This window comes from Pseudochrobactrum kiredjianiae, from assembly GCF_030362795.1.
Lineage (GTDB): Bacteria > Pseudomonadota > Alphaproteobacteria > Rhizobiales > Rhizobiaceae > Pseudochrobactrum > Pseudochrobactrum kiredjianiae.
The window spans coordinates 171,546-286,888 of record NZ_JAUCBM010000001.1; the positions used below are offsets into that span (position 1 = coordinate 171,546).

General features: G+C 51.5%; 102 protein-coding genes and 1 pseudogene (2 of these 103 cut by a window edge). 52 read left to right on the top strand and 51 right to left on the bottom strand.

Annotation, left to right across the window (positions count from 1 at the left end; translation table 11 throughout):
* The 3 genes and pseudogenes from QUF18_RS00870 to QUF18_RS00880 all read right to left on the bottom strand — a co-directional run.
* Positions 1-38, bottom strand: partial view of an HPr kinase/phosphorylase gene (locus tag QUF18_RS00870; RefSeq protein ID WP_289384382.1) — the 5' end (the start) only. Its footprint begins 436 nt before the window's first position; 38 of the gene's 474 nt are visible here — the first part of the coding sequence; the start codon lies at positions 36-38; its stop codon lies off the left edge, out of view.
* An 18-nt stretch (positions 39-56) separates the two neighbouring features.
* Positions 57-1,805, bottom strand: a pseudogene (locus QUF18_RS00875) (stimulus-sensing domain-containing protein); the annotation flags it as partial.
* A 217-nt stretch (positions 1,806-2,022) separates the two neighbouring features.
* Positions 2,023-2,742, bottom strand: a complete 720-nt coding sequence (locus tag QUF18_RS00880; protein WP_289384386.1) for a response regulator transcription factor — start codon at positions 2,740-2,742, stop codon at positions 2,023-2,025.
* 310 nt (positions 2,743-3,052) lie between these two features.
* Here QUF18_RS00880 and QUF18_RS00885 point away from each other — a divergent pair, with 310 nt between their 5' ends.
* From QUF18_RS00885 to trxA, 10 genes are all read left to right on the top strand, one after another.
* Entirely contained in the window at positions 3,053-4,663 is a 1,611-nt protein-coding gene (locus tag QUF18_RS00885; RefSeq protein WP_289384390.1) for a phosphoenolpyruvate carboxykinase, read from the top strand.
* A gap of 97 nt (positions 4,664-4,760) precedes the next feature.
* Positions 4,761-5,201, top strand: coding sequence for an alternative ribosome rescue aminoacyl-tRNA hydrolase ArfB (gene arfB / locus QUF18_RS00890; RefSeq protein WP_289384394.1), 441 nt, complete (start codon positions 4,761-4,763; stop codon positions 5,199-5,201).
* 101 nt (positions 5,202-5,302) lie between these two features.
* The gene (lysM, locus tag QUF18_RS00895; protein WP_289384396.1) at positions 5,303-5,752 is read left to right on the top strand and encodes a peptidoglycan-binding protein LysM; all 450 of its coding nucleotides are present in this window, start codon (positions 5,303-5,305) and stop codon (positions 5,750-5,752) included.
* A gap of 172 nt (positions 5,753-5,924) precedes the next feature.
* Positions 5,925-7,325, top strand: a complete 1,401-nt coding sequence (gene ahcY, locus QUF18_RS00900; protein ID WP_289384399.1) for an adenosylhomocysteinase — start codon at positions 5,925-5,927, stop codon at positions 7,323-7,325.
* A gap of 298 nt (positions 7,326-7,623) precedes the next feature.
* Complete coding sequence (locus QUF18_RS00905; RefSeq protein WP_289384400.1) at positions 7,624-10,233, top strand: sensor histidine kinase; 2,610 nt, start codon at positions 7,624-7,626, stop codon at positions 10,231-10,233.
* A 93-nt stretch (positions 10,234-10,326) separates the two neighbouring features.
* Complete coding sequence (tsaE, locus tag QUF18_RS00910; protein ID WP_289384402.1) at positions 10,327-11,853, top strand: tRNA (adenosine(37)-N6)-threonylcarbamoyltransferase complex ATPase subunit type 1 TsaE; 1,527 nt, start codon at positions 10,327-10,329, stop codon at positions 11,851-11,853.
* A 5-nt stretch (positions 11,854-11,858) separates the two neighbouring features.
* Positions 11,859-12,599 (top strand): nucleotidyltransferase family protein, encoded by a 741-nt coding sequence (locus QUF18_RS00915; protein WP_289384404.1) that lies wholly within the window; start codon positions 11,859-11,861, stop codon positions 12,597-12,599.
* A gap of 134 nt (positions 12,600-12,733) precedes the next feature.
* On the top strand, positions 12,734-15,874 hold the full coding sequence (addB, locus tag QUF18_RS00920) for a double-strand break repair protein AddB (protein ID WP_289384406.1): 3,141 nt from the start codon (positions 12,734-12,736) through the stop codon (positions 15,872-15,874).
* Positions 15,871-19,398 carry a double-strand break repair helicase AddA gene (addA, locus tag QUF18_RS00925; protein WP_289384408.1) on the top strand — a complete coding sequence of 1,176 codons (3,528 nt, stop codon included), beginning with the start codon at positions 15,871-15,873 and terminating at the stop codon, positions 19,396-19,398. The genes addB and addA overlap by 4 nt, the downstream gene beginning before the upstream one ends.
* Before the next feature lie 110 nt (positions 19,399-19,508).
* A complete protein-coding gene (gene trxA / locus QUF18_RS00930; protein WP_289384410.1) occupies positions 19,509-19,829 on the top strand; it encodes a thioredoxin in 321 nt (106 codons plus the stop codon).
* Between the two features lie 176 nt (positions 19,830-20,005).
* Here trxA and QUF18_RS00935 read toward each other — a convergent pair whose 3' ends face one another.
* From QUF18_RS00935 to QUF18_RS00975, 9 genes are all read right to left on the bottom strand, one after another.
* On the bottom strand, positions 20,006-21,343 hold the full coding sequence (locus QUF18_RS00935; protein ID WP_289384412.1) for a bifunctional folylpolyglutamate synthase/dihydrofolate synthase: 1,338 nt from the start codon (positions 21,341-21,343) through the stop codon (positions 20,006-20,008).
* 262 nt (positions 21,344-21,605) lie between these two features.
* Positions 21,606-22,511: an acetyl-CoA carboxylase, carboxyltransferase subunit beta gene (gene accD, locus QUF18_RS00940; protein ID WP_289384415.1), complete on the bottom strand. Its 906-nt coding sequence runs from the start codon at positions 22,509-22,511 to the stop codon at positions 21,606-21,608.
* A 117-nt stretch (positions 22,512-22,628) separates the two neighbouring features.
* Complete coding sequence (gene trpA, locus QUF18_RS00945) at positions 22,629-23,468, bottom strand: tryptophan synthase subunit alpha (RefSeq protein ID WP_289384417.1); 840 nt, start codon at positions 23,466-23,468, stop codon at positions 22,629-22,631.
* Between the two features lie 2 nt (positions 23,469-23,470).
* Positions 23,471-24,727, bottom strand: a complete 1,257-nt coding sequence (gene trpB / locus QUF18_RS00950) for a tryptophan synthase subunit beta (RefSeq protein ID WP_289384419.1) — start codon at positions 24,725-24,727, stop codon at positions 23,471-23,473.
* Between the two features lie 49 nt (positions 24,728-24,776).
* On the bottom strand, positions 24,777-25,439 hold the full coding sequence (locus tag QUF18_RS00955; RefSeq protein WP_289384421.1) for a phosphoribosylanthranilate isomerase: 663 nt from the start codon (positions 25,437-25,439) through the stop codon (positions 24,777-24,779).
* A gap of 67 nt (positions 25,440-25,506) precedes the next feature.
* Positions 25,507-26,304 (bottom strand): M48 family metallopeptidase, encoded by a 798-nt coding sequence (locus QUF18_RS00960; RefSeq protein ID WP_374806451.1) that lies wholly within the window; start codon positions 26,302-26,304, stop codon positions 25,507-25,509.
* 90 nt (positions 26,305-26,394) lie between these two features.
* Positions 26,395-26,826, bottom strand: coding sequence for a DUF2852 domain-containing protein (locus QUF18_RS00965; RefSeq protein WP_289384423.1), 432 nt, complete (start codon positions 26,824-26,826; stop codon positions 26,395-26,397).
* A 180-nt stretch (positions 26,827-27,006) separates the two neighbouring features.
* The gene (locus tag QUF18_RS00970; RefSeq protein WP_122009625.1) at positions 27,007-28,152 is read right to left on the bottom strand and encodes a benzoate/H(+) symporter BenE family transporter; all 1,146 of its coding nucleotides are present in this window, start codon (positions 28,150-28,152) and stop codon (positions 27,007-27,009) included.
* A 37-nt stretch (positions 28,153-28,189) separates the two neighbouring features.
* Entirely contained in the window at positions 28,190-28,957 is a 768-nt protein-coding gene (locus QUF18_RS00975; RefSeq protein ID WP_289384427.1) for an alpha/beta hydrolase, read from the bottom strand.
* 354 nt (positions 28,958-29,311) lie between these two features.
* Here QUF18_RS00975 and infC point away from each other — a divergent pair, with 354 nt between their 5' ends.
* The 5 genes from infC to pheT all read left to right on the top strand — a co-directional run bounded on the left by infC (position 29,312) and on the right by pheT (position 34,476).
* Positions 29,312-29,851, top strand: a complete 540-nt coding sequence (gene infC, locus QUF18_RS00980) for a translation initiation factor IF-3 (RefSeq protein WP_289386070.1) — start codon at positions 29,312-29,314, stop codon at positions 29,849-29,851.
* A 325-nt stretch (positions 29,852-30,176) separates the two neighbouring features.
* On the top strand, positions 30,177-30,380 hold the full coding sequence (gene rpmI, locus QUF18_RS00985; RefSeq protein ID WP_289384429.1) for a 50S ribosomal protein L35: 204 nt from the start codon (positions 30,177-30,179) through the stop codon (positions 30,378-30,380).
* 24 nt (positions 30,381-30,404) lie between these two features.
* On the top strand, positions 30,405-30,806 hold the full coding sequence (gene rplT, locus QUF18_RS00990; RefSeq protein WP_289384431.1) for a 50S ribosomal protein L20: 402 nt from the start codon (positions 30,405-30,407) through the stop codon (positions 30,804-30,806).
* A 121-nt stretch (positions 30,807-30,927) separates the two neighbouring features.
* Complete coding sequence (pheS, locus tag QUF18_RS00995) at positions 30,928-32,037, top strand: phenylalanine--tRNA ligase subunit alpha (protein WP_289386071.1); 1,110 nt, start codon at positions 30,928-30,930, stop codon at positions 32,035-32,037.
* 21 nt (positions 32,038-32,058) lie between these two features.
* Complete coding sequence (pheT, locus tag QUF18_RS01000; protein ID WP_289384435.1) at positions 32,059-34,476, top strand: phenylalanine--tRNA ligase subunit beta; 2,418 nt, start codon at positions 32,059-32,061, stop codon at positions 34,474-34,476.
* A 50-nt stretch (positions 34,477-34,526) separates the two neighbouring features.
* Here the strand turns inward: pheT and QUF18_RS01005 are convergent, their stop codons facing one another.
* Genes QUF18_RS01005 through QUF18_RS01015 form a run of 3 tightly spaced genes read right to left on the bottom strand, consistent with a single transcriptional unit; the run spans position 34,527 to position 35,905 of the window.
* On the bottom strand, positions 34,527-34,880 hold the full coding sequence (locus QUF18_RS01005) for a VOC family protein (RefSeq protein WP_289384437.1): 354 nt from the start codon (positions 34,878-34,880) through the stop codon (positions 34,527-34,529).
* 6 nt (positions 34,881-34,886) lie between these two features.
* A complete protein-coding gene (locus QUF18_RS01010) occupies positions 34,887-35,273 on the bottom strand; it encodes a GFA family protein (protein WP_289384440.1) in 387 nt (128 codons plus the stop codon).
* Between the two features lie 23 nt (positions 35,274-35,296).
* On the bottom strand, positions 35,297-35,905 hold the full coding sequence (locus tag QUF18_RS01015; RefSeq protein WP_289384442.1) for a TetR/AcrR family transcriptional regulator: 609 nt from the start codon (positions 35,903-35,905) through the stop codon (positions 35,297-35,299).
* A 97-nt stretch (positions 35,906-36,002) separates the two neighbouring features.
* Between QUF18_RS01015 and QUF18_RS01020 the strand changes: the two genes are divergently transcribed.
* Positions 36,003-37,238 (top strand): MFS transporter, encoded by a 1,236-nt coding sequence (locus QUF18_RS01020; RefSeq protein WP_289384443.1) that lies wholly within the window; start codon positions 36,003-36,005, stop codon positions 37,236-37,238.
* Positions 37,239-37,307: 69 nt separating this feature from the next.
* On the opposite strand, the gene QUF18_RS01025 is transcribed toward QUF18_RS01020, so the two are convergent.
* Positions 37,308-38,288, bottom strand: coding sequence for an aldo/keto reductase (locus QUF18_RS01025; protein WP_289384445.1), 981 nt, complete (start codon positions 38,286-38,288; stop codon positions 37,308-37,310).
* 123 nt (positions 38,289-38,411) lie between these two features.
* On the opposite strand from QUF18_RS01025, the gene QUF18_RS01030 reads away from it, so the two are divergent.
* The 11 genes from QUF18_RS01030 (at position 38,412) to QUF18_RS01080 (ending at position 50,006) form a co-directional block, all read left to right on the top strand.
* On the top strand, positions 38,412-39,296 hold the full coding sequence (locus QUF18_RS01030) for a LysR family transcriptional regulator (RefSeq protein ID WP_289384447.1): 885 nt from the start codon (positions 38,412-38,414) through the stop codon (positions 39,294-39,296).
* A 14-nt stretch (positions 39,297-39,310) separates the two neighbouring features.
* Entirely contained in the window at positions 39,311-39,928 is a 618-nt protein-coding gene (locus tag QUF18_RS01035; protein WP_289384449.1) for a nucleotidyltransferase family protein, read from the top strand.
* 24 nt (positions 39,929-39,952) lie between these two features.
* Positions 39,953-40,924 (top strand): Gfo/Idh/MocA family protein, encoded by a 972-nt coding sequence (locus QUF18_RS01040; protein WP_289384452.1) that lies wholly within the window; start codon positions 39,953-39,955, stop codon positions 40,922-40,924.
* A gap of 316 nt (positions 40,925-41,240) precedes the next feature.
* Positions 41,241-43,148, top strand: coding sequence for a molecular chaperone DnaK (dnaK, locus tag QUF18_RS01045; RefSeq protein WP_289384458.1), 1,908 nt, complete (start codon positions 41,241-41,243; stop codon positions 43,146-43,148).
* Positions 43,149-43,512: 364 nt separating this feature from the next.
* On the top strand, positions 43,513-44,655 hold the full coding sequence (gene dnaJ, locus QUF18_RS01050) for a molecular chaperone DnaJ (protein ID WP_289384463.1): 1,143 nt from the start codon (positions 43,513-43,515) through the stop codon (positions 44,653-44,655).
* Positions 44,656-44,832: 177 nt separating this feature from the next.
* Positions 44,833-45,432 carry a phospholipid N-methyltransferase PmtA gene (pmtA, locus tag QUF18_RS01055; protein ID WP_289384465.1) on the top strand — a complete coding sequence of 200 codons (600 nt, stop codon included), beginning with the start codon at positions 44,833-44,835 and terminating at the stop codon, positions 45,430-45,432.
* Positions 45,433-45,552: 120 nt separating this feature from the next.
* A complete protein-coding gene (locus tag QUF18_RS01060) occupies positions 45,553-46,113 on the top strand; it encodes an NADPH-dependent FMN reductase (RefSeq protein ID WP_289384467.1) in 561 nt (186 codons plus the stop codon).
* Positions 46,114-46,181: 68 nt separating this feature from the next.
* Positions 46,182-46,901, top strand: coding sequence for an orotidine-5'-phosphate decarboxylase (gene pyrF, locus QUF18_RS01065; RefSeq protein WP_374806450.1), 720 nt, complete (start codon positions 46,182-46,184; stop codon positions 46,899-46,901).
* A 22-nt stretch (positions 46,902-46,923) separates the two neighbouring features.
* Entirely contained in the window at positions 46,924-47,217 is a 294-nt protein-coding gene (locus QUF18_RS01070; RefSeq protein WP_289386073.1) for a DUF1330 domain-containing protein, read from the top strand.
* A gap of 183 nt (positions 47,218-47,400) precedes the next feature.
* Entirely contained in the window at positions 47,401-48,342 is a 942-nt protein-coding gene (gene gshB, locus QUF18_RS01075; RefSeq protein WP_289384469.1) for a glutathione synthase, read from the top strand.
* A 128-nt stretch (positions 48,343-48,470) separates the two neighbouring features.
* Entirely contained in the window at positions 48,471-50,006 is a 1,536-nt protein-coding gene (locus tag QUF18_RS01080) for a YifB family Mg chelatase-like AAA ATPase (RefSeq protein WP_289384471.1), read from the top strand.
* 154 nt (positions 50,007-50,160) lie between these two features.
* On the opposite strand, the gene QUF18_RS01085 is transcribed toward QUF18_RS01080, so the two are convergent.
* Together QUF18_RS01085 and QUF18_RS01090 are read right to left on the bottom strand one after the other, a co-directional pair.
* Positions 50,161-50,778 (bottom strand): transglutaminase-like cysteine peptidase, encoded by a 618-nt coding sequence (locus QUF18_RS01085; RefSeq protein WP_289384473.1) that lies wholly within the window; start codon positions 50,776-50,778, stop codon positions 50,161-50,163.
* Between the two features lie 145 nt (positions 50,779-50,923).
* Complete coding sequence (locus tag QUF18_RS01090) at positions 50,924-51,241, bottom strand: septal ring lytic transglycosylase RlpA family protein (RefSeq protein WP_289386074.1); 318 nt, start codon at positions 51,239-51,241, stop codon at positions 50,924-50,926.
* An 811-nt stretch (positions 51,242-52,052) separates the two neighbouring features.
* Between QUF18_RS01090 and QUF18_RS01095 the strand changes: the two genes are divergently transcribed.
* The 4 genes from QUF18_RS01095 to guaD all read left to right on the top strand — a co-directional run bounded on the left by QUF18_RS01095 (position 52,053) and on the right by guaD (position 56,442).
* On the top strand, positions 52,053-52,472 hold the full coding sequence (locus tag QUF18_RS01095) for a YbaN family protein (protein ID WP_289386075.1): 420 nt from the start codon (positions 52,053-52,055) through the stop codon (positions 52,470-52,472).
* Between the two features lie 55 nt (positions 52,473-52,527).
* On the top strand, positions 52,528-53,736 hold the full coding sequence (locus QUF18_RS01100; protein WP_289384474.1) for an aminotransferase: 1,209 nt from the start codon (positions 52,528-52,530) through the stop codon (positions 53,734-53,736).
* 94 nt (positions 53,737-53,830) lie between these two features.
* A complete protein-coding gene (locus QUF18_RS01105; protein WP_289384477.1) occupies positions 53,831-55,063 on the top strand; it encodes a urate hydroxylase PuuD in 1,233 nt (410 codons plus the stop codon).
* 53 nt (positions 55,064-55,116) lie between these two features.
* A complete protein-coding gene (gene guaD, locus QUF18_RS01110; RefSeq protein ID WP_289384478.1) occupies positions 55,117-56,442 on the top strand; it encodes a guanine deaminase in 1,326 nt (441 codons plus the stop codon).
* Positions 56,443-56,565: 123 nt separating this feature from the next.
* Here the strand turns inward: guaD and QUF18_RS01115 are convergent, their stop codons facing one another.
* Positions 56,566-57,888: an MFS transporter gene (locus QUF18_RS01115; RefSeq protein ID WP_289384480.1), complete on the bottom strand. Its 1,323-nt coding sequence runs from the start codon at positions 57,886-57,888 to the stop codon at positions 56,566-56,568.
* Positions 57,889-58,552: 664 nt separating this feature from the next.
* Between QUF18_RS01115 and QUF18_RS01120 the strand changes: the two genes are divergently transcribed.
* The 8 genes from QUF18_RS01120 (at position 58,553) to QUF18_RS01155 (ending at position 67,678) form a co-directional block, all read left to right on the top strand.
* The gene (locus QUF18_RS01120) at positions 58,553-59,398 is read left to right on the top strand and encodes a DMT family transporter (protein WP_289384482.1); all 846 of its coding nucleotides are present in this window, start codon (positions 58,553-58,555) and stop codon (positions 59,396-59,398) included.
* 371 nt (positions 59,399-59,769) lie between these two features.
* Positions 59,770-60,816 carry a PstS family phosphate ABC transporter substrate-binding protein gene (locus QUF18_RS01125; RefSeq protein WP_289384483.1) on the top strand — a complete coding sequence of 349 codons (1,047 nt, stop codon included), beginning with the start codon at positions 59,770-59,772 and terminating at the stop codon, positions 60,814-60,816.
* 76 nt (positions 60,817-60,892) lie between these two features.
* Positions 60,893-62,380, top strand: coding sequence for a phosphate ABC transporter permease subunit PstC (pstC, locus tag QUF18_RS01130; protein WP_289384485.1), 1,488 nt, complete (start codon positions 60,893-60,895; stop codon positions 62,378-62,380).
* Positions 62,377-63,693, top strand: coding sequence for a phosphate ABC transporter permease PstA (pstA, locus tag QUF18_RS01135; protein ID WP_289384487.1), 1,317 nt, complete (start codon positions 62,377-62,379; stop codon positions 63,691-63,693). Before pstC ends, pstA begins: the two co-directional genes overlap by 4 nt.
* A 65-nt stretch (positions 63,694-63,758) precedes the next feature.
* Positions 63,759-64,532, top strand: coding sequence for a phosphate ABC transporter ATP-binding protein PstB (pstB, locus tag QUF18_RS01140; RefSeq protein ID WP_374806476.1), 774 nt, complete (start codon positions 63,759-63,761; stop codon positions 64,530-64,532).
* Between the two features lie 117 nt (positions 64,533-64,649).
* Positions 64,650-65,372 (top strand): phosphate signaling complex protein PhoU, encoded by a 723-nt coding sequence (gene phoU / locus QUF18_RS01145; RefSeq protein ID WP_289384491.1) that lies wholly within the window; start codon positions 64,650-64,652, stop codon positions 65,370-65,372.
* 127 nt (positions 65,373-65,499) lie between these two features.
* Positions 65,500-66,186 (top strand): phosphate regulon transcriptional regulator PhoB, encoded by a 687-nt coding sequence (gene phoB, locus QUF18_RS01150; protein ID WP_289384494.1) that lies wholly within the window; start codon positions 65,500-65,502, stop codon positions 66,184-66,186.
* A gap of 547 nt (positions 66,187-66,733) precedes the next feature.
* The gene (locus tag QUF18_RS01155; RefSeq protein WP_289384496.1) at positions 66,734-67,678 is read left to right on the top strand and encodes a cell wall hydrolase; all 945 of its coding nucleotides are present in this window, start codon (positions 66,734-66,736) and stop codon (positions 67,676-67,678) included.
* A 63-nt stretch (positions 67,679-67,741) separates the two neighbouring features.
* Here QUF18_RS01155 and QUF18_RS01160 read toward each other — a convergent pair whose 3' ends face one another.
* Positions 67,742-68,020, bottom strand: a complete 279-nt coding sequence (locus QUF18_RS01160) for a hypothetical protein (protein WP_374806449.1) — start codon at positions 68,018-68,020, stop codon at positions 67,742-67,744.
* Positions 68,021-68,177: 157 nt separating this feature from the next.
* Here QUF18_RS01160 and QUF18_RS01165 point away from each other — a divergent pair, with 157 nt between their 5' ends.
* Together QUF18_RS01165 and QUF18_RS01170 are read left to right on the top strand one after the other, a co-directional pair.
* Positions 68,178-69,443, top strand: a complete 1,266-nt coding sequence (locus QUF18_RS01165; RefSeq protein ID WP_289384499.1) for an aminopeptidase — start codon at positions 68,178-68,180, stop codon at positions 69,441-69,443.
* A gap of 211 nt (positions 69,444-69,654) precedes the next feature.
* Positions 69,655-70,830, top strand: a complete 1,176-nt coding sequence (locus QUF18_RS01170; protein WP_289386077.1) for a serine hydrolase domain-containing protein — start codon at positions 69,655-69,657, stop codon at positions 70,828-70,830.
* A 57-nt stretch (positions 70,831-70,887) separates the two neighbouring features.
* On the opposite strand, the gene dps is transcribed toward QUF18_RS01170, so the two are convergent.
* Positions 70,888-71,385, bottom strand: a complete 498-nt coding sequence (gene dps / locus QUF18_RS01175; RefSeq protein WP_289384501.1) for a DNA starvation/stationary phase protection protein Dps — start codon at positions 71,383-71,385, stop codon at positions 70,888-70,890.
* 270 nt (positions 71,386-71,655) lie between these two features.
* Between dps and tsaB the strand changes: the two genes are divergently transcribed.
* The 3 genes from tsaB to olsA are packed head-to-tail and all read left to right on the top strand — an operon-like array spanning position 71,656 to position 73,684.
* Positions 71,656-72,354: a tRNA (adenosine(37)-N6)-threonylcarbamoyltransferase complex dimerization subunit type 1 TsaB gene (gene tsaB, locus QUF18_RS01180; RefSeq protein WP_289384503.1), complete on the top strand. Its 699-nt coding sequence runs from the start codon at positions 71,656-71,658 to the stop codon at positions 72,352-72,354.
* Positions 72,351-72,875, top strand: a complete 525-nt coding sequence (gene rimI, locus QUF18_RS01185) for a ribosomal protein S18-alanine N-acetyltransferase (protein ID WP_353074472.1) — start codon at positions 72,351-72,353, stop codon at positions 72,873-72,875. Before tsaB ends, rimI begins: the two co-directional genes overlap by 4 nt.
* Positions 72,872-73,684, top strand: a complete 813-nt coding sequence (gene olsA, locus QUF18_RS01190; RefSeq protein ID WP_289384504.1) for a lyso-ornithine lipid O-acyltransferase — start codon at positions 72,872-72,874, stop codon at positions 73,682-73,684. The genes rimI and olsA overlap by 4 nt, the downstream gene beginning before the upstream one ends.
* 70 nt (positions 73,685-73,754) lie before the next feature.
* Here olsA and irrA read toward each other — a convergent pair whose 3' ends face one another.
* Positions 73,755-74,192, bottom strand: a complete 438-nt coding sequence (gene irrA, locus QUF18_RS01195) for an iron response transcriptional regulator IrrA (protein WP_289384506.1) — start codon at positions 74,190-74,192, stop codon at positions 73,755-73,757.
* Between the two features lie 361 nt (positions 74,193-74,553).
* On the opposite strand from irrA, the gene fabA reads away from it, so the two are divergent.
* The 3 genes from fabA (at position 74,554) to fabI (ending at position 77,408) form a co-directional block, all read left to right on the top strand.
* Positions 74,554-75,069, top strand: a complete 516-nt coding sequence (gene fabA / locus QUF18_RS01200) for a 3-hydroxyacyl-[acyl-carrier-protein] dehydratase FabA (RefSeq protein WP_289384508.1) — start codon at positions 74,554-74,556, stop codon at positions 75,067-75,069.
* A gap of 284 nt (positions 75,070-75,353) precedes the next feature.
* Complete coding sequence (gene fabB / locus QUF18_RS01205) at positions 75,354-76,577, top strand: beta-ketoacyl-ACP synthase I (RefSeq protein ID WP_289384510.1); 1,224 nt, start codon at positions 75,354-75,356, stop codon at positions 76,575-76,577.
* Positions 76,578-76,589: 12 nt separating this feature from the next.
* A complete protein-coding gene (gene fabI / locus QUF18_RS01210) occupies positions 76,590-77,408 on the top strand; it encodes an enoyl-ACP reductase FabI (RefSeq protein ID WP_289384512.1) in 819 nt (272 codons plus the stop codon).
* Between the two features lie 53 nt (positions 77,409-77,461).
* Here the strand turns inward: fabI and QUF18_RS01215 are convergent, their stop codons facing one another.
* Positions 77,462-78,484: a class I SAM-dependent methyltransferase gene (locus QUF18_RS01215; protein WP_289384514.1), complete on the bottom strand. Its 1,023-nt coding sequence runs from the start codon at positions 78,482-78,484 to the stop codon at positions 77,462-77,464.
* 176 nt (positions 78,485-78,660) lie between these two features.
* On the opposite strand from QUF18_RS01215, the gene QUF18_RS01220 reads away from it, so the two are divergent.
* On the top strand, positions 78,661-78,897 hold the full coding sequence (locus QUF18_RS01220; protein ID WP_289384516.1) for a hypothetical protein: 237 nt from the start codon (positions 78,661-78,663) through the stop codon (positions 78,895-78,897).
* Positions 78,898-79,094: 197 nt separating this feature from the next.
* Here QUF18_RS01220 and pnp read toward each other — a convergent pair whose 3' ends face one another.
* The 17 genes from pnp to QUF18_RS01305 all read right to left on the bottom strand — a co-directional run bounded on the left by pnp (position 79,095) and on the right by QUF18_RS01305 (position 100,646).
* Positions 79,095-81,236 (bottom strand): polyribonucleotide nucleotidyltransferase, encoded by a 2,142-nt coding sequence (gene pnp, locus QUF18_RS01225; RefSeq protein WP_289384518.1) that lies wholly within the window; start codon positions 81,234-81,236, stop codon positions 79,095-79,097.
* A 359-nt stretch (positions 81,237-81,595) separates the two neighbouring features.
* Positions 81,596-81,865, bottom strand: coding sequence for a 30S ribosomal protein S15 (rpsO, locus tag QUF18_RS01230; RefSeq protein ID WP_113943696.1), 270 nt, complete (start codon positions 81,863-81,865; stop codon positions 81,596-81,598).
* A gap of 218 nt (positions 81,866-82,083) precedes the next feature.
* Positions 82,084-83,082 (bottom strand): tRNA pseudouridine(55) synthase TruB, encoded by a 999-nt coding sequence (gene truB / locus QUF18_RS01235; protein WP_289384524.1) that lies wholly within the window; start codon positions 83,080-83,082, stop codon positions 82,084-82,086.
* Positions 83,082-83,525 carry a 30S ribosome-binding factor RbfA gene (gene rbfA, locus QUF18_RS01240; protein WP_289384526.1) on the bottom strand — a complete coding sequence of 148 codons (444 nt, stop codon included), beginning with the start codon at positions 83,523-83,525 and terminating at the stop codon, positions 83,082-83,084. The genes truB and rbfA overlap by 1 nt, the downstream gene beginning before the upstream one ends.
* Positions 83,526-83,855: 330 nt before the next feature.
* Entirely contained in the window at positions 83,856-86,897 is a 3,042-nt protein-coding gene (infB, locus tag QUF18_RS01245) for a translation initiation factor IF-2 (protein WP_289384528.1), read from the bottom strand.
* Complete coding sequence (locus tag QUF18_RS01250; protein ID WP_289384530.1) at positions 86,894-87,547, bottom strand: RNA-binding protein; 654 nt, start codon at positions 87,545-87,547, stop codon at positions 86,894-86,896. The genes infB and QUF18_RS01250 overlap by 4 nt, the downstream gene beginning before the upstream one ends.
* 250 nt (positions 87,548-87,797) lie before the next feature.
* Positions 87,798-89,408: a transcription termination factor NusA gene (gene nusA, locus QUF18_RS01255; protein ID WP_289384532.1), complete on the bottom strand. Its 1,611-nt coding sequence runs from the start codon at positions 89,406-89,408 to the stop codon at positions 87,798-87,800.
* Positions 89,409-89,619: 211 nt separating this feature from the next.
* On the bottom strand, positions 89,620-90,297 hold the full coding sequence (gene rimP / locus QUF18_RS01260) for a ribosome maturation factor RimP (RefSeq protein WP_289384535.1): 678 nt from the start codon (positions 90,295-90,297) through the stop codon (positions 89,620-89,622).
* A gap of 179 nt (positions 90,298-90,476) precedes the next feature.
* Positions 90,477-91,235 (bottom strand): tRNA (guanine(46)-N(7))-methyltransferase TrmB, encoded by a 759-nt coding sequence (gene trmB / locus QUF18_RS01265; RefSeq protein WP_289384537.1) that lies wholly within the window; start codon positions 91,233-91,235, stop codon positions 90,477-90,479.
* A gap of 266 nt (positions 91,236-91,501) precedes the next feature.
* Positions 91,502-92,767: a methionine adenosyltransferase gene (gene metK, locus QUF18_RS01270; protein ID WP_289384539.1), complete on the bottom strand. Its 1,266-nt coding sequence runs from the start codon at positions 92,765-92,767 to the stop codon at positions 91,502-91,504.
* Positions 92,768-93,175: 408 nt separating this feature from the next.
* Entirely contained in the window at positions 93,176-93,589 is a 414-nt protein-coding gene (locus QUF18_RS01275) for a helix-turn-helix domain-containing protein (RefSeq protein WP_289384542.1), read from the bottom strand.
* Positions 93,590-93,728: 139 nt separating this feature from the next.
* On the bottom strand, positions 93,729-95,330 hold the full coding sequence (gene lnt / locus QUF18_RS01280) for an apolipoprotein N-acyltransferase (RefSeq protein ID WP_374806474.1): 1,602 nt from the start codon (positions 95,328-95,330) through the stop codon (positions 93,729-93,731).
* A 145-nt stretch (positions 95,331-95,475) separates the two neighbouring features.
* Entirely contained in the window at positions 95,476-96,513 is a 1,038-nt protein-coding gene (locus QUF18_RS01285; protein ID WP_289384547.1) for a hemolysin family protein, read from the bottom strand.
* 2 nt (positions 96,514-96,515) lie between these two features.
* A complete protein-coding gene (ybeY, locus tag QUF18_RS01290; protein WP_289384549.1) occupies positions 96,516-97,040 on the bottom strand; it encodes an rRNA maturation RNase YbeY in 525 nt (174 codons plus the stop codon).
* A gap of 94 nt (positions 97,041-97,134) precedes the next feature.
* Entirely contained in the window at positions 97,135-98,175 is a 1,041-nt protein-coding gene (locus QUF18_RS01295; RefSeq protein WP_289386078.1) for a PhoH family protein, read from the bottom strand.
* A gap of 288 nt (positions 98,176-98,463) precedes the next feature.
* Entirely contained in the window at positions 98,464-99,891 is a 1,428-nt protein-coding gene (miaB, locus tag QUF18_RS01300; protein WP_289384551.1) for a tRNA (N6-isopentenyl adenosine(37)-C2)-methylthiotransferase MiaB, read from the bottom strand.
* 101 nt (positions 99,892-99,992) lie between these two features.
* On the bottom strand, positions 99,993-100,646 hold the full coding sequence (locus QUF18_RS01305; protein ID WP_353074473.1) for an SH3 domain-containing protein: 654 nt from the start codon (positions 100,644-100,646) through the stop codon (positions 99,993-99,995).
* A gap of 214 nt (positions 100,647-100,860) precedes the next feature.
* On the opposite strand from QUF18_RS01305, the gene QUF18_RS01310 reads away from it, so the two are divergent.
* Positions 100,861-101,862: a 2-hydroxyacid dehydrogenase gene (locus QUF18_RS01310; protein WP_289384553.1), complete on the top strand. Its 1,002-nt coding sequence runs from the start codon at positions 100,861-100,863 to the stop codon at positions 101,860-101,862.
* A 198-nt stretch (positions 101,863-102,060) separates the two neighbouring features.
* On the opposite strand, the gene QUF18_RS01315 is transcribed toward QUF18_RS01310, so the two are convergent.
* From QUF18_RS01315 to QUF18_RS01325, 3 genes are all read right to left on the bottom strand, one after another.
* Positions 102,061-102,921 carry a C40 family peptidase gene (locus tag QUF18_RS01315; RefSeq protein ID WP_289384555.1) on the bottom strand — a complete coding sequence of 287 codons (861 nt, stop codon included), beginning with the start codon at positions 102,919-102,921 and terminating at the stop codon, positions 102,061-102,063.
* On the bottom strand, positions 102,918-103,268 hold the full coding sequence (locus tag QUF18_RS01320) for a MarR family transcriptional regulator (RefSeq protein WP_075653991.1): 351 nt from the start codon (positions 103,266-103,268) through the stop codon (positions 102,918-102,920). The genes QUF18_RS01315 and QUF18_RS01320 overlap by 4 nt, the downstream gene beginning before the upstream one ends.
* A gap of 197 nt (positions 103,269-103,465) precedes the next feature.
* On the bottom strand, positions 103,466-104,884 hold the full coding sequence (locus QUF18_RS01325) for a leucyl aminopeptidase family protein (protein ID WP_289384563.1): 1,419 nt from the start codon (positions 104,882-104,884) through the stop codon (positions 103,466-103,468).
* Between the two features lie 295 nt (positions 104,885-105,179).
* On the opposite strand from QUF18_RS01325, the gene QUF18_RS01330 reads away from it, so the two are divergent.
* Positions 105,180-105,911, top strand: a complete 732-nt coding sequence (locus QUF18_RS01330; protein WP_289386080.1) for a tetratricopeptide repeat protein — start codon at positions 105,180-105,182, stop codon at positions 105,909-105,911.
* 62 nt (positions 105,912-105,973) lie between these two features.
* Here the strand turns inward: QUF18_RS01330 and QUF18_RS01335 are convergent, their stop codons facing one another.
* The 8 genes from QUF18_RS01335 to QUF18_RS01370 all read right to left on the bottom strand — a co-directional run bounded on the left by QUF18_RS01335 (position 105,974) and on the right by QUF18_RS01370 (position 114,633).
* Positions 105,974-106,972 carry a type II secretion system F family protein gene (locus tag QUF18_RS01335; protein ID WP_289384565.1) on the bottom strand — a complete coding sequence of 333 codons (999 nt, stop codon included), beginning with the start codon at positions 106,970-106,972 and terminating at the stop codon, positions 105,974-105,976.
* A gap of 11 nt (positions 106,973-106,983) precedes the next feature.
* A complete protein-coding gene (locus QUF18_RS01340) occupies positions 106,984-107,988 on the bottom strand; it encodes a type II secretion system F family protein (RefSeq protein ID WP_289384567.1) in 1,005 nt (334 codons plus the stop codon).
* 74 nt (positions 107,989-108,062) lie between these two features.
* Positions 108,063-109,523 (bottom strand): TadA family conjugal transfer-associated ATPase, encoded by a 1,461-nt coding sequence (locus tag QUF18_RS01345; protein WP_289384568.1) that lies wholly within the window; start codon positions 109,521-109,523, stop codon positions 108,063-108,065.
* A gap of 22 nt (positions 109,524-109,545) precedes the next feature.
* Positions 109,546-110,823, bottom strand: a complete 1,278-nt coding sequence (locus QUF18_RS01350; RefSeq protein WP_289384570.1) for a CpaE/TadZ family protein — start codon at positions 110,821-110,823, stop codon at positions 109,546-109,548.
* Positions 110,824-110,900: 77 nt separating this feature from the next.
* Positions 110,901-111,650 carry a CpaD family pilus assembly protein gene (locus tag QUF18_RS01355; RefSeq protein ID WP_289384571.1) on the bottom strand — a complete coding sequence of 250 codons (750 nt, stop codon included), beginning with the start codon at positions 111,648-111,650 and terminating at the stop codon, positions 110,901-110,903.
* Between the two features lie 15 nt (positions 111,651-111,665).
* Positions 111,666-113,192 carry a type II and III secretion system protein family protein gene (locus QUF18_RS01360; RefSeq protein ID WP_289384573.1) on the bottom strand — a complete coding sequence of 509 codons (1,527 nt, stop codon included), beginning with the start codon at positions 113,190-113,192 and terminating at the stop codon, positions 111,666-111,668.
* Positions 113,192-114,001, bottom strand: a complete 810-nt coding sequence (cpaB, locus tag QUF18_RS01365; RefSeq protein WP_289384575.1) for a Flp pilus assembly protein CpaB — start codon at positions 113,999-114,001, stop codon at positions 113,192-113,194. Before cpaB ends, QUF18_RS01360 begins: the two co-directional genes overlap by 1 nt.
* A 137-nt stretch (positions 114,002-114,138) precedes the next feature.
* The gene (locus QUF18_RS01370) at positions 114,139-114,633 is read right to left on the bottom strand and encodes an A24 family peptidase (protein ID WP_289384577.1); all 495 of its coding nucleotides are present in this window, start codon (positions 114,631-114,633) and stop codon (positions 114,139-114,141) included.
* A gap of 219 nt (positions 114,634-114,852) precedes the next feature.
* Here QUF18_RS01370 and QUF18_RS01375 point away from each other — a divergent pair, with 219 nt between their 5' ends.
* Together QUF18_RS01375 and QUF18_RS01380 are read left to right on the top strand one after the other, a co-directional pair.
* Complete coding sequence (locus tag QUF18_RS01375; RefSeq protein ID WP_289384579.1) at positions 114,853-115,260, top strand: pilus assembly protein N-terminal domain-containing protein; 408 nt, start codon at positions 114,853-114,855, stop codon at positions 115,258-115,260.
* Positions 115,261-115,304: 44 nt separating this feature from the next.
* Positions 115,305-115,343, top strand: the 5' end (the start) of a protein-coding gene (locus tag QUF18_RS01380) for a TadE/TadG family type IV pilus assembly protein (protein ID WP_289384581.1). 528 nt of this gene lie beyond the right edge of the window; 39 of the gene's 567 nt are visible here — the first part of the coding sequence; the start codon lies at positions 115,305-115,307; the stop codon falls past the right edge of the window.

Below are 115,343 nucleotides of genomic sequence, written 5' to 3' on the forward strand. Positions count from 1 at the left end.
GAGGTGGCGTGAAACACAAAACCATCAGACTGTGTCATGTGTTTCTCCGCTTTTCATCAATTTTCCGTATTTTGTGCGACCTGCGTGCGCTGACGTTTGGTATTTTCCGGTAATTCCGCCGGTAATTCAATCAGGAAACGTGCGCCCAGCCAATGTTCAGGATTGTTGGGATCAAGAATATTCGATGCTGTCAGTGTGCCGCCATGCGCTTCAATAATCTGCCTGCTGATTGATAATCCCAGACCGGAATTCTGACCAAAAGCTTCAGACGACGGACGATCCGTATAAAAACGCTCAAAAATACGCTCGATATTTTCAGCACCTATCCCCGGACCATTATCCTCAATCACCACCTGAACTTTTGTTCCTTTATGTGCCAGAGAGACTTTGATCTCGCCGCTATCTTCCGGAACAAAGCTACGTGCATTTTCAATCAGGTTCGACACAACCTGACCAAGCCGCAAATCATGACCAGGTAAATAAAATCCTTTTGCACCTGCCGGTAATTTGCCGATATCGAGCAGAATTTTGGTGCCGACCTTATTGCGGCGCACTTCTCTCGCTGCCGCAACAATATTGTTCAGCAGCGCTTCCATATCCACGCGATCCGTATGTTCACGGGCAAGCTCGGCATCAAGGCGGGATGCATCCGAAATATCGGTAATCAGACGATCGAGGCGGCGCACATCATGCTGGATTACATCCAGAAGGCGGGTTTTAGCGCTGTCGGTTTTTGCCAGCGGTAGCGTTTCAACCGCACTGCGTAGAGATGTTAGCGGATTTTTCAGCTCATGGCTGACATCCGCCGCAAAGCTTTCAATCGCCTCAATACGCGCATATAGCGCATCGGTCATATCGCGGATTGATGTGGAGAGATGCCCGACTTCATCCTGACGATCAGAGAAGTCCGGAATTTCCACACGGCCTTTAATACCATGGCGCACACGATCAGCGGCCTCTGACAATTTACGCAGCGGGTTGGCGATGGTCGATGCCAAAAACAGTGACAGGATAACCATTACCAGTGACACAACAACGAAAACGCGCAGGATCGCATTGCGCTCACCGCGAACAATCTTGTCGATGTCACCGCCTTCGGTCGACATTAGCAGCACGCCGAGTACCGCGCGGTAGCGCTGGATCGGCACGGCAACAGACACAACCAGCTCGCCTTTTTCATTGCGACGTTGCGCTTTGCCCGAAGAACCGGTGAGCGCTGTAATCACTTCCGGATAGACCGAGCCATTACCGCCCGGCTGCTCCTGATAAAGCGGCAGGCTGTTGCGGTTAATCAGATTATTGAACCATATGCTGATGCGATCGCCCAGACTGCGATCTTCTTCATCCAGCTCCGGCAAATCATAACTCAGCACCTGACCACGCGAATAGAGATGGCGGGAATCCAGCAGAATATTGGCATTATTGTCGTAGATACGCGCACGGGTACTGGTCGGAGAAATCAGCGTTCGCAGCAATGGTGCGACTTTTTCCGGATTAATCGGAAATTCCCAGTTATCCGGTGAATCCGGTGAGGGCGTAATGCTCTGTCCGGCCTGTAATTCCAGCAATTTATCCGGATCAATCATGATCGAATTGGTATCGACACTTGCCGAAGAGGCAATCGATGCTGCAATAATTTTGCCTTGCGTCAGGAGACTTTCAATCTTCGCATCCACCAGACCATCACGAAACTGATTGAGATACATAATCCCTGATACCAGTACCGCCAGCGCTGCGAGGTTGAGAAACAGAATACGTTTGGTGAGGCTGGAAAAGACATAATTGCCCAGCAACCGGCGCAGCGGTGAAAACAAACGTCGCCAGACAAGCGAGCGCTGCCTGCGTGCAACACGCTCCTTGCGCCGCTCTATGCTTCTGTTTTCCGTTTCAGCGACCATTGAAAACGATCAGTTCCTTTAGCTTGAAACACTGAACATCATGCATTTTCTCATAAACGCATGATGTTCAGTGCTTTAATATCTGCGAAGCTCTTACGCCTCGTGTTTCTTAATTTTGCGAGGCTTACGCCTCGCGGAAGCGATAGCCAACACCATAAAGCGTCTCAATCATTTCAAAATCGTCATCAACAACTTTGAACTTCTTACGCAGGCGTTTGATATGACTGTCGATCGTGCGGTCGTCAACATAGACCTGCTCGTCATAGGCTGCATCCATCAACGCATCACGACTTTTTACAACACCCGGACGCTGTGCCAGCGAATGCAGGATGAGGAATTCGGTAACTGTGAGTGTGACCGGTTCGCCCTTCCATGTGCAGGTATGGCGCTCCTGATCCATTTCCAGCTGGCCGCGCTGCAATGATTTTGTCGGCTGACCCGGATTTTTAATCGCACCTTCACGGGCAGCCACACGACGCAGAACCGCTTTCACACGTTCTACCAGCAAGCGCTGCGAGAATGGTTTGGTGATAAAATCATCCGCGCCCATTTTCAGGCCGAACAATTCATCAATCTCATCATCTTTCGAAGTCAGAAAGATGACCGGAAGATCGGATTTCTGACGCAGACGACGGAGCAGCTCCATACCATCCATGCGTGGCATTTTAATATCAAAGATCGCGAGGTTCGGCGGGCGGGCAGTCAAACCATCCAGTGCCGATGCACCGTCTGTGTAGGTCTCGACCCGATAGCCTTCCGATTCCAGAGCAATGGAAACAGAAGTCAGGATATTACGGTCATCATCTACGAGCGCAATGGTCTGTGTTACCGGAACTTCCTTCATCAGGTCGCTTCTCCTCGGTTAATAGTGTCTGATTATCGTATATAGCACGTCTTTTAAGCAGGACAAATTAAGTACAAAGTAAGGCGACAGCACTTTCTCATTTAAATTACCTGCCATTTGCATCCTGTTTTTACACTTGCTCTATGTGGATAGCGGTCAGATAAATTGCCATATAAACGATTTAAAAAAAATTTAAAAAATTTTAAACGATTAAAGATTTGAAATTGTCTCGCTAATCTGGTTGTGACTTTGCCTTAGCGCGGAGAGAAAATGCGCTGTCGACCAACCACTAAAACTGCGAGTGAAAATTATGATCGAGACTGGCAATCGCAACCCAGCTGCTTCCATTGCAACGTCGGGGCTAAAAGACCTCGCCGCGGTCTATTATAATTTTGGGCCTGCCCAGCTTTATGAAGAGTCGATCCGCCGCAGCGAGTCGACCCTCACCGCTCAGGGTGCATTGATGGCCGTTACCGGCCAACACACAGGCCGCAGCCCTAAAGACAAATTCGTTGTGCGCGATGCAACCACTGAAGAACAAATCTGGTGGGATAACAACAAGCCGATGAGCCCGGAAAACTTTGCCAAGCTGCATGCCGATTTCATCGAGCACGCCAAAGGCAAAGAACTGTTCGTTCAGGATCTGATCGGTGGTGCAGACGCTGAGCACAATATCAAGGTTCGCGTTGTTACCGAATTTGCCTGGCACTCGCTATTCATCCGCAACCTGCTGATCCGTCCTGAAATTGCTGCTCTGCAGAGCTTCATGCCGGAAATGACCATTATTGATCTGCCATCCTTCCGTGCAGATCCTGAAAAATACGGCTGCCGCTCCGAGACTGTGATCGCCTGCGATCTGGTCAATAAAATTGTGCTGATCGGCGGTACTTCCTATGCCGGTGAAATGAAGAAGTCGGTCTTTACCGCTCTGAACTACATTCTGCCTGCAAAAGGCATCATGCCAATGCATTGCTCGGCCAATGAAGCGCCAAACGGTGATACCGCGATTTTCTTCGGTCTGTCCGGCACCGGTAAAACCACTCTCTCTGCTGATCCGACACGCACGCTGATCGGTGATGATGAGCATGGCTGGAGCGAAAACGGCATCTTCAATTTTGAAGGCGGCTGCTACGCCAAGACCATCCGTCTTTCCGCAGAAGCTGAACCGGAAATTTACTCCACAACACAGCGTTTCGGCACTGTGCTGGAAAATGTTGTTCTCGATGAAAACCGCCAGCCGGATTTCAATGATGGTTCGCGCACAGAAAATACCCGCGCAGCCTATCCGCTGGATTTCATCTCTAATGCATCCAAAACCGGTACTGCCGGTCAGCCGAAAAACGTCATCATGCTCACTGCTGATGCTTTCGGTGTCATGCCTCCGATTGCCAAGCTGACCCCTGCTCAGGCTATGTACCACTTCCTGTCCGGTTATACCGCTAAGGTTGCCGGTACAGAAAAAGGTGTAACCGAGCCGGAAGCAACCTTCTCCACCTGCTTTGGCGCGCCTTTCATGCCGCGCCATCCGTCAGAATATGGCGATCTGCTGCGTAAACTGATTGCTGAGCACAAAGTTGACTGCTGGCTGGTCAACACCGGTTGGACCGGTGGTGCTTACGGTACCGGCAACCGTATGCCGATCAAGGCAACGCGCGCCCTGCTCTCCGCAGCGCTTGACGGTTCGCTCAATGGTGCAGAATTCCGCACAGACCCGAATTTCGGCTTTGAAGTGCCGGTTGCTGTTCCGGGTGTGGATTCAAAGATCCTTGATCCGCGTTCAACATGGGCGGACAAAGCAGCCTATGATGCGCAGGCTAAAAAACTTGCTAATATGTTCATCACGAACTTTACCAAGTTTGAAACCCATGTGGATGCAGAAGTGCGTTCCGCAGCGCCATCTTTGGCAATTGCTGCTGAATAAGAACCAAAAAGTAAATTTATAAGACGGCGCTCTTTGAGCGCCGTTTTTATTTGTACACTTACCTTCGCAGTTTCAGGATATTCCGGTATAAGCGGCTATGACGGAACAAAACAAACATCTTATCCGCATTACCAACCGGATCAGTATTCACGAAAATCTGCTGGAAGAGAGTTTTATTCGCTCTTCGGGTCCCGGCGGACAGAATGTGAATAAGGTTTCCACGGCTGTACAGCTGCGTTTTGCAGCATCACAGGCCGATTTGCCGGAAGATGTTTATGCGCGCCTTATGAGCCTTGCAGGCCAGCGTGCTAATAAAGATGGTGAAATCCTGATTGAAGCCAGCCGCTTTCGCAGTCAGGAGAAAAATCGCGAAGATGCCCGCAATCGTATGATTGCCTTGATTGTGGAGGCTGCGAAGCCGCCACCGCCACCGCGCAGAAAAACCAAACCGACCAAAGGCTCCGTCGAGCGACGCCTGAAAGCGAAATCAGGACGCTCCGATGTCAAGAAAATGCGCCAGCGGATCAAATCTGACTAATCTGACAGGAATGCGGTTATTTTAAACAACCGGCTTTCTTAATTCATATATCTGCCTATATTCTTTATCGGATCGTAATTGACACCAAAAGGAGAGACGGAATGGGCATATTTGATTTTGTGAAATCGGTTGGTACCAAACTTGGTTTTGGTGACGATGAACCCAAAGCGGATGACCTGAAAAAGGAACTGGATTCGCATAATCTCGGTACCGGCGATGTACAGGTTTCTGTCCAAGGTGACAAAGCTGTGCTGACAGGGAATGTTAAGGACCAGTCTGCTTTTGAAAAAGCAATTATTGCTGTCGGTAACTCTCTTGGTGTTTCCAAAGTTGAAGCGTCAGAGCTGAAAGTTGACGGCGCAGCAGAAGGCGCAGCACCGGTTTTCTATACGGTGAAAAAGGGCGATAATCTCTGGAAAATCGCTGAATCCCAGTATGGTAAAGGCCATGGCGACAAAAACCCGAAAATTTTTGAAGCCAATAAGCCAATGCTGACCTCACCGGACAAAATCTATCCGGGTCAGGTTCTGCGTATTCCGCCTTTGGCGTAAAATAACCATTTTCAATAAAAAAGCCCCGCCGTTGATAACAGGCGGGGCTTTTTTATGCCTGAATTTCTCTTACATAAAGATATAAAGATTACCTTATATTTTATTTGAGCCGCTTTGTTTGATCTGCTACAAATTGCGCATCGACGTTATAACAACTGAAGGTGGAGTGCAGATGTCTGTATCGGGAGAATATATCATCAAGGATATCGGTCTGGCTGACTGGGGACGCAAAGAGATCATCATTGCGGAAACAGAAATGCCGGGTCTGATGGCATCACGTGAGGAATTCGGACCGCAGCAGACACTCAAAGGTGCGCGTATTTCCGGTTCCCTGCATATGACAATCCAGACAGCTGTGCTGATTGAAACATTGCAGGCCTTGGGTGCTGAAGTGCGTTGGGCATCCTGCAATATTTTCTCGACGCAGGATCATGCGGCTGCGGCTATCGCGGCACAAGGCACACCGGTTTTTGCCATTAAAGGCGAAACGCTGGAAGAGTACTGGACTTACACAGACAAAATTTTTCAATGGCCGGATGGTGAACCTTCGAACCTGATCCTCGATGATGGTGGCGATGCTACCATGTATATTCTGATCGGTGCCCGTGCCGAGGCCGGTGAGGACGTCTTATCCAATCCAGGTAATGAAGAAGAAGAAATCCTTTTCGCGCAGATCAAAAAACGTATGGCTGAAACACCGGGCTTTTTCACCCGTCAGCGTGCGGCACTGAAAGGTGTGACGGAAGAAACCACTACCGGTGTGAACCGTCTTTATCAATTACAGCGAGCCGGTCAGCTGCCTTTCCCTGCGATTAACGTCAATGACAGCGTGACCAAGTCGAAATTCGACAATAAATATGGCTGTAAAGAATCGCTGGTCGATGGCATCCGCCGCGGGACTGATGTGATGATGGCCGGTAAAGTCGCCGTTGTTTGCGGCTATGGTGATGTGGGTAAAGGCTCGGCGCAGTCTCTGCTTGGTGCCGGTGCCCGCGTGAAGGTCACTGAAGTTGATCCGATCTGCGCTCTGCAGGCAGCAATGGACGGTTTTGAAGTCGTAACGCTGGATGATGCCGCAGCCGATGCGGATATCGTGATTACCACCACCGGTAATAAAGATGTCATCACCATCGAGCATATGCGCAAGATGAAAGACATGGTGATTGTCGGTAATATCGGCCATTTTGATAATGAAATTCAGGTGGGTGCCCTGCGCAATCTGAAATGGACCAATATCAAGCCGCAGGTGGATATGATCACCTTCCCGGATGACAAACGTCTGATCCTGTTGTCAGAAGGACGTTTGCTTAATCTCGGCAACGCGACCGGTCATCCGAGCTTTGTGATGTCCGCGTCTTTCACCAATCAGGTGCTGGGTCAGATCGAGTTGTTTACCCGCGGTGAAAATTATAAAAATGAGGTCTATGTGCTGCCGAAACACCTTGATGAAAAGGTTGCACGTCTGCATCTGGCCAAGCTCGGCGTGAAGCTGACTGTGCTTTCTGAGGAACAGGCTGCATATATCGGCGTTACACCGCAGGGGCCTTTCAAGTCGGACCACTACAGATATTAACTATAGTTTAATCGACATACTAGATATTGTGACCGGAAGGATTGACATCCTTCCGGTTTTTATTTTTGCGCGTGCTGCGCTTCAATCTGATTCCCTGTGCCTGTATTGTGGTATGATTCGACACTATGTTTTGCCGTTTCAGAACTTCATTGAACGGTCACAATAATGCGAAAATACACAATCGAGAGTGGTCGCAGATTCTATATTTTGCGGCGCGTTTCTGAGAGGGCAGAATTCTCTGTCCCTGATTTTTAAACAGATATGAAGCAGCTTTTGCTGTGGCGGAGAATTTTAAGGCATGTCAGGTGTCAGCGCATCAGGAAATAAAGGCTCTGCTATCAGCCGTAATTTTCGCAAAGCTTTGGCCGCAGCTGCCTCGTTTTTCTCCCTATTCTCAGCAAATGCCGGTTTTGCCCAGTCTTATGATATCGGGCGTATTCCTTTGCCTGGCGGCAGCACATTAGGCCCGAATGAGGTTGTGCAATTCGCGATTGTTGTGGGTGTAACCGGTGCCGCGCTCCTATCTGTCAGCTGGATTATCCGTAGCCGCAACCGTGTGAACCGCGAAAACAGTGCTTTGCGTGCGCGTGTCGCTGATCTCAGCCATGCGGTAACACGCAGCGAAACCCTGCTTAATCTGAAAGATCAGCGTATTGTGGTTTGGGCGGGTGCAGAGCCTGCCAAGCGCGGAGCGTCCCAAAACAATATGCAGACGGAAGTGCTGGGGCAATTGCCAGTTGAAAGTGGTGCCCCGCAGGATGTTGCAGCCTTTTTAAGTTTTGGACGCTGGTTACGCACCGATTCCGTGGTGGCCTTGGAACGCGCGATTTTATCGCTGCGTGAATATGGTCGCTCGTTTGATTTTCTGGTTGAAACCAATAATGGCACGATGATGGAAGTGCAGGGACAGACCACCGGTGCCTATGCGATTACCCGTTTCATCAATGTTGATGGTGTTCAGGCCAGAGCTGCCCATTTGCAGATGCAGAATAATGAATTGTCTGACACGCTGACAATGCTGCATGCATTGCTGAATCGTCTGGATCAGACAGTCTGGACACGGGATGTCGACGGGCGTCTGAATTGGGCAAATAATGCCTATGTGCAGGCTGTCGGTGCGACCAATCTTGATCAGGTCTTGCAGGAAGGGCGTGAATTGCTGGGTGAGCAGGCGCGTCAAAAAATTGAACGCGAACGCGTCTTGTCTGCTGACGGAGCCTCTCAAAACCAGCAACTTGCTGTGCCTTTAACAGGACAGCAGGGCGCATCGATTGCGACTTTCCGTGATCGACTGGCGACCGTTATTGGCGGCGACCGCCATATGCTGGATGTGGCTGAAGTTTCTTGTTCTGCCGGTTCTGCCGGTTTTGCAGCTAATATGAGCGATCTGGAGCAGGTGCGGGCTGAATTGCAGCGCACGCTCCGCAGCCATGCGGAAACGCTGGATCAGCTCTCAACCGCTGTGGCGATTTTTGATCCGGAAATGAAGCTGCAATTCTTCAATCAGGCTTTTGCCAAATTGTGGTCGCTGGATATTGCCTATCTGGAAAGCCGTCCGAGCAATGCCATGTTGTTTGACGGTTTGCGTAGTGACGGTAAATTGCCGGAACAGCCGGAATGGCGTCGTTGGAAGGAATCCATGCTCTCGGCCTATCGTGCCGTTGATCCGCAGGAGCATTGGTGGCATCTGCCGGACAGCCGCACCTTGCGTGTGGTTGCCAACCCGCATCCGCAGGGCGGCGTGACATGGTTCTTCGAGAATATGACCGAGAAATTCGATCTCGAAAGCCGTTATAATACTTTGATGAAGGTGCAGGGCGAAACGCTGGATCATCTGGCCGAAGGTGTGGTCGTGTTTGGCGCTGATGGTCGTATTCGCCTGTCCAATCCGGCTTTTGCCGAATTGTGGTCAATCCCGCCGACAATTGCCGTTGAAGGCACGCATATTTCGGTCATCCGCAAGCAATGTAAAGAACTGGCCGATGACCGCTATTGGGACGAATTCGTCTCGGCTGTAACCGGTATTGCCGATAAGCGCGAAGGCGCGCAGGGGCAGGCGGAACTGTCCACCGGAACAATTCTGTCCTATGCCGTAGTGCCGTTGCCAAAAGGCCAGATGATGCTGACCTTTGTCGATGTGTCGGATACAGCGCATGTGGAACGGGCGTTGAAAGATAAGAATGAAGCGCTGGAACTGGCTGACCAGATCAAGAATGATTTCGTGCAGCACGTATCCTATGAGTTGCGCTCGCCACTGACCAATATTATCGGCTTTACGGAACTGTTGCAGACACCGGGCTTCGGTGAGCTGAATAACCGTCAGCGCGAATATGTTGAACATATCAGCACCTCATCGCTGACCTTGCTGACCATTGTGAATGATATTCTGGATCTGGCGACCGTTGATGCCGGTATTATGGAGCTGGATGTCAGCGATGTAGTGGTGCGTGAGGCTGTTACGGCCGCCAGCGAACGCGTGGCGGATCGTCTGCGTGAACATGATATTGCGCTAAAAGTGAAAATTGAAGATGCGGACACCAGCTTCCGTGGTGACGCCAATCGTGTGCATCAGGTCTTGTTCAATCTTCTGAGCAATGCAGCCAATTATGCACCGGAAGGCTCGGAGATTGACCTCGATATCCGCCGTCGTGATGATCATATTGTCTTCAGCGTACATGATAATGGTCCGGGCATGCCGAAAGAAGTGCTGGATACGGTGTTCAAGCGCTTCCAGTCGCATAGCAATGGCGGTCGTCGTCGTGGGGCAGGGCTTGGTCTGTCGCTGGTGAAAAGTTTTGTGGAGCTGCATGGCGGCACCGTTGATATCCGCACTGCACCATCTTCTGGCACGACTGTTCTGGTGCGTTTTCCGCTGGATGCCCGTATTTATCGTGCGGCAGCAGAATAATACGATTAAGCTATAGCTCTTCTCATCAAAATCACTATTTTTGCTTTGTCCGGATCGTTTCCGGAGACGGTATTTTAAATAACGGAAGCTGGCATGGCTGATGAACAGGATAGCAGCACTCTCTATACGGTAGAGCTGGTGCTGGAAAATGAAGCCGCGATGATCCGTTTTGCGGAAGATATCGCACTGGCACTCGCCAAAGGTGATCTTGTCACTTTGAAGGGTGATCTGGGGGCTGGCAAGTCCACTTTAGCGCGGGCAATTATTCGCACACTTGCCAATGATGATTTCTACGAAGTGCCAAGCCCGACTTTTACGCTGGTGCAATCCTATCCTGAATTGCGGCTGCCTGTAGCCCACACAGATCTCTATCGCCTGTCCTCACCGGAAGAGCTGGATGAGTTGGGGCTCGATGAGGCGCTGGAAAGCGGTGCTGTGCTGGTAGAATGGCCGCAACAGGGCGAGGGCGTTTTGCCTGCGCCGACAATTGCAATAAGTATTGACCATGAAGATGACGGCCGTCGCCTGACGATGGAAGTGACCGCCAAAGCGGCACGTCGTATTTCCCGCTCGCTCGGTATTCGTAATTTTCTCGGAAAATCAGGTCGTCATCATGCTTCCCGCCGTTATCTGCTGGGTGATGCATCCCCGCGCGGCTATGAGCTGATTACCAGTGACAGCGGTAGTGAAATCCTGATGAACGCACCGGCCATGCCTTATGATCCGCCGGTTAAAGACGGACGTCCCTATCGCCAGATTGCCCATCTGGCGGAGAATATGGATGCTTTCGTTGCGATGAACAGGTTGTTGTCCGAGAAGGGCTTTCGCGTGCCGGAAATGCGCGCCATCAATCTCGATCGCGGTTTTCTGCTGATGGAACATCTGGGCACGGAAGGTGTGCTCGATAGTGCAGGTAAACCACTGGCAGAGCGCTATGGAGCGGCAGCGCGAATGCTGGCGCACCTGCATCAGCATAACTGGCCGCAGGATATTACGATCAGTGAAGACCGCACCCATCATCTGCATATGTTTGATCGTGATGCGATGCTGATCGAAGCGGAATTGCTGCCGGTCTGGTATCTGCCTTATGTGCAGGGCGAGCCTGCCAGCGCAGACCAGACACAAAGTTTTGAACAGGCTTGGGACAGCGTATTCAAAAACCTTGAGCATGCAGAATATAATCTGCTGATGCGCGATTATCATTCACCGAATATTCTCTGGCAGGAGAAGGCGGAAGGTTTTGACCGCCTTGGTATGATTGATTTTCAGGATGCGATGATCGGCCCGTCGGCCTATGATCTGGCATCACTGGCAATGGATGCCCGTGTGACAATCGCAGATGATCTCCAAGATCAGATTGTAGCGGCCTATTGCGATGAGCGCCGCAAGCTGGCCAAGGCTTTTGACGAAGAGGCCTTCCGTTCGGCCTATGCGATTATGGCTGCGCAGCGCAATACTAAAATTCTTGGTATCTTTGTACGCCTGTTTAAGCGCGATGGTAAGCCTGTCTATTTGCAGCATCTGCCGCGTATTCAGGCCTATACAGCCCGTGCCTTGCAGCATCCGTCGCTCGCACCGGTGCGCAAATGGTATCAGGACAATGGTCTTTTGCAGGATTAAACCCCATGCCGGATAAGAAGAATTCAGAAGCATTCACTCCTGATACAGCTATGGTACTGGCAGGCGGCTTGGGCACAAGAATGCGCCCTCTGACCCTGACCACGCCAAAGCCGCTGATTGAGGTGGCAGGACGCACCTTGATTGATCGCGGGCTGGATGCGCTGGTTGAGGCCGGTGTTAAAAAGGCCGTGGTCAATGTGCATTATCTGGCCGATCAGATGGAAGAGCATCTGAAACACCGCCATGATGTTGCGATCACCATATCGGACGAGCGCGTACAGCTGCTCGATTCCGCAGGCGGTATTGTCAAAGCCTTGCCGGAACTCGGAAACAAGACTTTTTACATCCTTAATGCCGATACATTTTGGGTGGATTCTCAAAACTCGAACCTGAAAAGTCTCGCTCAGAATTGGGATGAAAACCGGATGGATATTCTGCTGATGCTGGCAGACCGGCATCACTCCACTGGTCATGAGGGACGCGGGGATTTCCATCTCAATGAGGACGGCACATTGCGTCGTGTAGCTGCGGATGAGCGTTCAGATTATATTTATGCTGGTGCGGCGCTGGTTAATCCGCAGCTCTTTGCCGGTAAAGAGATCAGCGTTTCTTCTCTCAACAGCTATTTTAACGCAGCCATTGCCGCAGACCGGCTTTACGGTATGGTCATGCAGGGGCATTGGCTGACGGTCGGTACGCCGGAAGCAATCGGCGAGGCAGAAGCTGCCCTTTTGGCACTCGCGTAAAGCCAAGTAATCAGAGCATTTCTGGTTTGCCGTAACCTATAGAAAATGCTCTATCTATTTATTTCTACGCGTATCTTATCCGAAAACCGCTTCACACTTTTCGGGATACGCTTTGGTATCTGGGAGACGGGTCTATGAGCGAGCGGCGTCCGCGTCTTTATTCGATTGCATCGGGAACACCATTTCTGCCGCGTTTTGCCGATGCTTTGCTGAATGGTGAGCTGATCGAAGGCTTTGGCGCTGATGCAGGCAATCCGCTGGCGTTGGCTGGTGCAGTGATCTATGTGCCGACGCGTCGTGCGGCACGCGCCTTGCGTGCCTTGCTGGTCGACCGTAATCCGGCCAATGCGGCTCTGTTGCCATCTATCCGCCCGTTGGGTGATGTGGAGGAAAGTGCTGCGCTATTTGACAGTGCCGCAGAAGAGTTTCTCCAGCTTGCCCCGCCGATGAGTGAGCCGGAACGTTTGCTGTTGCTCGCGCAGTTGATCCGCCCGTGGCGCGAAAGTCTGCCGTCTCATATTCGTGCGCTGTTCGGCGCAGAAGATATTGCCATACCGGCAACCACTGCTGATGCGATCTGGCTGGCGCGTGATCTGGTTCGGTTGATGGATCAGGTGGAGACAGAAGGCGCAGACTGGAGCGAGCTTGGTCTGATTGCACCGGAAGAGCTTGCCGACTGGTGGCGGGTGACACTGCAATTTTTGGAAATTGTTACCAAGATCTGGCCGGATGTGCTGACTGAACGCAACCGTTCCAATGCATCCCAGCACCGTAACTGGCTGATTGAATTTGAAACACAGCGGATGCAGAAAAATCCACCGCAAGGCCCTGTGATTGTCGCTGGTTCCACCGGTTCTATTCCGGCAACGGCGAAACTGGTGGCAACCATTGCCCGTCTGCCAAAAGGTGCTGTGGTTTTTCCGGGGCTGGATCGTGATCTTGATAGCAAAGCATGGACCTTGCTCGCTGACGGGCTGAATAATCCGTCCACCTATGGCCATCCGCAATATGGGTTGCGCAAGCTTCTGGATCAGATGCAATGCCGTCGTGAGGATGTGCAGCATCTGGATATTGAAAATCCGGCAAAGCGTATGCGCGAGCATATCGTCAGTGAGGCATTGCGTCCGGCAGAAACTACAGATCTATGGGGTCATTTGCAGCTCGATGCGCAGGCTGTGCGCGATGCGATGCAGAATGTAGCGCTGATCGAAACGTCCAATGAGCGTGAAGAAGCACTGGCAGTGGCACTGGCGTTACGTGATGCGATTGAAGCGCCGGATAAAACCGCAGCGCTGGTGACCGTTGACCGTAATCTGGCGCGGCGTGTGGTACTGGAACTTACCCGTTTTGGCATTGATGCGGATGATTCCGGCGGTAAACTCCTGCGAGATACAGAAGCGGTTATTCTGCTTCGCCTGTTGATTACCTGTGTGTTTGAACCGGGTGATCCGGTGGCACTGCTGGCACTGGCTAAGCATCCGCTGGTGCGGCTGGGGCAAAAGCGCGGTGATCTGCGCCGTGCTGCGGAAATGCTGGAACTGGTAGCGTTACGTGGTGGTACGGGCAGGGCGGATATTGCTGATCTGCCGGGCTTCCTTGAACAGAAAATGATGGAAGCCTCCGCCAAGCCTTATGAACCGGCCTGGCAGGATAATATTGCAGCAACAGAGCTTATCCAGTTGCAGACCTTCTGTGCGGCTATGACTACGGCTGTAGCACCGCTGACCGATCTCATCCGTATTCAGGCACGGATTGAAGTGCCGCAGATTATGCGGGCGAGTGTCGAGGCACTGGAGAATCTGGCGCGGGATATCGATGCTACTGTGCAGCTGCTCTATCAGGGGCAGCAGGGCGAGCAGTTCAGTGCGTTTCTGCGTGCACTGATTGCCGCTGATACAGGGTTGGATTTTTTGCCGGAAGAATGGCCGGATATGTTTGAAGCGCTGCTGGCCAATGAAACGGTCAAGCCGCATCCGGGCGGCCATCCGCGTGTGTTTATCTGGGGTGCGCTGGAAGCACGCCTGCAGACAGTGGACACAGTGATTGTCGGCGGGCTGAATGAAGGGATCTGGCCGGCGAAAACCCGTAATGATCCGTTTATGTCGCGTCCGATGAAAGGCATGATTGCGCTTGATCCGCCGGAAGTGCGTACCGGTTTGGCAGCGCATGATTTTGCCATGGCAACGGGTATGGAGCAGGTGATTTTCTCCCGCTCGCAACGCTCGGCTAATGCGCCGACTGTACCGTCGCGCTGGTTGCTGCGACTGGAGACGGTGACGGGTAAAGCGGTAACGGATGCCATGCGTGAGCGTGGCGGTAAATATCTGCATTGGGCGCGTCTGCTTGATGTCAGCCCCGATGTGCCGTTTGTCTCAAGGCCGGAGCCGAAGCCGCCGGTCGATGCGCGGCCAAAGCACTTCTCGGTGACAGAAATTGAAACACTGCGCCGCGATCCTTATGCGATCTATGCCAAAAAAATCCTGCGTCTGCGTGCATTGGAACCACTGATCCGCGATCCGGCAGCGGCTGAGCGCGGAACGCTGTTTCATGATATTCTGGGTGAATTTACCCATCGTGATATTGATCCTTTATCACCGCAGGCGGAAGAACTGTTGCTGGAAATCGGGCGCGGTATCTTTACTGATGCTGATCTGCCGCCGGAGATTGAAGCCGTGTGGTGGCCGCGCATTACTGCGCTGATACCGGAGTTTTTGCATTGGGAACGGGAGCGCGCGCCTTATGTGCGTGAGCGCCATGCAGAGATTTCATCGGCAAAAGCAGTTGTCGAGCCACTGGCCGTGACACTGTCCGGTCGCGCTGATCGCATTGATGTGATGCGTGACGGCACGACTGTGGTGATTGACTATAAGACCGGCTCCACACCATCCGTGCGCCAGGCTCATGTGCTTTTATCGCCGCAGCTGGCACTGGAAGCGGCTCTGTTGCGCCGTGGGGCGTTTAAAGAGATCGGCCAGAGCAATGCGCAGGACTTGCTCTATGTGCGTTTGCAGGGTGGCGGAAGGCTCAAGCCGGAATCCATTCTCAGTACGGATCGTGGTGCCAGCGTGAAGACGGCTGTGGAACTGGGTGAAGAATCGTGGGTAAGGCTCGGAGAATTGCTCACGGAATATAATCGCGAGGAGCAGGGTTATCGTTCCCGTGCTTTGCCGTTCCGCGAAAGTGATCTGACGGGTGATTATGATCATCTGGCGCGTGTTCTGGAATGGTCTGCCGGTGGTGCTGATGCCGATGGTTCAGAAAGTGGTGATGCATGACAAAGCTTAAATTTATCATCCCGCAGGAAACCATTGATGCACAGGCTAAGGCTGCGAACCCTTACGATTCCGTATGGGTATCGGCCAATGCCGGTTCCGGTAAAACTCATGTGCTGACAGAGCGGGTGATCCGGCTGCTGCTGGAGGGTACAGACCCGTCCAAAATCCTTTGTCTGACCTATACCAAAGCTGCAGCGGCCGTGATGCAGAACCGTGTTTTCCAGCGCTTGTCGGAGTGGGCAGTACTGGATGATGAGGGACTAAGCCAGAAACTCAAAGACCTGGAAAAGCGTGAACCCGATGCAATTCGTCTTGAAATTGCTCGGCGTTTGTTTGCCCGTGCCTTGGAAACGCCGGGTGGTCTGAAAATTCAGACCATTCACGCTTTTTGTGAATCTATCCTGCACCAGTTTCCGCTTGAAGCAAATATTGCCGGTCATTTTGAAATGCTCGACGATATGATGCAAACGGCACTGGTAGGCGAAGCACGGCGGCAATTGCTGGAAGTGGCCTCCACCTCTGCTCATGCGGGTCTTGCTGAAGCTTTTGCTACGGTGCTGGAAACCGCCGGTGAAATGGGGCTGGAAAACCTGCTGGATGAAGCGGTGTCCAAGCGCCATGCCTTGCATGGATTTATCCGGCAGACTGGCGTCGCGGAAACCCGTCAGGATGTTTTCTACCGTCATTTCGGCTTTGAACGGCAAGACACTGAAGCGGATATTCTCGCCGATCTCTGGCCGGTGGCCGAGTTTTCAGAAGATGTGCTGGATGCGGTGATGAACCTGCGCAAACCTGCTGCCCGTGCGCAGGATGTGGTGCTGCAATTGCGGATGATTAAGCCGCAGACGACACCAGCACAAATGCATGAAATTCTGCGCAAGGCATTTCTCAAATCCACAGGTGAACCGAAAAACGGCTCATGGGTGGCGACTGCTGCGGTCAAAGCCGAGCTGCCGGATTTCGAGGATGATTTTAACCGCGTTGCTGCCGATATTCATGAAGGGCTCGACCGGCTTAAACTACTGAAGCTGATCCGGCTCAATCTTGCAGCCTTCACGCTGATTGATGATCTGCTGTCGCGTTATGAGAAGATGAAGCGCAATCGCGGCTTGCTGGACTTTGACGATCTGATTAACCGCACAGTCTCGCTGTTGTCACGCAATGGCGCGGGCATGTGGGTGCAATATAAGCTTGATCGCGGTATCGACCATATTCTGGTGGATGAGGCGCAGGATACCAGCCCTGAACAATGGCAGGTGATTAATATGCTCTCTGCCGAATTTTTCTCCGGTTCGGGACAACGTGACGTGCGCCGTACCCTTTTCGCAGTGGGTGATGAGAAACAGTCGATCTATTCGTTTCAGGGCGCACGTCCTGAGGATTTTGCCGCGACCGGTAAAGCCGTTTCACGCATGGCAGCCCGTGCGGAATTGAGCTTTGAAAAAGTCAGTCTTAATTTCTCCTTCCGCTCCACACCGGATGTGTTGTCGGCGGTGGATACGGTGTTTTCGCGCGAAGAAGCTTTTCGTGGACTTGGTATTGAGCGGCAGCCGACCGTTCATGCGGCGATCCGCTCCAATGATGCCGGTGAAGTTGAGGTCTGGGATATTCTGACGCCGGAAAAGGTTGAAGAGGTTGAGGACTGGCGCACGCCGATTGACCAGTTGCCTGCACCGGCCGTCAAGCTGGCCGAACAGATTGCCACCACCATTCGCCACTGGCTGGATACGGGTGAACCGATCCATGGCAAGGGGCGGCGCATGGAGCCGCGCGATATTATGGTGCTGGTACGCAAGCGTGATCTGTTCATGCCTGCACTTTCCCGTGCATTGAAAAATCGCGGTGTTCCGGTGGCCGGTGCTGACCGCTTGCGCCTCACCAGCCATATCGGGATTAAAGATTTGATGGCTGTCGGGCGCTTTGTACTGCAACCGGCGGATGATCTGTCACTGGCAAGTGTGCTGAAAAGCCCGCTCTTTGGTTTAACCGAGGAGCAGCTTTATCGTCTCGCGCAGCCACGCGGAACAAAGCAGACGCTTTATGCGGCGATGGAGAAGCTGGGTGAAAGCGATGCGCCGGATGCGGGCGCATGGCAGGTGCTGTACACAAAACTGCGTCGCTGGCGCAATATGGCTGATACAATGCCGGTCTTTGAGTTCTATGCCCGTATTCTCGGACAGGATGGCGGACGACGTAAACTGCTCGCGCGGCTCGGGCCGGAAGCCGGTGACGTGATCGACGAATTCCAGAACTACGCATTGGCAACCGAGCGCAGTGGTCTGCCGGGGCTACAGGCCTTTCTGGAAACGCTGGAAGCAGCCTCGCCGGAGATCAAGCGCGAGCTGGATCAGAACCGTGATGAAGTGCGTATCATGACGGTTCATGCCTCCAAGGGGCTGGAAGCGGCTGTGGTCTTCATGGTTGATCCCGGCAATGCCGCATGGTCGGCAGGGCGTGCGCCAAAGCTGCTGAGTTTTGATATGGCGGAGCCGGATGGTTATGAGGGCAAGGGCTTTCTCTGGTTGCCGAAGAGCGATTACGGCACCGGTTTTACTGCGGAGCTGCTGGAAGAGCTTAAAACGCGCTCTGAGGAAGAATATCGCCGCCTGCTTTATGTGGGCATGACCCGCGCCGAGGACCGGCTGATCCTGTGCGGTTATCGTGGCGAGCGCGAGAGCGAAAACACATGGCTGAAATTGGCCTCTGACGGGCTGGGTGATGAAGCCATAGCCTATGATCATCCGGTTGAGGGTGTAAGCGCACGGCGTTATCGCAAAACCGCACTCTCAGACGTTGAAATACAGGTCAAAACAGGCGCTGAACAGACGGCTTATCCGCCGTTGCCGGAACATTATCGCAGGCCATTGGAGCCGGAGCAGGGACTACCACGCCCATTAACACCATCCGGTGCTTCCGCTTTGATTGAGGCCGATGCAGAGCTGGTTGTCCGTAGCGGCTCGCCGGTTCTGGAGCAGGGCGCACAGAGTGAGGGCCGCAGTTTTGGTTTGCAACGCGGAACGGTGATCCATACGCTGTTGCAACGCCTGCCGGACCTGCCTGCAGAACAACGCGAACAGGCGGCACAGCGGTATCTCACGATTGCTGCTGCCGATTGGCACGAATCACAACGTGAAAAAGTATTGGCAGCGGTCAGCACTATTCTGGAAGATCCGCAATTTGCTGCGGTATTTTCACCGGCCTCCAAAGCGGAAATCTCGCTGATGGGTAAGCTGCAATTGCGCGGCAAGGAACAGGTTGTTTCCGGCCAGATTGACCGGCTCTGTGTTGAAGAAGACCGTGTGCTGATTGTGGATTATAAGAGCAATCGCCCGCCTGCGCGCGCACAACAAGAGGTGCCGCAGGCCTATATCACTCAGCTTGCACTATATCGCGCGCTGGTTGAGCCGCTTTATCCGGATAAACGTGTTGAGGCTGCGCTGCTGTTTACCGAAGGGCCGCATCTGATCGTATTGGATGAGGATGTGATGGAGCAGGCGCTGATTGCTCTGGGCAAAGCCGTATGAACAGGCTGCCTCGAAAACTATATTGACCTTTCATCACAATGACACCACATATCAGCTAATAATGAATTTGAAATCAGGATATGTCCTGTATCAGTAAAAGAGGAAAGCCAATGGCGACCGTTAAAATTGACAATAGCAATTTCGAATCCGATGTGCTGAAAGCTTCTGAGCCGGTTGTGGTGGATTTCTGGGCTGAATGGTGCGGACCTTGCAAAATGATTGCACCGGCTCTGGAAGAAATTTCATCGGAAATGGCTGGTCAGGTAAAGATCGCCAAAGTGAATATCGATGAAAATCCGGAGCTGGCAGCACAATATGGTGTGCGTTCCATCCCGACATTGCTGTTGTTCAAAAATGGTGAAATCGCTGCCAATATGGTTGGTGCTGCACCAAAGAGCCGTCTGGCCGACTGGATCAAAGCTTCGTCTTAATCAGATAAAGAATTATCAAAAAAAGCCCCGCATGAACGTTCATGCGGGGCTTTTGTTTTTACAGCATAATTCCTTAAACTTGAATCAGTTTCAGGTAAAATTATGCTGTAAATATAAAGTGTTAGAGCGACCTTTGTGCGCCCAAGTGGGCGCACGGCGCTCTAAAGATCAAATATTTATTGTGGCGGTGTGTTGTTCGCTGCCAGCACATCACCTGCCAGATAAAGCGAACCGCCGATCAGAATGCGCGGTGCAATCACCTCATCTTTGACCTGTTCTTTGATGGCTTTCAGCCCGTCAGCTACACTGGCAACCGGCAGAGCTTCCAGACCGGCTCTGCGCGCTGCATCGGCAAGCGTTTCATGGTCAATACCTGAATCGCTGGAGCTAATCGCTACCGTATAGACCTGTCTGGCCATGCCGCTGAAAGCCTCAAAATAACCGACCGGATCTTTGGTGTTGATCATACCGGTAATCAGATAAAGCGGGCGCGGATCGCGTTCTTCAAGCTCGGCCAAGGCCTCGGCAATGACGACGCCAGCACCTGGATTATGCCCGCCGTCGAGCCAGATTTCAGCTTTTTCAGGGGCAAAACGGATCAGATCACCCTGTGTCAGGCGCTGCATGCGGGCAGGCCATGTCACAGATGTCATGGCTTTCTCAACAGCCTGATCGCTTAAAGCAAAACCGGCCTCGCGCACGGCTTTTATGGCTGCTGCGGCATTGGCAATCTGGTGACGGCCCGGCAGGCGCGGCAGTGGCAGATCAATCAGCCCGCTCTCATCCTGATAGACCATACGGCCATGTTCCTGATAGGCAAGGAAATCCTGCCCGAAAACGCTGACAGCGCAGCGCAGACGGTCTGCAATATCAATCATTACCTGACGGGCATCATCGCTGCTCTGATAGCCGATCACCACCGGACAACCACGCTTGATAATACCGGCTTTTTCAGCCGCAATGATCTCTACTTTATCGCCGAGATAGGACTGATGATCGAGCGAAACCGGCATAATCAATGAGACAGCAGGTTTGGTGATGACATTGGTGGCATCAAAACGCCCGCCAAGACCAACTTCCAGAATAACTGCATCCGCCGGATGCTCGGCAAAAAGCACAAAGGTCACGGCAGTCAGAATCTCGAAAACGGTGATCATATGCTCACCATTCGCTTCCGTTACCCGTGCAACTGCATCCGAGAGCGTTGCATCATCCACCAGCTGTCCGGCCTCACCTTTGCGACCCAGACGATAACGCTCATGCCAGTTCACCAGATGCGGAGATGTGTGCACATGCACTGCCAGTCCTTCCGCTTCCAGCAATGCGCGGGCGAAAGCAGTAGCCGAGCCTTTGCCGTTGGTTCCGGCAATATGGATAATCGGCGGTAGCTTGTCTTGCGGATTGCCCAGCGCTTCCAGCAGACGGCTGATACGCTCAAGCGACAGATCAAAACCCTTCGGATGTTTCTCCAGAAGGCGTTCAATACGATGTGCGGCGGTGAGATTTTGTGTCATGGCAGATCCGGAAATGCTCTATCTATTTGCTTTTACGCGTATCTTATCTGATCGAAGCGGTATTAGAAATCAGTCCGGTGGACTGATTTCCCCGCGAAGGCGCTTCACACTTTTACGCGTACGCTCTGATAATCGTATATGAACTGACCAGTTTGCGGTTTGTTTTGCAACAGGTACTTAGAAAAGAAAACGCGCCGCTGGTTGAGCGGCGCGAAAAGTCGTCTTGGCGGCAAAAAACTCTGCCGCTCAGAATAAAATCTTATCAGACAGAAGCGGCGCGGGCTGCGGTCTCTGCAAGCTCAGCTTTCGCTTCACTCGCAGGCTGTTTCATCATGATTTTCAGGATACGGGCAACGGTTTCTTTCATCTCAAGACGGGAAACCACCATATCAATCATACCGTGATCCAACAGATATTCCGCGCTCTGGAAGCCTTCCGGCAGCTTTTCACGGATCGTCTGTTCAATCACGCGTGCACCGGCAAAACCGATCATTGTGCCTGGTTCTGCAATTTGGATATCGCCGAGCATGGCATAAGAAGCGGTTACACCACCGAAGGTCGGGTTAGTCAGAACCACAATATAAGGCAGGCCAGCTTCTTTCAGCATTTCCACAGCAACAGTGGTGCGTGGCATCTGCATCAGTGACAGAATACCTTCCTGCATACGGGCACCGCCGGAAGCGGAAAACAGAACCAGAGGACGTTTCTTTGCAAGGGCAGTTTCAGCTGCTTTGATGATTGCCTCACCGGCAGCCATACCGAGCGAACCACCCATGAAAGCAAAGTCCTGCACGGTTGCAACAATCGGAAGACCTTCAATCGTACCGGTCGCATTGATGATGCAATCATCTTGCTGTGTGCGGCTGCGATAGTCTTTCAGACGATCAATATATTTCTTTTCGTCGCGGAATTTCAGCGGATCGGTCGCAACTTTCGGGCTTTCCAGAGTCTCATATTTGCCTTCATCAAAGAAGAAACGCAGACGGTCTTTGGCCGGAATACGCATATGATGACCGGAAGCAGGGATCACCCACTGATTGCTTTCCAGATCCTTGTGAAACACCATTTCACCGGTTGACGGGTCCTTGATCCAGAGATTCTCTGGCATATCCCGGCGCCCCAGCATGGAGTTGAGCTTCGGGCGGACATAATTCGTAATCCAGTTCATATGGGCTTTCCGTTGTTCTCAAAACTTGAAACTTTTGTGTCTTTAAACATAAAATGCATAAAACACAAAGAAAGCCGCAAATTTGCGGCACTCTGTTAATTGTTTATTTTACGCTGCTTATTGGGCAGGAGCAAGGCGAGCGTTACGAACACCCGATGCAAGTTCACTGACAATAGCAGTTGCTGCGGCTACAGGATCACCCTGAACCTTGTCGTCAGCATCCAAAGTGCCTGCAATTGCAGCCACAATCGCTGAGCCGACAACCACCCCGTCAGCGGATGCGCCGATGGCTTTGGCCTGTTCTGCTGTGCGGACACCAAAGCCAACACAAACCGGCAAGGCTGTGTGGCTTTTAATACGGGCAACCGCTTCACTGACCTGTGTTGTATCGGCCAGAGCCGAGCCGGTAATTCCGTTCATCGACACATAATAGACAAAGCCGGAAGTGTTTTCGAGCACTTTTGGCAGGCGTTTTTCGTCTGTCGTCGGTGTGGCCAGACGAATGAAGTTGATACCGGCTTTAATAGACGGAATGCATAATTCTTCATCCATTTCCGGCGGCAGGTCGACAACGATCAATCCGTCAATACCAGCTTCAAGCGCATCTTTGATGAAACGCTCAACGCCGTAAATATAGATCGGGTTGTAATACCCCATCAATACAACAGGTGTTGTGTCATCGCTCACGCGGAAATCGCGTACCATCTGCAGAGCCTTCGGCAAAGTCTGGCCTGCATGCAGTGCGCGCAGGGCTGCGGCCTGAATCGCAGGGCCATCAGCCATCGGATCGGAGAAGGCCATGCCGATTTCAATCACATCCGCACCGGCTTTGGGCAGGGCTTTCATGATTTCAACCGACGTTGCGTAATCAGGATCACCGCCCATGAAATAAGTGACCAGCGCAGGGCGACCCTCAGCGCGAAGTGCCGCGAATTTCTCATCCATACGTTTTGTCATGATTACATTTCCATTCCGAGAATTTCGCCGACAGTGTGCACGTCTTTATCGCCGCGGCCGGAGAGATTGACGATCATGATCTGATCCTGATCCATTTCCGGTGCCAGCTTCAGAGCCTGCGCAATCGCATGGGAGGATTCCAGTGCCGGAATAATGCCTTCCGTGCGTGTGGTGATCTGGAAGGCTTCCAGAGCCTCATCATCCAAGACCGGCACGTAATTGACGCGGCCGGTATCCTTCAGCCATGAATGCTCAGGGCCGACACCCGGATAATCGAGACCGGCAGAAACCGAATGGCCTTCAAGAATTTGGCCGTCTTCATTTTGCAGCAGATAAGTGCGGTTGCCATGGAGAACACCCGGATTGCCTGCGGTCATAGAGGCGCAATGCTTATCACCGTCAAGTCCAAGGCCACCGGCTTCAACGCCGTAGATTTTGACCGATGTATCATCAAGGAACGGATGGAACAGGCCGATCGCATTGGAGCCGCCACCGACAGCTGCAATAATGGCATCCGGCAGGCGACCTTCACGTTCCAGAATCTGTTCGCGGGCTTCAGTACCGATCACAGCCTGAAAATCGCGTACCATTTCCGGATATGGATGCGGGCCTGCCGCCGTACCGATCAGGTAATAGGTGTCTTCCACATTGGTGACCCAGTCACGCAGCGCTTCATTCATCGCATCTTTCAGCGTGCCGTTACCGGCGGTCACGGCATTGACCTTGGCACCGAGCAGTTTCATGCGGAATACATTCGGCTTCTGGCGTTCAACGTCAGTTGCGCCCATATAGACCACGCATGGCAGGCCGAAGCGCGCAGCAACAGTGGCCGATGCCACGCCGTGCTGACCGGCACCGGTCTCTGCGATGATACGGGTTTTACCCATGCGCTTGGCAAGCAAAATCTGGCCGAGGCAGTTATTGATTTTGTGACTGCCGGTATGGTTTAGGTCTTCGCGTTTGAAGTAAATCTTCGCGCCTTTTTTGCCATTGGCCTTACTGCCTTTGGCTTGCGCCTGTTCACGGACATAGCGGGTCAGACCTTCAGCATAATAAAGCTTGGAAGGGCGACCGGCATAATGGGTGGAGAGCGCCTGCAACTCGGCTTTGAATTCAGGGTCTTCTTTGGCGGCATCATAGGCTGCCTGTAGTTCAAGGATCAGCGGCATCAGGGTTTCAGCAACGAAACGCCCGCCGTAAATACCAAACATGCCTTCTTCATTCGGCCCGGTTTTGAAAGAATTGAGCTCGCTCGACATGAGATATGCTTCCGATCTTTGATTCAAATGAATGCCTGATGAGGCAGTCTTATTTCGTATTGCTTGCTTCACGCACGGCTGCAAAAAATGCATCAATCAAATGCAAGTCTTTTTTGCCAGGCTCGCTTTCAACACCTGATGAAATGTCGATAGCAAAGCTGCCTGTTTTGGCAAGAGCCACATTAATATTTTCTGCGTTCAGACCGCCTGAAAGCATGTAATTGCCGAGATCCTGCCGTGCGTTCAGGAGGTTCCAGTCAAAAGATACGCCATTGCCGCCCGGCAGATCTGAGCCCTTTGGCGCCTTGGCGTCAAACAGAAAACGATCTGCAATGCTCTGATAGGGCGCAACCACGTCAAAATCGCTGTTTTCGCGGATGGAAAAGGCCTTCATTACCGGCAGGTTGTAGCGCTGTTTCACTTGGCTCACGCGTTCCGGTGTTTCATTGCCGTGTAACTGCAAAATGTCAGGCTGCAACACAGCGACAATTTCATCAAGCTGTGCATCATCGGCATTCACAGTCACGGCAACAATTTTGGCTTTGCCACGGGCAGCACTTGCAAGCTTGGCTGCCTGTTCAGGTTCAACATGACGGGGGCTTTTCGGAAAAAAGATAAAGCCGATATGACTGGCACCGTTTTTCAGCACGGTTTCCACGGCTTCCGGCGTTTTCAGGCCGCAGATTTTAACTTCGATAGCGGAGGAGGACATTTGCTTAATTTCAGACTGTTTATTGAATAGAAATAGACTTTAGCGTGTAAAAACCCGAAGGGACAGCTTAATCCGTCACTGAGTTAAAGGAAACCGCATGAAGCGCACTCCCATGCCGTTTGAGCCATGCCCGTGATGACGGAGTATCAGGACAAAGTCTGGTGCATAGTGCCCAGAAATCCGGCCCGTGATTCATCTCGATCAGATGGGCAACTTCATGAGCGACCAGATAATTGATCACCTCTGCCGGTGCCATCATGATACGCCATGAGAATGCCAGATCACCTTTGGAGGTGCAGGAGCCCCAGCGACTGGTTGTATCTTTAAAGCGCACAGAGGTTGCCGGTTTACCGATGCGCCCTGTATGCACCAGCACCAGTCCGTTAATATCGGTTTTAGCCAGTTTCTTCAGGTAGTCAGCAATCCGCCGTCCCATATGATGGGTGTCGCCATGTACAACCAGTATGGGCTGGTCGTTTTCATCATTATCTTGCCGTGTAGTGCCGCGCTTGGATGGTTCATGCACAATGCGGTGCGCAATACCACGGATATGAATGGTACTGTCGTCCATGAAAGGTACCGTGACAGGCACTTTGGAAATCTGTGCTTCAATCCAGCCGTGATGACGGGCGATAAACAGCTCAAGCTCACGCTCCGGCAAGCGCGGCGGAACAGTAACGCGGATTGCTTTGCCGCCGGTTTCAATACGCAGGGTCAGTCTTTTAGCGCGCGGGTTTTCCCAAATATTCAGCGGCAGTGTACGACCCGCAACAGAATAGCTCCGCTCGGCACGCAGTGCTTTCGGGGCAGATTGCTTTTTAGCAGTCTTTTTTAGTGGAGGTTTGCGGAACAAAGACAGGATCATGCTGAGACTATAAGTGATTCGCTCATAGAACTATAAGAAAGGCGCATCTGCTGATGCGCCTTTGAGAGTGGTTGTCTCTGCATAGGCTGATTACAGCGCAATCACATCATCTTTCGGTGTGTTTTTGCGACGTTCAGCCATAAAGCGTTCAAATTCTTCACGGTCGCGGGCGCGACGCAGTTCACGAATATGGGCTTCAAATTCAGAGCGGGCTTCATCAAGTTTGCGGCGTTCTTCATCAAGGCGTTTCAGCTCGGCATCACGCCAATCATCAAAAGCGCTGTTGCCGGTCGAATTCATGCCGCCGGTGAAGCGGGAGAATTCCTGACCTTTGCGGCGGAACTTACCGACAAACTCATCAGTTGCCTGATTGATATCGCGTTTCACGCCGGGCAAGCGGTCGCCCCAGATGATATAAGCCAGCATGGCAAGACCAAGCGGCCAGAAAAAGACAAAGCCGAGGACCATCAGAGCAATTGTTGCCGGTGTCCAGGCTGGGCGGATCAATGCGGATGTGTTCATGTGTTGGCTCCGTAAATCGGCTTGATGATCAGAAGTAATCATCAATTGCTAAAATACGTGGTGAGAGCCGGAGGGAAATTCAAGAAAAACCCCGCAAAATCGGTGTTTTCACGAAGTTTAAGATTATTGTTTTGTGATAATTCAGAGCGGATTTTTAAACTTTTTCAAAGATTTAAATTTTTAGCGATTTTTTGATAAATGATCCATTCCGGCGACGATCAGACCGGCGATCAGCGCCCAGAATGCGGAGCCGATACCCAGAATTGTAATGCCCGAGGCTGTGACTGCAAAAGTGATGATAGCGGCAAACCGCTCATCTTGCTTGTTCAGGGCAAGAGCCAGTGCATTGATAAAGGGGCCGATCAGTCCGAGGCCTGCAATCAGCATAATCAGTGCTGGTGGCAGCACAGCGAAAATGGCGACGAGAGATGCGCCGAAAATAGCAAAAATCAGATAGCACAGTGCATAGAACGGGCCGGTCAGCCAGCGCTGTTTCGGATCAGGGTGGGCATCATGACCGGTGCAGATCGCGGCTGAAATTGCCGCCATATTACTGGTATGGGCGCCAAAAGGTGCGGAAATCAGCGAGACAAGACCGGTCACTTGCAGACAGGCGGCCGTTGGCGGTTCATATCCGGCGGCGCGTAAGACGGCAAAACCGGGCAGGTTCTGGGAAGCCATCGTCACCAGATAAAGCGGCAGTGCCAGCCCGATCATGGCAGACAATGAAAACTCCGGTATGATCATCGTCAATGTGGAGAGTTCCGGTGCAGGCAGATTATCCGCACGGCCGAGCAGGAGTGCGAAGATCACACCACCGATCAGCACGCTGATGACAGCCATTGCCGGATTAAACAGACGGATAATCAGAAACAGCGCAATCAGCGGCAAAACCAGCAGCGGGTCAAGTGACAGGGTTTTGGCGGCATTGATGACAAAGCTTGATAAAACACCGGCGAGCATGCCGGAGGCGATGGATGCGGGAATACGCTCGACAAATTGTGCCACCGGTTTAATCAGGCCGGTGATGATGATGGCGACAGCAGTGACGATGAAGGCGCCAACAGCCTCCTGCATAGTAAAACCGATGCTGGCGCCGATCAGCGCCAGCCCCGGTGTTGACCATGCAGTGATAATCGGAATGCGGTAGCGCCAGCTGAGATAACCGGAAGAGACTGCGAGCGCCAGTGATATGGCTGTGACCCAGCTTGCCGTCTCTGCTTGCGTTGCACCAAGCGCTGTGGCTGCTGCAATAATCAGCGCCAAAGTGCCGCCAAAGCCGACAAAAGCTGCAACTGCAGCCGATGCTATCACTGAAACCCGCATGATCCCCCCGCTTCAATCTTTCAGATTATTATTGTTGTCAGATTTGCGCGATCATCGCTTCAACTGATCGTGTCAGCAAATCAAGATCTTGTGGTCGGGAAAGGCGGTGATCGCCGTCGCGGATTAGGGTCAGTGTTACATTATCAACCGGCAGATGTTCGACGAGGCGCAGTGCATGGGCATAAGGCACATCAGGGTCTTGCATGCCTTGCAGAATATGCACAGGACAGCCGGTTTCGATAATGCCGGTGAGAACCTGATTATTGCGCCCGTCTTCGATCAGGTTTTTCGTGTAGATATAAGGCTGTGTTGAGTATTCTGACGGCTCTTCCATATAGCCTTGCGTTTCAAGCTGGTTTTTCTGATTTTCCGTCAGAGAAGGTTCTACCAAGACTTGCGTAAAATCCGGTGCCGGAGCCAGCAGGATCAGACCGGCAGGCTTTTCACCCGCCTTGATGAGTTCCTGCGCCATACGCAGTGCAATCCAGCCGCCCATTGAGGAGCCGATCAGGATTTGCTGGCCTGTTGTGTAAGCGCGGTAAGCCGCTAAGCTCTGTTCCAGCCAGAGTGAGATCGTGCCGTCTTTGAATTCACCGCCGGATTCACCATGGCCGGAATAATCAAAACGTAGCATGGCGTGATTGTTTTTCTCAGCCCATTGATCGAGATGCTGGGCTTTGCCGCCGAGCATGTCGGAACAATAACCGCCGAGCCAGACAAGCCCCGGAGCTTTTTCACCTTTTCTGGTGCGCGCGGCGATGGCGGTGCCGTTTACATCAAGAAAATTGGCTGCCTGATCTGTCATCGGATACTCCTTACGCTGCGTCTTCATTCGGTGCGCTGTAATGAAACATTGCTGTAACAAGCTATAAACTTGAAATCTCACGAGGCAATGCTCATTTTAAAAACATGACTGTTCGTGCAGATTTGTCTCAGCATTCATAAAACCGTGATCAAAAGCGGCTTTTTAGCCGGTTTTAAGGGCATTTTACTGCATTGATATTGCCCCGAGGGGGGTGATTTGCATTTCAAAAGATGCTATTGACTTGCGCGCTGCACTAAAACCAAAGGTTGGTTGCAGGTGTAGCTGCGTTATTTGCAGCCCCTACCAGAGCGCAAATTCATCGCATATGTTTAATAATTCGAGGAGAATACGACCATTCGCCGACCGTTCAGAGCGACGCCGGTCCAGAAAGACGGACCGCGCTCCAACCGAGACATCCGGGTACCCCGGGTTCAGCTTATTGACGCCGAAGGCCAGAACCATGGCACAGTGACGATTCAGGAAGCCATTGCACTCGCTGAAGAAGCGGGTCTGGATCTTGTTGAGATCGTTCCTAATGCGGAGCCACCGGTTTGTAAGATCGTTGATCTTGGTAAGCTGAAATATCAGAACCAGAAAAAAGCTGCCGAAGCGCGCAAGAAGCAAAAGACGGTTGAGATCAAAGAACTCAAAATGCGTCCGAATATCGACGATCACGATTATGACGTGAAGTTGAAGGCCGCAGGTCGTTTCTTTGAAGAAGGCGATAAGGTTAAAGTTACTTTGCGCTTCCGCGGCCGTGAAATGGCGCATCAGGAACTTGGCATGAAGCTGTTGCAGCGTGTTAAGGAAGATACTGCGGAAATCGCTAAGGTTGAAGCAGAGCCAAAGCTTGAAGGCCGTCAGATGATGATGGTTCTCGCACCGCGCGGATAAGCGACGACAGGCAAAACAGTTTTGTTTTTGCAAAATGAAATGGCCGCCTACGGGCGGCTTTTTATTTGGTGACTTTAGAGTTGCTTTTTACTGTATTTATGCGTATTGAGACGCTGTTCAAACCGACCGGCAGGGCATGCCGTGGCGGTTTTGTATGCTTTTCGGGCTTTGGTCGGCCTGAAAGTAAAATAGAAATTCTCCCCGTTGCAGGTGTAGCGGTGCTTTAAGATGGTAGACTTGCAGTGCTTGCAGCACGACAGGGACTACAAACAAGAGGCGTCGAGTACCCTTGGGTACGAGGGGGAAGTAATCAAGGAGTAGCAAAATGCCCAAGATGAAGACCAAATCTGCTGCCAAGAAACGGTTCAAAATCACCGGTACTGGTAAAGTGTTGGCTGCTGCCGCTGGCAAGCGTCACGGTATGATCAAACGTTCAAACAAGTTCCTTCGCGATGCACGCGGCACCATGGTTCTCTCCGAGGCCGATGCCAAAGTGGTCATCAAGAATTACCTGCCGAACGGCCTGTAAGCATTAGTTTAAGGATATCATACTATGGCACGTGTTAAACGCGGCGTGACTGCTCACGCAAAGCACAAAAAAGTCCTGAAGCAGGCTGAAGGTTTCCGCGGTCGTCGTAAAAATACGATCCGCACTGCTAAAGCTGCTGTCGATCGTTCGAAACAATATGCATATCGCGATCGCAAGAATCGCAAGCGCACTTTCCGCGCTCTGTGGATTCAGCGTATCAATGCTGCTGTTCGTCTGCATGGCCTGACCTATGGCCGTTTCATCGATGGTCTTGCTAAGGCTAACATCGAAGTAGACCGTAAGGTTCTGTCGGATCTGGCTATTCATGAGCCAGCAGCATTCGGCGCGCTCGTTGCATCCGCAAAGACAGCGCTTGAATATCTGAAAGACACAACACCGAATGCTTTTGAGTCTGCTGTCAACTAAGCCAGCCGCCTCTTCCAAAGCTTTTGTGATGTATTTGGAAAACCCGCGCTGGTGATACTGGCGCGGGTTTTTCCGTCTTGAACAAGCATCATCGTACGGCAAATTATCAAGGATCAAAATGATGAGTGATCTCTCACTACTCGAACAGGGCATTATGGCAGAGATTGCCGCTGCCGGTGATGAGCAGGCAATTGAGGCCGTGCGTGTTGCCGTTCTCGGTAAAAAAGGATCGGTTTCAGAGAAGCTGAAATCCTTGGGCGCTATGTCTCCTGAAGAGCGTCAGACGCAGGGACCTGCTATTAATGGTCTGAAAAATCGCGTCACTGAAGCGCTGGCGACCCGTAAAAGCGACCTGCGCAGAATCGCTATTGCTGAGAAGCTGGAGCGCGAAAAGGTTGATGTGACCTTGCCGGTACGCCCATCTGCTGCATCGCGTGGTCGTATTCACCCGATTTCGCAGGTGATTGATGAGATTACGGCAATTTTTGCCGATATGGGTTTCTCGATTGCCGAAGGCTCGGACATCGAAACCGATTATTACAATTTCACAGCGCTGAACTTCCCTGAAGGTCATCCGGCGCGTGAAATGCACGATACATTCTTCTTCAAGCCGGATGAAAATGGCGAGCGCAAACTGCTACGCACCCATACATCACCGGTTCAGGTGCATACGATGGAGAAGTTTGCGGCAATGCGTGCCAAAGAAGGCCGTGATGAGCCGATCCGTATCGTTATTCCGGGCAAGACCTATCGTATGGATTCGGATGCCACGCATTCGGCAATGTTTCATCAGGTGGAAGGTCTGGTTGTCGATAAATCATCGAATGTCGCCAATATCAAATGGGTACTGGAAGAGTTTTGCAAGACCTTCTTTGAAGTGCCTTCGGTCAAAATGCGTTTGCGCCCGAGCTTCTTTCCGTTCACCGAGCCGTCGATGGAAGTCGATATTCAGTGCGATCGTTCCGGTGGTAATGTGAAATTCGGCGAAGGCACTGACTGGCTGGAAATTCTCGGCTGCGGCATGGTGCATCCGAATGTGCTGCGCAATGCAGGTTTTGATCCGGATATCTATCAGGGCTTTGCATGGGGCATGGGGATCGATCGTATTGCGATGCTGAAATATGGCATGCCTGATCTGCGCGCTTTCTTTGATGCGGATGTACGCTGGCTCAATCACTATGGTTTCCGCCCGCTTGACTTGCCGACTTTGTTCGGCGGTCTGAGCGCATAAAGACAGGAAAAGGTTAAACAGATGAAATTCACGCTTTCCTGGCTCAAGGATCACCTTGAAACCGATGCTACACTGGAAGAAATCCTTGAAAAGCTGACAGATATTGGTCTGGAAGTGGACGGGGTTGATGACCGCGCTAGCTTCAAAACATTTAAAATCGCCAAAGTGCTGACCGCAGTTCCGCATCCGGATGCGGATAAGCTGCGCGTTCTCACTGTGGATACCGGTGAAGGTCAGCCGGTACAGGTTGTGTGCGGGGCACCGAATGCCCGCGCCGGTCTGGTGGGCGTGCTCGGCAAGCCCGGGGATTATGTACCGGGTCTGGATGTCACACTATCCGTCGGCAAAATCCGTGGCGTGGAGAGCTTCGGCATGATGTGTTCTGAGCGCGAGCTGGAATTGTCTGACGAACATAACGGCATTATTGATCTGCCCGAAGATGCGCCTGTTGGCCAGAGCTTTGCGGCCTATATGGGTATTGATGATCCGATCATTGAAGTCGGTCTCACGCCTAACCGTGCGGATTGCACCGGTGTGCATGGTATTGCCCGTGATCTGGCTGCTGCCGGTCTTGGCAAGCTCAAAGGTGATGTGATTGCACCGGTTAAAGGTGCTGGTGCGACACCGGTTAAAGTGATCCTCGATCAAGACTCTGACAAGCCGTTCTGTAATGGTTTTGCCTTGCGTCTCGTTAAGGGCGTTAAAAACGGCCCGAGCCCGAAATGGCTGCAACAGCGCCTGACAGCAATTGGCCTGCGTCCGATCAATGCGCTCGTAGATATCACCAATTATGTGACGTTTGATTATGGTCGTCCGCTGCATGTGTTTGATGCTGCCAAAGTGCAGGGCAACCTGACCGTTCGCGCTGCCAAAGAAGGGGAAACCGTGCTGGCACTGGATCAGCGCGAATATAAGCTCTCAGATAATCATTATGTGATTGCCGATGAAAAAGGCGTGGAATCCATTGCCGGTATCATGGGCGGTGAACATTCCGGTTGCGATGAAAACACCACTGATGTGCTGATTGAATCCGCGCTCTGGGACGCACGTATGATTGCGCGTACCGGCCGTGAGCTGGGTATCATCACCGATGCACGCTATCGTTTTGAACGCGGTGTTGATCCCGAAATGATGGAAGCCGGTGTGGAACTGGCGACAAAACTGGTGCTGGATTTCTGCGGCGGTGAGCCAACTGAAACAGAAACTGTTGGTTATACACCTTATAGCCCGCGCACCATTGAGTTTCCGGTATCGGAAGTCAAACGCCTGACAGGTCTTGAAGTCGCTTATCAGGATGCTGCTGACATTCTGACACGTCTAGGCTTTGCCGTTGAAGGCGATGGCAAAGCTGTTCTGCAGGTCAAGGTGCCGTCATGGCGCGGTGACGTGGAAGGCAAGGCTGATCTGGTTGAAGAAGTGATGCGTATTCACGGCATCAATCAGATTGAACCGCAGCCGCTGCCGAATATGGGCAGTGTAAACACCAAAATCCTGACCACGCTGCAAATCCGTACCCGTCTTGCCAAACGTATTCTGGCAACACGCGGCATGATGGAAGCAGTGACCTATTCCTTCATCTCGGAAGCGCAGGCGAAAGCCTTTGGCGGTGGCAAGTCGGAACTGAAGCTGGCAAACCCGATTGCTGCGGATATGTCGGATATGCGCCCTTCGCTATTGCCTGGTCTGCTCTCGGCAGCGCAGCGCAATGCTGACCGTGGTTTTGCTGATCTGGCGCTGTTTGAAGTGTCGGGCACCTATGAAGGCGATAAGCCTGAAGACCAGCGCCGTGTCGCTGGCGGTATCCGTCGCGGTACAGCCGGTGTTGAAGGTGCTGGGCGCTTCTGGTCGGGCAATGCGCAGAATGTTGGTGTGTTTGATGCCAAAGCCGATGCGCTGGCTGTTCTTGAAGCCTGTGGTGCACCGGTTGACCGCATTCAGGTCGAAGCCGGTGGTCCGTCATGGTATCATCCGGGGCGTTCCGGTACGCTGAAGCTCGGCCCTAAAGTGGTGCTGGGGTATTTCGGTGAGTTCCATCCAGATGCGCTTGAACTGCTAGATGTGTCCGGCGCTCTGTGCGGCTTTGAAGTGTTTATTGATGCGATTCCTGAACCTAAGCAGAAGTCTGGTGCGACCAAGCCTGCTCTGACACTGTCGCAGTTCCAGAGTGTGAAACGTGACTTTGCTTTTGTCGTCGACAGCACAGTTGAAGCAGCAGCAATTGTTCGTGCGGTTAATTCTGCCGAGAAGAAGCTGATTGCGGGTGCGCAGGTTTTCGATATCTTTACCGGCACATCGCTGGGTGAGGGCAAAAAATCTGTTGCAGTGGAAGTGATCTTGCAGCCGCTTGATCGCACACTGACCGATGAAGATCTGGAAGCAACAGCCAAGCGTATCGTCGAAGCTGTTACTAAACAGACCGGCGGCACATTACGCGGCTAATACGCTGATACTGAAAACAAGAAACCCGCCATTCCGGCGGGTTTTTTCTTTTAACCACGAAGGCCGATGCAATTGCCCCACGGGTCGCGGATCTGGCACATGCGTAATCCGTCCTGAATATTTAACGGGCCGCGATAGAGAGTGCCGCCGACTGAAAGCATATGCGCGACAGCCTGCTCGAAATCTTCAACCTGCCAATAGACGACAGAACCGGCAGCGCCTGAGGCTACTTTTTCATCGGACGGCACAATTTCCAAATCAACAGAACCAATTTCGAGATAGTCAAAGTCAAATGCTTCCAGCCGCTGTAGGACAGCCTGCGGAAAAGCGCGCTGATACCATTGCAGGGCTTGAGCAACATCACTGACATGGATGAGGACGGAGGCGATTGTCTGATTGGTCATGTGGCTCTATCGGCGATCCGGATGCCACCAGTCGGGCTTCATATCTTCAAAAGACGTATATTCCGGTGCAAATTCCGGCTGATTATTATCGTCGATACAGCCAAGCAGTAAAGCAATCACCGGCTCATCATCAATTGCCCCGATGGAGCTGCCACAGGCAGAGCAGAAAGCGCGCTTGGAATAATGGGATGAGCGATAGCTGGCAGGTTCTCCGCCTTCACCTGTCCAGCGCACGGCTTGTGCTGCGAATTCTACCCAAACGGCAGTGAGTGCGCCGGTATGCTGCTGGCAGTTTTTGCAGCAGCAGCTATGTGGTTTGAGTTTTAAAGGGTCACTTTGTGCTTCAAAACGGATTGAGCCGCACAGACAGCCGCCGCTATAGGTTTTCATCATGGTAGTTCTGATGTCCCGGTTCGTCAGGCAGCTACTGTTACCCGCTTCGGCATCGCACGCATAGCCATTTCAATAATGCTTTGTACAGCTTCCCTGCTGCCGCCATCGCGCGCTTCATAGGAGAGGCTCTGCAACATGGCATGGTAGAACTCTGCCATTTGGGTCAGATCTGTGCCTTCAGGAAGATCACCATCTTTTATAGCGCGCTCACAACGGGCGTAAATCCGGTCAAAAGAATCTTGCCTGATAGTTTTAAGAAACTCTTTGACCTGTTTGTTTTCCGGCTTGCACTGGATACTGCTGACGCTGACCATGCAACCGCCTGCAGGGCAGGCATAGGTTTTATCTGCATGTGTTTCCAGCATGGCGCGAATGCCCTGCTGAATGGTAACAGCCTGATCCAAGGCAACAAGCGGCGCACCGCCGATCGTTGCAGTATAGTAATCCACAGCTTCACGGAAGGCCTGCTCCTTGGAGCCGAAGGCTGCATAAAAGCTGGGCGGTGTAATACCGATGGCCGCAGTAAAGTCGTTAATCTGGGCGCATTCATAGCCTTTTTCCCAGAAAACCTTCATCACACTGTCCAGCGCAACTTCCCTGTCGAAACTGCGGGGTCTGCCGCGTAAAGCCATCTCATACCTTTCTTTAGTATGTCTTATATAATTCACTTGACCGCAGCATTCAAGTTGTTATGAATTATGTAATCTTCACTACACAATGAGATTCACGATGAATGATATTTGCGATTCTGCGCTAGCCGCAGAACGAGCGCCTGATATTTCTGTTAGCACAATTGTCAAATCCGGAACGGATAAACCTGCAATTCCGCTGGTTGTTTATTGCTTATCACTTGGTTTTTTTGCTCTTACCACGTCGGAACTGATGATTTCCGGCATGTTGCCGTCACTACAGCTGGCATTCGGCCGCTCGATTGCCGATATCGGTAATTTGATTTCGCTCTATGCTATGGGCATGGTTGTTGGTGGCCCGCTGGTAACGATCCTGTTTCTGGCACTGAAAATCGAGAATAAACGCGGGCTTTTGTTTCTGCTGATTTTCTATGCATTGGCACAAAGCGTGGCGGCCTCAACCAGTAATTTTGAAGTGCTGATGGTAGCGCGCGTTGTAACCGGCATGGCAGCGGCGACAAGTTTCGGCCTGATGTTGGCGATCACCGCCCAATTGGTTGATCCGGGTATTCGCGGACGTGCCTCATCTCTGGTTTTTGCGGGATTGATGATTTGTACGGTGTTCGGTGTGCCTGCTGCCACTGTGATTGACCATGCATTTGGCTGGCGTGCCAGTTTCTGGGCGATTGTGGTGCTGGTGCTGTTTTGTGCGCTGGTCATTGCACTGAAAATTGAAACTGCGCCGGAAGGCAAGGCTGCCGATCTGCGCTCGGAACTGAAGGAAATGGCTAAGCCGAAACTCTGGGCTGCCTATACAACCAGCGCGCTGGTCATCGGTTCGTCTTTTGCAGCTTACAGTTATTTTTCACCGATTATGACGGAACTATCCGGTTTTACCGCAGCACAGGTGCCGGTGCTTCTGGCAGTTTATGGTGCGGGTAATATCCTTGGTAATTATATCGCGGGACGTTTTGCGGATCGTTATACTTTCAAAACGCTGGCGATCGGTATCAGTCTGATGGTCTTTGCGATGTTGCTCTTTGCTTGTCTGGCGACATCGAAGATTGCTGCTGTGGCTGCAATCGTAATGATCGGTCTGACCGGTATCGCGCTTAATCCGGCTCTGGTTGCCCGTGTTATGCGCATTGCCCATCCGGGCGCATTGGTCAATGCCATGCATGCCTCGGTGATCAATATTGGACTGGCTTTTGGTCCATGGGCAGGCGGTCTGGCAATTTCTTCAGGTCTGGGGCTGAATGCATCGCTCTTTGTAGGTTTTGGTATGGCATTGGCCGGATTACTGACGATTCTGCCACGCGCTCTACGCAACGTATAAAATCGCCACCAGTTTAAAAATGAAAACGCTGCCTGTGAAAACAGGCAGCGTTTTGCGTTTCAGAGTTGATTACAGGCCTGTCAGTGCTAATGCGGCATCATTATAACGTTTACCGACGACATTATCCGGCGTGATAATCGCATTGATATGCTCAAGTTCTTCCTTGGTGAGGACAACATCAAGTGCCTTCATGTTTTCATCAAGACGGCTGATTTTGCGTGTGCCCGGTATCGGCACGATGAAATCGCCCTGATACAGCACCCAAGCCAGTGCCAGCTGTGCCGGTGTGATTTTCTTGTCTGCGGCAATTTGTTCGAGCAGATCAATCTGGGCATTATTGGCGGTAAGACTTTCCGGCTGGAAACGCGGCTGATGTTTGCGGAAATCATTCTCAGAGAGATCAGCCTGTGAACGCAGTTTACCTGTCAGAACCCCGCGTCCAAGCGGACTGTAAGGTACAAAGCCGATACCCAGCTCATGGCAAGTAGCCAATATTTCCTGTTCAGGATCGCGCGTCCAGAGCGAATATTCGCTCTGCAAGGCAGCAATCGGATGCACGGCATGGGCGCGGCGCAGGGTTTGCGCTCCGGCTTCAGACAGGCCAATTGTGCGGATTTTACCCTCATCAATCAGGTCTTTCATCGTGCCGACCACATCCTCAATCGGCACATTCGGGTCAACGCGGTGCTGGTAGAACAGATCAATCACGTCAATGCCCAGCCGTTGCAGCGAGGCTTCAGCCACGGCGCGGATATTATCCGGACGGCTGTTAACGCCGTTTTGTTTGCCGTTTTCTATGTTAAAACCGAATTTGCTGGCGATTGTAACCTTGTCCCGATGCGACTTCAGTGCCTTACCAAGCAGTTTTTCATTTTCATAGGGACCATAGACTTCAGCCGTATCGAAGAATGTCACACCAATATCAACCGCGTGGTGCAATGTGCGGATCGATTCATTTTCATCCTGACCGCCATAGGCAAAACTCATACCCATGCAACCAAGGCCGAGTGCAGAAACAGTCAGTTCAGTTCCGAGTTTACGCATTTTCAAGATCGTGACCTTTCGCAGAAAGTTTATCCGGTTTGTATTTCAACCGATGATGAAAACATATGCTTGTTCTCACTGTTCGATAATCCCACTTTATTTTTACGTGCTGTTCTGTAAAACAGATCAATGAAACGATCACAGCTCTCTCAATTAGCGGTTTTTGCTGCTGTTGCCGATCATGGTAGTTTTCGTGCGGCGGCAAAAGATCTGGCTATTGCGCCTTCCGCGGTCAGTCAGGCTGTTGCACAGCTTGAAACGGCTCTCGGTATAACCTTACTGTCACGCACCACACGTTCAGTCCATCTGACAGAAGCAGGGCAGAAGCTACTCACTGAACTGGCACCGGCATTAGGCAATATTGATGCCGCATTGCAGACAGTGCAGGATATGCGCTCCCAACCTGCTGGCACGGTAAAAGTCAGCACACCGCGTTCAGCCGCACATATTTTTCTGGCGCCAAAATTCAAAAAATTTGGTGAGGCCTATCCGGATATTATACTGGATATCCACATTGAGGACCAATTTGTGGATATTGTCGCGGCTGGCTTTGATGCCGGTATCCGTCTGGGAGAAAGTCTCGCAAAAGATATGATTGCGGTGCCGCTCGGGCGTCCCTTGCGCTGTCCGGTTGTCGCTTCCCCTGCCTATCTGGAACAATATGGCACACCGCAGCACCCGCAGGATTTAATTGCGCATCGTTGTATCCTGAAGCGGTTTGCCTCGGGTGGCTTGCATCAGTGGGAGTTTGAAAAACAAGGGCACAAGCTGAACGTGACCCTCACTGGTCCGCTGATACTGGATGATAATCACCTCCTGTTGCAGGCAGCACTGGATGGTGCAGGGCTTGTCTCATTACTGGAGCCTTATGTAGTCGATTATCTGCAAAATGGCATGCTGGCAGAGATATTGCCGGACTGGGCACAACAATTTCCGGGCATGTATATTTATTATCCGAACCGGCGTAACATGCGTCCGGCGCTTCGTGCTTTTATTGATTTTTTCAAATTATAACGGACGGAAATCCCATGTCGCATCTGCGTTATTCCGGCTTGCCTGCTGAGCAACAGCAAGCCGTTTTTCTGGATATTGTCCGTAACAGCCCGCTGCTGACAGATGTGCTGAACCGTGCACAGAGGCTGAATTTACCGGATTGGTATATTGTGTCCGGTGCCGTGTATAATCTGGTCTGGAATGTGCTGACCGGCAGGCCGGAAACTCATGGTATCAAGGATGTGGATCTGTTTTATTATGATGCATCCGACATATCCTACGAGGCAGAAGACCGGATCATTAAAGCAGGTGAAGAGATATTCTCCGGTGTCACTTTGCCGGTTGAAATCCGCAATCAGGCGCGGGTGCATCTGTGGTATGAAAAGCACTTCGGTTTGGTTTGCCCGCCTTTGCAATCAAGTAAAAACAGTATCGAACGCTTTGCGTCGAAAACCCATGCCGTGGGGATAAGACTGGAACCGGATGGCAGGCTGGATTTTTATGCTCCTTTTGGTCTGGATGATATGTTCTCACTCCGCATGACACCTAATCCTGTGGCTGATAATCGGGAAACGCATCATGTGAAAAGCCTGCGGGCACAGCAAAACTGGCCGGAAGTGACAGTTGTTCCCTGGCCGGAAGCGGCGGTATAAAATTTAATTTCCAAGGAGTGCTCTATGTTTCGCTGGGGAATTCTATCAACTGCCAATATTGGTATCACACAGGTGCTTCCGGCGATTGCCGCCTCTGAAACCGGTGTCATTCAGGGGGTCGCCAGCCGTGATGCAGCGCGTGCCCGTGCTGTTGCCGATCGTTTTAATGCGCCTTTGAGTTTCGGTTCTTATGAGGCATTGCTGGCAAGCGACCAGATCGACGGTGTTTATATTCCTCTGCCCACCTCGCAGCATATTGAATACTCGTTAAAAGCGGCAGAAGCCGGTAAGCATGTGTTGTGTGAAAAGCCGATTGCGCTGAAAGCAGGCGATATCGACCGGCTGATCGAAGCACGCGACCGCTGTCAGGTTGTGATCTCCGAAGCCTTTATGGTCTATTATCATCCGCAATGGGCAAAGGTGCGTGAACTGATCTCCTCCGGCCAGATTGGCCGTTTGCGCATGGTGCAGGGTTGTTTCACGTATTTTAATGATGATCCGGCGAATATGCGTAATCAGGTAGCCTTAGGTGGCGGCGCTCTGCCGGATATCGGTGTGTATCCGACGGTGGTGACACGGATGGTCACAGGTCAGGAGCCGCAGGAGGTTTTCGCCCGTATTGAGCGTGATCCGGATTTCGGCACAGACCGTTATGCTTCCGTACTGGCACGTTTTGCCGATTTCGATTTAAGTTTCTATGTGGCAACGCAGCTATCTGGGCGCCAGCAGATGGTTTTCCATGGCGATCAGGGCATGATTACAGTTCATACACCGTTCAATGCCGGAAAATATGATCATGCACGGGTGACATGGCATGATCGCTCCCATACTTGCGCGCAGGAATGGACTTTTTCCAATGCGAACCAATATAGCTTGCAGGCTGATGCCTTTGTTCGTTTTGTGCGGGGGCAGGAAGAAATGCTGTTTAGCCTTGAAAACTCAAAAGCGAACCAACATGTTATTGACAAGATTTACGCCGCAGCAGAAAAGCTGTGAACGAAAGCATATCCCAAAACGCGGGAACCGTTTTTTGGACAGTATGTGCCATGCTTCCGACCGGTGATAAAATTTTAGATTTTGGAAAAATCGCAAAATTCGGTCAAAAAGTATGGAAAAGTGATCAAAATGCGGGATTTTTGTCGCAAGTGCTGTGTTGTGTCTTGCAGTGAAAATGCCCCCTTCTTATATACCCCTCGACAGGTGGCGATCAGGCGTTTAAAAGCCGGTTCGTTTTGTCAAAAACCCGATAGGGGCTGCCACATGGAATGCTCGGCAGAGGTCCCGGCAGTTCGCTGAATGGAGAAGAATGAATATGGCTAAAGTTATTGGTATTGATCTGGGAACGACCAACTCCTGCGTCTCCGTTATGGACGGTAAGACTGCGAAGGTCATTGAGAATGCTGAAGGTGCACGTACAACGCCTTCGATTATCGCTTTTACGGATGGTGATGAACGTCTCGCTGGTCAGCCTGCGAAACGTCAGGCTGTAACCAATCCTGAAGGCACACTGTTTGCTGTTAAGCGCCTTGTTGGCCGTCGCTTTGATGATCCGATGGTAACTAAGGACAAAGACCTCGTGCCATACAAAATCGTCAAAGGCGATAATGGCGACGCATGGGTAGAAGTTGACGGCAAGAAATATTCCCCTTCGCAGGTTTCCGCGATGATCCTTCAGAAAATGAAGGAAACCGCAGAAGCTTACCTTGGTGAAACTGTAACACAGGCTGTTATTACAGTTCCTGCTTACTTCAATGATGCTCAGCGTCAGGCAACCAAAGATGCCGGTAAAATTGCCGGTCTGGAAGTTCTGCGTATCATCAACGAACCAACCGCTGCGGCGCTGGCCTACGGTCTTGATAAGAGCGAAGCCAAAACCATTGCTGTTTACGATCTTGGTGGTGGTACTTTCGACGTATCCATCCTCGAAATCGGTGACGGCGTGTTCGAAGTGAAGTCCACCAATGGTGATACTTTCCTCGGCGGTGAAGATTTTGACATGCGTCTGGTTGAATATCTGGCAGCAGAATTCAAAAAAGAGCAGGGCATTGACCTGAAGAACGACAAGCTGGCTCTGCAGCGCCTCAAGGAAGCCGCAGAAAAAGCGAAGATCGAACTGTCTTCCGCTCAGCAGACCGAAATCAACCTGCCGTTCATCACTGCTGATGCAACCGGTCCTAAGCATTTGGCCATCAAGCTCTCGCGTGCGAAGCTGGAAAGCCTTGTGGATGATCTGGTTCAGCGGACTGTCGGCCCATGTAAAGCTGCATTGAAAGACGCTGGTCTTAAAGCCGGTGAAATTGATGAAGTCGTGCTGGTTGGCGGTATGACCCGTATGCCGAAAATTCAGGAAGTTGTTAAAGCTTTCTTCGGCAAGGAACCACATAAGGGTGTGAACCCTGATGAAGTGGTTGCAATGGGTGCTGCTATTCAGGCCGGCGTTCTGCAGGGTGACGTTAAAGACGTTCTGTTGCTCGACGTAACTCCGCTGTCGCTGGGTATTGAAACGCTTGGTGGTGTGTTCACACGTCTTATCGACCGTAACACAACTATTCCGACCAAGAAGTCGCAGACCTTCTCGACAGCTGATGACAATCAGTCTGCTGTGACCATTCGCGTGGCACAGGGTGAACGTGAAATGGCTGCCGATAACAAGATGCTCGGCCAGTTTGATCTGGTTGGTATTCCACCGGCACCACGCGGCGTTCCGCAGATTGAAGTGACTTTTGACATCGACGCCAACGGTATCGTGAACGTGACCGCGAAAGATAAAGGCACAGGCAAAGAACACCAGATCCGTATTCAGGCTTCCGGTGGTCTTTCTGACGCTGATATCGAGCAGATGGTCAAGGATGCGGAAGCCAATGCTGATGCTGATAAGGCACGTCGTGAAGCTGTAGAAGCCAAAAATCAGGCTGAAGCGCTGATCCATTCGACTGAAAAGTCGATGAAGGAATATGGCGATAAAGTTTCCGGTGATGACAAGGCTGCGATTGAAACGGCGCTTGCAGATCTGAAAACTGCTGTTGAAGGCGAAAATGCCGAAGACATTACAGCTAAAACGCAGGTTCTGTCGGAAGCTGCAATGAAGCTTGGTCAGGCTATGTATGAATCAGCACAGGCTGAGCAGGGCGGTGAAGAAGCCGCTGATGCCCGTGCTGAGGATAATGATGTTGTTGATGCTGATTTCGAAGAAATCAATGATGACAAAAAGAAATCCTGATTTTCAGGTGAAAGGCAAAGCCCGGCTTAGTGCCGGGCTTTTGTCCATTCAGTTCTGTGCGTTTTGTTGAATGAAGCACTGAAAGAGTGCGCAGCAAAATTCAGAGCTTAGACTGCCCTGTCTCTGGACACTGCAAGAGAGTGTCACCACATAAACCGGACAGGGTATCAGGTATTACCGGCAAAGCGTTTAGGTTTTGCACGGCAAGCTTATGAAAAAAGAGTCAGCGCCATATCAGTATTTTCCGGAAGACGATGAGAATTGTTTTCTGCAATGTACGGGCCGCGACAATCTTCAATGACTGTCTGAAATTGTTCTGATCGGGGCGACATCATCAGACAACAGCCATCGGGACGCATGGTTTATGAAAGTGGATTATTACGAAACGCTTGGCGTTGTCAGAACAGCGGATGATAAAATCATCAAGACCGCTTATCGCAAACTGGCAATGCAATATCATCCGGATCGCAATCCGAATGATGCAGCAGCGGAAGCTAAATTTCTTGAGCTGGGTGAAGCCTATGATGTGCTGAAAGACCCGCAAAAACGTGCAGCTTATGACCGTTTCGGCCATGCCGCCTTTGAAAATGGTGGTGGCGGTGGTGCCGGAGGTTTTGGCGGCGGCGGTGGTTTCGGTGCCGGTGGCTTTGCCGATATTTTCGAAGATATTTTCGGCGATGTTATGGGCGGCGGACGCAATCGCCGCTCCGGCGGGCGCGAGCGCGGCGCAGATCTGCGCTATAATATGGAAGTATCGCTCGAAGAAGCCTATGCCGGTAAAACGGCACAGATCAGCGTTCCGGGCTCGATCTCCTGTGAGGAATGCACCGGAACCGGTGCCAAGAAAGGCACACAGCCTGTCACCTGTACAACATGTGGCGGCGCTGGTCGTGTGCGTGTATCGCAGGGCTTCTTCTCGGTGGAGCGCACCTGCCATACTTGTAATGGTCGTGGTCAGACGATTAAAGACCCGTGCCCGAAATGCGATGGCGCGGGACGGATCAGTCAGGAACGTAATCTCTCGGTCAATATTCCGGCAGGGATTGAAGACGGCACCCGTATTCGCCTGACAGGCGAAGGAGAAGCCGGTACGCGCGGTGGTCCGAGCGGTGATCTTTATATTTTCCTGTCGATCAAGCCGCATGAATTCTTCCAGCGCGACGGAGCGGATCTTTATTGCAAAGTCCCGATCTCAATGGCGACAGCAGCACTTGGCGGCCAGTTTGAAGTGGCGACACTTGATGGCACGCAAACCCGTGTGAAAGTGCCGGAAGGCACCCAGAACGGCAAGCAGTTCCGCCTGAAGGGCAAAGGCATGCCAATTCTGCGTCAGCAGACAATGGGTGATCTTTATATTCAGATCGCGATTGAAACACCGCAAAATCTTTCCAAACGCCAGCGTGAATTGCTGGAGGAGTTTGAAGAGATTTCATCGCAGGAAAACAGCCCGCAATCGACCGGCTTTTTCTCACGGATGAAAGAGTTCTTTGAAGGTATCCGTGATTAAATCTGGATAGACCAATAAAAATAACAGGCGGCATTTGCATAAATGGCAGGTGCCGCCTTTTTTATGGGCTTAATTTACAGACTAAGTCAGAAAAATATTGTGCTTTTCTGTTTTTGCCTTGCTTCCGCCGCGAAACACGTCAATTCTTTATCTACTGGCGACATATGGGAGTGCTTGATGGCTGGTCTAATACCGAAAAAATTCGTTCAGAAATTTGATGAAGAGATACGCTTTTTCAAAGGCTGGATCGATAAGCCCAAAGCTGTCGGCGCTATTTTACCGACAAGCGGTATCACTGCACGCCGTATGGCCAGTATTGTTAATCCGGCATCCGGTCTGCCGGTTCTGGAACTCGGGCCCGGCACTGGTGTGATTACCAAGGCCATCCTTGAGCGCGGAATTGAGCCGCAAAACCTGTTTTCGGTTGAATATTCTGCTGCATTTATGCAGCATCTGACTAAGACCTATGCCGGTGTGAATTTTCTGCACGGCGATGCGTTTGATCTGAATACGGTACTTGCTGATAAGTGCGATCAGCAGTTTGACAGTGTGGTTTCAGCTGTGCCGCTGCTCAACTTCCCGATGGAAAAGCGTCTGGCATTTCTTGAGGATTTGCTGACCCGTATTCCTGCCGGTCGCCCTGTCATGCAGATTTCCTACGGGCCGGTTTCACCGCTGCCGGTTGGGCGCGGTGCTTATAGTGTGGAAGGTTTTGACTTCATTCTGCGCAATCTGCCGCCAGCCAGACTTTGGGTCTATCGCCGTATTCTGGTCTGAAGCTGCTTATTCTATATTTTGTTTGTACCAACGCCGTGTCACTTACCTGATGCGGCGTTGCTTTTTTCTGAAAGGCATTAAATAGTGATGAAAGTGATATCTGACTGTAAAGGATAAACCATGGCCTCCGTTCTCGTTTTTGCCGGATCAAACCGTAAAAATGCCTATAGCGGTCAGCTTGCCACAGCGGCGGTACAGGAACTGACGCGGCAAGGGGCTGAAGTCACGCAGATATCACTGAAAGATTATCCGTTGCCGATTATGGATCAGGATCTGGAAGCGGAAGAAGGCATTCCGGAAAATGCCTATAAGCTTGCACGGCTTTTTGCTGCCCATCAGGGATTGCTGATTGCATCACCGGAATATAATTCATCTATTCCGCCGCTGGTGAAAAACACGCTGGATTGGATCAGCCGTATTCAGGAGGATGGCGGTAAGCCGTTTCAGCCGACATCGCATCTGACAGTCGCGCTGTGCTCCTCATCGCCTGGCGGTTTTGGCGGTATGCGCGGTCTTTATCATCTGCGCTCAGTTATGATGATGCTCAATACCCAGATTATCTCTGAACAATGTTCGGTTGCCCACGCCCATCAGGCCTTTAACGAGGATGGTGCATTACGTGACGAGCGCACAGCCCAGACCCTTGCCCGTGTTTGCCGCAGCCTGATCAGCAAGATCTGACCTTTTCAGTCAGCGCTTGTTGTGCGAAGAGAGATGCAATTTCAGATCAGAATGATGTGCGGAGACAGATGATGGATGTAAACAACGTGCGCGACCGGTTGATTGTTGGTCTTGATGTGCCGGATGTGATTGCGGCAGAAAAGATCGTTGAGGAACTGGGCGATACGGTTTCGTTCTATAAAATCGGTTATCAGCTGGTGTTTTCTCAGACCGCAAAGGGTGGCGGTCTGGATTTTGCTTCGCATCTGCTCTCGATGGGCAAAAAAGTCTTTCTCGATGTGAAACTGCTCGATATCGATAATACTATCGCCAAGGGCGTGGAAAATATCGCCAAACGCGGTGTGACCATGATGACACTGCATGCCTACCCAAAAGCGATGCGTGCCGCTGTGGAGGCTGTCAAAGGCTCAGACCTTTGCTTGCTTGGTGTGACTGTTCTGACCTCGATGGATCAGGCCGATATGCTGGAAGCCGGTTACACTATGTCGCCGGAAGAACTGGTCTTGCGCCGCGCACAGCAGGCACGTGAAGCGGGAATGGGTGGTGTTGTGGCTTCGGCTGCGGAATCCGCTGCGATCCGCAATATTGTCGGGCCGGATATGGCGATTGTAACACCGGGTATCCGCCCTGCGGGCAGTGAAGCCGGAGACCAGAAACGTGTCATGACACCGGCAGATGCCCTGCGCTCCGGTTCGAGCCATTTGGTTGTGGCACGCCCGATTGTGGCAGCTGCAGATCGTAAAGCGGCAGCGCAGAGCATTCTGGAAGAAATGGCTGCGGCTGTGTGAAAATCATGAATGGGAGGAAATGATGACGAAAGCCTATTGGATTGCCCGCGTGGATGTGCGTGATGCTGAACGCTACAAAGACTATGTCAGCACTGCAAAACCTGCATTTGAGCGCTTCGGAGCCAATTTTGTTGCCCGTGGCGGCACGGCACATGCGGTAGAAGGACAAGGCCGCGCGCGCAATGTTATCATTGAATTCCCGAGCATGCAGCATGCACTGGATTGTTATAATTCGCCGGAATATCAGGCAGCAGCGGCGATCCGCCAAACTGTTGCGGATGGTGAGATTATAATTGTTGAAGGTAATGCAGCTTGATACTATTTGTATAGCTGAGATTATAAATACCGGCCTTTATTTGAGCGGTTGAAAACCGCTCATTTCTTTGAAGTGACGCAGTTTCTAATGAAAAACCGGTGTCGGTTTTTCTGAAACTGCTTAAGCTGGTATTTTGTATTCAATATGCGTAGCAGTTACTGAAATTATCGGACAGAGGGCACTATGGCTTTGAAAATTGCGATTCAGATGGACCATATCAATTCCATTCGTATCGCGGGTGATACCAGCTTTGCTTTGTGCCTTGCGGCACTCGACCGTGGCCATGAGCTTTATCATTATACGCCGGATCGCCTGTCGATGCGCGACGGTGTGGTCAGCGCGGCTCTGGAGCCGTTGCAGGTGCGTGATATTGAAGGCGATCATTTCACACTCGGCGAAGCCGTGCATACGGATTTGTCGGAAATGGACGTTATCCTGCTGCGTCAGGATCCGCCTTTTGACATGAATTACATCACCACAACGCATCTGCTGGAACGTATCCATCCGAAGACACTGGTGGTGAACGATCCGGCATGGGTGCGCAACAGCCCTGAGAAAATCTTTGTTACAGAGTTCCCGGATCTGATGCCGGAAACACTGATTACCAAAGATTTGCAGGAAGTGTTGAAATTCCGTCGAGAGTTTGGCGACATCATCATCAAGCCGCTTTATGGCAATGGCGGTGCAGGCGTCTTCCATCTGACCACGGATGACCGCAACCTGACGTCACTGCTGGAAATGTTTGAGCAGATGTATCGTGAGCCGTTTATTGCCCAGCGTTATCTGAAAGATGTGCGCTCCGGCGATAAGCGCATTATCCTCATCGACGGTGAGCCGGTTGGTGCCATCAACCGCGTGCCTGCGGAGAGCGATGCCCGTTCCAACATGCATGTCGGTGGCCGTGCTGAAGCGACTGAGCTGACGGCACGTGAGAAAGAAATTTGCGCGCGCATCGGACCATCTTTGAAAGAGCGCGGCTTTATTCTCGTCGGTATTGATGTGATCGGTGATTACATGACTGAGATTAACGTGACCTCGCCAACCGGTATCCGTGAGATCAAGCGCTTCGGCGGTGCGGATATTGCGCAATTGTTCTGGGATGCGGTTGAAGCCAAGCGCGCTTAAATTTCATCTTTATAACTAATTGATATAATTAATAAAACACTGGAAACTCATTTGCGTTTCCGGTGTTTTTGTTTGTTGATGTTGTGCATTTCCCCTGCTTAGAATGCTGTATCAGGTGAGGGCGTGAAATGATTGCACGGGTCAGTACAGTTGCTTTTCAGGGGATTGAGGCCAAGCTTGTTGATGTGCAGGTGATGGTGGCACCGGGCAAGATGAGTATGTCGATTGTCGGCCTGCCGGATAAAGCAGTTGCTGAGAGCCGTGAGCGGGTGCAGGCGGCACTTCATGCCTCCGGTCTGTCGATGCCGGTGAAGAAAGTGACCATCAATCTGGCACCGGCAGATTTGCCCAAAGAAGGCTCCCATTATGATCTGCCGATTGCCATGGGGCTGATGGTGGCTGTCGGCGCTTTGCCCGAAGATTGTCTGCAATCCTTTGTGGTGCTGGGGGAACTGGCGCTGGATGGCACAATTGCACCGGTTGCCGGTGTGCTGCCCGCAGCGATTACCGCCAATATGCATGATCTGGGGTTGATCTGCCCGCAGGCTTGCGGGGCGGAGGCAGCATGGGCTGATGCGGATATGCCGATCCTTAATCCGCGCAGTCTGATCGCATTGGCGAACCATTTTCGCGGATCACAGGTATTGTCCCGCCCGCAACCGGCCATAAAGAGCTTTTCGGAAGGGCTGGAGGCGTTTCCTGATCTGGCGGATGTGAAAGGGCAGGAGACAGCAAAACGCGCGCTGGAGGTGGCTGCTGCGGGTAATCATAATTTGTTGTTCGTTGGCCCTCCGGGTTCGGGTAAATCAATGCTGGCGCAGCGCCTGCCCGGAATATTGCCCCCCTTGTCTCCGCGCGAAATGCTGGATGTCTCGATGATTGCCTCAGTTTCGGGTACACTATCAGGGGGCAGGCTCACAGACCGGCGGCCGTTTCGCAGCCCGCATCATTCGGCATCAATGGCGGCGATGGTTGGCGGCGGGCATAAAGCAAAACCGGGTGAAATCTCTATGGCACATCACGGGGTACTGTTTCTCGATGAATTGCCGGAGTTTTCACCGCAGGTACTGGATTCTATGCGCCAACCTTTGGAGACTGGTGAATGTATGATTGCCCGTGCCAATCATCGCATTAGTTATCCGGCGCGGTTTCAGCTGGTGGCGGCGATGAATCCTTGTAAATGCGGAATGGCCGGTGAGCCGGGCTTTACCTGTGCAAGGGGACCACGCTGTCGCAGTGATTATCAGGCGCGGGTATCAGGGCCGTTGCTGGATCGTATAGACCTGCGGATAGATGTGGCCGCTCTCAAGCCCTCTGATCTGATTTTAACAGGGCAGGCGGAAAGCAGCGCTGCGGTGGCGCAACGTGTGGCACAGGCGCGGCAAAGGCAACAGGAGCGATATCAGCAATTAGGGATGGCGCATATTATGACCAATGCTGCCTGCCCGCCCAATATTCTGGAGGAGGTCGTGGCACTCAGCAATGACGGAAGAAAACTGCTCTATGATGTGAGTGAGAAATTGCGGCTTTCTGCCCGTTCTTATCACAGGGTGCTGAAAGTGGCGCGCACATTGGCAGATCTGGAGGCTTTTGCCACTGTGGAGCGTCGGCATATTGCCGAAGCGGTCTCTTATCGTATGTCAGCGGAAATGCTCAGCGCTTAGTGCGGTTCCAGTTAAGACTGAGTCGTTGGAACCACTGTAACTGTTTGTTTTTACGCATTATCCGACGCAGCGCAGCAGGAAGAGAAATCAGTCGGGCGAACTGATTTTCCTGTGGAGGCGCTTCGCACTTTTGCTGGAAATGCTGTAGGCAGGCTTATTTAACTGCGCCAACAACCAGATTGCTTGGTGTTTCAATGGAAACCCAGCGGCCGGTATGGTTAGCAGCCTGTCGCTTGAGATAGGTGTAATCGGTTTCCTGCCAGTTTTTCACGGCATCGGTCAGATTATCAAGAATGAAATCACCGCGATCTGTACGCACAGTCAGAACTGCATGGCCTTCTCCGTCAGGCTTACGCAGAACGGTAATCAGCAACGAACCGAGCGGCAGACCGGCTTCAGCCAGTTCACGGCGCTTGAGTAATACGTAGTCTTCGCAATCACCGGCATCTACCGGATAAGCCCAATATTCTTCCTGACCATATAGCTCCATATCGGTTACAGGTTTGATATTTGCATTCACGTCGAGATTAACCTGTACGATCTTTGCCCATGTCGCCTGATCAAGTTTGATTGGCGCGGTTTGTGCAGACGTCAGGTTGCACTCATTTGGCAAACGCTTGCAAAATTCATAATGACCAATTGGTTGCGATGTCAGGCCACCCGTTGCCATGAAAGGCGTATTGAGCTCGGTTGCCTGTGCAGAAGCTCCAAGCGCGAGGACTAAGCCTGCGGCTGACAATGCCAGATTTTTAAATTTTACAAAACTGAACATACACAACGCCTCAGCCACTGCTATTTATTAACGAAATGTTAATATCGGTAATGGGTCAGAGTCAATTGTGCCGGACGTGTCACGCCCGCATTTATTAAGAAATGGTTAACGAGTATTGAGGGGTAATTTACCGCTTATAATACGCTCAGAGCTTGTTGTAGCAAACTTTGGTGTGGCCTGCGCCGACAAAGCCCAGTTTCTGCGCTGCGCCTTTTGAAAGATCCATAACGCGGCCTTTGATGAATGGTCCACGGTCATTAATGCGCACGACCAGTGATTTTCCGTTGCTCTGATTGGTAACACGGACTTTGCTGCCGAGCGGCAAGGTACGGTGCGCCGCGGTCATGCCCGCAGGGTTCATACGTTCACCCGATGCGGTTTTGGAGGTCAATGCATACCAGGAGGCGCCGCCGCAGTTTACAGAAGCTGCTTCAGCATGGCTGCCTGCAAAGGCAGAAATCATGAAAACAGCTGCGGAAAAAGCAAAAAGGGAAGGCAGGCGCTTAGTGCGGGTCGTTGTCATAGGTCGTACCGGTGTCAGCAGCCTGAGGTTGTACAAGGGGCGTACAAAATATCGGGTGCGACGGTTGTGGCAGCGCGGAGACATGAAATGCAGAAAAAATGCAGCCAGTTATCCGGTCTGTCGTTATCAATAATCTGAAATACCAGAAGTTCAGGCGCTGAACTGCAATGTAAATGTGGCGCTGAAATGGTCATAAATGGAATATATTGGGGAGTGAATTTTAGGTTAACAATCTGTAAAATTTCGTTATATTGAATATATATTTATTAAATATTCTTGGTTTGATTTATTTGTATCTATGATTGATCGAAAATATACATTTATAATTTTATAGATTCAAAATTCATCTGCTATTCATAACCGGATTCAAGATTTCTCCATGTTAATTTTCAGATTCAAAACTGACTCTGATGACAAGCGGGTACAATCTGTGTTTGTATCGCAAGTGTAAAAACGCTTTTGCCAAGTTGTAAATAATGTGGCGAAATTGTGATTTGAGGCGCTGATCACGTTTTTGAAAGCTGATTGCTTGTCTCATCTTTTGGGTTTAGAGCATGATACAGGCATTTTTGACGGCTTTGGTTCTGGCGCAGACAGAATCGCAGAGGGTGATTTTTCAGTGAAACACTGACAGATTGCTTCAACACAGCTGTTGTGCAGATGCCGGAACAGAAGATTATATCGGATCATATTTATGTCACTTCCTTCCTCTGAAGACACTCAGATTAAGCCGGAACCAAAGCCGGCTGATATGCAGCACCATGCGCAGGAAGAATTGACAGGAGAGGCTACGGCGGTCGTTTTGTCGGGGCCGCAGCGATTTCTTTATCTGTGCCTCGGTTTTCTGATGCTGGCATTGGGCATTATCGGCGCAATTTTGCCGGTTATGCCGACAACGATTTTCATCATTCTGGCGGCATGGTTCTTTGCCCGTTCGTCGCCGAAGCTGGAAAAACGTATTCTGGCGCATCCGCAATTTGGCCCATTGGTGATTAAATGGCGTGACCGCGGGGCAATTCCGCGCCGCGCCAAGAAGTTTGCCTGTGGCGGCATGACAATCGGCTATGCGATTTTCCTTTGGAGTGCGCAGCCAGGTTTATATTTGGCAGCAGGCGTTGCGCTTTTTATGTTGGCTTGCGCGTACTATGTGGTATCCCGACCAGAGGAGTAAAATCCGGCGCATAGTCTGATGAGACTGCCGGATAGATAATATCTGGGAGAAGACTATGAAAGATGTTGCCGCATCGCGGATTAATCCGGCTGTTTCTGCTTTATCTTTGCCGCCAATTCCGGCGGTGAAAGCATGGGCGCAGGCCTATGACGGTGCTTTAGGGCCGTTGATTGATTTGTCTCAGGCTGTGCCGGGTTATCCGCCGCATGATGAAATGCTGCGCTTGTCCGGCGAGGCGGCATCTTCCAAAGCTTTTGCAAATTATGGGCCGATTGAAGGTCTGCCGGCACTGCGTGAGACCTATGCCGCGCATGTCAGCCAGCTTTACAAAGCCAAACTCGGCGCAGCGCAGGTGCAGATTACAGCCGGTTGCAATCAGGCTTTTATTGCAGCCGTCATGGCGCTGGCCGGTGCCGGTGATACAGTTATGCTGAGCAATCCGCTCTATTTCAATCATGAAACTTCACTGGCCATGCTCGGTATTAAACTGGAGCTGATGCCATGCCGTGCGCAGAACGGTTTTGTCCCTGACCCGCAGGAACTGAAACAGGTTCTGCATGCGGGTATTAAAGTGCTGGCGCTGGTGACACCGAATAATCCGACCGGTGCAGTTTATTCACCAGAAGTCCTGAAGCAGATTTATGAGATTTGCCGCGCTAACGGTACATGGCTGATTCTCGACGAGACTTACCGCGATTTTCTGGAAGATGCCGATGCTGTGCCGCATCATTTGTTCGATGAGGCCGACTGGAATGATTATCTGATCCAGCTTTACAGCTTTTCCAAATCCTTCTGTATTCCGGGGCACCGCCTTGGTGCGATTATTGCGGCGGAAGCTGTGATCTCAGAAATTGCCAAAATCATGGACAATCTGCAGATTTGTGCACCGCTGCCGCCGCAGGCTGCAATTGCACAGGCGATTGAACCGCTGACCGAATGGCGCAATGAAAACCGCCGTGAAATTGCACATCGGGCGCAAGCTTTGCGCAGTGCAATTGCGCAGATGGAAGGCTGGGAAGCCATTTCTGTTGGTGCTTATTTCGCCTTTGTGCGCCATCCGTTTACCGCCTCCTCTGGAGGCATGGGGCAGGGTGTTGAGTCTGCGGCAGTGTCAGAGAAACTGGCAAAGACCTGCGGAATTATCACCATTCCGGGGGCATATTTTGGTGAAGGGCAGCAGGATTTTCTGCGTTTTGCCTTTGCCAATGTGGATGCGGAAACCATCACGATGCTGCCGGAACGCGTGGCTGCACTGCGTTTCTGACCTGCGCCTATTCTGCCGCATCTGAGTACCTAGTATTTCATCTGATTCTTCCCCTATAGTGGCAGACGGTCTGCTGCATATCGGGGAGGAATGCATGTTTGAACTGGCAATCGCATGGGACTGGCTTGGCTTCGCTGCCCGCTGGCTCCACGTTATCACCGCAATTGCGTGGATCGGCTCATCTTTTTATTTTATCGCTCTTGATCTGGGCTTGCGCAAAGCGCCTGATCTGCCGCCTGGTGCCTATGGCGAGGAATGGCAGGTTCATGGCGGCGGTTTCTATTATATTCAGAAATATCTGGTCGCACCGTCGCGGATGCCGGAAGACCTGATCTGGTTCAAATGGGAATCTTATGCCACATGGCTTTCAGGCTTTGCGCTGCTGGCCATTGTCTATTACGGCGGTGCAGATCTCTATCTGATTGATCCGCAGGTGCTGAATGTCTCCCGCACCACAGCGATCATCATCTCGCTGGCCTCGATTGCCGGTGGCTGGGTGATTTATGATCTGTTGTGCAAATCCCCGCTGGGACGCAACACGACACAGCTGATGGTTATTCTTTATTTCGTGCTGGTGTTTATGGCGTGGGGCTATACGCAACTGTTTACCGGACGCGCGGCTTTTCTGCATCTGGGCGCTTTCACCGCAACGATCATGTCCGCCAACGTGTTTATGATTATTATTCCCAACCAGAAAAAGGTTGTGGCAGATCTGATCGCAGGGCGCACGCCTGATCCGAAATATGGGGTAATCGCCAAGCAGCGCTCTACCCATAATAATTATCTGACACTGCCGGTTATTTTCCTGATGCTGTCGAACCACAATCCTTTGGCATTCGGCACAAAATATAACTGGATTATCGCGTCGCTGGTGTTTCTGATGGGGGTAACAATCCGCCATTGGTTCAATACCCGCCATGCGCGCAAGGGCAGCCCGACTTGGGTCTGGCTGGCAACGGTTTTGCTGTTTATCGTGATTATGTGGCTGTCCACCGAACCGAAACAGCTGGACAATGCGGGGGAAGCGCAAGCGTCAACAATTCAGCAGAGCTTTATCAATACACCCGAGTTTGAGACGGTGCGTGATACGGTGCTGGGGCGTTGTTCCATGTGCCATACGGCGGAGCCGTCTTGGGAGGGCATTTTAGTACCGCCTAAAGGCGTCATTCTCGACAGTGATATTGCGATCGCTGCCCATGCCAAAGAAATCTATCTTCATGCAGCGCGTTCCCATGCCATGCCGCCTGCCAATCTCACAGGAATGAGTGCGGAGGAACGCCTGTTGTTGCGGCGCTGGTACGAGACCGCTTCAGCCTCTAAACCCTGATCGAAACTATATTGTAATATTGGGTATTTCTGCTTTTCAGCGAGGGTATTTTCATGTCTGTGAATATGACACAAAAGCATAATCAGCGTCTTATCCGCGGGCGTGTTTTGAGTTTTATCCGTGAGCCGCAGGATATCAGCGATACAGCGTCTTATATCTATCATGAAGACGGTGCGCTGCTTGTTGAGAACGGACTAATTATAGCCGTCGGCGATTATGCGACTGTTGCAGCGCAGAAATCACCGGACACACCGGAGACGGATCACCGACCGCATCTGATCCTGCCCGGATTCATTGATACACATATTCATTTTCCACAAAGTCAGGTGGTTGCGTCCTATGCGGCGGAACTGCTGGACTGGCTCAATGATTATACTTTCATCGAAGAGCAGAAATATGCTGATGAGCAGTTTGGTGAGCATATTGCCGAACGCTTTATTGATGAATTGCTGCGTCATGGTACCACTACAGTTGTTGCTTATGGTTCGGTGCATCCACAGAGTGTGGATGCGTTTTTTCGTGCCAGTGAACGGCTGAATATGCGCAACATTGCCGGTAAGGTGATGATGGATCGCAATGCGCCTGCTGCTTTATGCGATACGGCGCAGTCCGGCTATGATGACACGAAAGCGCTGATTGCCCGCTGGAATGGCAAGGGGCGTCTGGATTATGCGATCACGCCGCGTTTTGCGATTACTTCGACACCGGCACAGCTGGAGGCATCGCAGGCTTTAGTGCGAGAACATCCGGAATGTTATGTGCAGACCCATTTGTCTGAAAACCATGCCGAGATTGAATTTACCTGTTCGCTCTATCCCGATGCGCCGGATTATACCGGCATTTATGAGCATTATGGTCTGCTCGGAGACAAAACATTGCTCGGACATTCCATTCACTTGTCAGAGCGTGAAATGAAAGTGCTGGCAGACAGCCGGTCTGTGGCGGTGTTTTGCCCGACCTCCAATCTGTTTCTCGGCAGTGGTTTGTTTGATCGTGACCGTTTGCGTGATGCCGGTGTGCGGATTGGTGTGGCGACTGATATTGGCGGCGGCACCAGCTGGTCGATGCTGCGTACATTGGATGAGGGCTATAAGGTGCTGCAATTGCGCGGCCAGCGGCTCAATCCGCTCAGTTCATTCTATATGATGACTTTGGGTAATGCGCAGGCGCTGTCGATGGAAGATAGGATCGGTACGCTGGGTGCGGGCACGGAGGCGGATTTTGTTGTGCTTAATAGCCGTGCAACATCTGCGATGCGATTGCGGATGGATGCCGGTTCCAATCTGGCGCAGGAATTGTTTCTGTTGCAGACGCTCGGTGATGACCGCGCGATTGTAGAAACCTATGTGGCTGGCCAGCCGGTAAAACCGGCTAATTAACGGTGTCGGTGAAGCCGGCTTAAAAAAACGGCCGGAAAGTGATTTCCGGCCGTTTTCTATCGTGTCTTTTTAAAACGTGCATCTTGTCCGAAAACCGCAAACACTTTTCGGGATGCACTTGTTTTAATCTTCGTGGATCAGGCTGTGATCGCGGGTTTCTTTCATGCGGATATAGATAATCAATGAAAGACCGATCATGATTGTCACATACCAGAAGAACCAGGTTTCATAGCCGGACAGTTTGAACTTCAATGCCACCCATTCAGCGGTACCACCGAAGATCGTGTTGGCCAGCGCATAAGGCAGAGCAACACCAAGTGCACGGATATGGGCCGGGAACATTTCTGCTTTCACCACCGCATTAATAGAGGTGTAACCGGTCACGATAATCAGACCTGCCATCGACAGACCGAAAGCTACATAAGGATCGGTTGTTGTCGCAAGCGTCGAGAAGATCGGATAGGTAAACAGCACACCCATCACACCGAAACCGATCATCAGCGGCTTACGGCCGATACGGTCGGAAAGCGCACCGGCCAGCGGCTGGATCAGCATGAAGACCAGCAGCGCGAGTGCTGTGATTTCACTGGCGGATTCCTTGCTGAAACCGGAGGTGTTGACGAGGAACTTCTGCAGATAGGTGGTGTAGGTATAGAAAGCCAGCGTACCACCGGCTGTCAGAGCCAGAACGGTAAAAGCTTCTTTCGGATATTGTGTAAATAGAGCCAGACCGCTGGAACGCGGTTTGTCGCTGGTTTTAGCATTGTTGAAAGACTGGGTTTCAATCAGACCACGACGTACCCAGAAGACGAAGATCGCCAGCAGACCGCCGATAAAGAACGGAATACGCCAGCCCCAGTCACCAAGCTGTTCCGGTGTCAGAACGCGCTGGAGGATCAGAAGCACGCCGAGGGCTGTCAGCTGACCGGCGATCAGGGTCACATACTGGAAGCTGGAGAAGAAGCCACGGCGGTTTTTGCCGGCCATTTCACTCAAATAAGTGGCGCTGGCACCATATTCACCGCCAACACTCAAGCCCTGCAACAGACGGGCAAAAACCAGCAAGGCCGGTGCAAACACGCCGATTGTTTCATGGCCTGGTGTTACGGCAATAATCAGCGAGCCGATACACATCAGGGTAACAGAGAGGGTCAGACCGGCTTTACGGCCTTTACGATCAGCATAAATACCCATGATCCATGCGCCGATCGGGCGCATCAGGAAGCCGACCGCGAAAACAGCCGCAGCACTCAAAAGTTCAGCTGTCTGGTTGCCCGACGGGAAAAATTTAGGCGCAAAATAGAGTGTAAAAGCAGCATAGACATACCAGTCATACCACTCAACAAGATTACCGGCAGAGCCGCCGAGAATAGACTTTATGCGGGTTTTACGATCCAGTTCGATAGTCGGATCGTTGACCGGCAAAGCATTGTCTTTAGATGACATTTCAAATCCAATCTTACATCAAAAAAGCAAAACCGGATCACGAGGATATACGCATCAATATAAAAGGCTGATGACGGCAGCGTCTTGGGAGACACGTTTGCCGCCTGCTTCGGGCGATATGCTTGTCCGGTATTGCCGTTCTCTGAAAAGGAAACGAAAAACACTCAGCTGCCATAGGAAATATCCGGCGCATATATCCAGATCATGTTTGATAAACGGGATCTGTTGACGTGAAATGCAGCCTGAAAATCCCTGTATCAGAGAGGTTCTTTGACTTTAACGTAAATGGCCTATGCTGATAAACGGGCTTTGTCTACAGGAATGCAGCTATTTTATGATGTGCAAGTTTATAATCTTATCATTCACGCAAGTTTCATGCGTATAAGAGTATTCAAATGTTATAAAATTATTCAGGGTGCAAACAACTGGCTGCATGCGCTTACCTGTTGTTGAAATGAGAGATGAACACAGAGCGACGATCTTGCTTTCTTATCAGGAAGCAGTAACGTCTCGCATGTACAGACTTTAAGGTCTGTGCCGGATGTGATTTGTTACCAATCATTGATGACCTGCTATCGCATTGACATGTGAAGGGGGCTGAGTGCGGGGAGAACCAGCCTGTCCGGAATATTTTCCGCAACCCGCATTTTGACGGCAGTGACACATGAACCAAACGCATAATCTCCGTGCAGCGCTGATTGCATTCATTGCCTTCACGGCCTTTTCAGGTGCGGATACAACCGTTAAAACGCTGAGCGCCCGCATCGGCGTCTATGAAACCACCTTTTTATTGTCGGTTTTTGCGCTGTCTTTCATCGTCGGCCATGACGTTCTCAGTGGGCAGGCAAAGCGTTTGCTGCCGGTTTATCCTAAGCTGGCTTTTGGTCGCGCTCTGCTGTTATCGATGAATACATTGCTGATTTATTATGCGTTTTCAGCTTTGCCTTTGGCCGAAGCCTATGTGCTGGGTTTTTTGTCACCAATCTTTGTTGCAATTGTTGCTTTTATTATGGTGGGCGAAAAACTTTCGCTGCGGGGCTGGTTCGGGGTGCTTCTCGGCTTTGCCGGTGTGATCTGGATTTTACAGCCTGGTGCTGCGCCACTCTCAGCCGGTCATCTCGCAGCTTTGGGGTCGGCACTGTTTTTCGCTATCGCACAAGTTATGCTGCGTCGTGCCAAGAGCGATGAATCTGACAAGGCGCTGGTTGTGGCATTACTGATCGTCCAGTCCTGCTTTGCCGGTTTGCTGGCGCTTTACAACGGTCTGATTACCCCTGAATGGCAGGATGTGGCGCTGGCTGTTCTGGGCGGAGGCTTGATTGCTTTTGCGCAGACCATGATTGTTAAAGCGTTCCGGCTTGGCTCGGCAGCAGTTGTCGCGCCTGTGCAATATAGCCAAATTATCTGGGGGCTGTTCTATGGTGTGCTGTTGTTTAATGCGCCGGTTGAGCTGCATATGCTGGCAGGCGCCGTTGTCATTCTGATTTCCGGCTGGCTGGTCTTGAATTAGGCTGTGCCGGGCATGAATCTGCATTGGCAATTATACCGAGGTTTATAATTGTCACAAAACTTTTTGAATGCATTTTAAAATAGTGCAGCTCGCTGGCAAATTTCGATCCATGCTGGCGACTGCAGCATCTGATTAGCGATAATGAGAAATTGCCACCAATATATAACGCTATGTTTTAATTATATTTTTTATATGGTTCCATTTTAAGGCTATGTTTTATCTTCGCGGCTGCACAGGTTTTTATTATAAAATGCTGAATTGAGGGCTGATACAAACCTGTAATATTAGTGTCATATAGCTGTAATATAGAGCGCGTAGATGGCTGGTAACGTCCAACACGTTACCTCATTCTTCTAATTGGAGCTGCTCCTATGAACAAGCTGATTACAACGACTGCTGCATTGGCAATTGCTGCTGTAGCCGGTGCTACCGCCGCTCAGGCTCGCGAACAGATTCAGGTTGCCGGTTCGTCAACCGTTCTGCCATATGCGAAGATCGTTGCTGAAACTTTCGGCGAAACCTATCCAGATTTCAAAACCCCTGTGATTGAATCCGGCGGTTCGGGTGCAGGTATCAAAGATTTCTGTAAAGGTGTTGGCGAAAACACAATCGATATCGCCAATGCATCCCGCGCGATGAAATCTTCTGAGCTCCAGTCCTGCATTGATGCAGGTGTTAAAGATGTACAGGAAGTCCGCATCGGTTATGACGGTATCGTATTCGCAACCGACATCAATGGTCCGGATTGGAAGCTGACACCGGTTGATGTTTACAAGGCGCTGGCTGCGAAAATCGTTGTAGACGGCAAGCTGGTTGATAATCCAAACACCAAGTGGAATCAGGTTAACGCCGCTCTGCCGGATTGGGATATTGCTGCTTACATTCCGGGTGAAAAGCACGGTACCCGTGAAGTTTTCGAAGAAAAGCTGCTCGCTGACGGTTGTAAAGAAAGCGGCGCACTGGAAGTCATTAAGGCCGGTGGTGCCGATGATAAAGCTGCTGCCAAGACCTGTATTGCTGTGCGTAAAGACGGTAAGGCTGTTGATATCGATGGCGATTACAGCGAAACACTCGCACGTATCAGCGCCAACAAAACCGGCGTTGGTGTATTCGGCCTGTCCTTCTACGAAAACAATGCAGACAAGCTGAAAGTTGCAGCTGTGAATGATGTTGTGCCGACAGCCGATGCAATCGCCAAGGGCGAATATCCGGTATCGCGTCCATTGTTCTTCTACGTGAAAAAAGCCCATATCGGTGTGATCCCGGGTCTCAAAGAATATGTGGATTTCTTCCTTGCCGACCAGATGGTTGGTGATGACAGCCCGCTGGCAGATTACGGTCTGGTGCCTGCACCGGAAGCAGAGCGCAAAGCACAGCGCGATGCCTTTGCAGCCGGTACTGTGATGCAGGTTAAATAATTTGAATATGGTCCGGGTGCAGATAATCTCTGCGCCCGGATTATCTTTTGTCGTGGACGGTGATCAGGGAATTTAAATGTCGATCATGCTGGTCTTAACAATTGTGTTCGTGCTCGGTGTGGCAGGGTTTTTCCTTGGCCGCGCAAAAGCGGTTGCACAATTGAATGCCGTAAAAAATGTGGCTGATAAGAAAGAAAAACCGCATTCCCGTCCGCATTATCACGGATGGTGGGTTTTCTCTCTGACTGTGATGCCGGCGCTTATTTTGTTTGTCGTCTGGTCACTGAGCGCTACCGTCTATCTCGAGCAGACTGCCAAGTCGCAGTTGAATGATGCTCTGGGCAAAACCGAAAATTACAGCGAAAGCCTGACGCTCGGCGTGGTGAAAAGCCTCGCTTACGGGCTTGAGCGTCTTGATCCGCAGAGCCGTGAAAACCTGCCGCAAACCTACGGTGAAGTCCGTGCGCTGATGGCTGAAAAAGGCGTCGCACTGGCAACCGAAGGTCATGATGTGATGGTACCGGTCGCGGTGCAGTGGGATAAGGCAGCTGCTTTATCTTCCAATATCCGCGCAGCCCTCACTATTGCATTGGCTATTGCCGGATTTATCTTCGGCTGGATGACGATTGCGCCGCGCGTCCGCGCCCGCAACAATGTGGAAAACATTGTGCTATGGGGACTGATCGCTGCCTCCACAATCGCCATTCTCACCACTGTCGGCATTGTTTTCTCGATGCTGTTTCAGACAATCAATTTCTTCAGCGATGTTCCGGCCTATGAGTTCTTCTTCGGTACGGTATGGGATCCGCGTTTTGCGGCAGCCGGTGCTACAGATTCGCATGGTCAGTTCGGTCTGATCCCGCTGCTGGCCGGTACGCTCTATATCGCGCTGGTTGCGATGGTCTTTGCGGTGCCGGTTGGTCTGTTCGCCGCGATTTATATGTCGGAATATGCCGGTGCCCGCACCCGCGCTATTGTGAAGCCGCTGCTGGAAGTGCTGGCCGGTATTCCGACCATTGTTTACGGTTTCTTCGCGCTGGTCACAGTCGGACCATTCCTGCGCGATCTGAGTGCTGCACTGACCGGCGGTCAGGGTTTTATTATGGCGCAGAGCGTGCTCACTGCCGGCTTAGTGATGGGCGTGATGCTGATCCCGTTCGTGTCCTCCCTGTCGGATGATATTATTACCGCTGTGCCACGTTCGCTGCGCGACGGTTCGCTGGGACTGGGTGCCACCCGTTCCGAGACAATCAAGCGTGTAATTCTGCCTGCTGCACTCCCGGGTATTGTCGGTGCGCTGCTGCTGACGGCTTCGCGCGCTATTGGCGAGACCATGATCGTGGTGCTTGCTGCCGGTGTGGCTGCCAACCTGACGATTAACCCGTTTGAAGCGATGACAACGATCACTGTTAAGATCGTCAATCAGCTGACGGGTGACCTTGAGTTTAACTCACCGCAAACACTGGTGGCTTTTGCACTGGGTATTACGCTCTTCTTCCTGACACTGCTGATGAATATTTTCGCTCTCTACATTGTGCGTAAATATCGGGAGCAATATGAATGACCGATGCAGTTTTCACTCCCAAGGCAACATCCAGTGCGCCTGCACGCCGTGATATTGGCCTGAAGCGCCGCTATGCCGCCGAACGCCGTTTCCGTATCTATGGCATGATTGCGATCGGCATTGGCATCTTCTTCCTCTGCGCCTTGTTTCTTTCTGTTGTTTCCAAGGGCTACACAGCCTTCTGGCAGACAACGATTGAAATTCCGGTGCTGCTGGATGAGAAGGTGATTGATCCGTCAAATGAGCGTGCAACGAATCCGAATGTGCTGATTACCGCGAATTATCCGCTGCTGGTGCGTAATGCGCTGGCCGATAAGCTCGGCGTGGACAAATCCAATCGCCCTGCCATGCGCGACATGACCCGCGTCTATTCAGACGGTGTGCGCTTGCAGCTGCGTGAAATGGTGATGGCAGATCCGAAACTGATCGGCACAACGCAGACAGTTAAATTTCTTGCCGCTGCGGATATGGATTCTGCCAATAAAGGCCAGATTGATCTGACAGTTGATCAGAGCAAGCGTAAAGTCTCTGACCTGCAAGTTGGCTGGATGAAGACCCTGAAGGATGAGGGCGTGATGCGCCAGTCCTTCAATACCGGTCTGTTCACCATGGGGGCTTCCAGTCGCCCGGAAACGTCTGGTCTGGGTGTCGCTCTGATCGGCTCGCTCTATATGATGCTGATCGTGCTGGTTTTTGCTCTGCCGATTGGTGTGGCTGCTTCGATATACTTAGAAGAATATGCGCGTAAAAACCGCTTCACCGATATTATTGAAGTCAACATCAACAATCTGGCTGCGGTGCCGTCTATCGTGTTCGGTTTGCTGGGCTTGGCAGTCTTCATTAACTTCTTTGGTATGCCGCGCTCCGCCTCGCTGGTGGGTGGTCTGGTGCTGACACTGATGACACTGCCGACCATCATTATTGCAACACGTGCAGCGCTGCGTGCAGTGCCACCTTCAATCCGTGCGGCAGCTCTGGGGCTTGGTGCTTCCAAAACGCAAGTTGTGTTCCATCATGTGCTTCCGCTTGCAGCCCCTGGCATTTTGACCGGTACCATTATCGGTCTGGCACAGGCGCTCGGTGAAACCGCACCATTGCTGCTGATCGGTATGGTGGCCTTTGTTGCCAATGCGCCGGTCACCCCGATGGATCCTGCGACGGCATTGCCGGTACAGATTTTCATGTGGGCGAATGAAGCAGAACGTGCTTTTGTAGAGCGGACATCAGGTGCGATTATCGTGCTCCTCCTGTTCCTCGCTGTGATGAATATTGTTGCGATCATCTTGCGCCGTCGTTTCGAGCGTCGCTGGTAAATCCGAAGGAACCGGCTATGAACCTGATGAATGACTATACATTAGAAAAAACACTCGGAGAGAAGATGAACGCCTTGCCTAAAAAAATCAAAATGCGCGGGGACAAGGTCAAGGTTTTCTACGGTGAAAAACAGGCTTTGCACGGCGTTGATCTGGATATTGAAGAAAACAGTGTGACTGCGCTGATCGGCCCTTCGGGCTGTGGTAAGTCGACTTTCCTGCGCTCACTCAACCGTATGAATGATACGATTGAAGGCTGCCGCGTTGAGGGACTGATTACACTCGACGGCGAGGATATTTACGATCCGAAAATCGATGTGGTGGAACTGCGGGCCCGTGTTGGCATGGTCTTCCAGAAACCAAATCCGTTTCCGAAGACGATCTACGAAAACGTCTCTTATGGCCCGCGTATTCACGGCCTTGCACGTACGCGTGCGGAGCTGGATGAAATCGTTGAAAAGAGCCTGCGCGGCGCCAGCCTTTGGGAAGAGGTTAAAGACCGTCTCAATGATGCAGGCACCGGTCTGTCCGGTGGACAGCAGCAGCGTCTTTGCATTGCCCGTGCGATTGCGGTGAGCCCAGAAGTTATTCTGATGGATGAGCCTTGTTCGGCACTTGATCCGATTGCGACCGCAAAGGTTGAAGAGCTGATTGATGAGTTGCGCCGTGACTATACGATTGTCATCGTAACACACTCCATGCAGCAGGCAGCACGTATTTCGCAGACAACCGCGATGTTCCATTTAGGCAATCTGGTTGAGGTGGGTGACACGGATATGATGTTCACCACGCCGAAAGAAAAACGTACGCAGGACTATATTACCGGCCGTTTCGGCTGATCTGAACTGAAGCGTAAAAAGAAAAAGATAGAGCATTTTCTATGAGGCAAACGAAGCCGGAAATGCTCTGGAGTTTTACAGCCTGCTTTGGCAGTGCCACAGGATAAGGAAATTTCCATGCCGTCACAGCATACGGTTACGTCCTATGATGAAGAACTGAAGTTTCTCGCACGCAAGATCGCCGAAATGGGCGGTCATGCGGAGCGCATGGTTGAGCAGTCTGTCAAAGCAATTGTGACTGCGGATAATGCACTGGCGCAGCGTGTGATATCCGAGGATCTGATCCTTGATGCAGGCGAGCGTGAGATTGACGAAAAAGCGATTATGATTATCGCCAAACGTCAGCCTATGGCGGTTGATCTGCGTGAAATTATCGGTGCAATCCGCATCTCCGCTGATCTGGAACGCGTGGGCGACATGGGCAAGAATATTGCCAAACGTGTTGCTGCCGTGTCTGAAACCCGTCAGTCAGTTAAGCTGTATCGTGGTCTGGAAACACTGGCCGAGCTTGCACGCACCCAGCTGAAAGATGTGCTGGATGCCTATGCAACGCGCTCCGTGACGCAGATCAATATTGTGCGCGACCGCGATGATGAAATTGATGCGATGTATACATCGCTGTTCCGCGAACTTCTGACTTATATGATGGAAGACCCGCGAAATATTACAGCATGTACGCATCTTTTATTCTGTGCCAAGAATATTGAGCGTATCGGCGACCATGCTACCAATATTGCCGAGACAGTCTATTATATTGTTACAGGTAGTCAGATGCCGCCGGATCGTCCGAAAGATGATCTGAGCCATGATGTCGTACTCGACGAATTGCATAAAAACTAAGCTGCTTTAACCAAGCAGCAGAGATGCGGCACTTTCGGGTGCTGCAAATCAGAATGAAGAAGCCCTGCATTCCGGCTTTGCCGGAATGCAAATGCCCCCTTATGTCTAAATGAATAGTGGATACGCAATGTCACACACGCCAAGAATCGCGGTCGTTGAAGACGAAGAAGCCATCAGCGAACTGCTGCGCTATAATCTCGAAGCTGAGGGTTATCAGGTCGATACAATTCTGCGCGGCGATGACGCTGAAATTCATTTGCGTGAAAACGTGCCGGATCTTCTGGTGTTGGACTGGATGCTGCCGGGTGTTTCCGGCATTGAACTGTGCCGTCGGTTGCGCCAGCGGGCTGAAACCGAGCGTCTGCCGATTATCATGCTAACAGCGCGTGGCGAGGAATCAGAGCGCGTGCGTGGTCTGGCCGTTGGTGCAGATGATTATGTCGTCAAACCTTTCTCAACGCCGGAACTGCTGGCGCGTATCAAAGCCATGCTGCGCCGCGCCAATCCGAGCGTGTTGTCTCATGTGCTGAAAGTTGGTGAGATTGTTCTCGATCGCCAGCAACATCGTGTTTATCGCAAAGAGCGCGAAATTAAGCTCGGACCGACAGAGTTCCGCCTGCTGGAATATTTCATGATGGCACCGGGACGTGTGTTCTCGCGCACGCAATTGCTGGACGGTATCTGGGGACGCGATATTTACGTCGATGACCGCACGGTTGATGTGCATATTGGCCGTCTGCGCAAAGCGATTAATACAGGTCGCGAAGTGGATCCGATTCGCACCGTGCGCGGTGCCGGATATGCCTTTGGCTGACGCGTTCATGACTGAGTGATAGAAACAGGCAACCGGTGTGAAATTATTTCATGCCGGTTTTTTCATGCGCTGATTCTGATGAAGCTGTTCTCCGGCAGGTAGTTGGAGCCGGTAAACGGACATGAGATCACGCAATAAAACCAATTTGTAACAGTCTGTAATGAATTATGACTAACGCTAAAGTATTAGGAAAGGCATGATGCTGCCAGCGATGAAATAAGGCAATAACGTACCGAAATTGCTACAGAGTCATGGTTGATTGCAGCACTGTATTTATCATGTCAGGCCAATAAGAGTGGCGTAAATAGTACTTTAGTAATCTCTCAAAATAGCGCGTTAACATGGTGTTAATGAATGGAGCGCATTTTCTTGAGGTAAATTTTAACCGGTTCTTGGTAATCGGTACGTGACTATAAAACCGGCCTGGTGCCTTTATTTAGCCCTAATAGGCCGCGAGTTTCCCGAGGCCTGTTCCGATGGCAGCCTGCATACAGGGCGCTGACGGAAAAAAGGCTTTTGACGATAAACATTTGATGAGGATGAACTGTTGAAACGCTCTTATTTAGCGAAAACACTGTTTATCGGTGCTCTGGTTGCCACACCGTTCATTTTAGCGGGCTGCACAACCACCTCGACCGGTTCAAAATCTGAAAAAGTTACCCCTGCCAAGGAATCGGGTGTTACCATCCGCAATGGCAAAAAAACCTACACCTACACATCCAAAGACCGTGAATGTCTCGAGCGCGCGATGTTCTTTGAATCAGCCCGCTCCAGCCGTGATGGTCTTGTTGCAGTCGGCACCGTGGTAATGAACCGTCTGGTTTCAGAGAAGTATCCTGAAACTGTTTGTGGCGTTGTCGGACAGAAAAATCAGTTTGCACCGGGCGTTATGAGCCGCGCTATGAATTCCAAAGCGCTGCCGGATGTAAAAGAAGCGGCAGATGCCGTACTCAAGGGTGAACGTCATCCGCAGCTGAAAAACGCAATGTTTTTCCATACCGCCGGTTTGAAATTCCCGTATAAGAATATGCATTATGTGCTGGTTGCCGGTGGTAATTCTTTCTACGAAAAGCGTCGCAAAGACGGTACGCTGGAATCGCCGCTGCCACAGACACCTTATAACCTTGCGGCTGCCTATGAGCCGAGAGGCCAGTCTATGCCGGATGCCACTTATAACGTGACAGAACCAACAGGTAAGACAGATCGTCTTCCTGCTGCTGCACCGGTTATGGTCGCTTCCGCTTCCCAGCAGCGGATTGCGCCTGTGCCTGCCGGTATGAGCGAGGGCATGCAACCGGTTGCTGCAGAAGCGCCGGTACAGGTCGCCTATCATGTGCCGACACCAGCGCAGCTGCCGTTTGAAACCAAGCCTGTTGCAGTCTCAACGACGCAAAATGCGTTTGCAGCGGGTGCGGAAGATGTGAATATGCAGAAAGTTGATGCAATCGGTGCATTGCTGTTGAAGCAGGATCGTCCTGAACCTGCTCTCTGATCTGGATCAATATATCTTATAAAAAAAGCCCGCACTGTGCGGGCTTTTTTGTATGATAAGAGGTCAGCGCGGCACAACCACAGGCTGATAAATAACCATTGGCGTGGAGAATTGCGGCCGGTCATTCTGCCAGGCGCGGATATCTGCACGGCGATCCAGATGAATTTGCAGCAGACAATTGGACATGGCCTCTGATTTTGGTTTGAAACCATAGCTCAGGCAGGTTTTCTCATCTTCTGCGCGTTGCTGTTCAGGTGTCAGCGTGGTGCAGCCTGCCAGAGTGATGACAAACAGTCCTGCAATGAGACTCAGTTTTTGCAATGATGTGATGTTTCGGTTCATGGATGAGTTCCGATAAATATGACTTCATCTGACATATTAGCGCTGATTAGTGGTTGTGGCTATCGATATGATGTTAAAAATCCTGCAGGTGAGGGCTGGTCGGATCGGATTGGCAGGAGTATCTGTGATGGTGAATGAAAATAAGCGGAGTATGTTGATGTCAGATTTCAGCCAAAATAATCATGCGGATGCGGTGATTGATCCGATTAAACTGGATAAGCTGGCAGAGGTTGCGGTTAAAGTCGGCCTGCAATTGCGCAAGGGGCAGGATCTGGTGATTACTGCGCCGGTTATTGCATTACCGCTGGTACGCCGTATTGCGGAACATGCCTATAAAGCCGGTGCCGGACTGGTGACGCCGTTCTTCTCCGATGAGGATATGGCGCTGTCGCGTTTTCAATATGCGCCGGATGAGAGCTTTGATCACGCCAGCGACTGGCTCTATCAGGGCATGGCAAAAGCCTATGAAAACGGTGCCGCGCGTCTGGCAATTACCGGTGATAATCCGATGCTGCTCTCTGCACAGGATGCCGGTAAGGTTGCCCGTGCGAATAAAGCTTTGTCGATGGCCTATCAGCCTGCGCTGGAAAAGATCGCTGGTTTCGACATTAACTGGAATATTGTGTCCTATCCGAACCCGTCCTGGGCAAAGCTGGTCTTTCCTGACGATACGCCGGAAGTTGCGACCCATAAGCTGGCTGAGGCTATTTTTGCTGCCTCGCGTGTGAATAATACTGATCCGGTGGCCGCATGGGCAGATCATAATGCGCAATTGCGCAAGCGCACAAAAATCCTCAATGAGCGCAATTTCCGCTCACTTCATTTCACCGGACCGGATACAGATCTGACCGTTGGTCTGGCCGATGGTCATGAATGGCATGGCGGCGCATCAACCGCTAAAAACGGTATTACCTGCAATCCGAATATTCCGACAGAAGAAGTCTTCACAACGCCGCATGCTTTGCGTGTTGAAGGAACGGTTTCCAGCACCAAGCCATTGTCGCATCAGGGCACGATTATTGATGATATTCGTGTGCGTTTTGAAGGCGGCCGGATTGTTGAAGCCAAAGCCAGCAAAGGCGAGGCTGTGCTGAACAAGGTGCTTGATACGGACGAAGGTGCCCGTCGTCTGGGTGAAGTGGCACTGGTGCCGCATTCCTCGCCGATCTCTCAGAGTGGCTTGCTGTTCTATAACACGCTGTTTGATGAAAATGCCGCCAGCCATATTGCGCTTGGTCAGTGCTATTCCAAATGTTTCGTCAATGGTGCCGATCTCACACCGGAGCAGATTGCGGCACAGGGCGGCAATAAGAGCTTTATCCATATCGACTGGATGATCGGCTCCGATAAGATCGATGTTGATGGCATTGCACAGGATGGCACAAGCCAGCCGGTCATGCGCAAAGGCGAATGGGTCGCCTGATAGCCGCTGCGATAATTATAGAAATATGGAAGCCGCCGCTTGTTGTAAAACAGGCGGCGGTTTTCTGCAAAATAGCAGGCGATATTGAGGCTTGTCGTCAGCCCTTGTGCTTTTTACAGTTTGGAGCATGCTTCCCGTAAGCAGGCACCAAAACCGGAGGAGTAAAAGCATGAGCAGAGTTCGGCGGATTTTCTGGAAGGCGCTTATTGTTATGATCATCGCGGCGGCGGTGCTTGGTCTTATCTACCGCAAGAAAATTCATGAATATTATGCGGTTTATCAATATGCCCAGACCTTTAAGCCGGATGTGATCGATCAGAATTTCCGTTCGCTTTATAAAATCTATCCGTCCATCCCCGTGCCGCATGAAGGCGAGGTTAGCCCGCTGCCCTATCGGGAGCAGCCATTACCGGAAACATATGTCTATCAGGGAGAAACCAGACGCGTTGCTGACTGGCTGGATAAAACCCAAACTACAGGTTTTATCGTTGTGAAAGACGGCGTGGTTCTTCATGAGCAATATGCGCGCGGTAATACGACAGCGACCCAGTCTATTGCCATGTCGATGTCCAAATCGACCATATCTTTTCTGATCGGCAATGCTGTGCGTGACGGGCTGATCCGGCTGGATGAAACGGTTGACCGCTATGCGCCGGAACTGAGCGAGGGCGGCTATAAAGGCGTTACCGTCAAAAATGTGCTGCAAATGTCATCCGGTATTGGTTTTAATGAGAATTACGGCGATCTGTCATCGGATATTGTGCATTATATCATCCAGATTTTGACCGGATCGGTGAAGGATTTCACTGCCCATCTTAAAAATGTGCGCCCGCAGGGAACACAGAATATCTATGTTTCAGCGGATACGCAGGTACTGGCCATGGTGCTGGAAGGCGCAACGGGCAAGCCTTTTGTGGAATATTTCCGCGAGAAATTATGGTCACGTCTGGGCGCTGAAGCCGATGCCTATTGGCTCGCTGATGCCCGTGGTGATGCGGTTGCTGCCGGTGGCCTGAATGCGGTGCTGCGTGATTATGCCCGTTTTGGCCTGCTCTATATGAATGAAGGGCGCAATTTCAAAGGTGAGCAACTGGTGCCCGCACAATGGGTACATGATTCCGTGACACCGGATGCACCTTATCTGATGCCGGGGCGCGATGATCCGCAAGCCGGTAAGCCGCTGGGCTATGGCTATCAGTGGTGGATTCCAGGCAAGCCGCAAGGCGATTTCGTTGCAGTCGGCATTTACGGGCAGTTTATTTATGTTAATCCGCAGCGCAAAGTCGTGATTGCTAAAACTTCCGCCTATGCTGATTATAACAAGACCGGCCAGCAAATGAAGGATGAGAGCATCATCGCGTTACAGGCCATTGCCGATACATTATGAATAAAAACGCCGCCGGTTTATACCGGCGGCGTTTTCAATTAGCTGCAAAGCCTGAAATTATTCCTGAACATGAGCTTCAAGGAACCACAGGGCTTTATCGAGGCTGCGTGATGCTGTGGTGAAAATATCCGCACTGTCATCATCACCGGCTTCGGCGGCATCTTTAATCGACTGGCGCACTAGATTGGCCACAGCGCCATAATGATCGATCAGTGCATGAAGATGGTCTTTGATGGCGTAGATATCTTCCGGGTAAGGCTTGAGAATGGTGGATTCCGCAACGGTCTGGGTTGTGCCCAATGCAGTACCACCAAGCTGAACAGCGCGTTCTGCAATCGTATCGGCATGATCATCTAGTTCGGTGCGGAAACCGTCCAGCATTTCATGAACTGCAATGAACTGAATGCCCTTGAGGTTCCAATGTGCCTGCTTGGTAATCAGCGCAAGATCAATGATCGCAGCCAGATTCTTGTTCAGCAGGGCAATGACCGTGGTTTTGGCATTGGTCGGGAGATTGTTTTTTGTCGGATGATTTTTAGGTTTAGACGCAGACATTATGATTTCCTTCTTAAAGAGGGCAAACATTGCGTTTGTCCGGGAGACTGCCGGAGAGGGCGTCACAAGAAACCGGACGCAGCAGATACTGTTATGAAGATCACATAATAGAGGTAGGGTTGTTCTCAGTCATTTAAAGGGCTTACGCCGAATATTATGTTTGTTTCTACAAAAGATGGCGTGCTATTTAAAATTATTCCGGCAGGAAAATCCGGCATCACGGAATTGCCGTACTTGCCGATGTTCCTAATCTGCTTTAGGTCGTAAGTTATGACGATACTTGCCCTCGACACTGCAGGCAGCCTGTGTGCTGCCGCCCTTTATGATCCGCAGACACAGCAGGTTCTTGCTGAGGTCAGCCATGATATTGGCAAAGGCCATGCGGAGTTGCTGCTGGATTATATTGCGCAATGTTTTGAGACGGCAAAGATTTCGCGCAGTGATGTGAGCCGGATTGCCGTTAATATCGGCCCAGGCTCTTTTACCGGTGTGCGTGTTGGCGTTTCCGCAGCGCGTGGTTTCGGTCTGGCACTGTCCTGTCCGGTGATCGGCGTCAGCGGTTTTGAAGCACTGAGTGCTGAGATGCAAGCCATAGCGCCCGCACAGCCTGTTCTGATCGCATTATCCGCCTATCGCGGAGATATTTATGCGCAGGGCTTTGATGCACAAGGGCAGGCTTCAACCACACCTTTGGCCGGTAATGAGGCAGAACTGCTGCCGGTTTTGCAGCAACTCGGAGCAGAGTATGCGCTGGCCGGCAGCGCAGCTGTCCAATTGCAGGCAGCTGAAGGTAGTGAGCGCCGGATTATCAGCGCCTCTGCCCATGCATCCATCGGCACTTTTGCACGGCTTGCGGCACAGCGCGAGGCAGGCGCACCGCCGGAGCCGCTTTATATGCGCGGGCCGGATGTAAAACCCCAGACTGGGTTCGCACTCCCGCGTCAACAAGCGAAGCAGGAACGCGGATGATCAGTTTTCCTTTCTCGCGGCAGAGTTTTGTTTTGGAAGGGCTGGCGCAGGATCATTGCGCTGAGCTTGCCGCGCTTCATGCACCTGCTTTTCATCATGCATGGAGCGAGGAAGATTTTGCGGGCATGCTTTCGCAAGGTAATATTTTCGGTTTTATTGCCCGTCCCATAGGTAAGCCTGCTCAAAGCGCCGGTTTTGTGCTTGCACGACTGGTAGCCGGTGAAGCGGAAATTCTCACCATTGCGGTATCGTCGGCCTTTCAGCGTCGTGGTATCGGCCGTGATCTGATGGAGGGCGTGTTGCGTCACCTCCATCATGAGCGGGCGGAGAGCCTGTTTCTTGAGGTCGATGAGAGCAATGTGGCTGCTCAGGCGCTGTATCGCCGCTTAGGCTTTATACAGGTCGGTAATCGTGCCGGTTATTATGAAACCGGCCAAGGGTCTGGGCAAGGATCTGGACCGGGGCGCAGCAATGCGCTGGTGCTGCGCAAACAATTTCCGGAAGAGATCAGAGTGCCATGATCGGTGTTATCCGCATCGCGGTTATTCTCGGGCTGTTTATCAGTCTCGTTATCTCGCTGGTGCCGTTTCAGTATCTTTTCATTAAAGCACGGCTGGGCTGGCAGCGGGTTTTGCCGCGCTTTTTCCATCGTATTGCAGCATGGCTGCTGGGTTTTCGCGTGAAAGTGCAAGGGGAGATGGTGCAGGACCGCCCGCTGCTGCTGGTCGCCAATCATGTCTCATGGAGCGATATCGTCGTTTTATCCTCTGTCGCTAATGTCTGTTTCATCGCCAAGTCTGAAGTCCGTAAATGGCCTGTATTCGGTACCTTCGCGGTTTTGCAGCGGACAGTTTTTGTGGAGCGTGAGAAAAAAGGCCGCACAGCGCAGCAGGCTTCCGATATTGCACTGCGTCTGGCCGGTGGTGATGCGATGGTGCTGTTTCCTGAAGGCACGACATCAGACGGCAATCGTGTGCTGCCGTTCAAAACCTCTTTATTTGGCGCGGCCCATGCGGTTATCCGCGAGGCCGGCGCGCAGGAAGTGATCGTGCAGCCGGTATCGATTGCCTATACGGGTGTTCACGGTATGCCGATGGGGCGTTTCCACCGCCCTATTGCTTCATGGCCGGGGGACGTGCAGCTGATGCCGCATCTGAAGGGTATTCTTAAAGAGGGCGCGATTGACGTGGAAATCCGCTTCGGCGAGCCGATGAGTGTGCGTGCGGAAACCAGCCGCAAGGAACTGGCACGTATTATGGAAGATCGTGTGACGACAATGCTGCAAAGCTCGTTGATGGGGCGTGAAATCACCCCGACAGAAGATCAATAAAGCGAAAATCAGTCTTTGCGGCGCAATCGCATAATTACATCAACCCGTGCGGTGTCGGTATCTGATTGTATCAGTCCTTCCGACGTAACCGCACAATCACATCAACATTCACGATTTCCATGCCTTCCGGTGCTTTCGGCAGATTGCTGACGACAGGCTGGCCGGTTTCACTGTCAGGAATGTCAAAAACGATATTCTCGCCTTCGACAAAGAAATGATGGTGATCGGAAATATTGGTGTCAAAATAGGTTTTTGACCCTTCAACCGAGATAATGCGCAGCATGCCAGCTTCAGTAAACTGGTGTAGCGTATTATAAACGGTGGCAAGAGAGACCGGCACAGAAGCGAAAACGGCTTCCTCGTGCAGTTCTTCTGCTGAAAGATGGCGGTCGCCGTGTGCGTAAATCAGGCTGGCAAGCGCAACCCGCTGGCGCGTCGGTCTGAGACCGGCGACCCGTAGGCGCTCCTCAATCGAAGCGTTGCTGGCATGGGAGGAATGAATATTCATCACTGACCTGTCAGAAGCTTGAAACAAATTGGTTCAAAATTAATGCTTGAGGGCTGTTGCCCATCCTGTCACAAGATTGATATATGCGCTGAACGAATGACTGGCAATAGCTATTCCTGTATATCTTTGCAGGCAAATAGTTTCTTGCAGGTATTTTACAGCGGGAAACACTCTGTGTTAAAGCATTTCGCAAGCTGATAAGTGGCCGCGATCATGCGACTGCTAAAAAATTCGGAATGGTGCCGCAGACAGGTTAAAGCGTGGCACATTCCTGAGGTGTGCAAATATTTTGTCTGAGGCTGGCGGAGCACTTCGCTAGAGGCCGCACAGACAGCAGACAGATAAATGATTGGAGTGGGTTATGGCAGAGCAGAAGTCAAGTTACGGTTATGAGGAGCTTCTCAGCTGCGCTCGCGGTGAAATGTTTGGTCCTGGCAATGCCCAGCTGCCTCTGCCACCGATGCTGATGGTACACCGCATCACCGATATTTCGGAAACCGGCGGTGAATTCGGTAAAGGTTATATCCGCGCTGAATATGATGTGAAGCCGGATGACTGGTATTTCCCTTGCCATTTTCAGGGCAATCCGATCATGCCGGGCTGTCTCGGCCTTGACGGTATGTGGCAGCTGACCGGCTTTTTCCTTGGCTGGCTCGGTGAGCCGGGCCGCGGTATGGCGCTGTCCACCGGCGAAGTGAAGTTTAAAGGCATGGTGCGTCCGCATACCAAGCTGCTTGAATATGGCATCGACTTCAAACGCGTGATGCGTGGTCGTCTGGTTCTGGGTACAGCGGATGGCTGGCTCAAAGCAGATGGCGAAACAATTTATAAGGCATCTGATCTGCGCGTCGGCCTGTCGAAAGACAGCGAAGCGTAAGCCGAAAAATTGTGACGGGCATAAGCCTTTCAGATTATCAGAGCGCCGTGTGCCAGACTTGGCACACAAAACGCGCTTTAACTCTATAAAATTAGAGCATAATTCCTTAAACTGATCCTAGTTTAAGGAATTATGCTCTATTATCCACGGGTGCGACCACATTAAATTGAACAGTTTTGTGTGGCCGCCCTCAAAATATGCAAAACGCGCACTTATGTTACCGCAGATAGCGGCATCCGCAAAAGCAGGGTGCCACTCAGGGAACAAGTGCAAAGGAGAACGCAATGCGGCGTGTTGTCGTTACCGGAATGGGGATTGTATCCTCAATTGGCAATAATACCGAAGAGGTTCTGACCTCTTTGTTTGAGGCCAGATCGGGTATCCGGCGGGCAGAGGATCAGGCGGAACTCGGTTTTCGCTGTCAGGTTTCCGGTGCGCCGCAGATCGATGTTGAAGCGCTGGTTGACCGCCGCGCAATGCGTTTTCACGGTCGTGGCACTGCATGGAACCATGTGGCCATGGATCAGGCGATTGCCGATGCAGGCCTGAGCGATGAACAGGTTTCTAACGAGCGTACCGGTATCATCATGGGTTCCGGCGGACCTTCGACCCGTGTGATCGTTGATTCTGCCGATATTACCCGTGAAAAAGGCCCAAAACGCGTTGGTCCTTTTGCTGTGCCGAAAGCCATGAGCTCAACGGCCTCTGCCACATTGGCGACCTTCTTCAAGATCAAGGGCATCAATTATTCGATCTCCTCGGCTTGTGCGACGTCCAATCATTGTATCGGTAATGCGGTTGAGATGATTCAATACGGCAAACAGGATCGTATGTTTGCAGGTGGCTGTGAAGATCTCGACTGGACATTGTCAGTGTTGTTTGACGCCATGGGCGCGATGTCTTCAAAATATAATGATACGCCGGAACGTGCATCGCGTGCTTATGACAAAAACCGTGACGGTTTCGTCATTGCCGGTGGTGCCGGTGTATTGGTGCTGGAAGATCTGGAAACCGCACTGGCACGCGGTGCCAAGATTTACGGCGAAGTTGTCGGCTACGGCGCAACATCAGACGGCTATGACATGGTTGCTCCATCGGGCGAAGGTGCGGAGCGCTGCATGCGCATGGCGCTCTCAACCGTGAAGGGCAAGATTGACTATATCAACCCGCATGCCACATCGACCCCTGCGGGTGATGCACCGGAAATCGAAGCGATCCGTAAAGTATTTGGTTCAGGCGATGCCTGCCCGCCGATTGCGGCAACCAAATCGCTGACCGGTCACTCGCTGGGTGCAACCGGTGTTCAGGAAGCGATTTACTCGCTTTTGATGATGCAGAATAATTTTATCTGCGAGAGCGCGCATATCGATGAGCTGGACCCGGATTTTGCGGATATGCCGATCGTGCGCAAACGCATCGATAATGCTGAAATGAATACAGTACTGTCCAACTCCTTCGGTTTTGGTGGAACGAACGCAACGCTGGTATTCCAGCGTTATCAGGGCTGACGGAGAGAGAGTATGCAGGATTTAATGAAAGGCAAACGCGGGCTGATTATGGGTGTTGCAAACAACCATTCTCTTGCTTGGGGTATTGCCAAACATCTTGCCGATCAGGGTGCTGAGCTGGCTTTCACCTATCAGGGCGATGCCCTTGGCAAGCGCGTCAAACCATTGGCAGAGCAGGTCGGATCGGATTTGGTTCTGCCTTGCGATGTTGAAGATATTGCAACTGTTGATGCGGTCTTTGACGAGATCGAGAAAAAATGGGGCAAGCTCGATTTTATCGTTCACGCTATTGGTTTCTCCGACAAGACAGAGCTGAAAGGCCGTTATGCGGATGTAACCACCCGTGAAAACTTCAGCCGTACCATGGTGATCTCTGCTTATTCCTTCACGGAAGTGGCACAGCGCGCTGAACGTCTGATGAAAGACGGCGGTTCGATCCTCACGCTGACCTATGGCGGCTCAACCCGCACCATCCCGAACTACAATGTGATGGGTGTTGCCAAGGCTGCTCTGGAAGCTATGGTGCGTTATCTGGCTGCCGATTATGGCCCGCAGAATATCCGTGTGAACGCAATTTCCGCAGGTCCTGTGCGTACATTGGCTGGTGCCGGTATTGGTGATGCCCGTGCGATCTTCTCGTATCAGCGTCGTAATTCGCCGCTGCGCCGCACTGTAGATATTGATGATGTGGGTAAATCTGCAGTCTATCTGCTGTCGGATTTGTCGAGCGGTGTCACCGGTGAAATCCATTATGTGGATTCCGGTTATAACATCGTTTCAATGCCGACATTGGAAGAGCTGAAAAGCTCGGATGCAACCGGCACTGAATAAGTCTGATGCATATGATATAAAAAAGCCGCGCATTGCGCGGCTTTTTTTGTAATTTACTTACGGGCTTCGATGACTTTGAAGCCGTCTTTATCGGTAAGCGGCATGACCTGCCGGAAATGCTGTTTCAAGACAGCCTCATATGGCAGCTGGCGATTTGCCACCATCAGGAAGCGACCGCCGGATTTAAGGCGCTTGGCAGCAGCCGTTATAAAGCTCTGGCCGAGTGAAATATCGGTGTTACGACCGGTGTGGAACGGCGGATTGCTGATCACAGTGTCATAAATCTCTGTCATCGGCTCGGAAGCGACATCATGCCAGTAATAGTGCAGCGGCATTGGACTGTTAAGCTCAGCCAGATTGCTTTTGGCAATTTCCAGCGCTTCATAATCGGCTTCATAAAGATCAATACGGTTGATCTTAGCCGGATTGTCGAGACAGCAGGCTGCGAGATAACCCCAGCCAGCACCCAAGTCGGCTACATGACCAAAGGCGATGTTTTTGAGATGCGGCACCAGCAAAGCCGAACCGCGGTCGATTTCACCATGAGAGAACATGCCTGCTTTCGTCCAGAAACGCCCGTCAACGCGCTTTTGCTCAGGAATGAGGCTTTGTGTGGTTTCACCATCAATCGCTTCAGGGTGCGCTAGCCAGTAGGCTACAGCATGGTTTTTAGACAGGCGGTCGATTGATGTTGCAATCTGGTCGCTGCGTTTACGAAAACTATCAACGCCGAGCTTTTTGTCACCGGCAATAATGATCAGTCCGCCCGGCTTAACTTGTGACAGCAAAGCTGCCAGCCATTCCTCATTCCGACCACGATGTTTGTCGAGCAAAATCATGCCGCCATCATAGGTTTCAGTGACGGTAATTTGCGGCGTGACCTGAAAACCGGCCTTGTTCAAGGCCAGCCATTCAGGTCTTGATGGCTGGATGCAATGGAGAAGTTGTTTCCACTCAGCACTGAGCGTTGTGTCGGCACTGATGCCAAAGCAGAGAAATTTCTCTCCCGATTGAGGCAAATCAAGTGTTTCATTCTCAAAAGGCAGAAAGAGGGTGTTTTGTGCGCCGGTAATCATAAAATTTCTTTGGTCTTTTCTACCTGAGAAGGATGACAGTAGGTGGATTTTGGCAGATATTATACTGAACTTATTGCTGTCAATATAAGAGTTAGAGCGATCTTTGTGCACCCTATAGGGTGCAAGGCACTCCAAACTATCTGCAAATCGGTGTTGCTCTTAAGGGAAGTCGTACTATGGCACGTAAATGCTGTCAGCCGGAATGTTATGCAACATGCCTGCCGCAACATCAGGCGTTGCTCTTGCATCTGAAGACTATGATTTCACAGTCATACACGGACAAACAGGATTTCCTTGGCTATTTGCTTGGTATGGCTGTCAGTGAAGCACAGGGCATTGTCGATTGTGCCCATCAGGAAGCCTGGCTGCAAAAGGGAATAAAGCCTGAGACAGAACTGGCCTTAACAGATTGATCCTTTTGCTGAACAGCCTTTGATTGTGTTGACTGCATGTTTAGAGCGCGTTTCGGTCTGATTGAATCAGATCCGCGCTCTAACACTCTGGTTTGACGCGCATCTTGTCCGAAAACCGTTTCACACTTTTCGGGATGCGCTCTAAATGAAAAGCCCCGCATGTTACCATGCGGGGCTTTTCATAATTTGAAATGCGCTTATTCAGCAGCAGTTTCTTCTTTCTTTTCGGCAACGATTTCTTTGCCGGTTTCCTGATCGACGATTTTCATCGACAGACGCACTTTACCGCGTTCATCAAAGCCCATCAGTTTAACCCAGACCTTCTGGCCTTCCTTAACCACATCAGTGGTCTTGGCAACGCGGTCAGAAGCCAGCTGCGAGATATGTACCAGGCCATCGCGTGGACCAAAGAAGTTTACGAATGCGCCGAAGTCAGCAGTTTTAACAACTGTACCTTCGTAGATTTCGCCAACTTCAGGCTCGGCAACAATGGAGTGAATCCATTTTTTGGCAGCTTCGATTTCTTTCGCGGAAGAAGAAGCGATTTTGACTGTGCCATCGTCTTCGATGTTGATTTTGGCGCCGGTCTTTTCAACGATTTCACGGATAACTTTACCGCCGGAACCGATAACATCACGGATCTTGTCGGTCGGAATGTTCATCACTTCGATGCGTGGTGCAAATTCACCGAGTTCAGCGCGGGCGCCGGACAGCGCTTTCGCCATTTCACCGAGAATATGAACGCGGCCGCCTTTAGCCTGTTCCAGAGCGGTTTTCATGATCTCTTCGGTAATACCGTCGATCTTGATATCCATCTGCAGGGCAGTAATACCGTTTTCAGTACCGGCTACCTTGAAATCCATATCGCCGAGGTGATCTTCGTCACCAAGGATATCGGAAAGAACTGCAAAACGGTCGCCTTCTTTGATCAGACCCATAGCAATACCGGCTACAGGGCGGGTCAGAGGTACACCGGCATCCATCAGCGCCAACGAGGTGCCGCAAACGGTAGCCATGGAGGACGAACCGTTGGATTCAGTGATTTCAGAAACAGCACGCAGAGTGTACGGGAACTGCTCTTTAGCAGGCAGCATCGGATGAATCGCACGCCATGCCAGCTTGCCATGACCGATTTCACGACGGCCTGGTGAGCCCATACGACCGGTTTCACCAACGGAATATGGCGGGAAGTTGTAATGCAGCAGGAAGGATTCTTTCTGCAGGCCGGCCAGTGTGTCGATGAACTGTTCATCTTCACCGGTGCCCAGTGTTGCAACAACGATTGCCTGTGTTTCACCGCGGGTGAACAGAGCTGAACCGTGTGTACGCGGCAACATGCCAACTTCTGATACGATCTGACGAACAGTTACCAGATCACGGCCGTCGATGCGGCTGCCGGTATCCAGAATGTTCCAGCGAACGATTTTAGCCTGCAAAGACTTGAAAACAGTGCCGATCTGTTCAGGTGTATATTCGGTTGTTTCAGCGCCTTCCGGCAGGAAGTGTGCTTTAACTTTAGCTTTGGCAGCATCAACAGCGGTATAACGAGCCTGCTTGTCGATGATTTTGTAGGCTGCGCGCAGATCATCTTCAATGATTGCAAGCATGGCAGCTTCAGGAGCCGACAGATCTTCCGGCTGGAAGTCACGTGGTTCTTTAGCGGCAACTTCAGCAAGGCTGATGATTGCATCGATCACAGGCTGGAAGCCTTTCTGACCGAAAACAACAGCGCCGAGCATGATTTCTTCCGAAAGTTCCTGCGCTTCGGATTCAACCATCAGAACAGCGTCAGATGTACCGGCAACAATCAGATCCAGGTCTGATTCAGCCATTTCGTCGAGATGCGGGTTCAGCACATATTCGCCGTTGATGTAGCCAACGCGCGCGCCACCGATCGGGCCCATGAAAGGCACGCCGGAAAGGGTGAGCGCAGCAGAAGCGGCAACCATCGACAGAACGTCCGGATTGTTTTCCAGATCGTGCTGAATAACGGTGATAACAACCTGTGTGTCGTTCTTGTAACCATCAGCAAACAGCGGGCGGATCGGACGATCGATCAGGCGGGAAACCAGGGTTTCGTTTTCGCTTGGACGGCCTTCACGCTTGAAGTAGCCACCAGGAATACGACCGGCTGCATAGGCTTTTTCCTGATAGTTTACAGTCAGAGGGAAAAAGTCCTGACCCGGTTTTGGCTCTTTGGCCGATACAACAGTGGCCAGCACCATTGTTTCACCGTAAGTGGCGATAACCGCGCCGTCTGCCTGACGGGCGACTTTACCGGTTTCGAGAATAAGCGGACGGCCGCCCCATTCAATTTCAACTTTATGTGTGTTGAACATATCTTGTCCTTGGTTTGGAATATTTGTTCGCGGCGCTGATGTCAGCGCTTGCAATATTCCGGTTTGGAACAGGGAGCGGGCAAGACAACAAGAAGCTCGCAAAAGACGAGCTGCCTGCAATCCTGCCTGCGGAACCTGTTCAATACAGTTCCATATCGGGCTTTTACGACAGTATTGTTAAAGCCCTGCTGCAGGTTCTCCGTTTTGGCAATCATGCACACGGATCATGCAGTATTTATTGTGGCAGATGTTTCAGGTCATAAACCTGAGAGGCTCTGCTGCCGGACGAATTTGATAACAAATGCCGTTCCGGTAAAAGTTCCGGCGAAAACCGCAAGGGTTCTCGCCGGAATATGCGCTTAGCGGCGCAGGCCGAGACGGCCGATCAGGCTCTGGTAGCGCGCTTCGTCAACACCTTTGAGATAGTCGAGCAGAGTGCGGCGCTGAGAAACCATTTTCAGAAGACCACGACGGGAATGGTTGTCATTCTTGTGGCCTTTAAAGTGACCGGTCAGGTTGGAAATGCGTTCCGAAAGAACGGCTACCTGTACTTCAGGAGAACCGGTATCGCCTTCTTTGGTTGCATATTCTTTAATAAGAGCCTGTTTGCGTTCAGCAGTAATCGACATCGGAATGTCCTTTTTGTTGAAGAGGAGAAAAGTCGCCCGCGGCCAAGATGTCGTCCAGCCGGGGCCATTTATTAAGCACAGTATTTGAGACATTGGGTAATGCCCTATACTGAACCTGACGATCATATAATCGAAACTGTGGCTTATTTCCAGACACATTTCAAAAAAGCCTGCAAAGCAGGCTTTTTAAGGAAAGTTCTGAATGAAAAGTCCCGTATTTACTGCGTAAAAACCCGTTTTGGCTTGAACATTCCCTGTTCAATATAACCAATAGCCAGCAAACGGTTCTTATGATTGGCGCAGACTTCATCCGCTTCCAAAGGGGCATCACGCCCGCGCAAAATCACCGGATTGCCCATACGCACACGATGCGCCTGATCATCGGAGAGTGCAACCTGCACCAGATCTTCCAGCGCTGCACCGGTATCAATGATAAAATCATCAAGGACAGAGAAGTCGCGTGGTGCCGCAGGGGCAGGGCTAGTGCCAGAAGCAGGGGAAGCTTCTGCTTCTTCATCTTCTGATTTTGGCGGCAGCGGCGGCCATGCGGCTTCCAGTTCCTGCAGCGTTATGAAATCATCTTCATTGAATGGCGCAACTTCCATCCGGCGCAGTTCAGCAATATGACCAAAACACTCTAAGTCACGCCCCATATCGCGGGCGAGAGAACGGACATAGGTGCCTTTACCGCATTCAACTTCAAACACGGCCTGTCCGGCTTCGTTGATTTCAACCAGCTCGAGGCGGTCGATTTCCACTTCACGCGAAGGAATAGCAACAGTTTCACCACTACGCGCCAGATCATAAGCACGCTCACCGTCAATCTTAATGGCGGAGAATTGTGGCGGTGTTTGCTGGATGATACCGGTATATTTGGGCAGCAAAGCCAGAATATCCGCTTCAGCAGGGCGCTTGTCAGACGTTTCGGTGACAGGACCTTCCAGATCATCCGTTGAGCGTTCTTCGCCCCAAGTGACTGTAAAGGAATAGATTTTGGTGCCGTCCATCACATAGGGAACGGTTTTGGTGGCTTCACCCAAGGCAATCGGCAACATGCCGGAAGCAAGCGGATCAAGCGTACCGGCATGGCCTGCTTTTTCAACATTGAACAGCCATTTGATCTTGGACACGGCTTCAGTGGAACCCATGCCTTTCGGCTTGTCAAAAATCACCCATCCGGAGACCGGACGACCTTTTTTCTTTCCTCTACGCGCCATCAGCCGTTATTCTCGTTTTCTGTGTGTGTATCTGTGTCGGAATCATCGCTCTCATCGTGCTGCAAATCGCGTGCCACTTCCGGCGAGCGCAACAGAGCATCAATCTTGGCGAAGTTGTCGAAGCTGGTGTCAGGACGGAAACGGAATTCCGGCATATATTTCATCTGGCGCAATTGCGGCGCAACGCGGCCACGCAAGAATTTTGCATGGTTTGCCAGAGCTTTAATCACAGTCTGTACGTCTGTATTGCCAACAATGCTGATGAAGCAGGTGGCAATTTTCAAATCCGGTGACATACGGACTTCGGTGATGGAAACAACAGTATTATTCAGAACATCGTCGCGGATTTCGCCGCGTGACAAAATCTGAGCCACGGCATGACGAACCTGCTCGCCAACGCGCAACTGGCGCTGTGACGGTCCTGTAGAAGTAAAGCGGGACATGGAGACTCCAAAATCTGAGCCAATTATCAGTCGGCGGCTGCATAAATTGCATGATAGAGCACCGTGCGCCCTCTTGGGCGCACAAAGGTCTCTCTAACACTTTATATTTACAGCGTAATTTTACCTAAAACTGATTCAGGTTTAAGAAATTATGCTGTAGCCGCAAAGCCCTGAGAGGCTTTCAGAGCATTTCACAGTCAGGTTCATATAAACCGACGGCAGTGACAATGCGACCAAATAAAATTCAGAGCGGTGATATGGCTGATTATGCGTGCAAACCGCCCGGGAAGGGAAACAGCGGCAGTGATTAAACTGCCGCTGTTTTGTTAATTACAGCGTACGCGTGATCATCTCTACGCGGAACGCTTCGATGGTGTCGCCTGCGCGTACATCTTCGTAGTTTTCGAAGGCCATACCACATTCCTGACCCATCGGCACTTCGGACACTTCGTCCTTGAAGCGCTTGAGCGTCTTGAGCTTGCCTTCGTGGATAACCACGTTGTCGCGGATAAGACGAACACCGGCGCCACGCTCGACTTTACCGTCAACAACACGGCAACCGGCAACTTTACCGACTTTGGTGATGTTGAAGACTTCGAGAATTTCAGCGTTACCGATGAAGGTTTCACGACGTTCTGGTGGCAGAAGACCGGACATTGCTGCTTTCACATCATCGATCAGATCGTAGATGATGTTGTAGTAGCGGATTTCAATGCCCTGCTGTGTTGCCGCATCACGTGCCTGTTTATTGGCGCGGACGTTAAAGCCGATGATGGCAGCATTCGAGGCTTCAGCCAGTGAGAGATCGCTCTCGGTAATACCACCGGCACCCGAGTGAACGATACGCGCACGAACTTCATCTGTGCCGAGTTTGTCGAGCGAAGCAATGATTGCTTCAACCGAACCCTGCACGTCACCTTTGATAACCAGCGGGAACTCTTTGAGGCCGCTTGACTGCAGATTAGACATCATCTGCTCAAGGGAACCGCGCGAGCCTGCCTGACGGGCAACGGCCTTATCACGGGCAAGACGCTGACGATATTCAGAAATCTCGCGGGCTTTCGCTTCGCTGGCCACAACCGCAAAGCGGTCGCCTGCCTGCGGTGTACCGGAAAGACCAAGAATTTCCACCGGCATCGCAGGTGCTGCTTCTTTAACATGATCGCCATGATCGTTGACCAGAGCACGGACACGACCCCATGCACTGCCGGCAACGATGATTTCACCCGGATGCAATGTACCCTTCTGAACCAGAACCGTAGCAACCGCACCGCGACCGCGATCAAGCTGAGCTTCAATGACCACACCTTCAGCTGTACGTTCAGGATCAGCTTTCAGATCGAGAATTTCAGCCTGCAACAGAACAGCTTCAAGCAGTTTGTCGAGGTTGATGCGGTTTTTGGCCGAAACTTCCACATCGAGAATTTCACCGCCCATGCTTTCTACAAACACATCGTGCTGCAGCAGGGCTGTGCGTACTTTCTGCGGATCTGCAGTCGGCTTGTCGATCTTGTTGATTGCAACGATGATCGGAACACCGGCCGCTTTGGCGTGGTTGATCGATTCAATCGTCTGCGGCATCACACTGTCATCAGCGGCAACCACCAGAATAGCGATATCTGTTGCCTGCGCACCACGGGCACGCATCTGCGTAAAGGCCGCGTGACCAGGTGTATCGATAAAGGTGATCTTATGGCCGTTCTGTTCAACCTGATAAGCACCGATATGCTGGGTAATACCGCCGGATTCGCCGGACACAACATTGGTGCTGCGGATCGCATCGAGCAGCGATGTTTTACCGTGATCGACGTGACCCATAATGGTCACAACCGGCGCACGGGAAGTCATAGCAGCTGGATTATCTTCTACGTTGAAAATACCTTCTTCAACGTCGGATTCCGCAACACGCTTAACAGTATGGCCGAATTCTTCCGCGATCAGCTGAGCCAGATCGGAATCGATCACATCGCCCGGCTTCATCATCTGACCCTGTTTCATCAGGTATTTGATGATGTCAACGGCACGTTCGGTCATGCGCTGTGCCAGTTCCTGAATAGTAATAGTTTCAGGAATTGTCACTTCACGGGAAATCTTTTCACGGACTTCCTGCATCTGCGAGCGCTTGAATTTTTCCTGACGACGACGCATCGCAGACAAGGAACGCGCACGGCCTTCATCTTCCATGTTGCTTGTCAGTGTCAGTTTGCCACGACGGCGATCTTCTTCGGCCTTGGTCGGCTTGGTCGCACGAACTTCAGGTTTAGCCGCAACATTGCGACGAACGCCTGCCGGACCGCGACGATCATCTTCATCGTCTTTTTGTGGTTTACGGTTCAGAACCTGCTGGGTTGGTTTCTTATCAGCCAGCGGTGCTTCAGCATTGATATCACGCGGAGCAGGTGCGCCGCCGGTGCGGTTGTAACCACCCTGATTTGGGCGGTTCTGACCGGCAGGACCACCACGGTTCTGGCCACCGGAGCGATCACCACCCGAACGATCACCAGATGGACGGTCGCCGCTTGGGCGTGCCGATGCCGGACGGGCAGAAGTCACAGGCTCGCGCTTGCGTGCTTCAGCTTCCGCTTTAGCCTTAACTTCGGCTTCCGCTTTACGACGAGCATCTTCTTCAGCCTGACGGCGTTCAGATTCAAGACGCTCGATTTCACGGCGCTTTTCTTCTTCCGCACGACGAATGGCTTCTGCTTCAGCGCGCTTACGATCTTCCGCATCACGGATGACGGCATCCTGAAGTGCGCGGCGACGTGCGTCCATTTCCGATGAAGACAGGGTGTTGAGCACCATGCCGCCACGGTCATTAGAACGGTTGCGCTGATCGTTGCGACCAGCCGGGCGTGAGCCCTGCGGTTTGTTATTATAGCCGCCAGCTGCCGGACGACCATTTGCAACGCCAGCCGGACGGGCTGCGGCTGCAGGGGCTGCCGGTTTAGGCGCAGCAGGCTTTGGTGCAGCCGGTTTGACAACCGCTGCTTCAACTGGTTTTGCAGGCATCGGTGCCACCGGTGCGGTTTCTGTTTTTGCAACAGGCGCAGCAGCAGGTTCTGCAACCGGCGCAGGCTTAGGTGCATCCGCAATCACAGCAGGCTTTTCTGCAACCGGTGCAGCAGGGGCTGCCGGTGTCGGCTCAGGAGCTGGTGCCACTGGCTGAACAGGAGCCGGAGCGGCTACAGCTTCAGGCTTTTCGTCAGGACGGGTAAACTTACGTTTTTTCGTCTCAACAACAACCGATTTGCTGCGTCCGTGGCTGAAATTTTGCCGTACAGTGCTCTGTTCGACTCCTGGCCGCTTGATGGTCAGCGTCTTTTTTGTGTCGACGCTCAGCGTCTTGTCGTCGTTTGAATTACTGTCGCTCATTCCGATTCCGTTTCCTTTGCAGCAGTGGCTGCCCGATTTTCCAAGTTCGCTGCGCTCTCGCCGCGATATTTATGCAGCTGAAGCGCCCGCGTGACGAACCCGGTTGCTGCCGTTCCTTCAATCACGGCGGCATGTATTACATTTCCGCCGCCAAATGCCAAATCCATTTCTTCCCCTGTAAAAAGGGAATAGGACTTTATATCTTTTCCGGTTGCCAGTTTTGTCGCATGACGCGCCTGATCCAGCTTTCGGATACCATCGGGAGCCGCCGTTGTCGCATGAAGCACCATTATAATGCGGCCGGTACGTATTGCAGAATCAACTTTTGCCGATCCTGTCACCACGACGCCGGATTTTCTTGCCAGTGCTAGACTGCCAAGCGCGGATTTTGTCAATAGCCTGTCGACCAGTGAGCCCAGATCCTCCGGCACTGAAACCTGAGTTTTCAGTGCACGGGGCAACAGCTTACGTTTAACCGCTTCATCAACACTATGCCGTTCAGCTTTAATCCAGCAACCGCGGCCGGGTAAATTGCGCTTCAGATCCGGTACAACACTACCGTCGGGTGCAGCCACAAACCGGATTAAATCTACAGCCGGGCCGCTCTCGCGCGTAACAATACAGGTCCTGTCGTTTTTATCCGGTTTCAACCAGAACTCCACTTCGCTCGAAAACAGCGCCGGTGGAGAGGACTGTTTTCTACTTTAATATGAGTGCAAGGGCAAGGAGCCCTGCAAAATGTGTGCGCATAACAGCCGAGGACAAATTGTCTCCGGCTATATGCAGGTTGTCGGAAAACATGCCTGTATCAAAAGTGCCGATACAGGCTTTGTTTTCAGTCGTATACCAATGCGCGGACATCAAATTCCGCCCGCACGAGCGGCAGTTGCAAGATGCTGGTTAAGCATCTGCCTGCTCTTCATCATCTGACGAAGCCAGCTCATTGGCTGCTTCTTCAAGCTGATCTTCTGTAATCCAGCCGGCTTTGAGGCGGGCTGCAAGAACCATTTGTTCGGCGTCAGCGCGGGAAACTTCAAACGGTGTCAGAACACCCGCATGAGTAACAGTTTCACCGTCTTTACGTTCACGCCAGCCCACGAGATCATCCACCGCATAACCGGCAAAATCATCCATGGTTTTCACGCCGTCTTCACCAACTGCAACGAGCATAGCACTGGTGAGGCCCGGTACTTCGCGCAGTTCGTCAGCAACGCCCAGTTCAAGGCGGCGGTCATTCAGATCGCTTTCAAGACGATCCAGATATTCTTTCGCACGTTCCTGAATTTCAGTAGCAGTGTCTGAATCAAAGCCTTCGATCGAAGCAATTTCGTCGCTTTCGACATAGGCGATTTCTTCAACCGAACCGAAACCTTCGGAAGCGAGAACCTGACCAACCATTTCGTCCACATTCAGCGCATCCATAAACAAAGCGGAGCGTTCAGTGAATTCTTTCTGGCGGCGTTCGGATTCTTCATGTTCAGTCATGATGTCGATATCCCAGCCGGTCAGCTGAGAGGCAAGACGCACATTCTGACCGCGACGGCCAATGGCCAGCGACAGCTGATCGTCAGGAACGACAACTTCAATACGTTCTGCATCTTCATCCAGAACAACCTTGGCAACTTCCGCAGGCTGCAAGGCATTGACGATGAAAGTCGCTGCATCCGGTGACCATGGAATAATGTCGATCTTTTCGCCCTGCAATTCGCCGACAACGGCCTGAACGCGGGAACCGCGCATACCAACGCAGGCGCCGACAGGATCAATGGAGCTGTCGCGCGAGATCACGGCCATTTTGGCGCGTGAACCCGGATCACGGGCAACGGATTTGATTTCGATAATGCCGTCATAGATTTCCGGCACTTCCATGGTGAAGAGTTTCGCCATGAATTGCGGATGGGTACGCGACAGGAATACCTGCGGACCGCGCTGTTCGCGACGCACATCATAAACATAAGCGCGGATACGATCGCCATAGCGGAAAGCTTCGCGCGGGATCAGTTCATCACGACGCACAACGGCTTCACCGCGGCCAAGATCAACAACCACATTGCCGTATTCAACGCGCTTGACGGTACCGTTGATGATCTCACCAAGACGGTCTTTGAATTCGTCATACTGACGGTCACGCTCGGCTTCACGCACTTTCTGCACGATAACCTGCTTGGCGGACTGGGCAGCAATACGACCGAAATCCATTGGCGGCAGCTGATCCGCAAGGAAGTCGCCTACTTGCGCATCCGGATTGCGTTCACGTGCTGATTCCAAAGCGATCTGCGTGGCGTAATCTTCAACAGTTTCCACCACTTCAAGCAGACGCTGCAGCTTGATTTCACCACTCTTGGAGTTGATGTCAGCGCGGATGTTGGTTTCCAGGCCATAGCGCGAGCGGGCAGCCTTCTGAATGGCATCAGCCATCGCTGCAATCACGATCTCGCGGTCAATAGATTTTTCACGCGCAACCGCATCAGCGATCTGAAGAAGCTCTAGCCTGTTTGCACTGACTGCCATTGGTCTCTCCTTGGTGCAGCACCTGTTTTGTTTTCAGGTGCAAAAGCTTTTTTTGTTTTGTCGCATGAGCATGACAATCAAATGAAACAATTTGATTGTGCGATGCTTAGAGCATAATTCTTAAACTTGAATCAGTTTAAATTAAAATTATGCTCTCATTTTAAGTGTTAGAGCGACCTTGTGTAGCGCCCTGCGGAGCGCGCCCGGCGCTCTAGATGTCCGTATCGCTCTCCGGAGCACCGGCATTGCCGCTGTCCAGATTGATTTCATCACTCAGCTGATCGCCCGGAATGCGGCCTTCGCGCAGATCTTTGTCTTTGCGCAGCGCATCGCGGATCAGGTCGTCGGTCAAAATCAGGCGTGCTTCAGCAATGATATCAAACGGAATGACTGTTTGTGCTTCCGCACCATAGGTTGCCTGATCTGCTTCAAGTGTCACTGTATCAGTCTCAACCTTGATGATGCGCCCGCGGAATTTCTTGCGATTGTCATGCAGCAGCGATGTTTCGAGCTTGGCAATATGACCCTGCCAGTTCGCAAAATCAGACTTGCGCACCATTGGACGGTCAATACCCGGCGAAGAAACTTCAAGGTGATATTTACCGTCAATCGGATCTTCAACATCGAGAACCGGTGAAACGGTTTTGCTGACGATTTCACAATCTTCAACGGTCATAGTACCGTCCGGACGCTCTGCCATAATCTGCAGAGTAAGACCGTTAAGACCGGACAAACGAACGCGCACCAAACGGAAACCTGCAGCATTAATCGCAGGTTCGATCAGGGATGCCACTTTCGCATCAATACCCGTTTCACGGATAATGCGTGGTTCATCCTTTGTCGCATCAAGCGCTGTAATGATCTGTTCCTGTTGTGTCTGTTCGTTCACCCTGTATTCCTTAAAATACGTTTTATAGAAGGTTCGGCGGTATTTATCTGGATTTTAGCGTTTACCAAACAAAAAAGAGCGGGACCGGTGGGACCCACTCTTGTTCTACCGACCAAGAATTTGAGGCGACTATACAGAAAAAACCTGCCTGTGACAAGTCTTGTCCTTGTACCTGCCGTTTATCGTCTGACAAAAGTCAGATAGGCCGCCTGGCGTCCTTCGCGGAAGGCTTTGGCTTCATAGCGCGTGCCGGGCCATGCTTCATAAGGGGTGTGCCAGTCAGCAGCACTTTGTGCCTGCCATTCAAACTCACCGTGGTCATGACAATGCTGCAAGGTCCAGTTGACATAGGTGTCAATGTCGGACGCAAAGCGGAACAGTGCGCCGGGTTTTAAAACGCGTGCAAAACGGCTCAGGTTTTTTTGGCTGACAAAACGGCGCTTCCAATGTTTCTTTTTCGGCCACGGATCAGGATAAAACAGATCAATACCGTCGAGAGAAGCGTCCGGCAGCCAGTCGAGCACCAGAGTGGCATCATCATCATAAAGGCGCAGATTTGGCAGCGGGTTGGCATCCTGCGCACCAAGCATTTTCGCCATACCATTGACGAAAGGCTCAACACCGATAAAACCGGCTTCCGGCTTGCGGGTGGCTTCATGCACCAGATGCTCGCCGCCACCGAAACCGATTTCCATGCGAACCTTGGCAACATCCGCCATAAATAATGTGCGTAAATCCTGCGGGGCAGGGCTCAGCAGATCAAGCTTGAGTTGCGGCAGCAGGTCTTCACGCAGAAAACGCTGATGCGGGCGCAAAGGCTTGCCATTGCGACGACCATAGAAAGCCTCGGTGGCACGTGAACCCCGTATCTGTTGTTCAGAGGAATCTGCGGTCACGGCTTCATCCTTGAGGTCACAGTTGCGTTCAGTATCAGACATCGGGTGCGTTTCTTTATGGTTTAGATAATCGGAATGGGCATTAGAGCGCCGTGTGCCAAACTTGGCACACAAAACTCGCTCTAACAGTTTAAACTGAGAGCATAATTTCACCTTAAACTGATCCAAGTTTAAGGAATTATGCTCTAATAAGCCGCTTTACACATAATCAGCGACGGAAAGTCTACTGATTTTTGTAGTCGCTTCAAAAAATCAGGGCACCATGAGAGAAACATGGTGCCCTGAAATCAGAAATATCGGGAATGAAATCAGACTTTAAGCGCAGATTTCAGTGCCTTGACCAGGTCGGTTTTTTCCCATGAGAAAGAACCGTCACGTCCGGCTTTACGGCCGAAATGACCATAAGAAGCAGTCTTGGCATAGATTGGTTTGTTGAGGTCGAGATGCTTGCGAATACCGGTTGGCGACAGATCCATTACCTGACGCAGCGCAGTTTCGACATCGCTCTCGGCAACTTTGCCGGTGCCATGCAGATCAACATAGATTGACAGCGGCTGGGCAACGCCGATCGCATAGGACAGCTGAATGGTGCAGCGGTCAGCAAGACCGGCAGCAATCACATTCTTGGCCAGATAACGAGCAGCATAGGCCGCAGAGCGGTCAACCTTAGTGGTGTCTTTACCGGAGAATGCGCCGCCGCCATGCGGAGCCGCACCGCCGTAAGTATCAACAATAATCTTGCGGCCTGTCAGGCCGGCATCGCCGTCCGGTCCGCCGATGACGAATTTACCGGTCGGATTGATGTACCAGTTGCAGTCTGCTGCAATCGGCAGGTCGCCAAGGGCTTCACGGATCACAGGCTCAACAACCTGACGTACTTTGGCGGAGTCCCATGACGCATCCAGATGCTGGGTGGAGAGCACAATTTGCGTGACTTCTGCAGGCTTGCCATCGACATAGCGCACTGTAACCTGACTTTTGGCGTCAGGACCGAGCTTGCCATAATCGCCTTCACCTGAGTGACGGGCAGCAGACAATAATTCGAGAATTTTATGCGCGTAATAGATCGGAGCCGGCATTAAATCCGGTGTTTCGCGGCAGGCATAACCAAACATAATGCCCTGATCGCCTGCACCCTCTTCGCCCTGACGGTCGGCAGCATTGTCAACGCCCTGCGCAATATCCGCCGATTGCGGGTGCAGCAGCACGTCAATTTTTACATTGCGCCAGTTAAAGCCTTCCTGTTCGTAACCGATCTCGCGGATCGCTTTACGCGCAGCTGAGCGGAAACGTGAAGGGTTAACCTGAACGTGATCCTTTGCATCAAGGATAAGCGCACCGTTCTTGTCTTTTTTCAGCAGGGTATCCGGTACGCGAACTTCACCGGCAATGACCACACGATTGGTGGTGGCAAGCGTTTCACAGGCAATACGCACAGACCACGGATCAACACCGGTTTTGCGAGCTTCCTTATAAATCATGTCTACGATTTCATCGGAAATGCGGTCGCAAACCTTATCCGGATGACCTTCGGATACCGATTCACTGGTAAAAAGATACGAACTGCGTGACACGGGAAACCCCTCTTGAAAATCTGCGGACTGTTATGGCTCCGCAGGAACAGTAGTTTTCAGCAATGCGCATGGTCATGCGCACAGAACCGCTGATGATTTGATCTTGCCGCTCACATAGCGTTTCTGCCGGTTGCGGAAAAGCCTTTCCGCAACGGATATGTGAAAATATGCAAATACCGATACCAGTTGTTATTCGGGCTATAATCAGCACGAAATGACGGGATATACAACTATCTGCATGTGTTTATGTGCGGAATTTAGGTGTTGCTCAGGCGGATATCCTGATTTGATTAGAGCGCCGTGCGCCCTCATGGGCGTACAAAGATCGCTCTAACATTTTATATTTACAGCCTAATTTTACCTTAAACTGATTCAAGTTTAAGGAACTATGCTGTAGCCGGAAGTTGCTTAATCATCATCATTGGCGAGGGTTTTCACCAGATCGATAATTTTACGGCGCACCTTCGGATCTGAGATTTTTGTGAAATAGCGTGTCAGTTGCACGCCTTCATTAGTGTGAAGGAAATCAACAACATAGGTTGCTTCATTGTCTTCTGCAAAGCCACCATTTGGTTGACCAGGCTGCCCCGGTGCATTTTCAAAAAAGAAGGCGACCGGTACACTTAAAATTGATGAAATTGCTTGCAGGCGGCTGGCACCGACGCGGTTGGTGCCTTTTTCGTATTTCTGAATTTGCTGAAAGGTAATGCCGAGATTTTCGCCGAGTCTTTCCTGACTAAGGCCAAGCATGTTCCGTCGCAGTCTGATACGGCTGCCCACATGAACATCGATGGGATTGGGTTTCTTTTTATTCTCGGTCATTCAAAAATGCTCCTCGCTTATGCGAGCTTTCCTTGATGAAAAATGAGGTGCTTAAATCAGCATATTTTTCGGAAATTTATAGGGTTCATCTGAAATTTCATCAGTTTCAGATGTATATCATAACATCAAAAATATGATGTCAACCGAAACGCTGGGTACGGATACCCTGTAAACCACATGAAATGACCAGCGTGAAGAGCAGAATGAAAAAGAACTGGGTTTCACCGGTTGGTTTCCCCCAGAAGGTTGCAGCCTTGGGCGGCAGCGCACCATCAATGAAACCGATTTCATTCAGCTTCATTTCTGCAGTGATTCGACCATAAGAATCAGTGATCGCCGAAATACCGTTATTTGCAGCACGCAACAGTGGCAGACCCTGCTCAACAGCGCGCAATTGCGCCTGCCGGAAATGCTGATAAGGCCCCGGCGTGTTGCCGTACCAGGCATCATTGGTGATATTGATAATCGCATCCACCGCCTTGCCCTGATAGCCAAGCTCGGAGGGGAAAATTGCTTCATAGCAAATCAATGGCAGCAGTGTCAGTTTCGGGCTGACATTCAGCGAGTGACGTGCAGGAGCGGCTGTGAAACCGCCCGGCAACTCAATCACTTCCTGCATACCTAAGGTACGTAGCAAGCCTTCCAGTGGCAGATATTCACCAAAAGGAACAAGATGAACCTTGTCGGCAACAGTGGTGACTTGTCCGGTAGAATTGATCGCAAAGATGCTGTTGTAATAGGAGGAAAGTGCTTCACCCTCACCGCGCACCGCACCGGCGAGCAGTATCTGGTCAGGCTGCAAAGCCTCGCCGATGGCACTCAAGGCTTCACCGACTTGCGGCAGCACATAGGGAACCGATGTTTCCGGCCAGATAATCACGTCCGGCACAGGTTTGCCGCTAACCGGTGTGCGGGTGCTGAGATTGAGATGCTTGTCAAAAATCTCGCGGCGCAGTTGATTATCCCATTTGGCATCCTGCGCGATGGAAGCCTGCACAAGACGGATAACCGGTGCATCAGATGCAGGCGCATTCACAGCCTGTTGCAGGCGCCATGCACCGTAACCGGTATGAGCAGCGAGTAAGGCAACAGCGATGGCCAGACCGCTGCGCCAGCCAAAGCGTTGCCATGCAGAGCCAAACAGTAAGGCAGGCATAGCAAAGATCACAACGGCCAGAACATTCATGCCATAGAGGCCGGAAATCGTAACGGATTGCATCAGCAAAGGTGTCGGCATCAGGGTATAGCCGAGCGCATTCCACGGAAAACCTGTGAGAATGAAGGAGCGGATATATTCACTCAACCCCAGCGTGATCGCCAGCACCAGAATACGGATGAGGCCAGCACCCCAGAATATGCGCGCTAATGCGACAGCGCAGCCGAAAAATAGCGCCAGAAAAGCCGGAAGGCCGAGAATGGCGAGAGGTAGTGCCCATGCGAAATTTTCCGCATCGACCAGCAGCGCCATACCAATCCACCACAGCCCTGCAAGGAAATAACCGAAGCCAAAGAGCCAGCCTGTGATGAAAGCCGGTCGCAAACGTCTCCATCCGCTTGGCATATCGGTTTGCACATCACGATCAATCAGCAGAACCAGCAACGGAAAACCGATAAAACCGGCAGGCAGGAAATCGAAAGGCGGCAAAGCCAGTGTAACAACGGCACCGGCCAGAACAGTCAGCAATGCTTTACGCCAGCCGGTGAGGGGTAAAATCAGGCGTTGATAAAGGCTGCTCACGATGCGCGGTCTCTCAATGGGTAAAGGCTTTTCACTATTTTATGAGCCGAAGATTAAGAAAAGCTGAGAGGATAATACAGCGATAAAAAAACACCGCCGTTTTGCGGCGGTGTTTTATCGTATTTGCGAGCCAAAAGTGCGAAGCTGTTTAGCTTTGGAAATAATCGCCGTTTCTCGGTGTAATGCGCACTTTATGGATGCGGCGGGAATCGGCTTCCAGCACTTCCAGCTCATAGCGCGGCAGAACGTCGACAATCGCGCCGGTTTCCGGAATGTGATCCAGTGCCGAGATCATCAAACCGCCAAGCGTATCCACATCGTCGCTGTCTTCGCCTTGCGTAAAGCCTGCACCGATCAGTTTTTCAAGCTCTTCCAGTTCCGCGCGGGCATCAACCGTATAGGAGCCGTCCGGATTGCGGATCAGCGACAATTCTTCATCGTCATGTTCGTCTTCAATATCGCCGACAACCATTTCAACAATATCTTCCAGCGAGACGAGACCGTCTGTACCACCATATTCGTCGATCACCAGCGCCATCTGAATATGGCTAGCCTGCATGCGTGCCATCAGGCTGCTGGCTAGCATTGAAGATGGTACGAACAGAACCTTACGCATCAGGTTCAGCTCGCTGATCGGTGTCGTCAGGTCGATTTTGGACAGGTCATAGCGCTTATCAGCGGCGGGCTGTTCATTGCCGTCAGGCTGCTGTCTGCTCATGCGGGTGATGTAGTTGAGGACATCGCGGATATGAATCATCCCGCGCGCATCATCAAGCGTCTCAACATAGACCGGCATACGGGAGTGACCGGAGGATTCAAACAGTTCCAGCAACTCACCGAGCGGGGTTGTATATTCAATCGCCTCAATATCCGCACGGCTGATCATCACGTCATCAACGCGAAGCTCCCGCAGGCGCAGAATATTGTTAAGCATTGCTTTTTCTTCAGCGGAAAAAGCCGTGTCACTGCCTGTATCATCGGAGAGTGCATCCGTCAGATCTTCACGAATCGAGCTGGTTTGGCGCGAACGGAGAAACGGAAATAATCCGGCAAGGAGTGAGCGTTTTTCTGATCCTGCGGATCGCGCAGGACTCTGTCCCGTACTCTGTGCTTCAGGATCATTCTGAGAAACGGTGTCGCCATTCGTAGCGCCCGTTGAGGAGTTTTGATTTATTTGATCAGCCATGGTCAATCGTTTTCATTATCAGGTGAATGTACAGTATAAGGATCAGGTATGGCAAGAGCATGAAGAATTTCACGTTCCAGCCCCTCCATTTCCTCTGCCTCTTCATCATCTTCGTGATCATAGCCGAGAAGATGCAGCAATCCGTGCACGATCATATGATGCAGGTGCTGATCAAAACTTTTGTTTTCTTCCAGAGCTTCACGTTCAACTGTTTCCCGCGCAATAATAATATCGCCGAGCATCGGCCCCGGCGCATCGCCCGGAGCAATGTCAAAGGCAGGGAAAGACAGCACATTGGTGGCTTTGTCTTTGTTGCGCCATTCCGCATTGATGGTGCGGATTGAAGCATCATCGGTCAGGACTAGACTTAACTCTGTTGGTTTCTTCGGTAATTCAAGTCGTGCCCAGACGGCATCGACGCAGGATTGTGCCAGTGCTTCATAGGTTTCACTGTCGGTTCCCTGCGGGGTTTCCCCGAAGGGACTTTCCCAGAGGGGACTTTCAATGAGGATGTCAATTGTAATCATTTTCGTTTCGTGAACCGGTTGAACTGTTAAGACAACAGCCCGCCTGCAAAGAGACGGGCTGTTGTAAAAATCAAGTTGTATTCTGAGAAGCTATTTAGGTTTCCGACGGCGTATTTTCACCCTCAGCCACAATATGTTTTTGGCGGCTGATTGTTCTGGCCGCCCCGCGCTTTTCATAGGCGCGGACAATGGCGGCAACCATCGGATGGCGTACCACATCTTTGTCAGTGAAACGCACGGTGACAATATTTTCGACGTCACCCAAAATTTCCAGCGCTTCCACAAGGCCGGATTTCTGGCCAAGCGGCAGATCGATCTGGCTCGGATCACCGGTAATCATCATGCGAGATCCTTCACCCAGACGAGTCAGGAACATTTTCATCTGCATAGATGTGGTGTTTTGCGCTTCATCCAGAATAACGGCTGCATGTGCCAATGTGCGGCCGCGCATGAAGGCCAAAGGTGCAATTTCAATCACACCGGCGGCAAGTGCACGTTCTACCTTATCGGCAGGGATCATATCATAAAGCGCGTCATAAAGCGGACGCAGATAAGGATCGACTTTTTCTTTCATGTCGCCGGGCAGGAAGCCCAACCGTTCACCGGCTTCAACCGCAGGGCGGGACAGCACAATTCTTTCCACCATGCCACGCTCCAGCAGCATCGCAGCATGGGCAACAGCGAGATAGGTTTTACCCGTACCGGCAGGGCCGGTGCCGAAAACCAGCTCTGATCGCTCCATCGCGCGCATATAGGCATCTTGCGTCGGGGTGCGGGCAAAGATGGTCTTTTTACGGGTGGAGATTTGTGCGGCGGAAAGGCGGGTTTTGGTCTCAAGCGTTGGCAGGCTCATCTGATCATCACGCACCGGTGTTGCACCGGATGCCATGCGCAGCGCGCCGTCCACATCAGATTTGCTCAAATCATGCCCTTTTTCCAAAAGCGAATAGAGGTGATCCAGCGCCATACGTGCCTGCGCTGTGGCTGTGGCTTCACCGCGCAGGATCAGCTGATTGCCCTTAGAGCGCACATCGACGCCGAGCTTTTGCTCGATATAAGCTAGATTTTCGTCAAACTGGCCGAACAGCGCACTCGCTAAGCGGTTGCTGTCAAAGTCGAGGACAATATGAGCCATATCAGACGCGCCATCCTGCAAGGCAGGTGTAGAGGCGGCGGGATTTTTCAGTTCTTTGCTAACCTGTTTGCCCGTGGTGACGTTCAACCGGCTCTCCTTGATTGCGGTTTAGCTTTACATTTAAACTGTCAGAGCGACCTTAGTACGCCTGACAGGGCGTACGGCGCTCTTAAAAGGCGCTGATCCGCCGTCACAGATCATATGTGACAGATCATATCTGACACGATTATGGTACAGATTAATGACACTGTCACGCGGGAAAGCAGCACTGGTCGTGATAGGTGTTATTTAAGCCAGTTTCTCAGCCATCAGGCTGTTGGTGCCGGTCGAAATCACACGGACGCGGATGATATCACCAACCTCACCTTGCTCATTATCGATAATCACCGGAATGAGCCATGGAGAACGGCCGATCATCTGCCCTTCAAAGCGCCCCGGTTTTTCCAGCAGCACATCCATTTCTGTGCCGACAAGGCTGTCCTGAAACGCATATTGCTGTTCGCTGAGTAGAGCCTGTAAACGCTGCAAACGTTCATCTTTGACAGATTCTTCCACATGATCCGGCAGGTCTGCACCCGGTGTACCAGGACGAGGAGAGTATTTGAACGAATAGGCCTGCGCATAACGAACGTCACGCACCAGCTGCATGGTATCTTCAAAGTCCTCGTCGGTCTCACCTGGGAAGCCGACAATGAAGTCGCCGGAAAGGGCGAGATCAGGGCGCACTGCGCGAATACGCTGAATGAGCTGAACGTAATCTGCGCCTTTGTGCTTGCGGTTCATGGCTTTCAGAATACGGTCTGATCCTGATTGTACCGGCAGATGCAGATAAGGCATCAGAATATCGAGATCGCCATGCGCTTTGATTAGCATTTCATCCATATCGCGCGGATGGCTGGTGGTGTAGCGCAGACGGGCAATACCCGGAATTTCTGCCAGATGGTAAAGCAGTTCACCTAAGCCCCATTCGCGGCCGTCATCACCAACACCGTGCCAGCCATTCACATTCTGGCCGAGCAGGGTCAGATCACGCACACCGGCCTGCACCAGTTTTGTGGCTTCACTAACGATTTGGGCAACCGAGCGGGACACTTCAGAACCGCGCGTGTAAGGCACCACGCAGAAGGTGCAGAACTTATCGCAGCCTTCCTGCACGGTTAGAAAAGCAGAGGCACCGCGTTTGCGTACCTGCTCGCGGGTGGCCACTGGCAGATGCTCAAATTTGTCTTCAATGGCATATTCTGTGTCGACAACCTGACGGCCTTCACGCACCTGTTTCAGCGCCTGCGGCAAACGGTGGTAGGTCTGCGGACCGACAACGAGATCAACAGTCGGGGAGCGGCGTAAAATTTCATCGCCTTCGGCCTGTGCTACACAACCGGCAACGCCGATAATCAGGTCTTTGCCGTCAGCCTGGCGTTTATTCTTCATATTGCGCAGGCGACCCAGCGCGGAATACAGTTTTTCGGAAGCCTTTTCACGGATGTGGCAGGTATTAATCAGCACCATATCCGCGTCATCAGCACTGTCGGTTGTGACATAGCCTTCTGCGGCCAGACTGTCGGCCATTCGCTGACTGTCATAGACATTCATCTGACAGCCATAGGTTTTGACAAAAACCTTGCGGCTATTGGCCAGATTATTACCGGAGGCGTTGACGCTCAGTTCTGCGTCAGAGGCCTTATGCTGGGAGTGAGGTAGTGTTTGATCCGTCATAGGCGGCTTTTAACGCTTTTCGCTGCCAATGAGAAGGGGACAGATGCGCACAAACCTGATGGAAAGCTCATATTGACGGGATGGCTCTCTTACAGGACAGGTCAGTCGAAAACTTCATCCGGATAGGCACCCCAGATGAGTGCTTGCTTGATCCAGCCTCGTGTGCCCTGAGTTTCAATTTGGCACCATTTTCCCGTGCATTCACGAATATTGCCGATCACACCGGCTTCAGCCCGTGCAACTATGCGGGCTGTGTCACTGGCACTGGCATAGAGATCAATCAGGTTTTCTGATTTGCCGCGTTGCCATGGAGCGACAATCGCTGTGCGTTTGCCTGCGAGTAGTGACTGATAGACCCAACCCTCAGTGCCATCAACATCACGGATACGCCGCCAATTGTCATATTCCTGAATAATTTCAACAGGTAGGCCAGATTTTGTATAGAGCCATGAAACGGCATAGTCGCGCCCTGGACCGACGCGAATATTCACGCGGGCAGGTTTCAGGCTGACAAAACGTGGAACCGGTAAGCCGCTTGCACCCAGATTCGCAGACGAGGCTTCGCCTTTGGACGATGTTTCTTCACCGGAAGGACCTTCTTCTGCGGATGAGGCATCGCCTTCTGTGGAGGTGTCTTGTGCATGTACCGGATGCCAGCCGGATAAAGACGGCAGCATAAGCAGACAAGAAAATAGGCCAATGGCCAGTAACAGGTGTAATCCTGATTTTTCTGTTTTACGCATATGCAGTTTCATTCACAGTCCTGACCGGCTTATATTCTGGTATAGTCATTTCACCGGTTTGCAAGATTGGTCTGCAAGATCAATATGACGTTAGGAGACCTGAACCGGCGCTTTTTCTTTGTCTTTGTTCGTCTGCCTTGCTAGACAGGTGATGAACCATGACAATGCCGCACTCTGCACCTTCTTGGTTAAGGAGGTCTCAACGCGACACATCAAAGGGGTAGAAATGTCGGGCAAAAAGAAACCATTGGTCGTCATTACCCGGAAATTACCGGATCCTGTTGAAACGCGCATGCGTGAATTGTTTGATGCGCGCCTGAATATTGATGACCATAAAATGTCGCGTGAGGAGCTGGCGGCAGCCATGCGCGAGGCCGATGTGCTGGTGCCGACGATTCGCGATGTGATTGATGCGGAGCTGATTGAGCAGGCCGGAGCCAATCTGAAGCTGATTGCCAATTTCGGCAATGGTGTGGACAATGTGGATGTGGCCGCCGCGGCCAAGCGCGGTATCTCTGTCACCAACACGCCGAATGTTCTTACAGAAGATACTGCCGATATGGCGATGGGGCTGATTCTCTCCGTGCCGCGCCGTCTTGTGCAGGGGGCAAACGTGTTTTCCACCTCCGGCGAATGGCCGGGCTGGTCGCCCACATGGATGCTGGGGCGGCGTATCTGGGGCAAACGTCTCGGTATTGTTGGCATGGGGCGTATCGGTACTGCTGTGGCACGCCGCGCCAAGGCTTTCGGCCTTGCTATCCATTATCACAACCGCAAGCGGGTTCATGCGGCGGTTGAGGAAGAGCTGGAAGCGACCTATTGGGACAGTCTCGACCAGATGCTGGCGCGGATGGATATTATTTCCGTCAATTGTCCTTCGACACCGGCAACCTTTCACCTGCTCTCGGCAAGGCGCATCGAGCTGATGCAGCCCAATGCTTATTTGGTGAATACATCGCGCGGCGAGATTGTCGATGAAAACGCGCTGATTAGTCAGATTGAACAGGGCAAGCTGGCTGGTGCCGGTCTTGATGTATTTGAGCAGCATCCGGCGGTTGATCCGCGTCTTTTGAAGCTGGCTTCAGAAGGCAAAGTTGTGATGTTGCCGCATATGGGCTCGGCCACGTTAGAAGGGCGCATTGATATGGGCGATAAAGTCATCGTCAATATCCGTGCTTTCTGGGATGGTCACCGCACACCGGACCGCGTATTGCCGCCAAAGGTTTAAACACACTGAAATTACAAAAAAAAGCCGCCGGAAATTCCGGCGGCTTTTTTATACTTACTGCGTGTAACACTGAGGTAATTCTGTTGATGGCGTGGCGAAAATGGTGATCTCCGAGAACCGGAGCGGAGCGTATTAAAGATACGTGAGCACCTGAAGTCGAGGAAAGCGCCATTTGCAGCCCGCTAGGGACAGAATTCTTTATGGGCGGCGGAAGCGAGAGGGTAAATCGTAAAGATAGGCGATCCGTTCAATCCCTTCACGTAAACCCTCATAGGCCACAGTCATCGTATGACCATTGGCATGGATCATCATGTCGGGGCTGGCCATGATCGCCACATGGCCGGGCCAGAACACCAGATCGCCGCGCTGCAGATTGGCATAATTCTCACCGGCATCAAGGATTTCGCCCAAATGAGCACCCTGCATATCGGAATCACGCAGCACATTGCGTCCTGCATCAAGCATGGCAAGCTGCACCAGACCGGAGCAGTCAATACCGAAACCGGAGGTACCACCCCACAGATAAGGGGTGTTGATCAGGCTTTCCGCTGTGGTGACATAATCGGCAACCGTTTCGTCAATGGCACGCAGATGCTTGGCAAAAATCGCAGTGCCATCCGGCAACATTCCGTAGCGGCTGCCGCGGTTTTCAACAAATTCGGTGATCTCGACGTTTGAACCGAGTGACAGGGCGCTGGTGTGACGGAAGCGCAGATCAGCGCCGGAATAAATGAAAGTACGTGGCACACAGATACGGTGGGTCGGTGCATTACCGGTGTCACCCAGTTCTGTATCCGGCAGATAGCCGACATAACCGTCACGCAGAGCCTGCACCCAACTCCAGCCATTGGCCTGTTCAAACACGGTCACTTCATCGCCGTAGAGAATCTGGCTCTGCGGGCCGCTGGCTGGTTCTGGCTTACTGCGCAGATCGCTGACAGGAACAATAACACGCTTTAGCTTGCCTTCAGTAAAAGCGGCGGCATCGACTTTTCCGCGTAAAGCGCTATCGGCCAGATCGGGACGATAGGCATGGAGACGGCGATCAGGCTGGGTCATAAAGGCAATTCCCTGGATTTTGCAATAACGCGGTCGCCCAGTCTTTCAACATAGAGCGCACCGCTGACAGTTCGTTTGATCAGGACATTACGCAGATCCTGCGGGTCGCGATGGCGGCTGACCAGCCCCATCGTGCCCATCGTATCCAGCGCGCGGGTAATAACAGGTTTTGTCACACCAAGACGCGCAGCCAGCGCACGCACTGTATGGGGTGGTGTTTCAAGATAGATTGTCAGCAGAATGGCCATCTGCCGCCATGTCAGATCATGGGTTTCGTCGCGTACCTGTGACAGGGACACGGTTTGTAACAGCGTCAGTGCCTGTAGTGGTTTTAACTCGACAGCCATGAATACCGCTTATTCAAGAGAAGAAAGGCTTGCCCATAATGAATGGGCAAGCTGTTCTGCTTATAGAACCGCTTTTAAGCGAAGCCTGCAAGAGGTTCAGAGCATTTGCGAGCCAAAAGTGGGAACCGGTTTTGGCTGGCAAATGCGTGAAAGAAAGACAGAGCGGTTCCAACGGTTCAAGATGAACCGGAACTGCTCTATGCATAGCGTTGTTTGATCACCTGATAGAGCGCACGGATACCCTGTGCGGCACCGCCGACTGTGGCTGCTGATTTTTCAACCGGTGTCCAGCCGTAAATATCGAAGTGTCCCCAGACCTTGGCATTTTTGACAAAGCGCGAGAGGAACAGCGCTGCGGTAACAGAGCCAGCAAAACCGTCGGTGGTTACATTGTTGGTATCGGCAACTTTGGAAGCGAGTTTGGCCTCATAAGGTGCCCAGAGCGGCATGCGCCAGAGCGGATCGGACTGCGCTACAGCCTGCTCTGCCACTTTAGCAGCAAAGGCTTCATCATGGCTGTAGAATGGCGGCAGGTCAGGTCCCAATGCCACGCGGGCTGCGCCTGTCAGAGTTGCCATGTCGATGATGAGATCCGGATTTTCTTCATCGGCGAGGGTCAGCGCATCGGCGAGAACCAGACGACCTTCCGCATCGGTATTGCCGATTTCAACAGTCTGTCCCTGACGGGAAGTCAGAATATCACTCGGGCGGAACGCATTACCGGAAATAGAGTTCTCCACCGCAGGGATCAACACGCGCAGACGTACCGGCAGCTTGGCATCCATAATCATGCGGGCAAGACCCAGCACATTGGCAGCACCGCCCATATCTTTCTTCATCAGTAGCATGCCGCTGGCAGCTTTGATATCAAGACCACCGGTGTCAAAGCACACGCCTTTACCGACCAGCGTGACTTTCGGATCGCTGTCCTTGCCCCAAGTAAAATCAATCAGGCGCGGAGCTGTGTCGCTGGCACGGCCGACGGCATGGATCATCGGAAAATTCTGATTGAGCAGATCATTGCCGATAACGGCAGTGAATTTCGCACCATAAACGTCTGCGAGTTTGCGGGCTGCCATTTCCAATGCGTCCGGTCCCATATCGCTGGTTGGTGTATTGATCAGGTCGCGGGTCATGGCGCTGGCATCAGCCAGACGGCGGGTTTCCGCCAGATCAGACAGGCCGGAAATATAGAGCGAAACGCTGTTCTGATCTTCTGCGGAAGCATCTTTTTTATAGTGGTTGAACTGGTAGCCGCCGAGCAAAAAGCTGACCGCGAATAATTCCGCGTGATCTGCTTTGCCTTCGATATGCCAGTTGCCGACAGGCAGCAGACGGGCAAGTTTGCCGCCGATCAGGCGACCTTCACCGCTTTTGTCTTTATCAGCCGGTTCAATGCCGAATAAAGCGCCGCTGATCTGTCCCTGCTCATTGGCCAGCGTCAGCAATTGTCCGGCTTTGCCTTTATAGGCATTGGCTTTTGCCCAAGTGAGAACAGTTTGCGGGAACTGACCATTCGCCAGTGTCTCTGGTGTTACCAGCCATATCGGGCGGCTGTCGGCAGCCTGCTGATCCAGAAGGTCGGCGCGGTTCGCAGATAAAGGGAGGGAGGTCATTGTCAATTCCGTTTTTATTTTCGGGAGAGCGGCCTGAGTCGCTGATACAGCCTTAATAATTAACCCTCTATTAGGGTTAATGGAATATTGATTTTCATTATATTCCGGTGAAGCTGCATCAATTCGTCAGCCTGATTGACAGCTCTGTCGCCTCTTATATTTTGATGGAGAAACTCTGATGCAGCACTATGTGACAAGTTCTGAAAAATCGGACAAGCCATATCGTCGCTTTCAGATACGCGGCCGGTTTTTGACCAAAAGCCTGAAGCTGACTTCTGCCCTGGTTCTGGCCGGAATGGTTGTTGCCGGTTGTACTGGCGTTGACCGTACAACAACCGGTTCTGTTGCCAAAGGCGGCGGCACTAAGACTGAGCGTTCTATTGAACAAATGAACGCCATGCAATTGGCACAGGCTGCACAGACCTATGGCGCGCATTATCAGAAAAACCCGACCAGCAAAGTCGCTGCACTGAATTATGCAACCGTGCTGAGCATGGCAGGTCGTAATGACCAGTCACTGGCTGTGATGCGGGCAATTGCGATTCAACTGCCAAAGGATAAGCAGGTCTTGGCAGCCTATGGTAAGGCTTTGGCCGGAGCAGGGGAGCTGGATGCAGCACTGGACGCTGTGCGCCGTGCGCAGACGCCGGATTATCCGGACTGGCGTTTGCTGTCGACTGAAGGTGCAATTCTCGATCAGCAGGGCAATTCCGCAGCTGCCCGCACAATTTATCAGAAAGCACTACAGATTAAACCGGGTGAAGCTTCTATCCTGTCTAATCTTGCGATGTCCTATGTTTTGAGCGGTGATTTGCCAACGGCAGAGAAATATCTGCGTCAGGCAACAGTGGCGAATGGCAGTGACAGCCGCGTTCGTCAAAATCTGGCGCTGGTTGTTGGTCTTCAGGGACGTTTTCAGGAGGCAGAAACCATTGCTTCGCGTGAATTGTCGCCGGAACAGGCAAAAGCCAATACAGATTATCTGCGCTCAATGCTCGCAAAACAGGGCGTTAAAAAACAGGCATAAAGTCTGAAAAGTTTATGAATAAAAAATACCTGCTTGAAGTGAGATTCAGGCAGGTATTTTTGTTAATTACCGGCGATACCGCCCTGACCAAAAATCTGGATCATGGCAGGGCCGAGAATGACCATAAACAAGACGGGTAAGAAAAATACGATCATCGGCACCGTGAGTTTAGGCGGCAGACCTGCGGCCTTCTTTTCAGCAGCCAACAGACGCATATCGCGGCTTTCCTGCGAGAGTGTACGCATTGCCGTTGCCACCGGCGTACCATAACGCTCTGCCTGTATAAGGGCTTGTGTCATGGCTTTGATCGCTTCCATGCCCGTGCGACTGGCAAGATTGTCATAGGCCTGACGGCGTTCCGGCAAAAAGGCCAGTTCCGCATTGGTCAGCATTAATTCTTCTGCCAGATCGACAGACTGGACGCCGATTTCATCGGCAACGCGGCGGAAGGCTGCTTCCGTTGACATGCCGGATTCAACACAAATCAGCATCAGATCCAGTGCATCCGGCCAAGCCAGAGTAATGGAGTCACGGCGTTTGGCTGCAATATTGCTGACATAGAGATTCGGTGCATAAAAACCGGCATAAGCTGCAAGAATGCAAATAAAGAAACGAACAAAGGTTGATTGTTGCGCCAGCATACCGAGTCCGAAGATCATGAATATCGCCAGCGCCAAAAATGCAAAGGGCAGCATGAAGCGCATGAACAGAAAAATATTCAGCGGATTTTGACCGCGAAAACCTGCTTGGCGCAGCGACGCAACGGTTTTGTCATCAGCAAGGGCACGGCGCAAATCCAGCTTCTCAACAAAATCGCGAATACCGGCTTTTTGCTGATGGCGCAGACTGATGCCACGCTCTTTATCATTGGCAATGCGGGCTCTTTCACGCGCGCGAATAGCTTCGCGTTCAAGGGCAACGGATTTCATCCGGCTTTTGAGCGGATTACGCTGTAAATAGGGGAGCAGTAGCGTCATTATGGTTGCGAACATCGCAAACATAACAAGAATGCTGATTAGAGTTTGCCGCTGAAATAGCGTGGTTTCGAAAAATTCGCGCATCGCCATCCCGCTTACATTTTGAAGTTAATCATGGTTTTCATCACGAAAATTCCGAGAGAATACATGACGACTGAGATGACCAGCAAAACATTGCCGGGAAAGGTCGTGAACAGCAGGCCGATATAGCCGGGATTCATAAAGGAAATCACTGTGGCCACAAAAAACGGCAGGGAGCCGATAATCGCAGCCGAAGCCTTAGCTTCCTGAGACATGGCTTGTACCTTGGCTGCCATTTTTTTCCGATCACGCAAGACGCGTGACAGATTTCCAAGAGCTTCCGAAAGGTTGCCACCGGCCTGCGATTGAATCTGGATCACAATTGAGAAAAAATTGGTTTCCGGACAAGGCATGTTCTCCGGCATTTTCGCAACAGCTTCCGGTATCGTCAGTCCTATTTGCTGAGCTTCAATAATCCGGCGAAACTCTTCTTTGACCGGTGACGGCGCATCATTGGCCAGCAAACGCAGACTGTCATTTAATGGCAGACCGGAGCGTAATGAGCGGGTAATCACGTCCAGCGCATTTGGAAAGTCATTCAGGAAGGCTTTCATGCGCTTTTTACGCAAATGCAAAATAATCCAGCGCGGAACACCGAAAAAACCGATCAGAGCAATCACCGGCGATAGTATTAAGGGTACGCCACCCACCAAGCCAAACAAAAAGCAGATAAAACCACTGCCTGCACTGATGAGATAGAACTGACGAACACTCCAGCTTAATCCGGCCTGTGCCAGAAGTGTACGCAGAGGCGGATTTTTCTGGTTTTTGGTCTGTTTTTTATTGCGGCGATCCAGTTCATCCAGATTGTCCTGCAAAGTCCTGCGTCGCTTTTGCGCCTCAGTGGCTTTTTCACGCTCAGAGCGCATCACCACACGACTGGTTGTGGTCTTTTTAATTGCATCGAGCCGTTTTTGGCCGGTTTTTTCCGTATTGATGCGGTCAAAAAAGATGGCATAGAGCAGGGCACCGGCCGCAATTGCCGCCAGAACAACAAGCAGAACTGTTGCGCCGTTCATCGAAGTGCCCTTTCAGTATCCGGCATATGATATGCCTGTTTCGTTCAAAAATGTCAGTTTAATGCGGTGTGGCTTCAGATTTGATGGCTGCCTGCCACCTCCATCGTATCGAGAATAGTCGATAGACGCTGGTCCTCATTGTAATAGCGTGCCCGCTCCCAGAAGGCCGGACGAGCAATGCCGGTTGAAACATGACGGCCTATAATATTGCCGTTAATATCTTCCCCCATCATTTCAAAATTAATCAGATCCTGCGTTATGATGACGTCGCCCTCCATACCGATGACCTCAGTAATGTGGGTTATGCGACGGGTACCGTCACGAAGACGCGTTGCCTGAATAATGACATCCACGGAACCGACCATGATCTCACGCACGGTGCGTTGTGGCAAAGTATAGCCACCCATGGCAATCATCGCCTCCATACGGTTCAGACATTCACGCGGGCTGTTGGAGTGGATCGTGCCCATCGAACCATCGTGACCGGTGTTCATGGCCTGAAGCAGATCGAAAACTTCAGGGCCGCGAACTTCACCGACGATGATACGTTCAGGACGCATACGCAGACAGTTCTTAACCAGATCACGCATGGTGATCTCGCCTTCGCCTTCCAGATTAGGCGGACGGGTTTCAAGGCGGACAACATGGGGCTGCTGGAGCTGCAATTCTGCTGAATCTTCGCAGGTGATGATGCGCTCAGTGGAATCAATATAGCGCGTCAGGCAGTTTAGCAGGGTGGTCTTACCGGAACCTGTGCCACCGGAAATAATAATATTACAGCGCACACGCCCAATAATTTGCAGCAATTCCGCACCCAGTTGCGAAATACTGCCGAAACGTACCAGCTGATCGAGGGTCAGCTTGTCTTTTTTAAATTTACGGATCGTCAGCGCTGTACCGTCAATGGCAAGTGGTGAGGTAATGACGTTGACGCGGGAGCCATCCGGCAGACGGGCATCACAGATCGGGCTGGATTCATCAACGCGGCGGCCAACCTGAGAGACGATACGCTGGCAGATATTCAGCAATTGCTGATTATCACGGAAACGGACATTGGTTTCCTGAACACGGCCATTGACTTCAATATAGGTTTTGCGTGCGCTGTTGACCATAATATCGGCGATATCATCGCGCGCCAGCAGCGGTTCCAGTGGGCCATAGCCCAGAACATCGTTACAAATATCGTCGAGCAGTTCTTCCTGCTCGGCAATCGACATAACAAAATTCTTGATCGAGATAATATCATTGACGATTTCACGGATATCATCACGGGCGGCATCGGCATCCATACGTGATAATTGCGACAGGTCAATTGTATCGATCAATGCCGCAAAGATCTGGGATTTCGTATCGTAATAAGCTTGTGACTTTTCACGGGCAACCGGAGCAGCAACAGTTTTTGTTGCCATTTCACTTGTTGTTGATGCTGATGGCGACAATGGCGCAGATGCAATGCTCTGTGAGCCGCCGGCCTGTTGGCTGGCAGCGGGTTTGCTGGTGGTGGCGGCTGTGCTTGCGCCTCTTTTTCCGAACATGGCTGCTCTCTATCCTTGTCCGTTAAGCGGAAGGTTTACGCTTTAATTTACTTAAGAGGCCTGTCAGCGGGCTTGATTTTTTAGCCTCATCCGGCACGTCCTGTTTGCCGAGTAGCTCACGGGCGATCTCGGTAATTTTTTGCGAAATTTTATGATTTGGATCAGCCTCTCCGAGCATATGCGCATTATTGGCGGCAGTGCCGAAAAACTGCGGATCAAACTCAATTACCGCCAGCGGCTTGATATTGAGTGGCGAGCAAAACTCTGCGGTTGAAATTTCAGGACGCTTGGGAACACCGGTCTGATTGAGAATAAGATGCGCAGGCCGGTCGTTCGGGCGCAGCAGGATTAGTGTATCCAGCAGGTTTTTGGTGTTACGCAGACAGGCCAGCTCCGGTGTGGCGACGATGATAATCTCATCGGCCTGCATCAGGGTTGTCCGTGTCCAGTTATTCCAGCTATGCGGCATATCGAGCACCAGCAATTGTGTAGTGCGTAAGGCAGATTCTATGATTGTTACAAAGGATTCCGCTTCAAAATCATAGGTTTTTTCGAGCGTTGACGGTGCTGCCAGCAAAGACAAATGCTCAGAGCTTTCAGCTAGCAAACGATCGAGATAGACCTCATCTACACGCTCTGGCGCGTAGACTGCATCGGCAATCCCTAAGGTCGGATCCTGATCAAAGTTGATGTTAACTGTACCGAAAGGCAGATCCATATCTGCCAGTACGACCTCATGTTTGAACTGATTGGCCAGACTCCAACTGATGTTGTGAGCAAGTGTGGACGCGCCGGTTCCGCCTTTAGCGCCGATAACGGCAATACTTCTGCCGGAAGGCGCAGTGGACGGATCCGCAAATAGTGTATCCAGCACGGAGATGACTTCAGACAGGCTGGCAGGAGCAACCAGATAGTCTGAAACACCGTTGCGGATCAGTTCACGATAGAGCCGGACTTCATTGCTGCGGCCGATAATCAACACACGGGTGCCGCTGTCGCAAACTTCTGCGAGCCGGGTAATATCAGCAAGCAATTGATCCGGTCCGGCAGCGCTTTCAAGAATGATGAGGTGTGGCGTGGAACTACTATGATAGGCTTCAAGCGCCGTGTTGATATCACCCGAACGGATTTGCCAACGGGTTCGTGTCAGACGGCGATCCTGCGCACAGGACTGAAGTACAGACAGGCCGGCTTCCGTTTCACAGAAAGCATCAATATTCAGGCGTGGCAGCGGACGAATACCGCGTATATCCGTGCTGCTATCCTGAAATATATCTGTTGATGTGATACTGTTTTCCACAATCACGACCTTTGTTGGAATGGTATGCAATTTTAACTGGCATTAGTTTGTGAGTAAAATTGTGATGCAGTTGTCTATTATTGTGACTTTGTAGTGTATTCTACAATTTTACTACGTTCTTCTGCCCAAACTTTTGATAAACTTGGTGAAATATTATCGTAACCGTTGTCAGGACTATCTTTTGATGCCCCGCTTAAAATCCGATCATTGCGCGTGCCATTCAGTGGCGCTGTCGCGCGTGGACCAAGGAAATCTGCCGGATTTGCAACCTGTGCAGCTAAATTAGCCTGTGTGGCACAGCCGAAGTCAGCGTAATGTTTGTTTTCAGCGGTATTCAGCATGTCATCCGGCCAGCGCCCGCAAGGGCCGGTTGCAGCAGTCATAGCATAATAGCTGATGCGGACCGGAGCTGAGACTTGCGGGTTGTTGACCTGATAGCTTTGGGTTGCAATATTGCTGGCTAATACGCCACCTTGTCTTAGGATCGCGGCAATGTCAGTGCTGATGCGATAAGCGGCCGTCTGGTTAGCGCTCCCTTCAGGAAGTAATATAAAGACCATGCCTGAGCCCTGACGACGATAGCCGTCAACGGAATTTTGCACAATGCTGCGCTGCGTGAGACTCAATTTTTTATCATTCCGGCTGACCGGAATATCAGCTGTTTTTTCACGCTCCTGAATGGTAATCGGATGATTGGTGCGATAATCATCCGGTATTGAGCCAACAGTCACGTGATGCGTATTGGCACATCCTGCCAAAGCCATTGTTATGAACAGGCTGCCACTGATGAGCATTGTGCGTGAAGGCTGAAAGTGTTTTTTCTGCATAGCTACCTGCCCCTCTTATTTATAAATGAAGCCGACAACGCCGTTATAGCGGCCGTTGGGCAGGTTGGTTTTGGCACTGCCATAAACGCGATTAACTTTGCCGAGAACAAATCCTGCAGCATCACTTGGCGGTGTTAGATTATCGTCAGGACGAGCCAGTTCTGTCCGTGCCGTTGAGCGCACCAGATAAGGTGTAACAATCACAACCAGTTCCGTTTCATTGCGTAGGAATTCCCGACTGCGGAACAATGTGCCGAGCACAGGGATTTTGGAAAGGCCTGGCGTACCGTTGATGGATTGACGGGTTTCATCGCGGATCAGTCCGCCAATCATCATCGAGCCGCCTGATGGTATCTCAACCGTGGTATCTGCAATCCGCTTCCGCAGTGAGATGATGTTGGGGCTAAGTTCACCGGTGTTTTGTGTTGCTGAACCTTCAGTCGTGGGCTCAGAAACGGATGTCCGGACTTTTAAAGATATGCGACCTGGTCCCAGAACTGTCGGCATAAACTCCAGCCCGATACCATATTCAATTTTGGCCAGCGTATTCTTGCGCTTTCCGTCGTCTTCATAGTCAACGCTATCAAGAACATTATATTCACCGCCAACCTGAAAGGCCGCTTTTTCACCGGAAATTGCGGTTAGTGTCGGTTCTGCAAGGGTTTTCATGGCACCTGCAGTTTCCATTGCTTGCAAATAGCCTCTGAAATTACTGGTACGAATACCCAGAGAATTGCTTGCGTTTTGTCCTACCCCGCCAGGCAGACTGCCTGCAATGCCGCTGAAGGTCACGCCGTTCATACTGGCATTTCCAACCATATTAACGCCAAGCTGTTTCATCACAGTACGGCTGACTTCTGCAACAGTCACTTTCAGTGTAACCTGATCTTCGCCGACAATGGTAATCAGGTTGATGATTTTACTGGCGCGGCGAGCTTCCTGATCATTGCCAGTGGTTACAACCAGGCTTCCGCCCGATCCTGATGACGAAACAGAATTACCCGTATTATAAGTATTCGTAGTGGCTTCACCGCCGGATACCAGTAAGTTTGCAAGCTTGGCAGCCTGCGCTGCATCCTGTGGTGTCTGAACAGTACCGGTGAGGACAATATTATCATTGATCAGCTCGATTTTGATATCAGAGCCCGGAATATATTTTCGCAAAGACGATGCAAGACTGCTGACATCGCGCTCAATTTTTAAGTCGAGGCTGGCGATCTGTTCGCCATCCTTGCCAAAAATAATAATATTGGTTTGCCCGACCGCTTTACCAAACAGGTAAATGCGGCGTGCTGTACGCGTGACGGCATCGGCCGTCGTAGGATTGGCGACCAGAATGTCATAAGCATCCTGCGGCAGGTCAATCACAAGGGATTTTCCAAGCCCGAGATTAACCGGTTGTGCGCGGCCTGCACTGGTGATCTGGACGTCCTGCGCCTGCACGACCTCCGAAAAGGTGACCGGAATGATCAGGGCGGCTGAAAGGAGCAAAGCTTTCAATTGAGTACTGCCGTAAGTTTGGGAAAAGAAAAGACGTGTCATTAGTTGATCCCGACTTCGGAAAGGTTGCCCGATTTAATCATTTTCACCGGTCCGTTTTTACCCGGTGACATCACAAGATAATCAGATGTGCTGGAAGCCTCAGGTTCTGCATCGCGCACAGAACGTAGGGTCAGGTTGATTCTGTCTGCCATAGATTGGGCGGCAGCCATAATCTCTGCCTGCTTCTGCGTGACTTCCAGAGTGGCGGTGCGCCCCATAATATCTTTTTTACCTTGATCATCTTCTTTGATGGTTTGATCAATGGCCAGAACGCGGACATTCTCCAGAATAGTTTCCGTTAAGAACGGCAAAGATGACGGCTGTGTATTGCGGTTTGCGCGGGTAAGAACAACGTCAACGCGATCACCTGGCAAAATAAATCCGCCGGCAGAACTCTCTGCTGCAATATTGGTTGCGATCGCGCGCATGCCTTTAGGCAGCAGAGAAGACATAAATTGCTCGCCTTCACCGATCAGCTTGACTTTACGGATAGGCTCTCCGGCCAGAACAGGAAGGCGCAGACTGGATTTTTGCAGATCATCCAGTGCGTCCGGCTGGGCATCACGGGTGATATAATCTGCGGATACCGAGCTTTCAGGCCAGGATTGCCATTGTAGCTGACCGGACAGACTGGAGCCGACGGTCAGATTGGATGAGGCTGTCAGAACATCTTTCAAGGGGAGTGCGGGCGCTGGTGTACTGACTTCAATCGCCGGTGGCGGCGCATCATTCATCGTCAGGGCAATATAGCCTGCGGCACCGGCAGCAAGCACGGCAACAGCCAAAATGATCAGACGTGAAGTGTTCATCAATTAATCCCCGCATCATGCGTGTGTTGTGGCACACACACTTAATGCAGCAGGAATCGTATAATTATGGTTAACGAACTGTTATTATCAATTTTGTTAAAATACACCTTGCTAAACAATATCAAGAAATAATGAATTTAGCCTGCAATTGAAAGTTGCGGATAAATCCACAGGCCGGCAAATGCCAGTGCTATACCATACGGAATGCCTATGGTCGGATCTGTCAGGCGATAAAGAAAGGCAATATGTGCAATTTTGCTTCTGTTGATGAGTTTGCGCAGTAACAGAATGATTATCGTCAGAATGCCGCCAGCGATGGCGCTAATCAGTAAATACTGGACAAGGCTGGTTGAAAATCCGGCCCATAGCGCAGTGGCGCTGATGAGTTTGGCGTCTCCGCCACCCATAGCATTAATAAAAAACAGACCAAAACAGACAATCAGTGCAACCGCACCAACAGCCAGATGCAGGAGAATCGTCTGTAGCGGTAGCCCTGTGATTGGTGCGAAAAGAATAAAACCGGCAGCCAGAAACAGACAGGCAATATTGCTGATCTTCATGAATAAAAGGTCTGAAAGTGCAGCATAGATCATAGTGCCGCAAAATGTCAGTGCAATGAGGAGAGTGAGCATAATCTGCCTTGATGCTGCCGGAAGAGGACCGATAATTGGTTTTGTTAATCCATAGGCAAAGCACTTTACCTTTAAGTTAATGGGTGGGTAAACGCTGTAAAACCCGTATAGTTTTATTTTATGACTTGAAATGAACCGCCAAGTTTGCGGAGCTTGTTATCTATTAAGTGTTCTTTCATCCATCTTGCGCATAGTAGAGATGAAAACGGAACTTAATTTATGGCTTATAAGAATATGATAAATTTGAAAAAACTGATATTTTTATCGCTGCTGAGTGCCGGTCTTCTGACACATCAGGCCAGAGCTGAAGAAATTCAGACAATTCAGATTAAGACCGACCAGGCTCATATTCTGCGCCTCGATAAGCCGGTAAAATCCATCATTATTGGCAATGATGCAATTGTCGATGCTATGATGCAGGATGCAAAAACCATTGTTCTCACAGGGCGCAATAATGGTGTGACCAATCTGGTGGTTATGGATCAGAATGGGGTGACGATGCTGGACGAGCAAGTCATGGTTGGCCAGAATGATCTGGCAACGACACGGGTTTTTCGCGGTTCTGATATATCCGTATTGTCCTGTACGCCGATTTGTGAACCTAAAGCTGTCTCGCCTAAATTATAATTTTTTATCTCTTCGGTTCTATCTGGCTTTGGAAACTAATGTTTATGTCGAGAGATCAGGCTGACACTGCTGATTTAAAGCAC

Excerpts from the sequence above, each read along its gene's own strand:
- QUF18_RS00880 (WP_289384386.1), bottom strand. The coding sequence starts at position 2,742 with ATGAAGGAAGTTCCGGTAACACAGACCATTGCGCTCGTAGATGATGAC.
- QUF18_RS00885 (WP_289384390.1), top strand. The coding sequence starts at position 3,053 with ATGATCGAGACTGGCAATCGCAACCCAGCTGCTTCCATTGCAACGTCG.
- arfB (WP_289384394.1), top strand. The coding sequence starts at position 4,761 with ATGACGGAACAAAACAAACATCTTATCCGCATTACCAACCGGATCAGT.
- lysM (WP_289384396.1), top strand. The coding sequence starts at position 5,303 with ATGGGCATATTTGATTTTGTGAAATCGGTTGGTACCAAACTTGGTTTT.
- ahcY (WP_289384399.1), top strand. The coding sequence starts at position 5,925 with ATGTCTGTATCGGGAGAATATATCATCAAGGATATCGGTCTGGCTGAC.
- QUF18_RS00905 (WP_289384400.1), top strand. The coding sequence starts at position 7,624 with ATGTCAGGTGTCAGCGCATCAGGAAATAAAGGCTCTGCTATCAGCCGT.
- tsaE (WP_289384402.1), top strand. The coding sequence starts at position 10,327 with ATGGCTGATGAACAGGATAGCAGCACTCTCTATACGGTAGAGCTGGTG.
- QUF18_RS00915 (WP_289384404.1), top strand. The coding sequence starts at position 11,859 with ATGCCGGATAAGAAGAATTCAGAAGCATTCACTCCTGATACAGCTATG.
- addB (WP_289384406.1), top strand. The coding sequence starts at position 12,734 with ATGAGCGAGCGGCGTCCGCGTCTTTATTCGATTGCATCGGGAACACCA.
- addA (WP_289384408.1), top strand. The coding sequence starts at position 15,871 with ATGACAAAGCTTAAATTTATCATCCCGCAGGAAACCATTGATGCACAG.
- trxA (WP_289384410.1), top strand. The coding sequence starts at position 19,509 with ATGGCGACCGTTAAAATTGACAATAGCAATTTCGAATCCGATGTGCTG.
- QUF18_RS00935 (WP_289384412.1), bottom strand. The coding sequence starts at position 21,343 with ATGACACAAAATCTCACCGCCGCACATCGTATTGAACGCCTTCTGGAG.
- accD (WP_289384415.1), bottom strand. The coding sequence starts at position 22,511 with ATGAACTGGATTACGAATTATGTCCGCCCGAAGCTCAACTCCATGCTG.
- trpA (WP_289384417.1), bottom strand. The coding sequence starts at position 23,468 with ATGACAAAACGTATGGATGAGAAATTCGCGGCACTTCGCGCTGAGGGT.
- trpB (WP_289384419.1), bottom strand. The coding sequence starts at position 24,727 with ATGTCGAGCGAGCTCAATTCTTTCAAAACCGGGCCGAATGAAGAAGGC.
- QUF18_RS00955 (WP_289384421.1), bottom strand. The coding sequence starts at position 25,439 with ATGTCCTCCTCCGCTATCGAAGTTAAAATCTGCGGCCTGAAAACGCCG.
- QUF18_RS00960 (WP_374806451.1), bottom strand. The coding sequence starts at position 26,304 with ATGATCCTGTCTTTGTTCCGCAAACCTCCACTAAAAAAGACTGCTAAA.
- QUF18_RS00965 (WP_289384423.1), bottom strand. The coding sequence starts at position 26,826 with ATGAACACATCCGCATTGATCCGCCCAGCCTGGACACCGGCAACAATT.
- QUF18_RS00970 (WP_122009625.1), bottom strand. The coding sequence starts at position 28,152 with ATGCGGGTTTCAGTGATAGCATCGGCTGCAGTTGCAGCTTTTGTCGGC.
- QUF18_RS00975 (WP_289384427.1), bottom strand. The coding sequence starts at position 28,957 with ATGACAGATCAGGCAGCCAATTTTCTTGATGTAAACGGCACCGCCATC.
- rpmI (WP_289384429.1), top strand. The coding sequence starts at position 30,177 with ATGCCCAAGATGAAGACCAAATCTGCTGCCAAGAAACGGTTCAAAATC.
- rplT (WP_289384431.1), top strand. The coding sequence starts at position 30,405 with ATGGCACGTGTTAAACGCGGCGTGACTGCTCACGCAAAGCACAAAAAA.
- pheS (WP_289386071.1), top strand. The coding sequence starts at position 30,928 with ATGAGTGATCTCTCACTACTCGAACAGGGCATTATGGCAGAGATTGCC.
- pheT (WP_289384435.1), top strand. The coding sequence starts at position 32,059 with ATGAAATTCACGCTTTCCTGGCTCAAGGATCACCTTGAAACCGATGCT.
- QUF18_RS01005 (WP_289384437.1), bottom strand. The coding sequence starts at position 34,880 with ATGACCAATCAGACAATCGCCTCCGTCCTCATCCATGTCAGTGATGTT.
- QUF18_RS01010 (WP_289384440.1), bottom strand. The coding sequence starts at position 35,273 with ATGATGAAAACCTATAGCGGCGGCTGTCTGTGCGGCTCAATCCGTTTT.
- QUF18_RS01015 (WP_289384442.1), bottom strand. The coding sequence starts at position 35,905 with ATGGCTTTACGCGGCAGACCCCGCAGTTTCGACAGGGAAGTTGCGCTG.
- QUF18_RS01020 (WP_289384443.1), top strand. The coding sequence starts at position 36,003 with ATGAATGATATTTGCGATTCTGCGCTAGCCGCAGAACGAGCGCCTGAT.
- QUF18_RS01030 (WP_289384447.1), top strand. The coding sequence starts at position 38,412 with ATGAAACGATCACAGCTCTCTCAATTAGCGGTTTTTGCTGCTGTTGCC.
- QUF18_RS01035 (WP_289384449.1), top strand. The coding sequence starts at position 39,311 with ATGTCGCATCTGCGTTATTCCGGCTTGCCTGCTGAGCAACAGCAAGCC.
- QUF18_RS01040 (WP_289384452.1), top strand. The coding sequence starts at position 39,953 with ATGTTTCGCTGGGGAATTCTATCAACTGCCAATATTGGTATCACACAG.
- dnaK (WP_289384458.1), top strand. The coding sequence starts at position 41,241 with ATGGCTAAAGTTATTGGTATTGATCTGGGAACGACCAACTCCTGCGTC.
- dnaJ (WP_289384463.1), top strand. The coding sequence starts at position 43,513 with ATGAAAGTGGATTATTACGAAACGCTTGGCGTTGTCAGAACAGCGGAT.
- pmtA (WP_289384465.1), top strand. The coding sequence starts at position 44,833 with ATGGCTGGTCTAATACCGAAAAAATTCGTTCAGAAATTTGATGAAGAG.
- QUF18_RS01060 (WP_289384467.1), top strand. The coding sequence starts at position 45,553 with ATGGCCTCCGTTCTCGTTTTTGCCGGATCAAACCGTAAAAATGCCTAT.
- pyrF (WP_374806450.1), top strand. The coding sequence starts at position 46,182 with ATGATGGATGTAAACAACGTGCGCGACCGGTTGATTGTTGGTCTTGAT.
- QUF18_RS01070 (WP_289386073.1), top strand. The coding sequence starts at position 46,924 with ATGACGAAAGCCTATTGGATTGCCCGCGTGGATGTGCGTGATGCTGAA.
- gshB (WP_289384469.1), top strand. The coding sequence starts at position 47,401 with ATGGCTTTGAAAATTGCGATTCAGATGGACCATATCAATTCCATTCGT.
- QUF18_RS01080 (WP_289384471.1), top strand. The coding sequence starts at position 48,471 with ATGATTGCACGGGTCAGTACAGTTGCTTTTCAGGGGATTGAGGCCAAG.
- QUF18_RS01085 (WP_289384473.1), bottom strand. The coding sequence starts at position 50,778 with ATGTTCAGTTTTGTAAAATTTAAAAATCTGGCATTGTCAGCCGCAGGC.
- QUF18_RS01090 (WP_289386074.1), bottom strand. The coding sequence starts at position 51,241 with ATGATTTCTGCCTTTGCAGGCAGCCATGCTGAAGCAGCTTCTGTAAAC.
- QUF18_RS01095 (WP_289386075.1), top strand. The coding sequence starts at position 52,053 with ATGCAGCACCATGCGCAGGAAGAATTGACAGGAGAGGCTACGGCGGTC.
- QUF18_RS01100 (WP_289384474.1), top strand. The coding sequence starts at position 52,528 with ATGAAAGATGTTGCCGCATCGCGGATTAATCCGGCTGTTTCTGCTTTA.
- QUF18_RS01105 (WP_289384477.1), top strand. The coding sequence starts at position 53,831 with ATGTTTGAACTGGCAATCGCATGGGACTGGCTTGGCTTCGCTGCCCGC.
- guaD (WP_289384478.1), top strand. The coding sequence starts at position 55,117 with ATGTCTGTGAATATGACACAAAAGCATAATCAGCGTCTTATCCGCGGG.
- QUF18_RS01115 (WP_289384480.1), bottom strand. The coding sequence starts at position 57,888 with ATGTCATCTAAAGACAATGCTTTGCCGGTCAACGATCCGACTATCGAA.
- QUF18_RS01120 (WP_289384482.1), top strand. The coding sequence starts at position 58,553 with ATGAACCAAACGCATAATCTCCGTGCAGCGCTGATTGCATTCATTGCC.
- QUF18_RS01125 (WP_289384483.1), top strand. The coding sequence starts at position 59,770 with ATGAACAAGCTGATTACAACGACTGCTGCATTGGCAATTGCTGCTGTA.
- pstC (WP_289384485.1), top strand. The coding sequence starts at position 60,893 with ATGTCGATCATGCTGGTCTTAACAATTGTGTTCGTGCTCGGTGTGGCA.
- pstA (WP_289384487.1), top strand. The coding sequence starts at position 62,377 with ATGACCGATGCAGTTTTCACTCCCAAGGCAACATCCAGTGCGCCTGCA.
- pstB (WP_374806476.1), top strand. The coding sequence starts at position 63,759 with ATGAACGCCTTGCCTAAAAAAATCAAAATGCGCGGGGACAAGGTCAAG.
- phoU (WP_289384491.1), top strand. The coding sequence starts at position 64,650 with ATGCCGTCACAGCATACGGTTACGTCCTATGATGAAGAACTGAAGTTT.
- phoB (WP_289384494.1), top strand. The coding sequence starts at position 65,500 with ATGTCACACACGCCAAGAATCGCGGTCGTTGAAGACGAAGAAGCCATC.
- QUF18_RS01160 (WP_374806449.1), bottom strand. The coding sequence starts at position 68,020 with ATGAACCGAAACATCACATCATTGCAAAAACTGAGTCTCATTGCAGGA.
- QUF18_RS01165 (WP_289384499.1), top strand. The coding sequence starts at position 68,178 with ATGTCAGATTTCAGCCAAAATAATCATGCGGATGCGGTGATTGATCCG.
- QUF18_RS01170 (WP_289386077.1), top strand. The coding sequence starts at position 69,655 with ATGATCATCGCGGCGGCGGTGCTTGGTCTTATCTACCGCAAGAAAATT.
- dps (WP_289384501.1), bottom strand. The coding sequence starts at position 71,385 with ATGTCTGCGTCTAAACCTAAAAATCATCCGACAAAAAACAATCTCCCG.
- tsaB (WP_289384503.1), top strand. The coding sequence starts at position 71,656 with ATGACGATACTTGCCCTCGACACTGCAGGCAGCCTGTGTGCTGCCGCC.
- rimI (WP_353074472.1), top strand. The coding sequence starts at position 72,351 with ATGATCAGTTTTCCTTTCTCGCGGCAGAGTTTTGTTTTGGAAGGGCTG.
- olsA (WP_289384504.1), top strand. The coding sequence starts at position 72,872 with ATGATCGGTGTTATCCGCATCGCGGTTATTCTCGGGCTGTTTATCAGT.
- irrA (WP_289384506.1), bottom strand. The coding sequence starts at position 74,192 with ATGAATATTCATTCCTCCCATGCCAGCAACGCTTCGATTGAGGAGCGC.
- fabA (WP_289384508.1), top strand. The coding sequence starts at position 74,554 with ATGGCAGAGCAGAAGTCAAGTTACGGTTATGAGGAGCTTCTCAGCTGC.
- fabB (WP_289384510.1), top strand. The coding sequence starts at position 75,354 with ATGCGGCGTGTTGTCGTTACCGGAATGGGGATTGTATCCTCAATTGGC.
- fabI (WP_289384512.1), top strand. The coding sequence starts at position 76,590 with ATGCAGGATTTAATGAAAGGCAAACGCGGGCTGATTATGGGTGTTGCA.
- QUF18_RS01215 (WP_289384514.1), bottom strand. The coding sequence starts at position 78,484 with ATGATTACCGGCGCACAAAACACCCTCTTTCTGCCTTTTGAGAATGAA.
- QUF18_RS01220 (WP_289384516.1), top strand. The coding sequence starts at position 78,661 with ATGGCACGTAAATGCTGTCAGCCGGAATGTTATGCAACATGCCTGCCG.
- pnp (WP_289384518.1), bottom strand. The coding sequence starts at position 81,236 with ATGTTCAACACACATAAAGTTGAAATTGAATGGGGCGGCCGTCCGCTT.
- rpsO (WP_113943696.1), bottom strand. The coding sequence starts at position 81,865 with ATGTCGATTACTGCTGAACGCAAACAGGCTCTTATTAAAGAATATGCA.
- truB (WP_289384524.1), bottom strand. The coding sequence starts at position 83,082 with ATGGCGCGTAGAGGAAAGAAAAAAGGTCGTCCGGTCTCCGGATGGGTG.
- rbfA (WP_289384526.1), bottom strand. The coding sequence starts at position 83,525 with ATGTCCCGCTTTACTTCTACAGGACCGTCACAGCGCCAGTTGCGCGTT.
- infB (WP_289384528.1), bottom strand. The coding sequence starts at position 86,897 with ATGAGCGACAGTAATTCAAACGACGACAAGACGCTGAGCGTCGACACA.
- nusA (WP_289384532.1), bottom strand. The coding sequence starts at position 89,408 with ATGGCAGTCAGTGCAAACAGGCTAGAGCTTCTTCAGATCGCTGATGCG.
- trmB (WP_289384537.1), bottom strand. The coding sequence starts at position 91,235 with ATGTCTGATACTGAACGCAACTGTGACCTCAAGGATGAAGCCGTGACC.
- QUF18_RS01275 (WP_289384542.1), bottom strand. The coding sequence starts at position 93,589 with ATGACCGAGAATAAAAAGAAACCCAATCCCATCGATGTTCATGTGGGC.
- QUF18_RS01285 (WP_289384547.1), bottom strand. The coding sequence starts at position 96,513 with ATGGCTGATCAAATAAATCAAAACTCCTCAACGGGCGCTACGAATGGC.
- ybeY (WP_289384549.1), bottom strand. The coding sequence starts at position 97,040 with ATGATTACAATTGACATCCTCATTGAAAGTCCCCTCTGGGAAAGTCCC.
- QUF18_RS01295 (WP_289386078.1), bottom strand. The coding sequence starts at position 98,175 with ATGGCTCATATTGTCCTCGACTTTGACAGCAACCGCTTAGCGAGTGCG.
- miaB (WP_289384551.1), bottom strand. The coding sequence starts at position 99,891 with ATGACGGATCAAACACTACCTCACTCCCAGCATAAGGCCTCTGACGCA.
- QUF18_RS01305 (WP_353074473.1), bottom strand. The coding sequence starts at position 100,646 with ATGAAACTGCATATGCGTAAAACAGAAAAATCAGGATTACACCTGTTA.
- QUF18_RS01310 (WP_289384553.1), top strand. The coding sequence starts at position 100,861 with ATGTCGGGCAAAAAGAAACCATTGGTCGTCATTACCCGGAAATTACCG.
- QUF18_RS01315 (WP_289384555.1), bottom strand. The coding sequence starts at position 102,921 with ATGACCCAGCCTGATCGCCGTCTCCATGCCTATCGTCCCGATCTGGCC.
- QUF18_RS01320 (WP_075653991.1), bottom strand. The coding sequence starts at position 103,268 with ATGGCTGTCGAGTTAAAACCACTACAGGCACTGACGCTGTTACAAACC.
- QUF18_RS01325 (WP_289384563.1), bottom strand. The coding sequence starts at position 104,884 with ATGACCTCCCTCCCTTTATCTGCGAACCGCGCCGACCTTCTGGATCAG.
- QUF18_RS01330 (WP_289386080.1), top strand. The coding sequence starts at position 105,180 with ATGGTTGTTGCCGGTTGTACTGGCGTTGACCGTACAACAACCGGTTCT.
- QUF18_RS01335 (WP_289384565.1), bottom strand. The coding sequence starts at position 106,972 with ATGCGCGAATTTTTCGAAACCACGCTATTTCAGCGGCAAACTCTAATC.
- QUF18_RS01340 (WP_289384567.1), bottom strand. The coding sequence starts at position 107,988 with ATGAACGGCGCAACAGTTCTGCTTGTTGTTCTGGCGGCAATTGCGGCC.
- QUF18_RS01345 (WP_289384568.1), bottom strand. The coding sequence starts at position 109,523 with ATGTTCGGAAAAAGAGGCGCAAGCACAGCCGCCACCACCAGCAAACCC.
- QUF18_RS01355 (WP_289384571.1), bottom strand. The coding sequence starts at position 111,650 with ATGCAGAAAAAACACTTTCAGCCTTCACGCACAATGCTCATCAGTGGC.
- QUF18_RS01360 (WP_289384573.1), bottom strand. The coding sequence starts at position 113,192 with ATGACACGTCTTTTCTTTTCCCAAACTTACGGCAGTACTCAATTGAAA.
- cpaB (WP_289384575.1), bottom strand. The coding sequence starts at position 114,001 with ATGAACACTTCACGTCTGATCATTTTGGCTGTTGCCGTGCTTGCTGCC.
- QUF18_RS01370 (WP_289384577.1), bottom strand. The coding sequence starts at position 114,633 with ATGCTCACTCTCCTCATTGCACTGACATTTTGCGGCACTATGATCTAT.
- QUF18_RS01375 (WP_289384579.1), top strand. The coding sequence starts at position 114,853 with ATGGCTTATAAGAATATGATAAATTTGAAAAAACTGATATTTTTATCG.